The following is a 115343-nucleotide window of genomic DNA, read 5'->3' as shown; positions in this document are numbered from 1 at the left end:
ATCGCTGGTTTTTGGCTCAATTGCGATGGATCTTAATGTTAACGAGAATGATTGTCAAAGTGGTTTCCGCGGCTATCGTCGCAGACCATTGCCCGTCTGACGAACGGCTGCATGGCGGCCAGTCAAAAACGCAGTGTATGATGCCCGGTCTTTGTTCGAGGTAGCCGATTCATGATTCTGTCGTTCAACCGCGACAGACTGCGTCGGTACCGATCTTCACGCACTACACCAGGAGATATCCAATGAGCGTACTCGTAGGCAAACAAGCCCCTGACTTCACCGTTCCGGCCGTACTCGGCAATGGCGAAATCGTCGACAGCTTCACCCTGTCGTCGGCCATCAAAGGCAAATACGGCCTGGTGTTTTTCTACCCACTGGACTTCACCTTCGTTTGCCCGTCCGAGCTGATCGCTCTGGACCACCGCATGGCTGATTTCAAGGCGCGCAACGTTGAAGTGATCGCGGTCTCCATCGACTCGCACTTCACCCACAACGCCTGGCGTAACACCCCGATCAATGCCGGCGGCATCGGTCAGGTCCAGTACATCATGGCTGCCGACATGAAGCACGACATCGCCAAGGCCTACGACGTTGAGTCCGAAGGCGGCGTGGCCTTCCGTGGCGCGTTCCTGATCGACGACAAGGGCGTTGTGCGCTCGCAGATCGTCAACGACCTGCCGCTGGGCCGTAACATGGAAGAGCTGATCCGTCTGGTTGACGCTCTGCAATTCCACGAAGAGCACGGCGAAGTCTGCCCTGCCAACTGGAAAAAAGGCGACAAGGGCATGACCGCTTCGCCAGAAGGCGTTGCTGCTTACCTGTCCGAGAACGCTGGCAAGCTGTAAGCCACGCGCAAGGCATGAAAAAACCGGCTTCGGCCGGTTTTTTCATGGGTGGGAGAAAGTGCCGACGGTCAGTCGTCGAAATCTTCCCAGCCGCCCATCTGTTTCCAGCGGTTGACGATGCCGCAGAACAGGTCGGCGGTTTTTTCGGTGTCGTAGCGCGCCGAGTGAGCCTCGCGCCCGTCGAAGTCGATGTCCGCCGCCTGGCAGGCTTTGGCCAGCACCGTTTGACCATAGGCCAGACCGGCGAGGGTCGCCGTATCGAAGCTGGAGAACGGGTGAAACGGGTTGCGCTTCATGTCCAGGCGCGCGACGGCGGCGTTGAGGAAGCCCAGGTCGAAGCTGCTGTTGTGGCCCACCAGGATCGCACGCTTGCAGCCATTGGCTTTCAGGGCCTTGCGTATGCCGCGGAAGATGTCGGTCAGGGCCGTCTCTTCACTCACCGCCATGCGCAGCGGGTGATCGAGCTTGATACCGGTGAATTCCAGCGCTGCGGCCTCGATGTTGGCGCCTTCGAAGGGTTCTACACGGAAGAAATAGGTGTGGTCCGGGTAGACGTAACCTTTTTCGTCCATGCTGATGGTCGTCGCGGCAATTTCCAGCAAGGCATCGGTAGCGCAGTTGAAACCACCGGTTTCAACGTCAACGACGACCGGCAGATATCCACGGAACCTGGCTGCCATGGGGTGACGCGGGCCACCACCACCTTGACCTTCCTGATCGTCGTCGTATTGGTCTTCACTCACGCGTTTTCCTCCAGCAGGCGCCAGCGCAGTTTTTCACCGGCGCGCAGCGGGATAACAGTCAGCTCGCCGAACGGCAGGCTGGCAGGGGCAGTCCATTCTTCACGGACCAGGGTGATGCGATCGGTGTTGACCGGTAGCCCATAGAAGCGCGGGCCATTGAGGCTGGCGAAGGCTTCGAGCTTGTCCAGCGCGTTACGCTGCTCGAAGGCCTCGGCGTACAACTCGATGGCGGCGTAGGCGGTGTAGCACCCGGCGCAGCCGCAGGCCGCTTCCTTGGCGTGCTGGGCGTGTGGCGCCGAGTCGGTGCCGAGGAAGAACTTCGCGCTACCGCTGGTCGCGGCATCCAGCAGGGCAACCTGGTGGGTGTTGCGCTTGAGGATCGGCAGGCAATAGAAGTGCGGGCGAATACCGCCCACCAGCATGTGGTTGCGGTTGTACAGCAGGTGATGTGCGGTGATGGTCGCGCCAACGTTGGCCGACGCCTCGTTGACGAACTGCACGGCATCGGCAGTGGTGATGTGTTCGAACACCACCTTGAGCGATGGGAAGCGCTCGACTACACGACGCATGTGCTCATCGATGAAGATTTTCTCGCGATCGAACACATCGACATCGCCACGGGTGACTTCACCGTGGATCAGCAAGGGCATCCCGACTTCGGCCATGGCCTCGATCGCGGGGAAGATCTTGTCGACGCTGGTGACCCCGGAGTCGGAGTTGGTCGTCGCGCCTGCCGGATAAAGCTTGGCGGCGTGTACGAAACCACTGGCCTTGGCGGTGCGGATTTCGTCCGCAGTCGTGCGGTCGGTGAGGTAGAGCACCATCAACGGTTCAAAGCGGCTGCCGGCCGGGCGCGCAGCGAGGATGCGCTGGCGATAGGCGTCGGCTTCAGCGGCATTGCGCACCGGTGGTACCAGGTTGGGCATGATGATCGCGCGACCAAAGGTGCGCGCGACATCCGCGACAGTATTGGGCAACACAGCACCATCGCGAAGATGAATATGCCAGTCGTCGGGACGCAGCAGGGTCAGGCGGTCGGACATTGGGGGGATTCCAGGCGGGTCAAACTCATGGGAATGCTACCGGAAAAGACTCTTGCAGGCACTCGCTATCAAGTTTTGCTGCGCGTGACCGATATCCCCAAGGTATGCCGTAACTATGTCTGTCAGCCTTTTCGCTGCAAAAATCAATGGAGCCTCCCGTGCGCCAGCGTTATCTAGCCTTGCTCAGTGTGTTCGCCAGTCTTCCCACCATGGCACTCACGTTCCAGACGCGCCTGGAGAACATCGAGTGGAAGGTCGAAGGTGACAAGTTTGAATGCCGCCTGGCCCAGCCGATCGCCGATTTTGGCACCGGCGAGTTCGTGCGGCGGGCGGGCGAGCAAGCGACGTTCCGCCTGAAGGCCTACAACCCGATGCTGACGGGCGGCTCGGCGACCTTGCTGGCCGCCGCCGCGCCCTGGCAGCCGGGGCGCGGGGATATCAACCTGGGGTCGGTGCGACTCGGCAGTGGCGAAGTGCTGTTCAACAGCTCGCAACTGCAGGCCGGGCGCCTGATGGGCGGACTGATGGACGGTCGCAGTTCGGTGGTGCGGCATTATGCGGCGGACGGGCGGATGTCCGAGGTGCGGGTCCTGCCGGTCAGCTTCAACGCGGCCTACGCGCAATATCAGGAATGCGTGGCCAAGTTGTTGCCCAACAACTATGACCAGATCAAGCAGGCGGCCGTCGGTTTCCCGGGCGGTGGGATCGAGCTGGATCCATCGGCCAAGGCGCGATTGCAGCAGATGCTGGCGTTCATGAAGGCCGATCCGACGGTCAACCACATCGAACTCGACGGCCATTCGGACAACAGCGGCAACCGCCTGACCAACCGTGACCTGTCGCGTCGCCGTGCGCTGGCAGTGATGGATTACCTCAAGGCCAATGGCATCCAGGAATCACAGATCACCATGCGCTTTCACGGCGAGCAGTATCCGGTTGCACCCAATGTCAGTGCGTCGAACCGGGCGAAAAATCGTCGGGTCATCGTTCAGCTCGAACGTGTCGAGCCGGCGCCGGCACCTGCCCCTGAGGCCAGCTCAGCGAAAAGCACGGCTTCCACGTCCTGAACCCGCTGAAATCGTCGCTGGCTCGACATAATCTGTCGCTTCGTCGTCATAAGCTGTCGCGCCTCTGTAAATTATCCTTGCGCAGCGGTAGACTGCGCGGCTTTCCGTAGAACCCCGTGGAGTGATGGCATGGCGGACGTAAACAAGGTCGTTCTGGCGTATTCCGGCGGCCTGGACACTTCGGTGATCCTCAAGTGGCTGCAGGATACTTATAACTGTGAAGTGGTGACATTCACCGCTGACCTGGGTCAAGGCGAAGAGGTCGAACCGGCTCGCGCCAAGGCCCAAGCCATGGGCGTCAAAGAAATCTACATCGACGATCTGCGCGAAGAGTTCGTGCGCGATTTCGTATTCCCGATGTTCCGTGCCAACACCGTCTATGAAGGTGAGTACCTGCTGGGTACTTCCATCGCACGTCCGTTGATCGCCAAACGCCTGATCGAAATCGCCAACGAAACCGGCGCTGACGCCATTTCCCACGGCGCCACCGGCAAAGGCAACGACCAGGTACGTTTCGAACTCGGCGCCTACGCCCTCAAGCCAGGCGTGAAAGTGATTGCACCGTGGCGTGAGTGGGACCTGCTGTCCCGCGAGAAGCTGATGGATTACGCCGAAAAGCACGCGATCCCGATCGAGCGTCACGGCAAGAAAAAATCCCCGTATTCGATGGATGCCAACCTGCTGCACATCTCCTATGAAGGTGGCGTGCTGGAAGACACCTGGACCGAGCACGAAGAAGACATGTGGCGTTGGACCGTCTCCCCGGAGAAGGCTCCCGACACCCCGCAGTACCTGGAACTGACCTACCGCAACGGCGACATCGTGGCCCTGGACGGCGTCGAGATGACCCCGGCGACAGTCCTGGCAACCCTGAACCGTATCGGTGGCGAGCACGGTATCGGCCGTCTGGACATCGTCGAGAACCGTTACGTCGGCATGAAGTCCCGTGGCTGCTACGAAACCCCAGGCGGCACTATCATGCTGCGCGCCCACCGTGCGATCGAGTCGATCACCCTGGACCGCGAAGTGGCTCACCTCAAGGACGAGTTGATGCCCAAGTACGCCAGCCTGATCTACACCGGCTACTGGTGGAGCCCTGAGCGTCTGATGCTGCAACAGATGATCGACGCTTCCCAGGTCAACGTGAATGGCGTCGTGCGCCTGAAGTTGTACAAGGGCAACGTGATCGTTACCGGTCGCAAGTCTGACGAATCGTTGTTCGACGCCAACATCGCGACCTTCGAAGAAGATGGTGGTGCCTACAACCAGGCGGACGCCGCGGGCTTCATCAAGCTCAACGCCCTGCGTATGCGCATTGCTGCCAACAAAGGCCGCAAGCTGTTCTGATGATGTTGCGCTGATCAGCCGTTGTGACCCCGTTTCAGGCGGGGTCACAACAGGTTTCGATGCTCCCGGCTACGCTGATCTTGCGCAGTCGTATCACCCTGGCCATGCACTTGGCTATCTCAAGCATTCTCGCTGTCCTTTCTGTCTACCGCTGCAACCGCTGATTGATCAGTGGCCGAGCGTGGGACGATCACGCTTATCGTCTGGGTGTTCAGGTTGTAGTACATGCACAGGGAATCGTCGGCGTTCATTGCCCTGATCGCAGACTTCTTCAGCGTTTCGTTGAGCAGTTGCTCCGATGCCGGGCACGTCAACAACATCGTCAGCGTTTGCTGCGTGTGCGGGACCTGATTGATCCTCTGCATCAGCTGCGTGGTGTCCTTTTTTTTGCGTACCCAACGGGCATCGACCATGCGAATGCAGTGAACCGCCGCGGGCAGGGGCACTAGCCGGGGATTGGCCAGTCGACTGATCAGCGCTGTCTGCGCCGGTGGGTCTTGAGCGCTTTGCAGCAGGTAATCGGGTTGGTTCTTGAGTTCTGCGCGGTTCGTGGGAGTCTGCGCCAGGGCCGTGCTACCGGCGATCGTAGGGCTGCCAGCGTCATCTTCGGCCGTCGGTGGCGGCGTGCCGGACGGCTTCTTTTGTGCACGAGCAGTGTCGTCAAACACCTTGATGAAGTGTTTCCCTTTCTGAAAGTCAGAGGGCGCGTACAGGGACTTGTAATTGAAGTTCAGGGTGATGAAAAAAAGAAACAGCAGATAAAACGGGAAGCTGATCAGGAACCAGATGTATATTTCCCGATCATCGTCATTGAGAAAAGGCAGCGATACAGCGGCCGAGGTTTCGGAGAGGGCTGCAAATATCGCGATGATTGTCATGGGGTTCACGATTTTTTTAGGAATGCTCTGCATGATCAGTGTCCATACTGTTTCAGGTTGAGAATTGATCGACTAATGGAGTGCTGTTTTTGTTGTCATTAAACTAAATTGATAAATTGTTTCCTGCTCTTTTAGAATAGATTAGTGTTCAGCTGGTGTTAAGCGAAAGTATGAATTGGTTTGATTCTGATTAGCCTTGCTTCGGGTGGCGGGGTAGCTGTTGAGCGATATTTGCGGGTTCGTAAACTTTAAGCGACATTGTTTTTTCTGAATTCCTGTAGGAATGGTCCTATATGTTTGTAGGGATCGTCTCTCGGTATGCTCGGCCGGCTTGGGCAGGTCCCCAAGGTCAAAGCGCTTACGCTATTGTGCAGGCTCTAAAAATTCGAACAGCGAAAATTGGACTTGCCCATGAATAAAGTGCTGATCGTGGATGATCACCCTGTCATTCGACTGGCTGTACGCATGCTAATGGAGCGTCATGGCTATGAAGTTATTGCTGAAACGGATAATGGTGTGGATGCATTGCAACTTGCTCGGGAGCATATGCCGGATATCGTGATACTTGATATTGGTATACCCAAGCTTGATGGGGTCGAGGTTATTGCGCGATTGAATTCGATGAGTTTCAGCATGAAGGTTCTGGTGCTCACCTCGCAAACCCCCGGCCACTTTTCAATGCGTTGCATGCAGGCAGGGGCCTTTGGTTACGTCTGTAAACAGCAGGAACTGACCGAACTTCTCAGTGCTATCAAGGCGGTACTGTCTGGCTACAGTTATTTTCCCAACCAGGCATTGCACTCTGTACGTTCAACGCTGGGTAGTGCGAGCGAAGCGGACATGGTGGAGCGTTTGTCCGGAAGGGAGATGATGGTGTTGCAGCAATTGGCGCGCGGCAAGACCAACAAGGAAATTGCGGATGGCATGTTTCTCAGCAACAAAACCGTCAGTACCTACAAGACCCGGCTGTTGCTCAAGCTTAATGCACGCTCCCTGGTTGACCTGATAGAGCTTGCGCAGCGCAATGGTCTGGTTTGATTCCCGGCCCCTCGAAGAGGTGTGATCCCGCGAAGGGTGAGCGCTCATTGAAAAGCCTCCGTCTCGGGAGGCTTTCAGGGGCTACAGGTCAAAGTCGTAATCGGCAAGCTGCTTTTGCAGACGTCGTTCCTCCAGGAGATTATCGATGGTGCGACGCTTGCTCAGGTTAGTCTTTGCGACTTCCACCTGAGGCTCGCCATCATCGGTCTCAACCGGAAGGAAGTCGTCTTCTACGTCCAATTGTTCTTTGCCAGTGCTCATACGCTTGACTCCAGGCTTAGAGTGCCATTGGCGCTTCTTATATCGACAATCTCCTGGCGGGTAAAAAAGATTTTTTCAATCGATATATCAATAAAACCAATAGCGCCTCAATCGTCGGAGGTTTTCAGCTTGTATTCGCACAGGTCCTCGATCCGGCAGCTGCCACAGCGAGGCTTGCGAGCAAGGCACACGTAGCGGCCATGCAGGATCAGCCAGTGGTGCGAGTCGAGGAGAAATTCCTTGGGAACAAATTTCATCAGCTTTTGTTCAACCTCGACCACATTCTTCCCCGGCGCCAGTCCGGTGCGATTACTCACTCGAAAAATATGCGTATCGACGGCCATCGTCAGTTGGCGAAAGGCGGTGTTGAGCACCACGTTGGCGGTCTTCCTGCCGACGCCTGGCAGGGCTTCCAAGGCCTCTCGGGTTTGCGGAACCTCTCCCGCGTGCAGTTCGACCAGCATTTTGCAGGTCTGAATCACGTTCTTTGCCTTGCTGTTGTACAAGCCGATGGTCTTGATGTACTCCGACAAGCCTTCCACTCCCAGCGCGTAAATCGCGGCCGGCGTATTGGCCACCGGGAACAGCTTGGCGGTAGCTTTGTTGACGCCGACATCGGTCGACTGCGCCGAAAGAATTACCGCGATCAACAGTTCGAAGGGCGACGAATAAGCCAGCTCGGTTTTCGGTTCCGGATTGTCTTCGTGCAGCCTGCGGAAAATTTCCAGGCGTTTTGCGGCATTCATGGGCGCAGCGTTTCCTTGAGGGCAATCAATGGGTGGAAGAGCGGCCGATCCAGGCCTGTCTGGCGGCCAGGAGCAACCCAAGCAGGATAAACCCGCCAGGGGCAATAATGGCGAATCTGGCATTGCCGGGATGGTCCAACCACGCCAGCCACAGGGCCAGCGAGCCATGTCCCAGCCCTTCGCGCAGCACCCCCAGTGTCACCATCAAGCCGGCAAACAGCGCACAGAGGCGCAGGCGATGGGGCAAGGTGGTGTCCGTGAAAAAGCCGTTGTATTCCAGGACCACGCACTGCAGGGCAATCAGGCCAAGATACAGGTGCAGATGTTGCTGCAGTTCGAGCGCCCCGGCCTGGACGGCCAGCATCGCCAGGCTGGTCAAGGTGGCGGCGAGCGCCAACGCAGCAGGCAACCGCAGGGGCTGCGGGATGCGCGGACGCACAACGCTCATTTTCGCCCCGTAGAGGCCGACGACCAACAGCGACACAAGCGTCAGGCTCAACGCGCTCAGCAGGCTGTCAGCGGCCCCGACCAGTGGCGCCAGCATCAATGAGTTTTGTAGCGTCGCCGATCTGTTCATGGGTTGCTCCCCATCCATTGCGACTGGTGTTCATCAAAATAACGCAAGGCCTGGTGGACGGCGCTGACCACCGCGCGAGAGGTGACGGTCGCTCCGGCCAATTGATCGAATTGACCCTGATCCTTTTTCAGTGCCCAGCCGCTGTCGCCTGGATCATTGCGTGATTTGCCATCGAAGCCGGCCAGCCAGGGGTTGGGCTGTGCGGCGATCTTCGCGCCCAGTCCCGGGGTTTCCGCTTGCTTGAGGGTTTTCACGCCGATCAGCTTGCCCTGGTTGTCGATTGCGATCAGCAACTCGATGGCGGCCTCGTACCCCGTCACCCGACTACGCAGTATCACTGCACAGGGTTTGCCTTCGCGGGTTGCCAGGTAACCCGCCAGCAAGGTGCTGCTGTCGAGTGCCACATCGCTGATGGCCAGGGGCTGCTCAAGAGGCTGATTGTCGTAGCTGTCGGTGGGCAGCACATCCAGCAATCGTTGGTTGTCGATCGAGCGCTGTTCAGCCGAGATCCGTGGCGCCAGGGCTTGCTGCAGCCAGTAGGTGGCGCCAGCGCCCAACCCGGTCACCAGGACCAGGAGCAGGATGCCGAGTTTGCGCTTCATGGTGCGGGTTGCTCGGGTTGGCGCGCGACCAGTCGCTCCAGTGCCGGCACGCACAGATTCATCAGCAGGACCGCAAAGGCCACGCCTTCGGGATAACCCCCCCAGGTTCGTATCAAGTAGGTCAGCACGCCAACACCTGCGCCGAACAACAAGCGCGCCTTGGGGCTCCTGGCCCCGGACACCGGTTCAGTGACGATAAAGAACGCGGCGAGCATGCTGGCTCCGCTGAGCACATGAAACAGCGGCGAACCGTGGGAATCCGAACCCGAGCCGTTCCAGCACAGCAGGCTGATGATGAACAGGCTGGCGAGCATGCCCACGGGCGCATGCCAACTGAACACCCGTTGTTGCAGGAGAAACACGCCGCCCGCAAGGAAGGCCAGGTTCACCCATTCAGCGCCTTTGCCGCCGAAGTGTCCGAAGGCTTGATTGCTGGCGAACAGTTCATCCATGGTCAGGCTTTTATTGATGCGCAGGCTGTCCAGGGCGGTCGCCCCGGCCCAGGCGTCCGGTTGCTCGACCCTGTTGAAGCTGAAGCCGAATATCTGTTGCAGGCCGTCAGCCAGGCTGACTGCATGGGCAGTCGGCCAGTGAATGAATTGTTGCGGGAAACACACCAGCACCAGCGCAAAGCCCAGCATCGCTGGATTGAAAGGATTCTTTCCGACGCCGCCATACAGGTGTTTGCCAAAGAGCATGGCACTGGCAGCTGCGCTGACCGTTAGCCACCAGGGACAGTAAACCGGCAATGCCAGCGCCAGCAGGGTCGCGCTGACCAGAGCGCTGCCATCGCTCAGGGCAGGCCGAGCCGGATACCCTCGCAATCGCAACACCGCGGCCTCGACCGCCAGTGCACTGCTACAGGCCAGCAACAGATTGGCCAGCACGCCCCAACCCGACCACCAGACCAGCGTCACTATCCCCGGCAGCGTGGCCAGCAGTACTCGCTTCATCGCCTGTTGCAGGCGATCATCCACGGGTTCAAGGACTGACATGATCGTTGACCTGGCGCTCTGCTTCACTGAGCCTGGCGCGGGCTTTGCTCAACAGTTCGGCGGGTGCCTGGGCCTGGCGTTCGAGCTTGCTCACCTCGGCACGGGCGTAGGCCAGTTCGGTCTTGAGTTGCCGCAGCTGGCTGTCAATCGGGCGCTTGTCCTTGCGCACTAACGTCGGCGCTGGTTTATCGCTGGCGTTCTCCGCGGCATGCAAGGCTGCTTCGGCCTGGCTCAAGGCCGCTGCCAGTGTCGCCAGTTGCTCGGCCGGTGCGTCGCTGGCCTGAGCTTTCTTCAACTCGGCGCGGCGCATGGCCAGCTGGATTTTTGCCCGTTTCAGTTCGGCGTCGTTGGCGGGGGCTTGCACGGGGATGGCCGGGGCGGCTTTTTCGAGCTGCGCCAGTGCCTGTTCGGCGGCTTCGAACTGCTGCTGCAGGACAACCAGTTGCGCCTGCTGCTCAAAGGTCGGTGGATGACCGAAGGCTTTCAGCGACTTGTGCAGCTGCGCCCGGCTCATCGCCACATCGATCTTGGCTTTTTTCAGGGCGGCATCCGCTGCTGCAGCTTTTTGCGCCTGCACCCGGGCAATGGCGTCCTGCACCGCATTGCCAGTGCCTTCGCTCGGGCGAGCGGCCTTGAGCGCCCGCGCGGCGCGCTCGGCAGCCCGTTGCTGTTCTTCGCGCTGCAGGCGGGCATTGCGCTGTTCGAAGCGCTGGCGGGCGTGATCACGTTTGGCGTTGCGGGCCTCACGCTCCGCAGCGCTCGACGCCAGGCCGCCGACGATGGGTAGCACGCTGCCATTGGTCAGCGGACGCATCTCGATGCAGTCGACCGGGCAGGGCGCCACGCACAGGTCGCAGCCGGTGCATTCGTCGATCAGCACGGTATGCATCTGTTTGGCCGCGCCGACAATCGCGTCGATCGGGCAGGCCTGGATGCACTTGGTGCAACCGATGCATTCGGCCTCGCGGATGTAGGCGATTTGCGGCGGCGCCGAGCCGCGACTGATGTCCAGTTCGATGACTGGCACCTTGAGCAATTCGGCCAGTGCCGCAATGGCTTCGTTGCCGCCGGGCGGGCACTTGTTGATTGCCTCGCCGCTGGCGATGCCTTCGGCGTAGGGCTTGCATCCGGGATGCCCACACTTGCCACATTGGGTCTGGGGCAGGACTGCGTCGATGCGTTGAATCAGACTCATGTTTTGATCAGTCCGCTGAATCCGAGAAAGGCCACGGCGATCAATCCGGCGCCGATCAGGTCGATCGGCAAGCCACGAAAGGCCATGGGCACATCGTTGTCGAGAGTACGCTGGCGCAAATCGCTGAACAGGCTCAGCACCAGCCAGAAGCCCAGTCCGGCGCCCAGGCTCAGCGCCGCATGTTCGCCCAGGCCCCTGTCGTTCTGCATGCCCATCAGGCTCAAGCCGAGTACCCCGGCATTGCCCAGCAGCAACGGCCAGAGCCCGCTGAAAGGCAGCCCCGGCAAGGCGCGTGTCAGCCCACAGAGCAGGGGAGTTATCAGCAGCACGCTCAAGGGCAGAAACACGAACAGGTGCAGGGCACTCAAGCCCAGCGGCACCAGCAGCCAATGATACGCCACGTAACCGAATAACCCGTTGAGCAGCATCAGGCAGGTGGTGGCAATGCCCAGGGCATGCACCTGGCGCCGTTCCATCAGCGGGTCGCGGCTGCCTTGCAACAGGGGATCGACGCCCAGCGGCCAGTGCAACAGGAAGTTGTTGATCAGGGCCGTGCTGATGAGCGTGAGCAGGGTATCGGTCATGGCGTGCCGGTGTGTGCGAAAGGCCTGTAATTGAAGATTAGGCAGGATCCGGCGGGGCAGATATGAAAATCCCACCGTCGCGGTCGAGCGCGACGGTGGGATCGGTCCAGCCAGGCAGTTACTTGATGCGCTGACCCGGCTTGGCGCCGCTGTCCGGGCTCAACAGGTAGATTTCTTCGCCGCCAGGGCCGGCCGCCATCACCATGCCTTCGGAGATGCCGAACTTCATTTTCCGCGGCTTGAGGTTGGCGATCATCATGGTCAGGCGACCGTCGAGCTTGGACGGATCCGGGTAGGCGCTCTTGATGCCCGAGAACACGTTGCGTTGCTCGTCGCCAATGTCCAGGGTCAGGCGCAGCAGCTTGTCCGCGCCTTCCACGGCTTCGGCCTTGACGATCAGCGCGACGCGCAGGTCGACGGCAGCGAAGGTGTCGAACTCGATCTCCGGCGACAGCGGGTCCTTGGCCAGTTCGCCATTACCTTGTGGGGCGGCGGAACCGGTGTCGGTCTGGCTGGCGACGAGGTCTTCCTTCGAGGCGTCGGTCATGGCCTGGACCTTCACCGGGTCGATACGGGTCATCAGCGGCTTGAACTCGTTCAACTGATGGTTGGCCAGCAGGCTGGCGTGATCGTTCCAGCTCAGCGGTGGCACATTGAGGAACGCTTCGGCGTCAGCGGCCAGCAATGGCAGCACCGGCTTGAGGAAGATCACCAGTTGGCGGAACAGGTTGATACCGGTGGCGCAGATGGCCTGGACTTCCTCCTGCTTGCCTTCCTGCTTGTTCAGCGACCAGGGTGCCTTGTCGGCGATCCAGGCGTTGGCGCGGTCGGCCAGGGCCATGATTTCGCGCATGGCGCGGGCAAAGTCGCGGGCCTCATAGGCATCGGCGATGCTCGGCGCGGCGGCCAGGAAGGCTTCGGTCAGTTCGGGTGCAGCATTTTCAGCGACCAGTACCCCGGCGTTACCCTTGTGGATAAACCCGGCGCAACGGCTGGCGATGTTGACGACTTTGCCCACCAGGTCGGAGTTGACCTTCTGCACGAAGTCTTCCAGGTTCAGGTCGAGGTCATCGACGCCACGGCCCAGCTTGGAGGCGTAGTAGTAGCGCAGGTATTCCGGCGACAGGTGGTCCAGGTAGGTGCGGGCCTTGATGAAGGTGCCGCGCGACTTGGACATTTTCTGGCCATTGACGGTCAGGTAGCCGTGCACGTTGATGCCGGTTGGCTTGCGGTAGCCGGCGCCTTCGAGCATGGCTGGCCAGAACAGGGCGTGGAAGTTGACGATGTCCTTGCCGATGAAGTGATACAGCTCGGCGCTGGAATCCTTGGCCCAGTAGGCGTCGAAGTCCAGGTCCGGACGGCGTGCGCAGAGGTTCTTGAAGCTCGCCATGTAGCCGATTGGCGCGTCCAGCCAGACGTAGAAATATTTGCCCGGCTCGTCCGGGATCTCGAAGCCGAAATACGGCGCATCGCGGGAGATGTCCCACTGTTGCAGGCCGACATCCAGCCATTCGGCGATTTTGTTCGCGACCGCGTCCTGCAGGGTGCCGCTGCGGGTCCACTGCTGGAGCATGGCCTGGAAGTCCGGCAGCTTGAAGAAGAAGTGCTGGGAATCCTTGAGCACCGGGGTGGCGCCGGAGATCGCCGACTTCGGATCCTTCAGGTCGGTCGGTGCGTAGGTTGCACCGCATTTCTCGCAGTTGTCGCCGTACTGGTCTTCAGTGCCGCACTTCGGGCAGGTGCCCTTGATGAAACGGTCGGCCAGGAACATCTGCTTTTCCGGGTCGAAGTACTGGGTGATCGAGCGCGTGGCAATGTGCCCGGCGTCACGCAGCTTCAGGTAGATCTGGCTCGACAGCTCACGGTTTTCTTCGGCGTGAGTGGAGTGGAAGTTGTCGAAGTCCACCAGGAACTCGGCAAAGTCGGCGCTGTGTTCAGCCTGGACGTTGGCGATCAGTTGTTCCGGGGTGATGCCTTCCTTTTCCGCGCGCAGCATGATGGCCGAACCGTGGGCGTCGTCCGCGCAGACGTAGGTGCATTGGTGACCGCGATGCTTCTGGAAGCGCACCCACATGTCGGTCTGGATGTACTCAAGCATATGGCCAAGGTGGATTGAACCATTGGCATAGGGCAGGGCGCTGGTGACGAGGATCTTGCGTGGCTCGGACATGGGGCTCGGCTACTTGATGAAACGGAGGTCGGCCACTATAAAGCGCCGGCGATTATTTTTCACCCTCGGGGCCTGTTTCCGGATTTGTGGCTGCCATTGCGGGGCCTTTCGCCGTTGTAATCGGGTCGCCACGCGGGAGCGTCCGGCGTAGGATAGCCGCCTGATTTTCCAGTCTTGTAATCGGAGTTGCCCATGAGCGCCGTCAATCGTGCAGCGGTGGAAGCCGTGCTGCGCCAGTACACCGACCCTTACCTGAACCAGGACCCGGTCAGCGCCGGCTGCCTGCGCGGCATCGATATCCAGGGTGATCGCGTCAGCGTGCAGCTGGAGCTGGGCTATGCCGCCGGACTGTTCAAGAGTGGCTGGGCGCAGATGCTGCAGATGGCCATCGAGGGCCTGGACGGTGTTGCGTCGGCCAAGGTCGAGATCACCACGGTGATTGCCGCGCACAAGGCGCAAGCGCAGATTCCTGGCTTGGCCAATGTCAAGAACGTGGTGGCCGTGGCCTCGGGCAAGGGCGGCGTGGGCAAGTCCACGACCGCTGCCAACCTTGCGTTGGCGCTGGCCCGTGAAGGCGCCAGGGTCGGGATTCTCGATGCCGACATCTATGGTCCGAGCCAGGGCATCATGTTTGGCATCGCCGAGGGTACCCGGCCCAAGGTCAAGGATCAGAAATGGTTCGTGCCGGTCGAGTCCCATGGCGTCGAAGTGATGTCGATGGCCTTCCTCACCGATGACAACACGCCGATGGTCTGGCGCGGCCCGATGGTCTCCGGCGCTCTGCTGCAACTGGTAACCCAGACTGCCTGGGGCGATCTCGACTACCTGGTGATCGACATGCCGCCAGGCACCGGCGATATCCAGCTGACCCTGGCGCAGAAAGTCCCGGTGGCCGGCGCCGTGATCGTCACCACGCCTCAAGACCTAGCCCTGCTCGATGCGCGCAAGGGCGTGGAGATGTTCCGCAAGGTCAACATTCCGGTGCTGGGCGTGGTGGAAAACATGGCGGTGCACATCTGCTCCAACTGCGGCCATGCCGAGCATCTGTTCGGTGAAGGCGGCGGCGAAAAGCTGGCCAGCCAGTACGGCGTCGAACTGCTGGCGTCGTTGCCGCTGTCGATGGTGATTCGCGAGCAGGCCGATGGCGGCAAGCCAACGGTGATCGCCGAGCCGGATAGCCCGATTGCCATGGTTTACCAGGAGCTGGCGCGGCACGTCGGCGCGCGGATCGTATTGCAGGAAGCGCTGTCGCCAGCGATGCCGACTATCAGCGTCAGCGACGATTAAGGATCTGAATCATAAATCCCTGTAGGAGCGAGCCTGCTCGCGAAGGTGCATCAGGCGACACCGCGGTGCCTGACACACCTTCGCGAGCAGGCTCGCTCCTACAGTTGTTTGATGGCGCGCGTTAAATCCGCAACCCGCCATCCATCTCCAGAATCCGCCCGGTGTAGTAGTCGTTCTCGAAGATATACGCTGCCGAATGGGCGATTTCTTCCGGCTTGCCCATGCGCTTGAGCGGAATGCCTGAGGTCATTTTTTCCAGGGCTTCGGGCTTCATGCCCAGGGTCATTTCGGTCTCGATGAAGCCTGGCGCAATGCCCGCCACGCGGATTCCGTAACGCGCCAGTTCCTTGGCCCAGGTCACGGTAGCCGCCGCGACGCCCGCCTTGGCAGCCGAGTAGTTGGTCTGGCCAACGTTGCCGGCGCGGGAGATCGAGGAGATATTAATGATCGCGCCGGTCGATTTCAGCTCGATCATCTTCGCTGCCACTTCGCGGGTGCACAGGAACACGCCGGTCAGGTTGACGTCGATGACGGCCTGCCACTGGGCCAGACTCATCTTGCTCATTTCACCGTCCTTGACCTTGATCAGCAGGCCGTCGCGCAGGATCCCGGCATTGTTGATCAGGCCGTGGATAGCACCGAAGTCGTCGCCAACCTGAGCGACCATGTGGGTCACCTGTTCTTCATCGGCCACGTTGCACAGGTAGGCGCGAGCCTCGACGCCGGCGGCCTGGCAGGCGGCAACGGCCTGGTCGAGTTTCTCCTGGTTGAGGTCGACCAGCGCCAGCCTGGCGCCCTTGCTGGCGAAATACTCCGCCATGGAACGGCCCAAACCCTGGCAACCGCCGGTGATAATGATTACTTTGTCAGTGAGTTGCATTCGCATGCCCCAATTGCAGGTCGAAGTGGTTTTCTTGTTGTAGGCCTCTCGATCTGCGCCTGATATGGCCTGGCTGCACATGAGAATTGCCCTGAGAGCATCGCTGGGACTTTGATCCCGCTGCTCGTCCGTTTTTTCGACGGATTCTATATAAGGAGTCACAAATTGAGCGTTAAAGCTGCCAAGCATGCACGAGAATTACTGCTCAAGGAATACCGTGGGGTCTTGTCGACGCTCTCCAAGGCGATGCCCGGCTTTCCCTTCGGCTCCGTGGTGCCATATTGCCTGGACGAGCAGGGCCGGCCGCTGATTTTGATCAGCCGGATTGCCCAGCACACACACAACCTGCAAAAAGACCCGAAATGCTCGTTGCTGGTGGGCGAACGCGAAGCCGAAGATGTCCAGGCTGTCGGGCGCCTGACCTACCTGGCGGAGGCGCAAAGGATTGACGACGAGGCCGCGATCGAAGCGGCGGCGGGGCGCTACTACCGGTATTTCCCGGAGTCGGCGAATTACCACAAGGCCCACGATTTCGACTTCTGGGTGCTCAACCCGGTGCGTCATCGCTACATCGGCGGGTTTGGCGCGATTCACTGGGTCGATCAATTGACCCTGGCCAACCCCTTCGCCGGAACGGCCGAGGTGAGCATGGTCGAGCACATGAACGCCGATCACGCCAAGGCCATTGCGCATTACGTCGAACTCAGCGGCTTGCCCAAGCACGCACCGGCCGAAATGGTCGGTCTGGACAGCGAAGGCATGCACCTGCGCATCGGCCAGGCGCTGCACTGGTTGCCGTTCCCACAAGTCTGCAACACGCCGACACAAGTGCGCGAAGCCTTGGTTTTACTGGCGCGCGCCGAAGTCTGGCCAACAAATGCAGGGAGCGAAGCTTGAAATCACGAAACGGCGACATCATCTAAGACTTACTGGCAAGGCATTCTTGCGTTGAGGAACCATTTGATGCGCCCTTTTTTATTGCTCTTTCTGCTGTTTCCGGTGCTGGAGCTGTTCGTATTCGTCAAGGTCAGCGCGGCGATCGGGTTTTTCCCGGCCCTGCTGCTGATCATTCTCGGCTCGATGCTCGGCGTGTTCGTGCTGCGTATCGCCGGCCTGGCCACCGCCCTGCGTGCCCGTGAAAGCCTGAACCGTGGCGAGTTGCCGGCCCAGACCATGATCGAAGGCCTGATGCTGGCCCTGGGTGGCGGTCTGTTGATCGTCCCGGGTTTTGTCAGCAGCGTGCTGGGCCTGATCATGATGCTGCCGCTGACCCGCCGCCTGCTGGCCAACAAGATGCGCCAGCGTGCCGAGGAACAGGCGATTCGCCAACGTGCCTTCGCCGACGACCTGCAACCTCGCGGCGGCCCCGCCCCACGCGAGCCGTTGGGCCGAGAGCCGAACGTGATCGAAGGCGAGTTCGAACACCGCGACTCCAAGTAACTGCAGTACCCACACGGCACCTTCGGGTGCCGTGTTCGTTCCAGCGCCCAGCGAAGTAAAAAATTTCACCACACTGCCCTTGTAATAAGCTTATGCGCCCTTATGTATCGGTCACCGCAAGGTTTCTGGTGCAAATCACCAGACAGACTTCCGCGTCTCGCTCGACGAGCCGCAACCGGCACCGCCGGAAATCAACCACCGCCGGGACCACACCGGCCGCTGAAACTACAAGTAGGAGAGATCGACAATGAAGCTTCGTCCTCTGCATGACCGCGTCGTCATCCGTCGCAGCGAAGAAGAAAAGAAAACCGCTGGCGGTATCGTTCTGCCAGGTTCGGCTGCTGAAAAAGCCAACCACGGCGAAGTTCTCGCTGTAGGCGCCGGCCGTGTGCTGGAAAACGGTGAAGTGCGTGCGCTGGCCGTGAAAGTGGGTGACAAGGTCGTGTTCGGCCCGTACTCGGGTAGCAACACCGTCAAAGTCGACGGCGAAGACCTGCTGGTAATGGCTGAGAACGAGATTCTCGCTGTTATCGAAGGCTGATACCCCCGCTCAATTTCCCGCGACTACTCAAGTATTTAAGGAATATCGATCATGGCTGCTAAAGAAGTTAAATTCGGCGATTCCGCCCGCAAGAAAATGCTCGCCGGTGTCAACGTCCTGGCTGACGCAGTAAAAGCGACCCTGGGCCCGAAAGGCCGTAACGTGATCATCGAGAAGAGCTTCGGCGCTCCGACCATCACCAAGGACGGCGTTTCCGTTGCCAAAGAAATCGAACTGAAAGATCGTTTCGAAAACATGGGCGCGCAACTGGTCAAAGACGTTGCTTCCCGTGCCAACGATGACGCAGGCGACGGCACCACCACCGCTACCGTTCTGGCTCAATCGATCGTCAACGAAGGCCTGAAAGCCGTCGCTGCCGGCATGAACCCGATGGACCTGAAGCGCGGTATCGACAAGGCGACCATCGCCATCGTCAAAGAGCTGAAGTCCCTGTCCAAGCCATGCGCTGACACCAAGGCGATCGCTCAGGTCGGCACCATCTCGGCCAACTCCGACAACTCCATCGGCGACATCATTGCCGAAGCCATGGGCAAAGTCGGTAAAGAAGGCGTGATCACCGTTGAAGAAGGCTCGGGCCTGGAAAACGAACTGTCGGTTGTAGAAGGCATGCAGTTCGACCGTGGCTACCTGTCCCCGTACTTCGTCAACAAGCCAGAAACCATGACTGCCGAACTGGACGGTCCGCTGATCCTGCTGGTTGACAAGAAAATCTCCAACATCCGCGAAATGCTGCCAGTACTGGAAGCCGTTGCCAAAGCCGGCCGTCCACTGCTGATCGTGGCTGAAGACGTTGAAGGCGAAGCCCTGGCGACGCTGGTTGTGAACAACATGCGTGGCATCGTCAAGGTTGCAGCCGTCAAGGCTCCAGGCTTCGGCGACCGTCGCAAGGCCATGCTGCAGGACATCGCCGTCCTGACTGGCGGTACCGTTATCTCCGAAGAGATCGGCCTGAGCCTGGAAAGCACCACCCTGGAGCACCTGGGCAACGCCAAGCGCGTGACCCTGTCCAAGGAAAACACCATCATCGTTGACGGTGCTGGCGTTCAGGGCGACATCGAAGCACGTATCGGCCAGATCCGTGCCCAGGTTGCCGAGACTTCCTCCGACTACGACCGTGAAAAACTGCAAGAGCGCCTGGCCAAGCTGTCCGGCGGCGTTGCAGTGATCAAGGTTGGCGCTGGCTCCGAAGTTGAAATGAAAGAGAAGAAAGCCCGCGTTGAAGACGCCCTGCACGCTACCCGTGCAGCCGTTGAAGAAGGCGTGGTACCTGGCGGTGGCGTGGCACTGGTTCGCGCTCTGCAGGCCATCAGCGAACTGACCGGCGACAACGCTGATCAGAACGTCGGTATCGCTCTGCTGCGTCGCGCTGTTGAAGCGCCACTGCGCCAGATCGTTGCCAACTCCGGTGACGAGCCAAGCGTTGTAGTCGACAAGGTCAAGCAAGGCGAAGGTAACTTCGGTTACAACGCAGCGACCGGCGAATACGGCGACATGATCGAAATGGGTATCCTGGACCCGGCCAAAGTGACTCGTTCGGCTCTGCAAGCGGCTTCGTCGATTGCCAGCCTGATGATCACCACCGAAGCCATGATCGCCGAGATCAAGGAAGACGCTCCAGTTGGCGGCGGCATGCCAGACATGGGCGGTATGGGCGGCATGGGCGGCATGATGTAAGCCAGCCTTACCCCGTACGAAAAAACCCCGCCTGCGCAAGCAGGCGGGGTTTTTTATTGCCCCTGGTTTGCCTTATGAAGCAACGGGCTTGGCAGCAAGCTCAGTCGCGACGGCTGGTCGATACAGGACGTAGTAATAGGAGCCCAGGCAGATCAACCAGCAGAACACGGCGGTCCAGACGTTGTGTGAAAAGAAGTGTGCGCCTTGCATCATGCGGCTGATGGAAAACACCGTGCCCAGGCCGAACGCGAAGACGAAGGCCATGCGTGCCAGCTTTGGCCGACGGTCACGCAGGACGAAGAACAGGCCGAACAAGGCGAAACCGGTGGCGGCATGACCGCCTGGCCAGCAGCGACCCGGTTTGTCGGTCGCAGGCCGCGGGCTGAGCAGTTCGCTGTAGGTTTCCTTGCCGCCGAACTCTTTCAGGCTCCACGGGCACTGCACCGCCGTCACCGCCTTGACCGGGGTGACAAAGGCCGTGGCCAAGCCGAGGGACAGCACCAGGCAGCCCAGTTCGCGTTTGAATGGCGTCAGCCGCGCTACGAAGAACGAAGCAATGAAACACAGCACCGCCAGCACCGAGAACACAATCACTACCTGCTTGGCGCGGTCATGCAGGATGTTTTCCAGGAAGTAACTGTGCCGGCCGATAAAACCGCCAGCCTGCGGGTCGTAGAACAACTGCGCCAGGCTCATGTCCAGCGAGGTCAGTTCAAGCAACAGCAGGGTGATTGCGGTCACGGCGGGAATGCCCAGGCAAATCCACAGATTCAACGGGCGCGGAGCGGGACGAGCGTTAGAGGATGACATCAGGGATCCAGAACAAGTGAAAGGCGCCCCGGCTCATCCTGTCGGGGCGCTTCGGTTTAGCGTTCGCTGACTTGATCAGCACCCTCCTTGGGCGCTTTCCAGGCAAGCAGCTGGTGTTTGAAGCCATAACTGGCAGTTTGGTAATAGGTAATGGCGCGGGCAATCAGCGGATCGCTGACCGTGGCCCGGGACTCGATACTGTCGGTCAGCGCCTGATCGTGTCGGCGTAACCCCTGGCGCGGGCTGAGGATGGCCAGATTTTGCCCGTCAAACAGCCCCAGGTGCTGGTAATTGCCGACCACCACCCGTGGCGGCAGTGAGTTGGCCTGCAACAGATTACGCCCGAAGAAGGTCGATTGGTAATCCAGGTTCAGCAAGCCCAGCAACGTGGGTGCAAGATCGATCTGGCTGGCCAAATGCGCGTTTTCCCGGGCCTCGATCAGTTTCGGCGCATAAATGAACAGCGGAATCTGATAGTTGCTGATCGGCAGGTCTTCCTTGCCGGCACTGCCGGCCGTGTGGTCGGCGACAAACACGAAGATCGTATTGTCGAACCAGGGCTTGCTGCGTGCCTGCTCGAGGAACTGGCCAATGGCGTAGTCAGTGTACTTCACCGCGCCGTCGCGCCCGTTGCCCGAGGGGATGTCGATCCGGCCGTCGGGGTAGGTGTAGGGGCGATGATTGGACGTGGTCATCAGTTGCAGCAGGAACGGTTGCTGCTTGGCGTAGTCGGCATCGGCGAGCTTCAGGGTCTGTTTGTACAGATCCTCATCAGCCATGCCCCAGGCGTTTTTGAAGTGGATCTCTTCTTCGGGGACGCTGCTCTGGTCCACGACCCGGTAGCCGTTGCCGCTGAAGAAGGCATTCATGTTGTCGAAGTAGCCGCGCCCGCCATAGACGAACACGCTGTCGTAGCCGACTGCATGCAATTGCTGGCCAAGGCTGGCGAAACCGCTTTCGCGACCGATGCGCTTGACGATCGAGCGGCCCGGTGTGGGCGGGATAGCCAGGGTAATCGCTTCCAGACCACGGTCGGTACGGGTGCCGGTGGCGTAGAAATTGTTGAAGTACAGGCTCTGTTTGCGCAGCGCGTCGAGGTTCGGCGTCAGGTTGCGCTCGTCGCCATTGCTGCCCATGTACTTGGCACTGAAGCTTTCAATGGTCACCAGCACGATATTCGGTTGACGGGGTGTACCGGGATTGTCGATCTCGCGACGGATATCCTGGGGATCCTGGCCGATAAATCGGGCGTTGGGTTCGCTCAGCTCAGCGCGAACCTGGCTGGCGACTTCGGCGGGCGGCAGCGTGCTGTAGAACTGCTGGTAGTCGAGGTCGTTATTACGGAAGGCCGCGAAGAACTGATAAGGACCGTTGCTCGCCAGTTCATTTTGATAGGCGTTGCCGTCTTGCGCGCGCGGGCTGCCCTGGCTGAGCAGTTGCAGGCTCAGGCCAGCGGCCACCTGCAGGACAAGGGCTCCGGCCAGGCGCCCTCGCGCCGTTGGCAGTGGGGCATCGAGGGCGGCATTGAAGGCTTTGCCCACTAATACATTCAAGGTCAAGGCGACCAACGCCAGAATGCCCAGCAAGGTGCCGATTGGATAAGATTCCAGCAGGTTGTTCAGGACCTCGTCGGAGTACACCAGGTAGTCGACGGCGATGAAGTTGAAGCGCACCCCGAACTCATCCCAGAACAGCCATTCGGCCACGGCGGTGAAAAGCATGGCGAACAGGCTGACGGTCAACACCCCGCGCAGGAACCAGCGGTGACCGCGGCGACGCCAAAGGGCGGGCGGGCATAGAAGCAGGTACAGGCCAAGGGGAAGGGCCGCATAGGCGAGAAAGCCGAGGTCATACAGCAGGCCAATGCCATATACCGCGAAAAAGCCGCTGCCGGCCTCATCCAGGTGAGTGAATAGCAACACACTGCGGGTCAAAACGAATATCGCCAGCCACAAGCCCGTCACCAATAACAGGAAGCGCGCGGGGGCGGTCTTGAGAAAGTCCATTAACTTACATTCCTTGAACCAAATAACCGTTAATTTTGTGCGCGGCACTGTAATCGGTTTGTGAACCAAGAGTGAAAAACTTGTTAGGTCGCGTATCGCGGGCGTCACAGGCTTTGCTGCTGGCCCTGAGCGGCACTTGGCCTTAAGCTGCGCGAGCCAAGACGGCCGTTTCTGTGTACGGAGCAATAACCCATGCGAATTCTATTGGTTGAAGACAACCGCGATATCCTCGCCAATCTGGCGGATTACCTGGGGCTCAAAGGCTATACCGTGGATTGCGCGCAGGACGGTTTGTCGGGGCTGCACCTGGCGGCCACCGAGCATTACGACTTGATCGTGCTCGACATCATGCTGCCCGGCATCGACGGCTACACCCTGTGCAAACGCCTGCGCGAAGACGCTCGGCGCGACACTCCGGTGATCATGCTCACCGCCCGTGACCAACTGGATGACCGCCTGCAGGGCTTCAAGTCCGGCGCCGATGACTACCTGATCAAACCCTTCGCCCTCTCCGAACTGGCGGCGCGTATCGAAGCGGTGATGCGCCGGACCCAGGGCGGTGGCCGACGAGCGCTGCAGGTCGGCGACCTGAGCTACGACCTCGATACCCTGGAAGTGACCCGCGAAGGGCGCCTGCTGAAACTCAACCCGGTCGGCCTGAAACTGCTGGCGGTATTGATGCAGAAAAGTCCCCACGTGCTGCGTCGCGAGATTCTCGAGGAAGCCTTGTGGGGCGATGATTGCCCGGACAGCGACAGCCTGCGCAGCCATGTCCACCAACTGCGCCAGGTGATCGACAAGCCGTTCGCCAAGCCCTTGCTGCAAACCGTGCACGGCGTCGGTTATCGCTTGGCCGAGGGTCGTGATGGAGTTTAAGCAGAGCCTTGCCCAGCGGATCATCATCGCCTTTGCGCTGATGAGTGCGTTGGTCGCAGGGGCATTCGCCATGGGGATCGTGGCGACCGTCCATCTGGTGGAAGAAAAGCTGATATCTGCGGGCCTTGGTGGTGACCTGCAACGCTTGCTGCTGATGGACAACATGTCCGACTGGAGCCATCGGCCGGAACCCGACCAGTTGTTCTACTTCACCGGCGGCCCTGGCGACTTTGACCTGCCCAAGGATTTGCGCCACCTGGATGCGGGTTTTCATGAAGTGTTCCGCGAACAGCTGTCGTACCACGCCATGGTCGAGATCGTCGACGGCCGGCATTACGTGCTACTGCAGGACCAGAGCGATTTCGAGGAACGCGAGCGAGTGCTGTTTGCCGTGGTCCTGGTGGGCTTTGTCCTGAGCCTGGCGTTGGCGGTATTCCTCGGTTGGGTGCTGGCACGCAAGGTGATGGCGCCGGTGGTGCGCCTGGCCCGCCAGGTCCGTCATCGCGACCAATTGCTGGGGCTGGCCCCGCCTTTGGCGCCGGACTATGCCGCCGATGAAGTCGGAGAATTGGCGGTGGCCTTCGATGCCACCCTGGGGCGCTTGCGTCAGGCGTTGAACCGCGAGCGGCTGTTTACCAGTGATGTCAGTCACGAGTTGCGCACGCCCTTGATGGTGCTTGCGACGTCCTGTGAGTTGTTGTTGGAAAATCCGGCGCTCGACCACCGTGGCCGCGCTCAGGTTGAGCGTATTGCCCGGGCGTGCGAAGAAATGCGCGAGCTGGTGCAGACATTCCTGATGTTGGCGCGGGCCCAGCGCGAAGCGGCAGGGATGGCGCCGCAAGTGACCCTGCGCCAGGTGGCGGAGGATCTGCTTGGGTTATGGCGCGAGCCCATCGAGTCGAAGGGACTGGAGTTGATCCATGAACCTGGCAACCCCCTCGATACCCCCTATAACGCCACCTTGCTGCATGCGGTCATGGGCAATCTGTTGCGCAATGCCTTGCACTATACCGATCGCGGCTTTATCCGCCTGACCCTGTTGCCGACCGGCTTCCTGGTGGAAGACAGCGGCGTGGGCATTCCCGAAGAGAAACGCGAGGCCATGTTCGAACCCTTTGTACGGGGCAACGAACAACGGGGTGAAGGCCTGGGGCTTGGCCTGTCGTTGGTGCAGCGGATTTGTGAAAACCAGGGCTGGACGGTCAGTCTCAGTCACATGGAGCCGAATGGCTGCAGATTTCATGTTGAATTGACCCAGCCCCATCCCTAACGCCTTGTTTTGATGAAACTTGTAGGTTATTTCCTACGACGCAGGGTAAGTAACCCTGCCGTTAAGGTGTAAAACTCTGTAATACTTCAGGGCTTTTTCCAACGAAATTTTCACATTTGACTCACCTGAAACTCACGCCGCGCTGCCTAAGGTTACCGTCATCAGTTGAGGAGACATTGATGATGGATGACCCAATCAAACTCGAATTTTCCGAGAAGTACGACGATGCGCACGCCCAGCGCTACCTGCGCAAGCACAAGGACGGCCTGGGCCGCCAGTTGTCGCACAAGCGTGATTTGCAACTGGGCCGGACCGCGCTCAAGCGGGTGGGAGAACCAGGCCTGGTACTGGATTTACCCTGTGGCGCGGGACGTTTCTGGCCGATGCTGGCGGAAAAATCCAACCGCGTGATCATCGGTGCAGACAACTCGGCCTCGATGGTCAAGATCGCCACTCAATCGCAACCCGCTCATGTGGTAGAACGGGTACGACCTTTGCAGACATCTGCATTCGACATCGCGCTGCCCGACAACTCCGTGGACAGCATTTTCTGCATGCGACTGCTTCACCACATCGGCGAGGCCGAGCATCGGCTGGCCATCCTCCGGGAATTCCAGCGCGTAACCCGTGACAGTGTGATTCTTTCGTTGTGGGTCGATGGCAATTTCAAGGCCTGGAAACGCAAGCGCGCCGAGAAATCCCGTGCGCAGGAAGGTTACCAGAACCGTTTTGTGTTACCGGCTGCTACGGTCGAAGCCGAGTTTGAACAGGCAGGGTTCCGCGTTCAGGAACATTTGGACTTTATTCCGCTCTACGCCATGTGGCGCGTCTATATTTTGCGAAAGAGGTAAGGGCATGGCAGTTGAACAGGTATCGGATGCGCAGGTTGCGCCTGAAGATCGCTTTGATTACTTCTGGAGTCAGCGCGGCGAATGGGTTGAAGAACCCAACGTCCGTCGCGGTGGAGAAAGTGGCGTACAGCGCATACACGCACCTGGTGGCCAACTGCTGTATGCCAAGCGTCAGACCGGACATATCTACCGCAGCTGGCTGCATCCGTTCGGCCGGCCAACGGTGCTGCGTGAACTCGACGCATTGACCGGCCTGCACAAGCTCAAGGTGCGGGTACCGGAGATTGTGTTCTGTGGCGCCCAACGCGACCCCGTTCACCAATGGCGGGCATTGTTGGTCACCAAATCCCTGGATGGCTTTATCGAGATCGAAGACTGGTACGCCAGCGGTGGTCGCGAGCGTCACGGTGAGGCCCTGCATGACCGCATTCTCAAGGACCTGGCGGACAATCTCGCGCGGATGCACAAGGGCCGTTGGCAGCATAGCTGCCTGTATATCAAGCACATTTTTGTCCGGGTCACCGGCGAAGGCGAAAATGCCAAGGCCGAGGTGGCATTGCTTGACCTGGAGAAGTGCCGTCAACGCCTGTTGCCGACCCAGGCAGCGGCTCACGACATGAAGCAACTGCGCCGCCACTCGTCGTTCAAGCCTGCGGATTGGGACAGACTCGTCTATTTTTATAAGACGGCGTTTGGCAGCGCTATCAAAGGTTTATAGCGATGAAACTAGAAATTGCTCGAGGTTTGTTTTTAGTGGGAGCCTTGGCAGTTGCTTCATTGGCGGTGGCGGCCTGGGAGGAGCCCCGCACGCAAGTCCTCAGCGCCGAGCACGGCGCGGCGCATTGTCCTTTACCCCGGGTGGTGAAGACCGCGGGGAATGTTCAACCTGACAATGACTTGCTGTTGTTCATTTTTGGCATGGCCCAGGGAATGAGGCCGCAAAGTTGAAAGCAATGAAGCCCACCTGAAAAGGCCTCGCAGTTGCGAGGCCTTTTCGTTGGTGCAGCTTTTCCAGGTAGCGCCTTCAGGCTTTGTCGGGTTTGGCCAGGAAGGTGTAGACGCAGGGCAGCACGAACAGCGTGAACAGGGTGCCGATGGACATCCCGGTGGCAATCACCATGCCGATGTCGAAGCGGCTGACCGCGCCAGCGCCCGTGGCGAGGATCAGCGGCACCATGCCGAACACCATCGCCGCGGTGGTCATCAAGACCGGTCGCAGGCGAATCGCCGCAGCTTGCTCTACCGCTTCACGGGGCGTCAGGCCCTGGTCCTTGCGCAATTGGTTGGCAAACTCGACGATCAGGATCCCGTGTTTGCTGATCAGCCCGATCAGCGTCACCAGGCCCACCTGGGTGTAGATGTTCATGCTCGACCAGCCGAGGAACAGCGGGATCAAGGCGCCGCAAATCGACAGCGGGACCGTTACCAGGATCACCAGCGGATCGCGGAAGCTCTCGAATTGCGCCGCCAGCACCAGGAAAATGATCGCCAACGCCAGGGCGAAGGTCACCCACAGCGCGGCGCCTTCCTGGACGTACTGGCGCGAGGCGCCGGCGTAGTCGAAGGCGAAGCCGGGCGGGGCCTCTTCCTGGGCAATCTGGCGCACCGTTTCAATCGCCTCGCCCATGCTCACCACCGGGAAACCCGAGAGGATCGCCGAGTTCAGCTGCTGGAACTGGTTGAGTTGGCGCGGTCGTGCGCGGTCGGTGACGGTGATCAGGGTCGACAGCGGCAGCAATTCCTCCTTGGCGTTTTTCACGTAGTAGTTGTTCAGCCAGTCTGGGTTGTCCCGGTAGCTTCGCTCAACCTGGGCGATGACCTTGTAGCTGCGGCCCTCGATGGTGAACCGATTGATCTCGGCTTCGGCCAGCAGGGTGGCCAGGGTGGTGCCGAGATCAAGCATCGAGACGCCCATCTGCGCCGCCTTGGCGCGGTCGATATCGACCACCACTTCCGGCTTGTCGAAGGCCAGGTCAATGTCGACAAAGGCGAATTTTCCCGATTCCATTGCCCGCTTCTTGATCCGGTCAACCACTGCCAGCAGCGCTTCATAGTCGTTGGCGGTATTGACCACGAACTGAAACGGCAGACCTTCGCCCGTACCTGGCAGCGAGGGCAGGTTGAAGCCGAAGATCTGCAGGCCAGGGATCTGCGAGAGCCTGCTCTGGACTTCCGGGAGGATCGCCATCTGGGTCCGGCTGCGCTCGTTCCAGGGCTTGAGCAGGAAGCCGCCGATACCCGATTGCACGCCGTTGAAACCGTTGATCTGGAACGAGGAGTAGTACTCGGGGAATTCCTTGAAGATCGTGATGAACTCGTCGGTGTAGGTGTTCAGGTAGTCGAGGTTGGTCGGCTGCGGGGCGTTGGCGATCATGAAGATGATGCCCTGGTCTTCATCCGGCGCCAGCTCCGACTTGGTGAACTTGAGCAGCACCGGAATCAGGCACAGCACGATCACCGCAAACACCAGCACCACCGGCCGGGTGTTGAGCGTGCCGTGGAGCATGCGTTGATAGCGCTGCTTGAGTCCTTCGAAGATCAGGTCCAGACGATGGGCCAGGCCCGTCGGGTTCTGCTCGTGGCGCAGCAGGTAGGCGCACATCATCGGCGACAGGGTCAGGGCGACGATCCCGGAGATCACCACGGCGCCGGCCAGGGTCAGGGCGAACTCCTTGAACAAGGCCCCGGTCAGGCCGGTGAGGAAACCGATAGGGGCGTACACCGCCGCCAGGGTGATGGTCATCGAGACCACTGGCAAGGCGATTTCCCGCGCCCCCTCCAGCGCCGCGTCGAACGGCGTCTTGCCTTCCTCGATATGCCGGTGGATGTTCTCCACCACCACGATGGCGTCGTCCACCACCAGGCCGATGGCCAACACCATGGCCAGCAGGGTCAGCAGGTTGATCGAGTAACCCATCAGCTGCATGAAGAACATCACGCCGATCATCGACAGTGGAATGGTCACCACCGGGATCACCACCGAACGCAGTGCGCCGAGAAACAGGAACACCACGACAATCACGATCAGCACGGCTTCGAACAGGGTCTTCACGACTTCGTTGATCGAGGCCTGGATGAACAGGGTGGCGTCATAGGCGATCTCCGCCTTGAGATTGGGCGGCAACTGGGACTCCAGCTCCGGCATCAGTTTGCGCACTTCCTTGATCACGTCCAGCGGGTTGGCGGCGGGCGTGGCCTTGATCCCGATGTACACCGACGGCGTGCCGCCGAACGAACTGATGGTGTCGTAGTTCTCCGCGCCCATTTCCACCCGTGCCACGTCGCTGAGCAGCACCCGGCTGTCGCCGTCGACTTTCAGCGGAATGGCGGCGAAGGCTTCGGCGGTCTTCAACTCGGTGTTGGCGTTGACGCTGGTGACCACGTACTCGCCCTTGACCTCACCGGCGGCCGAGAGAAAGTTGTAGCGGCGCACCGCGTTGCTCACGTCGCTGGCGCTCAGGCCGAAGCCCGCCAGCTTGACCGGGTCGAGCCACAGGCGCATGGCAAACACCTGGTTGCCGAGGATCTCGGCTTCGGCCATGCCCGGCAAGGTTGCCAGCTTGGGCTGGATGACCCGCGACAGATAGTCGGTGATCTGCGGGTTGCTCAAGTCCTTGCTGAAAAAGCTGATGTACATCAGCGCCGAGGCATCAGCCGCTTCCTTGCTCAGTACCGGGTCTTCGGCGTCCTGCGGCAGCTTGTTCTTGACCTCGTTGGCCTTGGCCAGCAATTCGGTGAACAGCCGGTCGCTGTTGGCGCCGATTCGCGCGTAAATCGAAATCACCGAGAAGTTCTGGCGACTGACCGAGGTCATGTAGTCGATGCCTTCGGCACTGGCCAGGCTTTGTTGCAGCGGTTGGGTGATGTAGCCCTGAATGGTTTCGGCGTTGGCCCCGGGGTAGGCCGTGGTCACAGTGATCAGGGCGTTTTCCATCTGCGGGTACTGGCGCAGCGGCAGCTTGCTCCAGGCCTGGAAGCCCAGCAGCACAATCAACAGGCTGACCACGGTGGCGAGCACCGGGCGACGAATGAACGGGTCGGTAAATGCCATGGAAATTCCTTGATCAGTCCGCGCCTGGCGGACTGTTCTGATCGGCCGGCAGGTTTTTGTCCGGGCTGACGACGATGTGCATGCCGTTGTCGATTTTGATCTGGCCGGCGCTGATGACCTGTTCGCCGCTCTGCACGCCCTTGTTGATCAGCACCAGGCCCTCGCGACGTTCGCCGGTCTCGATGAAGCGGCGCTCGGCGATCAGGATCGGCTGACCCTTGTCGTCTTTCTCGGGCTTGCCTTCGGCATCTTTTTTCTCGGCGACCACGTACAGCGAATTGCCGTACAGGGTGTAGGTCACTGCGCTTTCCGGAATCACGATCTTGTTCTGCGGATCGGGCAACAGCACCTGCAGGCTGGCGAACATGCCGGGCAGCAGCTTGCCGTCTGGATTGCTCAGGGTCGCGCGCACCAGCACGTTGCGCGTGGTTTCCTCGACTTTCGGGTTGATGGCGCTGATGGTTCCCGGGAAATTCTGCCCGGGGTAGGCGGCAATGCTGACGTTGACCGGCTGGCCGAGGGCAATCTTCGGCACCGACTGTTCCGGGATGAAGAAGTCGACGTACAGGCTGCTGAGGTCCTGCAGGGTGGCGATCACCGTGCCGCTGGCCAGGTAGTCACCGACATCCACCTGGCGAATGCCGATGGTGCCGCTGAAGGGCGCGGTGATGTGTTTTTTCGCCAGCGAAGCCTTCAGTTGATTGACGATGGCCTTGTTGCGCGCCAACTGCGCATTGAGCCGGTCGTACTCGCCCTTGGAGATGGCACTGCTGCCCACCAACTGGCTGCCGCGGCCGAAGTCCAGCTGCGCCAGGCCGAGGTCGGCCTTGGCGGTTTCCAACAGGGCGCTTTCCACGGCGTTGTCGAGCTGCACCAGCGACTGGCCTTGCTTGACCTGCTGCCCCGACTTGAACTGCACATCGGTCACGGTGCCGGTGGCTTCCAGGCTCAGGTCGACCCCTTGCAGCGCCTTGAGGGTGCCCACCGAGGGCAGTCGCACCTGCCACGGGCGTTCGCTGGCCGTGACCACCGCCACACTCTCCGGCGGTTTCGGGACCGAGAAGGTCTGGATCATCTGATAGATGGAAAAGGCCTTGTAGCCTCCCAGTATCAGCACGATCAGCAGCACAACCCCCAACATGATCAGCATGCGGCGACGCAGCATATTCCACTTCCTTGGAAAAAAATCAGGCGAGACAGGCGGCACATTACTCCCTGTGCGCCAGTGATTCCAGTGAGCGGCCCGGGCCTTCCGGGCCGCGGCGTTTCAAATCAAATGCAGATGGTTGTCCCAGAGCCCTGCGGGCAAATCCAGCGGCTTGGCCATCAGCGGTGCCTGGCGGCAATCGTAGAAACGGCAGCGGCCTTGACCCGAGGTCACGACAAAACCATCGGCCACCGCGCCGACCCCGGCACAATCAGGCAGCGGTGCGTCGAGCTTGACCTCGCCACTGTCCAGGTCCCAGATGAAAAAGCGGTTGCCCCGGGGCGCCGTCAACGCCACCAGGCGCAGTTCACTATGGACCGCGACGCTGGCGGTGTAGTGCCCCATGGCCTGCAACTGATGCTGGTCCACCGGGAACGCCACGAAAGGCTGCCCCGGCCGCTTGATCGCCAGCAACTGCGAGGACTCGTGGGACGGGCCCATGAATTGCTGGCCGGTGACGATGGTGCCGTCGTTGGCGATGCCCATGTGCCGCACGCTGTTCATCTGCTGGCCGAGGGTTTCCTTGCTCAGCAGGGTGCCGTCGCGTTGCATCAGCACCAGGCTCGGCTCCATGGCGTCGAGGTTCATCTCGACCCGGCTTTCGGCTTCGGTACGAATCCCGCCATTGGCCACCACCAGGGTTTCGCCGTCGGGCATCCAGGACACCTGATGCGGGCCAATACCGTGGGTGGAAATTTCGCCGCTGTGCACCAGGCGTTCACCTTCGAAGCGGTAGACCCCGAGCAGGCCGCGACCGGGATCGGTGGTGTCGTTTTCCGTGGCGTAGAGAAACTCACCGTCCTTGTGAATCACCGCGTGGCCGTAGAAATGCCGGTTGGGGCGCGAGACCAGGGTCTGCAGCAGCCGGCCATCGCGCAGATCGACCAGATAGCTTTCGGTCCCCGGGCGACGCGCGACGAACAGGGCGATCGGCAGTTCGGGGTGATTGATGATGTCGTGGCAACGCTGGCCGACTTCGGTGGCAAACACCCGGCTGCCATCCAGGCGGTAGCCCACGGCGTAATGCTTGCCGTCGCTGTCGTCCCGCGCCGACAACAGCAATGGCCCCTGGTCTTTGTGTTTGAACAGCTTCCAGCCGCCCAGCGTCACAGCGCCGAGCAACACGCTGCCGAAAGTCAGAGCCTGGCGTCGCAACATCGCGCTAACCCTCATCAGTCACCGTCGTTGGCATTGAAGCCCAGTTGGATGCCCAGTGCCTTGGCCAGTTCGCCTTCGTGCAGGCGATGGACGACGTTGAGGCTGTCATAGATATCGTTGAGCTGCTGGCGACCGGCATCGTCGTTGAGCATTTCGGTCAACGAACGCTGGCTGCTGTCGAACAGCTTCAGCGAGGCAGCGTAGGCTGCGTCGATCTTGTCCGCCAAGGGCTTCTGCTCAGCCGGCAGCAGGCCACGCAGGCCCTTGTTGTCGACCCCGACCCACACTGTTTGTGCCGCAGCCAGGCTGGCCTGCAGGCTTTGCAGCGAGGAATGGCTGCGCCATGCATCGGCCTGGAACGGTTGCGGGATGCCCTTGCTCTGGCGACCCATTGGCGTGCCGAGCTTTTTCTTCAGGGTGTCCAGGGCGGTGACCTGGGCTCGCAGCAGATCGGCGATGGCTTCGTGGGAGTCGGCGTAGCGCTGGTTGGGGAACTTGGTCATCTGCGCCAGCATGCCGTCGGTGCTGTTCCAGCTGGCGAGGATTTCCTCGGCCAGCAGCTTCTGACGCTCGCCAATGGCGGTCAGCAGCGGGCAATAACGGGCTTTCTGCGCGGCGTCGGCGACGTTGCTCTTTTCGTCGAACAGAATGTATTCGTAGGCCGAGAGGCCCTGGACCACGACGCTGGATTTGGCCAGCGCGGCGGCATCGATCTGCGGTTGTGCGGTGAGCAGTTGCTCGACCTGACGGCCCACCAGGTTTTTCTTGTCCGGCCAGAACTGCACCTGCCACGAGCGATTGCCCTCGGCCAGCGGCCCGACCAGCAGCGGTTGCAGTTCGGCCCAGGCTTTTTGCGCGTGGAGGAAGTCGGCGCGGGCGGTCGCCAGGTCCGACTTGCCTTCGCAATAGGCCAGGGCACTGACGGCCAGTTGCCGGTCGGCGTCGACCCAGCGGCTGTAGGTCGGCAGGATCACTTGTTTGGCGATGGCTGCCGAGGTCACGGCTTGTGGGTCTTGCGGTGCGCAGGCGCCGAGGGCGAGGGCGGCGAGGCTGGTGAACAACAGCTTGGGACGAAACATGTCGGGCTCCCTATGAAGATGGGGTCAAGCGAATGGGAAAGGTGTCTAGAGCGAATTCAGAAAGGCCAGCAGTGCAGCGCGCTGTTCGGTGTTGAACGCCAGCACCTGTTGCTGCGCCGCCTGGGCTTCACCGCCATGCCAGAGCACGGCTTCGAGCAGGTTGCGGGCGCGGCCGTCATGCAAAAACTGGGTGTGGCCACTGACGGTTTGTGTCAGGCCAATGCCCCACAGCGGTGGCGTGCGCCAGTCACGCCCGGAAGCCAGGTACTCGCTGCGGTTGTCCGCCAGGCCTTCGCCCATGTCGTGCAGCAGCAGGTCGCTGTAAGGGCGAATTTCCTGATCGGCCAGTTCAGGTTCGACCGCATCGGCGGAGGTGGTGAATTTCGGGGTGTGGCAGGACTGGCAGCCCGCCTGGAAAAACAGGGTCTTGCCGGCCAGCACCTGGGGCTCGTCGACATCGCGGCGGGCGGGCACGCCCAGGTTGCGGGCGTAGATCAGCATCAGGCGCAGAATGTTGTCGCTGACTTCCGGCTCGCCATTCGGGCCGTTGCCGTTGGGCGCCTGGCGGCAGTCGACCTGGGCCTGGGTGCAGTCATCGAAGGGCCGCAGGCTGGTGGTCAGGCCCATGTCGCCGGAAAATGCGTGGACGTTCTGCTGATTGAGGTTCGGTTGCCCGGCTTTCCAGCCAAAGCGCCCGAGCACGGTCTTTTGCTGGGCGTCATCCCAGACCCAATTGGGCCGGCCCTTGATGCCATTGCGGTCCTTGTCCTGCGGGTCGGCGTTGGCGAGGATGTCTGCCTCGCTGATGGACTCCAGCAGGCCGAGGCCGATCATCGGCGGGGCAATACGGGCGGAGAAACGCGTGTCCGGGTGCATCGGGCCGTAGCCCAACTGGGTCAAGACCAGGGTGGGTTTGCGCAACTCGACTTCGCTGCCGTCCTTGAAGCGCACGATCTGCCGCTCGTAGTCCACGCGCACCTTGCCCTCCGGGGTGACGCCGGGTACGGCCATGTCCTGCAACTGTCCGCCGTAGACCGGTTCCGGGACCACACCCTGCTGCTCGATGACCTTGGCGTAGGCCGGGTCATTGGGGATCGACAGGCGCACCAGCATCGACACGGCACTATAGGCATCGGGCGCCGGCGGGTGACCGCGGCCGTCCCTGATGTGGCAGTTCTGACAGGCGTTGGTATTGAACAGCGGGCCCAGGCCGTCGCGTGCAGTGGTCGTCGCCGGGGCGATCACCCAGGGGTTGTGGAAAAAACTGTTGCCGACGCTGAAATCCAGGCGGCGGATTGGCGACAGGTTGGCCGACGGCTGGGAAAACGCGTTCTGATCGAACTTGTACACCGTCGCCGCACCCGCGGAGCGCGCCTCGCCAAGCTCGGCCCGGGTAAAGCGCGGGGCGTCATCGCAGGCGCTCAGGCCCAGCGCCAGGAGCAATGCGGACATGCGAAGAAGCAACGAGGGCATCAGAGATCCTGAGAGACGAGCAAAACAAGGGCGCAAAGTTTAACAGGGCAGGGGACTTTGAATAAGAGGAATTAGCGTTTGCTTGATCGGCGACCGATTGGCGGGACAAGCATGGTGCGTCCGTCCCTACATATCTACCCCACACGGCCGTTGGTGTGGCGCGAGGATAAAGCACATTTCGCCATCATCGAGCCTCAGCATGTTCAACTCTCTCTACCAGCAAATGGACGACCGCGACAGTCCCGCACAAGCCAGTCTGCGCAACAAGCTCGCCGCACTGGACGCCCAGGTCACCGAGTGTTTTCAGGCGCAGCCGAGCTTCCACGGCTTCGTGCAGCAACGTTTCGATCAAGCATTCGCCGAGCTGACGCCACGCATTGACCTGCTGCACTGCTTCATCCAATCCGCCGACAACAGCCGCGAACTGCCACCCAGCCTGATGGATGCAGTCATTCGCCGATTGGTCAGCGGCGAGCCGGCCGGCCATGCCGAGCAGCCGGCGGTTTTTTACTCGGCCGTGACCGCGGGCGATGCCCTTGAACCCTGTACCGCCCTTGTCGCGCAGGCGTTCGACGGCTTCCTGGAGCGACTGGCCAATGAGCTGTTGGAACAATACCCCTTGTACCTGCAGCGTTATTGGAGCGCTGCGTTCAGCGCGACCGACCCGCAAACCCGCCGGCAATGGCTGGAGCAGATCCGGCGCGAGCAACTGAAAGGCGAATCTGCGCTGCTCAAACTCGATGGTCTGCTCAGCGGCACTGCGCAGACCCTGCTCGACACCGTGCTGGAATACCCTGATGCGCTCGCTCGCCAGGCGCTGAAGGGCTACCGGCCTTGTGTCTATGCCCTGGCCCTCGGGGCTGACGACTCGAGCGCAGTCCCGCTGCACGGCGCTTTTGTCCTGACGGCGCGTGATCCGCAGGATGGCCAGGTGGGCTGGGCGAGCGACGCGGCAACGCCCGTGGTTCGTGCCATCGAACCCACTGCGAACCTCGGGCAGGTGCTGTTGTTCAGCCCAGCCCGAGGCCTGGAAGCGTTCGACTCGCTGGCCAGCCTTGATCGCGAACTGCATCGACGCCTTGGACACGCCTTGGAGTGTGCGAGCCTGTTGGCAATGGTCGCCGACAAGGACCAGGAAACTGCCCTGGCCCTGCACCGACGCGCGCCGACTGGCGATCAGGTGCGTTACCTGGAACACCTGGACTCGCCGTTTCAGTTCGCGATCGAAGCGCAATGTCGGCTGATCAGTGACAATTTCGCGTCGGCGCTTGCCCGCTATCAAGCCTTGGGCGTGCACGCCGACATGGCCCACCTGCCGCGGGCGCTGGATCGACTGGGCGATCTGCAACGCGCGTTCAGCCTTGCGCCCATCCTGCAGGCCCGGCACCAGAAGCGTGCACGGGCACGTCTGCAGGCGTTTCTCGCCGATGCCTCTGATGTCGACCAATTGGCCTGGGCCCAGGCATTCGCCGAGTACGCCGCAACCCTGGCCGACCTGCCTGATCCCGAAGGCCTGCCGTCACTCAGTCAGTTCAGTGACCGACGGGCACTGTTGGCCTACAGCAACCGTCAACTGCGCGCGGTACTCGAGTCTGAACACGGCTTGACGCTGGACCCGGACGATCTGCTGGTCACCACCCGCGAACCGGATATTGCCCCGCCGACCTACGCGCCCGGTGCCCAGGGCTCGACGATCAGCGAACCGAGGGGCGCGCCACGCCGCTACCGTTCGCGGACCTTAAGCGAACTGGCCCTGGAGAACGTCGGTGGCCTGGATTTCAATTTCAGCAACTTCTCGACCCTGAACCTGAGGCCGGCGAGCGGCTTGCGACCGGCCGGCATCCCCTTGTCGCCGAACATCAATCCGGTGGCCGGGCTGCCCGCCTATGACGGTTTGTCCATCGAGCAGGTCAAGGACCTGGTGCGGCGGCTGAATGTCGGGCAAACCTATCGCGACTTTTTACAGGAGCACCTGGTCACCGCCGAACCGGCCAAGCGGCGCAAGCAGACCTTTGCCCGGGTCATGGCCGCGCAGTTGCGCCTGGATGCCATCGAAGCGCGGATCGCCGGTGACTTTGCCGTGGATGCACTGGCGCGCGGTTATCACTGGGTCAGCGCAGTGCTGAAACAACCGGTGGACAACGCTCAGCGGGTGAACGTCGAAGGCCACCGGATCATCGTGCAATCCCTGCACCTGCGCGGTCAGCGGGTGCGTGGCGTGTTGCTGTTCGGCACCGCGAGCAACGGTGCTGGCAGTGTCGTCGTGTACACGCCCCAGGCGCCTGATGGGCGGGTGTTCCACGAGTATGCCAAGGAGCGGCTGATGCTCGATTTTGTCCACCACAGTGCCTGGCGCGATTACCTGGTTGCGCGGGTGGAGCTGGCGTTCCAGCCGCATGTCCGGGCCTCGGTGCAAGGGCGCGGGGATGCCTCGCTGGTGGAGCTTGCGCCGATTGCCGGCAACGTCTTCGAGGAAGGCTACGAAGTCGAGGCCAGTTTCGCGATCAATGATGCGGCCGCGCAGAGCACCACCACCGGCCAAACCGATATCGATACCGGGCTGAGCGTCGCCGAGCTGGTGCTGGACGTGGTGAGCATGGTCCTGCCGATTCGCGTGACGCTGCCCATCGGCCTGGCCCGCAGCCTGTTTGCCCTGTTCAACGCCATTGAAGCAGCGAAGATCGGCGACCGTTCGGCGACGGCCCATCACGTGGTGCGCGCATTGGGTGAATTTACCGGTGCGCTGATCGATGGGGCGGTCGGCAAGGGACTGACCGGGGCTACCTCAAAAACGGTCGCGAGCGCGCGCAGGCTGAACCCGCAAATGGCCCTGGGCAAGGCACCGCAGGGGCTCAGCGTGCTGCCAGGCTGGGAGAACAAGGGGATCCATTACCGACTGTCGAAAGTCGACGGGCGCAAGCATTACTTTCTCAAGGAAGCAGACCATTGGTATTCGATTATCGATGAGGGGTTTGAAGAGGCCTGGCGTATCAGGGACGCGCGCAAGCCGGTCCAGCATCACTATGCGCCGATCCGCAGGGACGCAGCCGGGCACTGGGAGATCGGCACCCACAGTGATGCGCCCGCGCTGGGAGGGATCGCTCCGCAGCGCGCACTGCAGGATCTCTACCCGTTCCTCGACGAATTTCAGGCCGCTCGGGTATTCGAGTCGTTCGTGTTTCCAGCGGGGCGTGAAATGGAGTTCGGCTTGAGCCTGGTTCATTACCTGCGCGCGGGCCGGCCGCTGACGGTTTTCGACAGCTACCTGATTGTCAGTCCCGAGCGCCTGCTTTTGCGCCTCAGGGGGCTGGATCTGGCGCAAGGCTTCACTGGTGGTGGGGTCGTTCGCGAGACTGCCCAGCCGACGCGGGTCGAAGGCGTTGTACGACCTGACCGGCCACGTGCCCCCGAACCGACGCCCGGCCCCCGTCAAACGGTTGCCGTGGCGACTCGGCCGGCCCATGAGCAGTTCGTCGATTGGGGGCAGACCCTGGACCCGGCGCAACTGCAGGTGCACAACGCGGAACAGGCGATTTATCGGCGTACCACCGGGGAGCCGCAGTTGATCGGCCGCGACTACGTGAAGATCGACCAGCGCTACTTCCCGATCCTGCCAGCCGGTGCCGAGATCAAGAGCGGCATCGTGCTGATGCATGAGCCGTCCATGCCCCTCGACAGCTTTGTGGCGTTCGAGCAATTGCTGGGGACGGATCTGTACCGTCAGCCAAGGCTGGCCACATTCGATGCTTCGCTGTCGCGCTGGTTGAATTCGCTGGAGCTGTCGTTCGAGACCACACTGGGCGGCTATGTCGCGGATGCCTTTCCGACCTTCGCGCCGCACTCGAACCTGCAGATCGCCGATGTCCTGTTCAACCTCGGCAACCCTTCCGGTTTAACGGTCTGGGGCATGGCCGCCATGCAGCGCACGCTGCAGAGCTGGCGTGCGCGGTCAGCGCCGTCGCTGCCGGTATTGGGCGACCCGCTGTCGATGCTGCCGATCACCCGCACCCATGCCACCGGCGTCTGGCGCCTGGATGACTTTCCCGATCTGTATCAAAGCCTGCATTTCAGCGCCGAGCGTATTTCGGTGCTGATGCACGAGGCCTTGTCCCTGCCCACGGAAAGGGTGCTGAAGTCACTGATGGTCGAGCGCCTGGTGGGCAGTCACTACCAGATGTTCGCCAGCTTCGATCAGCCTGGTGAGCTGTTGTTCCGGCGCCCGGGCAGCGATCAGTTGTTTTGGCTGACGTTGCGCAAAGCCACCCATGGCGTGGTCGAGGGGCCTTATAACGTGACACCGAGGCTGGACCAGATGAGCTCCCTGAGCCGAACCCTGGTGCAGAATGCGCAGGCCGCCAACCGCTTTGTGCAATTGATTGGCGGTGTTCATTTGCCGGGCCCGGGAGGGCGGGCATCGATCTTTGTGTTCAGGGTCTGACGCCACCGGTTGAGCAAAAAAATGCCCCGAACCAGTCGGGGCATTTTTCATTCAGCGGCGACTAACGGTGTGATCAGAACTCGTGATCAGCGTTGTCCGGGTTCAGGTCGCTGATCCCCAGTTTGCCGGCAGCCTGTTCAATCGAAGCCGTCTGCTTGACCAGGGAGGCGATGGCGTCACGCACAATCTGGTTGCCGGCAGTGTTGCCCGCGGCGATCAGTTGGTCGTAGTGCTCGCCTTTATTGGCATGGTCAACCATGACCTGCAGCTTGGCTTCGGTGGCGGCCAGGTCTGCCTTCAAGGCAGTATCGGCAGCCGGATCGGCCTTGGCCACCAGCGACGACAGGCTGGCGCCGGTCATCTTGGTGCCGTCGACGCGGGTGTATTCGCCCAGGTAGACGTTACGCACGCCCTTGGCGTCGTAGAAGTGCGAGTTGTGAGTGTTGTCGCTGAAGCAGTCCTGCTCGTCTTCAGGCGAGTTGGCTTCCAGGGAAACCTTCATCCGCTCGCCAGCCAGTTCGCCCAGCGACAGGCTGCCCATGCCGAAAAGCATTTTGCGCAGGCCGGTTTCGGCTGGCTCGGCTTCGAGGGTGGCGCGGTAGTTGTCGGCCACGTTCGGCTTCCAGTTGCCGACCATTTCTTCCAGGTCGCTGACCAGCAGTTGGGTCACGGCCTTCAGGTAGGCACGGCGACGCTCGTTGTGGCCGCCGGTGGCGCCGGCGCCTTCCAGGTAGTCCGAAGCCGGACGGGCGCCAGCGCCAGGGCCGGTACCGTTCAGGTCCTGGCCCCAGAGCAGGAATTCGATGGCGTGGTAGCCGGTGGCAACGTTCGCCTCGGAACCGCCCAGCTCGTTCAGGCTGGCGAGTTTTTCCGGGGTGATGTCCTTGACGTCGACCTTGTCTTCGCCAACCTGCACTTCGGTGTTGGCGATGATGTTGGCGCTGGCGCCCGGGTTGCCCAGGGCGTGCTCGTAGGACTTGTCGACGTAGTCGATCAGGCCTTCGTCCAGCGGCCAGGCGTTAACCTGACCTTCCCAATCGTCGATGATGGTGTTGCCGAAGCGGAACACTTCGCTCTGCAGGTACGGAACGCGTGCGGCAACCCAGGCGGCCTTGGCGGCTTTCAGGGTTTCGTCGTTCGGCTTGGCGAGGAAGGCGTCGATCGCGGTTTGCAGGGTTTTCGCGGTGGATTCGGCATCGCTGTAGACGGCGAAGACCATGTCGGCGTAATGCGCGACAACGGCTTTGCCAGCGGCTTCGTCGACTTTACCGGCAGCGGCTGGGGCAGCCGGGGCAGCGGTAGTGGCGGCCGGAGTCGGCGCTTGTGGAGCAGCAGCCTTGTCTTTGCCTTCGCCGCAACCGGCGAGGGAAATAGCGATGGCCAGCAAACTGGCGGTAGCCAGAGGCATACGAATCATGGCGAACATCCTGCTTCGGGAGATGATGGACAGGCGCGGAGGGCGCGCAAAACTGCGACATAATGCAAATCTTTCGCATTATGTGTAAAGGGTTGTAGGTGTAAATATTTCCTATTCAGCTTGCGACATGAAACGGCGATCGCCTCGCCGTTTCACAGGATGGCGGCGTTGCTGCGTTGCGCCTGCTTCAGGTAGACGCTCAATTCACGGGCCGGCAGTGGTTTGCTGTAGTGGTAGCCCTGACCTTCATGACAGCCTTCGGCAATGATGTAGGCCTCTTGCTCGGCGGTTTCCACGCCTTCGGCAATCACTTGCATGCCCAGGCTCTTGCCCAGCTGGATGATGGCTCGGACGATGGTGGCGTCGTCATCGTCGTCCAGCAGGTCCTGGACGAAGCTCTTGTCGATCTTGATCTTGTCCAGCGGCAGGCTTTTCAGGTAGCTGAGGGACGAATAGCCGGTGCCGAAGTCGTCGATGGCGATCAGTGCCCCGGAGCGACGCAGGCTGAGCAGATGCTGCGCCGCCGTGCTGATGTCTTCCATCAGGCCGGTTTCGGTGACTTCCAGCTCCAGGCTGCGCGGCGGCAGGCGGTACATCTGCATCAGGTTGTTGACCACCCGCGGCAGTTCGGCGTGGTGCAGTTGCACCGTGGACAGATTGACCGCCATGCGCAGGTCGCTGAAACCCTGGTCGTGCCAATCTCGCAATTGCCGGCACGCCTGGTCCAGGACCCACTCGCCAATGGCGATGATGGTGCCGTTCTGCTCGGCCAGCGGGATGAACAGGTCCGGCGGCACCAGGCCGTGCTCCGGGTGTTGCCAGCGAATCAGTGCTTCGACGCCGACCACACGGTGATCGCGATAGCTGATCTGCGGCTGATAGACCAGGTACAGCTGCTCGCGCGCCAGGGCATCGCGCAGGTCCTTCTCCAGTTCACGACGACGGCGCATCTCGCTGTCAACGCTGGCGATGTAGAACTGATAGCGGTTGCGTGAGCGGCTCTTGGCCAGGGTCATGGTCTGTTCGGCTTTCTGCAACAGCTTCTCGGTGCTGTCGCCGTCCTCCGGGAACAGGGTGATGCCAATGGTCGCGCGCAGGCGGATTTCCTGGTGATCGAGGGCGAAAGGGGTTTCCAGGTCGTCGAGAATGCCCTGGGCCAGTTCGGCCGCTTCGTAGGGTTGCTCGATGTCGGCCTGGACCAGCAGGAACTGGTCGCCGCCCAGGCGTGCCAGGGCGCCGAGGCGGCCGCTGTGGGCGCGCAGGCGATCGGCCAGGGCCAGCAGCAGTTGGTCGCCGGCCTGGTAGCTGAACTGTTCGTTGATGCCCTTGAAGTCATCCAGGCCGACGCAAATGATTGCCACCCGGCGTTGCAGGCGTCCGGCATCCACCAGGATCTTGTCCAGTTGCTGCTGCAGTTGCTGGCGGTTGGGCAGGCCGGTGAGAAAGTCGTATTGCGCCATGCGCAGCAGGCTGTTTTCCGCCTCGTGGCGCAAATGGGTGTTGCGCTCGATGGATTCGAGCAACTGGTTGGCGGTGTTGATCCACAGCCCCAGTTCATTTTTCTCGTGGCCCTTGAGCTGGGGGATCTTGTGCTCGCTGGGCCGGTCGGGGTTGATGTTGGTCAGGTGCTCGATGATTCGCGACAGCGGTTTGGTCAGCAGCCAGTGGTAGACCAGGTACAGCACCAGCCCCATGGCCAGCGCCCGCAGCACGCCGGAGATGAAGATGATCACCGAGCTGACGATGAACCCCTGGCCATAGGTGGCCGTGTCGAGGGTGATGCTCAGGTCGCCGTAGTATTCGCTGTAGGGGCCGCGGCCGACCAGTTGGGTGGTGAAGGTGCGTTCCTTGCCGAGGATCAGGTCGGTCAGCCAGCGGCTGTCGGAATGCTGCAGCTCGCGGGATTTTTCCGCGAGCATGGTTTCGTTGGGATGGCCGATGGAGGCCATCCGCACGGCGTCGTCCTGGAACAGGCCTTCGATGACTTGCATGCCCATTTCCCGATCGAGGCTGTAGACGGCCTGGGTCGAGGGGTCGCGAAACATGTCGAGGATGCGCTCGGCGTCGTTGGCCACTGCCTGGCGGGTTTTATAGGCATCGAAAACAATCTGTGCGCAGCTCAGGACCACGCCGACCACCAATGCCGACAGAAGCACTACCCGTAGCAACTTCACCGACAAGCTGTTTTTGAGTTCCAGCTTCAAAGGGTAATTCCTTGTTCCATGCGGGTAACGTCAAGTTGCCATGAGTATTGGCAATCCCGTGATGGCAGTCAAAGGGACAATCAAGCCTTTCAGAATTTCGCCCGGGCTCGGCTGCATTGTCGTGGTGACTGGTTTTTGAAGCTCTTTGGCAGTGTGTCGGTCGGCACCTCCTGCAACTTGAGGGGCTGGGGAGAATATTTGTGTGAGATTGATGGTAGACGGCTGTGGCGTCGGGGCAAGCGCGGGGCTGATTTCAGGTTGTTTCAGCACAGGGTTTGGCGGGACCGCCACCGCCAAAAAAAAACCCGGCGATGCCGGGTTCTTTCACTGCAAGGCAGGCTTACGCGGTGAAGGTCTTGCCTTCGAATTGCTCAGCCACGAACTTCCAGTTGACCAGGTTCCAGAACGCTTCCACATACTTTGGACGCACATTGCGGTAGTCGATGTAGTAGGCGTGTTCCCAGACGTCGCAGGTCAGCAGCGGGGTGTCGCCGTTGGTCAGCGGGTTGCCGGCGCCGATGGTGCTGGCCAGGGCCAGGGAACCGTCAGCCTTTTTCACCAGCCAGCCCCAGCCGGAACCGAAGGTGCCGATGGAAGTCTTGCTGAATTCTTCCTTGAACTTGTCGAACGAACCGAACGCAGCGTTGATGGCTTCAGCCAGGGCGCCGGTTGGTTGACCGCCGGCGTTTGGCGCCAGGCAGTTCCAGTAGAAGGTGTGGTTCCATACTTGAGCGGCGTTGTTGAAGATGCCACCCGAGGAAGTCTTGACGATTTCTTCCAGAGTCTTGCCTTCGAACTCGGTGCCTGGCACCAGGTTGTTCAGGTTCACGACATAGGTGTTGTGGTGCTTGTCGTGGTGAAATTCCAGAGTTTCCTTGGAAATGTGCGGCTGCAGTGCATCGTGTGCGTAAGGCAGTGGCGGCAATTCGAAAGCCATGGTGATTCTCCTAATCAGGTCAGTTGCGGTGGGCGCAAGGCCGATCACGGGCGGCCAGACAAGCGCCGGGGAGTTTGTACTCTTTGCGGCGCAAGTCTCGGATCATAGCACCGGGGGTGCGGCATAACCACGCAACAACTGTGTGGGATAGAGGTTCCAGAGCCTTTTGCAATAATCCGCCGAAGCTTATTGCGAGGTGATCAGGCCGAAGGCCACGGCAAACATCATGAGCGCCACCAGCAGGTCGAGAATTCGCCAGGTACTCGGCCGCGCCAGCCACGGTGCCAGCCATGCCGCGCCGAGGGCCAGGGTGAAGAACCACAACAGCGAGGCACTGGCCGCGCCGACCACATAGGCACCGGGTTCGGTCTGTTGCGCGCCGAGGGAGCCGATCAACAGCACGGTGTCGAGGTACACGTGCGGGTTGAGCAGGGTCACCGCCAGGGCGCTGAGCAGCACCGCGCGCAATGAGCGGGCAGTCTGTTGGGCACCTTGTTGCAGGCTCTGCTTCGAGCAGGCCCGGCGCAGCGCCTGGCTGCCATACCAGAGCAGGAAGGCCGCGCCGCCCCAGCGGGCGATGGCGAGCAAGGTCGGGTTCTGCGCCAGCACCGTGGCCAGGCCGAATACCCCGGCGGCCACCAGCAGCGCATCACACAGGACGCACAGAGCGGCCACCGGCAGATGGTGTTCGCGGCGCAGGCTCTGGGCGAGGACGAAGGCGTTTTGCGTGCCGATCGCCATGATCAGCCCCGCTGCGACCAACAGGCCGTTTACATAGCTTTGCCACATAGTGATTACTCCGCGTTTGCAGCCAGTTGCCGCAGGACCGACAGGGCGCGCTGGGCGTCGGCCTGGCCGACAAACAAGTGGTCGTGGTAGTAGCCGGCAATCACATTGCAACTGATGCCGGCCTGGCCCAGCGCCGTGGCGAAGGCGGCGGTCAGGCCGACTGCCTGCAACGCCGAATGCACATTGAGGGTGATCCACGCCGCCACGTAGTCGAAGGCCAGGCCCGCCTGCTCGGCCTGGCTGCGTTCGAGAATCAGGGTCAGGCCTTCGCGCTCACGAAAGCTGCCGATGATTTCGCAGCCGTGGGGCACCTGGCCGTCCTTGCAGGTGCAGAAAACGTAGTCACCGTCATTGAGTTCCGGGCTCATGCTGCGCAGCAGGGTAGTGAGGGATGTTTCGCCAGCCATGTCGCCGATCCTTGTGAAGAGTTCATGCTGGCTATTGTCCGGGGTCAGGCTGTATAAGAAAAACCAATAGTGCTCATCACTCATTAGGAAAACTGATGTTTGACTATAAATTACTCTCGGCCCTGGCGGCGGTGATCGAGCAGGCCGGCTTCGAGCGGGCTGCCCAGGTGTTGGGGTTGTCGCAATCGGCGATCTCCCAGCGGATCAAATTGCTCGAAGCGCGGGTCGGGCACCCGGTGCTGGTGCGCGCCACGCCACCGGCGCCAACTGAAATCGGCCGACGCCTGCTCAACCACGTGCAGCAGGTGCGCCTGCTGGAGCGCGACCTGCAAAGCCTGGTGCCGGCGCTGGACGAGGAGGGCCTGCCGGAACGTCTGCGGATTGCCTTGAATGCGGACAGCCTGGCCACCTGGTGGGCCGAGGCGGTGGGGGATTTCTGTGCCGAGCAGCACCTGCTGCTGGACCTGGTAGTAGAAGACCAGACCGTCGGCCTCAAGCGCATGCGCGCCGGCGAGGTGGCCGCCTGCCTGTGTGCCAGTGAGCGCCCGGTGGCCGGCGCACGCAGCGTATTGCTGGGGGCCATGCGCTACCGTGCCCTGGCCAGCCCGGCGTTCATCGCCCGGCATTTTCCCGAAGGGGTCAAGGCCGAACAATTGCCTCGCACACCGGCGCTGGTGTTCGGCCCCGACGACTTCCTGCAGCACCGTTACCTGGCGTCCCTGGGGGTCGACGGTGGTTTCGAACACCATCTGTGCCCTTCCTCCGAAGGTTTTATCCGCCTGACGGAGGCCGGCCTGGGCTGGGGCCTGGTGCCTGAACTGCAGGTTCGTGAGCAACTCGAGCGCGGCGTATTGCGCGAGTTGTTGCCAGATAAACCCATCGATGTGCCGCTGTACTGGCATCATTGGCGCAATGGTGGCCAGTTGCTTGGCCAGCTCACCGATCAGTTGGTGCGTTCATCGCGGCAATGGTTGGTGCCTTTGGGGCAGCCTTGAGCGTCAAGCTGCAAGCGGCAAGGTAGCGCTTGCGTGGTTTTTTTCTTGCAGCTTGAAGCCAAAGGCTTGCCGCTGATTTCCTAGGAGCAATACATGAAAATTCTGGTCACCGGCGCGAGCGGCTTTATTGGTGGACGCTTTGCCCGGTTTGCCCTGGAGCAAGGCCTGGACGTGCGGGTCAACGGGCGCCGGGCCGAGAGCGTCGAGCACCTGGTGCGCCGTGGCGCGCAATTCGTGCCTGGCGACCTGACCGATGGCCAGTTGGTGCGCGATTTGTGTGTCGATGTCGATGCCGTGGTCCATTGCGCCGGCGCAGTGGGTGTGTGGGGCCGTTATCAGGACTTTCACCAGGGCAACGTGCTGGTCACCGAAAACGTGGTCGAGGCCTGTCTCAAGCAGAATGTCCGGCGCCTGGTGCACCTGTCGTCGCCGTCGGTGTACTTCGACGGCCGCGATCACCTCGGGCTGACTGAAGAACAGGTGCCCAAGCGCTTCAAGCATCCCTATGCCGCCACCAAGTACCTGGCCGAGCAAAAGGTCTTCGGCGCCCAGGAGTTCGGTCTGGAAGTGCTGGCCCTGCGCCCACGCTTCGTCACCGGCGCTGGCGACATGAGTATCTTCCCGCGGCTGCTGAAAATGCAGCGCAAGGGCCGCCTGGCGATTGTCGGCAATGGCCTGAACAAGGTCGATTTCACCAGCGTGCAGAACCTCAACGAAGCCATGCTCAGTTGTCTGCTGGCCACGGGCTCGGCCCTGGGCAAGGTCTATAACATCAGCAATGGTGCGCCGGTGCCGCTGTGGGACGTGGTCAATTACGTGATGCGCCAGATGGAGGTGCCGCAGGTCACCCGTTATCGCGGTTATGGCCTGGCCTACAGTGTGGCGGCGCTGAACGAGGGCTTCTGCAAGTTGTGGCCCGGGCGTCCGGAGCCGACCCTGTCGCGCCTGGGGATGCAGGTGATGAACAAAAACTTCACCCTGGACATCAGCCGCGCCCGGCATTATCTGGACTACGATCCGAAAGTCAGTCTGTGGACGGCGCTGGATGAATTCTGCGGCTGGTGGAAGGCGCAGGACATCGGCGGGCACGCCCGGCACTGAACCGAGTGGCCGCTTCGGGGTCGATCAGTGCGGCGAGTCGAGGGTTTATACTTGCCGGATTTAGCCATTACCGTGGTTTCAGAAAGGTTGACTCATGTCCATGCGTAACGATGCCAATGACGATTTCGACAATGTACCGAGCCTGCGCGCGGACAGTTTCGATCACGACGACTTTCGTACCACTTCGCCCGCGCGTGACCGCACCAGTGTGCATGCGCGCAGTGTGCCGGTGGTCAACGTCAAGGGCCCGAGTACCGGGCCGTTGTGGGCGCTGGTCGGTGCGCTGTTCTTTGCGTTCATCGGCCTGGCCTGGTGGAGCTTCCAGCAGATCTCGCTGATGGAGCAGCAATTGGTCGCGACTCAGGAAAGTTTCGCCCGCATCAGTGAGGAAGCGGCCGGGCGCTTGCAGGATATTTCCGGCAAGGTTGTCGCCAGCCAGTCCAACGTCACCAACGACAGTGAAGCGCTGAAGTTGCAGATCAAACGCCTTGAAAGCCAGTTGCTGGAGCAGAGCCAGCAACAGCAGGGCGTCGTCGGCCAAGCCACTGACCTCGACAAGCGACTGGCGCAAATTGGCGCGCAAAGCAGCGAACAACGCACCCTTAATAGCCAGATGCAGGCCGAACTCAAGACGCTGGCCGCCGAAGTAGCCACCCTCAAGAGCACGCCGGCCGATACCAGCAAGGTCGACGCCGAGCTCAAGAGCCTGAGCGCCGACATTGCCGCATTGAAAAAACAGGGCAATCCAGCGGCCGCCATCGAGCGCCTGGAGCAAGAACTGATAGTGATCAAGAGCGAGCAGGACAACCGGCCGGCGCCGTCCGCAGGCGGTGCCAGTGTCGCCGAGTTCGATGCCTTCCGAGGCCAGGTCACCCGCAACATCACCACCCTGCAGACCCAGATCCGCAACCTGCAGCAGCAACTCAGCGCCCGGCCCTGAGTTGTTTGCGGAATTATTGCCGCAGCCGTCTACGCTCTTGAAACACCTAAAAGAGCGAGGGACGGACCATGAGGTTTCTGCAAAAAACGGCCTGGCTGGGCTGCCTGCTGTTGTTGTGCCTGGGCCAGGCGCAGGCCGCTGCCAAGCCCGCGGATGACGACAAGGCGGCGCTGGCCTTGCTGGAAAAGGCCCTGGCCTACTACCACGACAACGGCGACAAGGCCTTTGCCGCCTTCAGCCGTCAGGGCGAATTTGTCGAGAAGGATAAATACGTGTTCGTGGTCGACACCAAGGGCACCATGCTCGCCAGCGGCGGGCCTTCTGCGGCACTGATCGGCCGGGATGTCTCCGACGTGCTTGGCGATGACCTGCGCAAGGCCTTCAAGGACGCCCTGAAGGTGCCGGAAGGCAACGGCATCCAGGTCGCCGAATACCGTTGGCAGAACTGGGCCGATGGCAAGGTCGAGCGCAAGCGCGTGTACTACCAGCGCATCGGCCAGCGCATTCTCGCGGTCGGTTACTACTTGCCACGGGCGTCAGCCGAGCAGGCCAAGGCGTTGCTGGACAAGGCCGCGACCGACCTGGCCAAGGATGAAAAAGCCACGCTCAAGGCGATCAACTCGCTGCAGGGTGGCTTCTTGCAGGACGATCTCTACGTGTTTGTGGTTGATCTCGATACCGGGCGCTACGTGGCCCACGGGACCAACCTGAGGCTGGTCAACACCGATTTTGCCAAGATCAAAGACCCGGATGGCAAGCCGGTGGGGGAGCCGATCCTGGCGATGATGGCCAAGCAGGATCAGGGTGAGTACGAATACCGCTGGAAAAATCCGGTGACCGGCAAGGTTGAAAACAAGCACGCCTACTTGAAGAAAGTCGGTCAACGGTTGGTGGCGGTGGGGTATTACAGCCCGTTGTGACTGTTCGAAATCCCTGTAGGAGCGAGCTTGCTCGCGAAGAACCAGAGGACGCCGCGTATATTCAGAATATTCGCGTTATCGTTGACGACCATCGCTAGCAAGCTAGCTCCCACAGTAGTTTTGCAACCGCCTTACCGAGCGTTGTGCTCGCGCCCGCGCAGCAACTGGTTGGGCATCGCCATCGCCGCCGCCAATCCCAGCAAGGAGACGGCGGCGCTGACCATCAGCAAATGACGGAAGGTCAGCAGCAACTCGGCGCGCAGGGCCTGCTGCTCTGCGCCCGGCGCCGCATTCAAGCCATCGAGCAGGATATTCCCCGAACTGCCTTCGGCCACCAGCGCCGAGCCGGCCAGGTGGGCAAAGCTGGAATCCTGCAACAGCGCCAGCAACAGTGCCGACATCAAGGCCACGCCCACTGCGCCGCCGAGGGCGCGGAACAGATTGGTGGTGCTGGTGGCGACGCCGATATCCCGTTGCTCCACGGCATTTTGCGTACCCACCAGTGAGGTCGGGAACTGCATGCCGGAGGCGATTCCGCAGAGCATCATGAAGCCGCTGCTGATCAGCGTGGCCTGTGGTGCACTGAACGCCATGCCGAGGATGGCGATCGGCATCAACAGGGCGCCGGTCAGGATCATCGGTTTGTAGCGCCCGCTGATCGAGGTCCGCCGGCCGGCGTAGTAAGCGCCCATCGGCAGGCCCATCGCCAGCGGCAACAGGTGCAGCGCGGCGCTGTCGGCACCGGCGCCGGTCACGCTCTGAAAGCGCAGCGGCATCAACACGATCAGCGAAATGGCCTGGAAACTGGTGAAGAAAATCGTGCACCAGCACAGCAACGCATTGCGATTGGCGAACAGGTGCAAAGGCAGCAGCGGCTCGCGAAACCGCCGTTCATGCCAGACGAACAGCGCCAGGCCCAGCAGCGCACAGGCGAGTAAGCCGAGCACTTCAGCGCTGTGCCAGGCGTATCCCTGACCAAACTCGGTGATGCCCAGCAGCAGGGCGCTCAGGCCGATGATCATCAGCACGGTACCGAGGTAGTCGATCACCGGTTTGCGTTGCGGCACCGGCAAGCCGACCAGGGTCCGGTTGGCCACCAGCCAGGCGCCGAGGCCCAGCGGCAGGTTGATCAGGAACACCCAGCGCCACGACAGGTATTCGGTCATGTAGCCGCCAAGCACCGGCCCGGCCACGCTCGCCACCGCGTACATGCTGCTGAAATAGCCCTGGTAACGGCCGCGCTCGCGCGGTGGCACGATGTCACCGATGATCGCCTGGCTGACCGAAATCATCCCCCCGGCGCCGATGCCCTGGATGATTCGTGCCAGCACCAGTTGCTCCATGCTCTGCGCCAGGCCACACAGCAGCGAGGCCAGGGTGAACAGGCCCATGCCGAACAGCATCAAGGTGCGTCGGCCGTACAGATCACCGAGCTTGCCGTAGATCGGTACGGCGACAGTCATCGCCACCATGTAGCCAGAGATCACCCAGGCCAGGAGGCTGACATCCTTGAACTGCGCGGAAATGGCCGGCATCGACACGGCAACGATGGTCTGGTCCAGGGCGCCGAGGAAGATCGCCAGCATCAGGGCGATCAGTACGCTGCGAATGGCGGGTTTGGCAGGGGTAGGCGGGTTCAGGTGGGTCACGGCGGAAACCTTGCGGGTGCTGATTGACCCGCAAGTGAGCGGCGAGCGGGGATGCTCGCCAGTGTAAGTCGATAGCAGGCTATTCGATAGCCTCGTAAGGAAGGCCGACGTAATTTTCCGCGATGGTCTTGCGCCCGGCTTCGGAGTCGACGAAGTACTCCAGTTCCGAATCGCTGATGCGCTGGCTGAAGGCGTCGCGGTCTTCGAAGGTGTGCAGCATCGAGGTCAGCCACCAGGAGAAACGCTCGGCCTTCCACACCCGGCGCAGGCAGATCTCGGAGTAGCGCTCGAGCAGGTCGGTGCGCTCGTCGCGGTAAACCTTGAGCAGGATGTTGAACAACGTGCTGACATCGCTGGCCGCCAGGTTCAGGCCCTTGGCCCCGGTCGGCGGAACAATGTGCGCGGCATCGCCCACCAGGAACAGCCGTCCATATTGCATCGGCTCGACGACAAAGCTGCGCAGTGGCGCGATGCTTTTCTCGATCGACGGCCCGGTTACGAGCGTCTCGGCCAGTTGCGCCGGCAGGCGGCGTTTCAACTCGTCCCAGAAGCGCTGATCGGACCAGTCCTCGACCTGCTCCCCGGTGGGCACTTGCAGGTAATAGCGGGTGCGGGTCGGTGAACGCATGCTGCACAGGGCAAAGCCGCGCTCGTGGCGGGCGTAGACCAGCTCTTCGTGCACCGGCGGGGTGTCGGCGAGGATGCCCAGCCAGCCGAACGGATAGACGCGTTCGAAGACTTTCAGGCTGTCGACCGGGATCGACTGCCGGGCGACGCCATGGAAACCGTCACAGCCGGCGATGTAATCGCAGTCCAGGCGCCATTGTTCGCCACCCTGATCAAATGTCAGGAAAGGCTCGGCGGTTTTCATCCCGTGGGGCACGACGTTGCTGGCTTCGTAGAGGGTCACCGCACCGGCTTTCTGACGAGCGGCCATGAGATCGCGGGTGACTTCGGTCTGACCGTAGATCATCACCTGCTTGCCGTCGGTCAGGGTTTGCAGGTCGATATGCACCTGACGCTCACCCAACGCCAACTGGAAGCCGCCATGCAGCAGACCTTCACTGTCCATGCGCTGGCTGACACCGGCCTGGCGCAACAGATCGACCATGCCCTGTTCCAGGACACCGGCGCGGATGCGTTGCTGGACGTAGTCCGGCGTCTGGCGTTCAACGATCACGTTGCTGATGCCAGCGTTGTGCAGCAGTTGGCCGAGCAGCAGGCCAGAGGGGCCGGCGCCGATAATGGCAACCTGGGTTTTCAGTGTTTTCATTGTTCTTATGACTCGCAAGCGGCACGCGGACAAAGCCGGTGCGGGGTTTTTATAAATCGAGTGCTTGCATTTTTCGCTTGTGAGTCTGTCAATTGAAGGTGAAAACTGAGCCAATACCTGTACATTTCGCCAATCGGGGCGATTATCGCCCGTTACGTTGAGGCCTGGACTGACGTTATGAACAAGCCTGCCCTTCCTTCGATTCCGGTGTTCAAGCTCTACGGGGAAAGCCTCGACTGGCCCACCCCGGACCTGCTGCATTGCGAAACCATCTCCCAGCGCAGCCGCGAGCATCAATGGAAAATCAAACCCCATCGTCACGCTGATTTATGCCAGTTGCTGTTTGTCTTCAAGGGCCAGGCCGAGCTGGAAATCGAAGGTCAGGTGACCCGGCTCGACCAGGCCGCGATCCAGATTTTGCCGGCGTTGTCGGTCCACGGTTTTCGTTTCAGCGAGGACATCGAGGGCTTCATCGTGACCATGGCGGCGCCGTTGGTGGCGCATCTGCAGGCGCAACTGGGCAACTCGGTGAACGCCCTGGCCCAGGCCGAAAGCTACCTGGCCGGTGATCAGGCCGAGTACCTGAACAGCCTGTTTGCCGCCTTGCAGAGCGAGTACACCGGGCACCAGTCGGCGCGAGAAATGCTCATGCATTCGCTGGTCAGCGTGATCATGGTCTGGGTCAGCCGCCAGGTGATCCAGCGTCGGGCGGCCAGCCAACGGCCACAACGCGCCCGGGAATACCTCAACGGTTTTATTCAGTTGGTGGAAGAGACCTACCGTCAGCACGTCAAGGTCGAAGATCTGGCGCACCGCCTGGGCATTTCCGTGTCTCACCTCAATGGCACCTGCCGTGAACTGGCGGGCCAGCCGGCGCTGCAGATCATGCACGAGCGGCAGTTGCTGGAGGCCAAGCGCATGCTGACCTACACCAGCATGACCATCTACGAGATGTCCGATGTGCTGGGCTTTTCCGACCCGACCAATTTCACCCGGCTGTTCCGCCGACGGGTCGGCATGTCGCCCAAGGCGTTCCGTGATCGGCTGAAAGCCGAGCATGGTCGCGACGAGTGATTTATCTCAGGGCATTCAGGGTCGCGTTGTGCGGGATGCACTGATCGACCCCGCAACTGGCCGAAACTCTTGGCAATTGCCGAGCCTGCTCGACCCGCCAGGCCGCGGTGCCATACAGCGCCAGGGTGGCGGTGCAGGTGATGAAAATGGCCAGGTAGCGTCTTGTTTTGATGTTCATGGCAGGAACCTCTGAACGAATACCCGCAGGTACTGTTATCAGCATAGGTCAGCCATGGCCGGTTGCCATGTACCGCGTCGGCGTTTGTAGCCGGGTATTCAGCCGATTGATGAGGCGCGCTGCCTCACAGGCCCTGGTCCCATTGTGGTTCTTCGGGAAAACGCAGCACCAGGAAGTCCAACAGGCTGCGTAGCGCCGCCGGCATGTGCTTGCGTGAGGCATAGACCGCGTACATGTTCATCTGCCGTGGCTCGGCATTCGGCAGCAGGCGCACCAACTCGCCGTTGTGGATATGAACGAAGGCCTGGTAGCTGGGCAGCATCGCCACCCCGGCGCCGGCCATGGCGGCACGCAGCAGGGTGCTGGCTTCATTGGCGCTGATGTTGCCCTGCACTGGCACCGAGACCTGCTCGCCGTCCTGCTGGAAATGCCAGAGGCTTTTGCCGAAATAGGAGTGGGTCAGGCAGTTGTGCCGGCTCAGGTCTTCTACCCGCTGCGGCGTCGGGTGCTCACGCAGGTAGGCAGGGGAGGCGCAGATCACCGAACGACAAACGGTCAGGCGCCGGGCGATCAGGTTCGGGTCGAGGTCGTTGCTGGTGCGAATCGCCAGGTCGATGCGCTCGTCCACCAGGTTTACGGTGCGGTCGAGCATCTGCAGGTCGACGCTGACCCCGGGGTAAAGCTTGACGTAGGCGGCCATGGCGTCGGCCAGTTGCGCCTGGCCGAACGAGGTGCTGACGCTGATCCGTAGCAGCCCGCGCGGGGCGTCGTCCGGTTCGCGCACGGCGGCTTGCAGGTCGCTGGACAGCTCGAGCATTTGCCGACAGCGCGGCAGCACCTCGCTGCCGGCGGCGGTCAGGCTCAATTTGCGCGTGGTGCGGTGCATCAGGCGTGCGCCGATCCAGTCTTCCAACTCCGCCAGGTAACGCGAAACCACCGGTCGTGACAGGTCGAGGTGATCGGCGGCGGCCGACTGGCTGCCAAGGTCGACTACCGTGACGAAGACGCGCATTGCTTGTAGACGATCCATGATTTGCCCGCTTTCAGAAACAAACTATGTTCAAGCATCGCATTTTTTGTACTGAACCAGGCAACTAAGCTGTGATCCATCGCCTATCACGGCCCATGGTTTACGGAGCACCAACATGATCGGATTCCCCCCTCTCAAGCGCCTACTGCTGGCTGCCAGCCTCTTTGGTTTCGCGGCCCATGCACTGGCCAGCAGCGAATTGACCCTGGACGTCTATAACCCGGGGACTGACGCGATCTTCCCGGTCAGCTCGGTGCTGGTCAGTGGCGAGAAAGACGCGATCCTGGTGGACGCCCAATTCGGCAAGGCCCAGGCCCAGCAGGTGGTGGAAAAAATCCGCGCCAGCGGCAAGCACCTGACCACCATCTACATCAGCCACGGCGACCCGGACTACTACTTCGGCCTGGACACCCTGACCGCCGCTTTCCCCGACGCCAAGGTGCTGGCCTCGCAGCCAACGGTGGAACACATCAAGAAAACCGTCGACGGCAAAGTTGCGTTCTGGGGCCCGAAAATGGGCGCCGACAAGCCAGGCAAGACCATCGTGCCGGACGTGCTCCAGGGCCATAGCCTGAACCTGGAAGGCAAGACCCTGGAAGTCATCGGCCTGGGCGGCAAGCAGCCGGATCGCAGCTTCGTCTGGATCCCGTCGATCAAGGCGGTGGTCGGTGGCGTGGTGGTCGCGGAAAACATTCACGTGTGGATGGCCGACACGCAAAGCGCGCAATCCCACGCCGATTGGCTGACCACCCTGGACAGCATCAAGGCGCTGCAACCGAGCACCCTGATTCCTGGTCACTACCTGGGCGACAGCTCGCGTTCGTTGAAGGCGGTGCAGTTCACCGCCGACTACATCCGCGCGTTCGACGAAGAAACCGCCAAGGCCAGCAATTCCGCCGAGCTGATCGCGGCGATGAAAAAACGTTATCCGGCTCTGGGCGAGGAAAGCTCCCTGGAACTGAGCGCCAAAGTCGCCAAAGGCGAAATGCCGTGGTGAAAACCGTCATTACCCACCTGAGTCACTGGAGAACTTCATGAGCAAAATCGCAATCATTGGTGCCACTGGCCGTGCCGGTAGCCAACTGTTGGAAGAAGCCCTGCGTCGTGGTCATAGCGTCACCGCCATTGCCCGTGACACCTCAAAAATCGGTGAGCGTGCGGGCGTGGTCAGCAAAAACGTCGACGTGCTCGATGCGCAGGCGTTGCAAGCGGCCGTGGCCGGTCATGATGTGGTGATCAGCGCGGCGCATTTCGCGACGATTCCTGCCAGCGCGGTGATCGGACCGGTCAAGCAGGCCGGGGTCAAGCGTCTGCTGGTGGTCGGCGGTGCCGGGTCACTGTTGTTGCCCGATGGTAGCCGGGTGATCGACGCGCCAAATTTCCCTGCCGAGTACAAGGCTGAAGCCAGTGCTGGCGCGCAGTTCCTCGAGGCCTTGCGTCAGGAGCAAACGCTGGATTGGAGTTTCCTCTCACCCTCGGCGCTGTTCGTCGAAGGCGAGCGCCGTGGCACCTTCCGTCTGGGCAAGGATCACTTGCTGGTGGATGGCGAAGGCCAGAGCCAGATCAGCTTCGCCGACTTCGCCATTGCCCTGCTTGATGAAGTGGAAAAACCGGCGCATTCGCGTCAGCGTTTCACCGTCGGCTACTGACGGACCTCAGCGCGACTGCGCCTGCACCACCAGCCAGTCGAGCAACTCGCGCAACCTGGGCGAAGGCCCGGGTTTGTGCGGGAACACCAGGTAATACGCCAGCCCGGTGCGCACCTTCAATTCAAAGGGCATGACCAGCCGACCGGCACTCAGGTCATCGCCGATCAACGACCAATCACCAATCGCCACGCCCGTGCCCTGTGATGCCACCGACATCGCCAGGTCGAGGGTTTCGAAGATCTGACCTTTGCTCACATTGCCGAGGTTGACCTCGGCCGCCTTGAGCCAGGCTTTCCAGTCACGTTGATCGCGGGTCGGATGCAGCAGCAGATGGCGCTCGAGATCCGCCGGGCTGTGCAGCGGCACGGGACCGTCCAGCAGCGGCTGGGAGCAGACCGGTGTCAGCTGTTCATCGAACAGTCGCAGCGACGCCAATGCATCGTCCGGTGGCGCGCCGTACACCACCGCCGCGTCGAACGCCTCGCGATGGAAATCGATCCCGTGCTGCACAGTGGTGGTCAGTTCCACCGGCACGTCCGGGCGTTCTTTCTGCCATTGCAGCAAGCGCGGCAACAGCCAACGCATGACGCACGTCGGCGCCTTGAGCTGCAGGGTGTCGCGGTGTGCGCCGACCTGTTCCACCGCCTCATCAATCAAGCCGAACACCTGCTGGATTCGCGGCAGCCATTCCTGGCCTTCAGCGGTCAGGCTCAAACCTCGGGCCTGGCGATGAAACAGCGCATAGCCCAGGTGCTCTTCCAACCCACCGATCTGTCGGCTCACCGCACCCTGGGTGATGTGCAACTGCTCGGCCGCCCGGGTGAAATTGCAGCACTGGGCCGTGATCAGGAAGGTGTGCAGGGCGGGCAGGGGCGGAAGTCGTTTCATGGGACGCCAAGGCATGAGGTGAGGACATGGCGAGTATGACTTTTTATCGATTGTTGCGGCTACCCGCGGACCGTTCCAATAACGCCATGACTGAACCCTGCCGCGCAGCTGTGAATGCCGCGCGGGGTCAGCGTCTCAACGAACAAGAAGGCAAAAGACATGGCGACGTGCGGCGAAGTATTGGTCAAGTTACTCGAAGGCTACGGGGTCGAGCAGGTGTTCGGCATTCCCGGGGTGCATACCGTCGAACTGTATCGCGGGCTGGCCCGTTCGAGCATCAATCACGTCACCCCGCGCCACGAACAGGGCGCCGGTTTCATGGCCGACGGTTATGCGCGCACCAGCGGCAAGCCGGGTGTGTGCTTCATCATCACCGGCCCGGGCATGACCAACATCACCACCGCCATGGGCCAGGCCTATGCCGACTCGATCCCGATGCTGGTGATCTCCAGCGTGCAGGCGCGCAGCCAGTTGGGCGGCGGTCGTGGCAAGCTGCACGAGCTGCCGAACCAGGGCGCGCTGGTGGCGGGTGTGGCGGCGTTTTCCCACACGCTGATGTCGGCGGCCGAATTGCCGGCGGTGCTGGCCCGCGCCTTCGCCTTGTTCCAGGCCGGTCGTCCGCGGCCGGTGCACATCGAGATCCCGCTGGACGTGCTGGTGGAAGACGCCGACGCGCTGCTGTCCAGCCAACCGGTCAGCATCGCCCGCGCCGGTGCCGCGCCGTCGGCGGTCGCGCAGATGAGCGAGCTGCTGGCCAATGCCAGGCGTCCGTTGATTCTCGCCGGTGGCGGGGCAATCGATGCCGCGCCTGAACTGATGCGCCTGGCCGAACAGTTGGAGGCGCCGGTGGCGCTGACCATCAATGCCAAAGGCATGTTGCCGTCGAGCCATCCGCTGTTGATCGGCTCCACTCAAACGCTGGTCGCCACCCGGGCTTTGGTGGCGGACGCTGACGTGGTGCTGGCCATCGGCACCGAGCTGGCGGAAACCGATTACGACGTGACTTTCGCCGGCGGCTTCGAGATTCCCGGCACGCTGCTGCGGGTTGATATCGATCCGGATCAGACCGTGCGTAACTACACGCCGCAGGTGGCACTGGTCGCTGACGCCCAGAGCGCCGCCCAGGCCTTGCTCGACGGCATTGCCAAGCACCCGATGGCACCACGCAGTGCTGATTGGGGCCCGACCCGAGCGGCCAGCCTGCGTGCCGAACTGGCGACCCTGTGGGATGCGCCGACCCAGGCCCAGACCCTGTTTTTGCAGACCGTGCAGGACACCCTGCCCGAAGCGGTGTTCGTCGGCGATTCGACCCAACCGGTGTACACCGGCAACTTGACCTTCAACCCCGAACGCCCACGGCGCTGGTTCAACTCGTCCACCGGCTACGGCACCCTCGGTTACGCGTTGCCGGCGGCGATCGGCGCCTGGCTTGGCGGCGGCAACAGCCGTGACAAGCGCCCGCCGGTGGTGTGTCTGATCGGCGACGGTGGCCTGCAGTTCACCTTGCCGGAGCTGGCCAGCGCCGTCGAAGCGCGCACGCCGGTGATCGTCCTGCTGTGGAATAACCAGGGCTACGAAGAGATCAAGAAATACATGGTCAATCGCGCCATCGAGCCGGTCGGCGTCGACATCTACACCCCGGATTTCATCACCGTGGCCAAGGGCCTGGGTTGTGCTGCGCTGGCAGTCGAGGGCGTCGACGAGCTGCGCCAGGCCTTGCGTGCCGCCGTCGATCGCCAGGGACCAACCCTGATCGAAATCGACCAGAGCCAGTGGATGCAGGCGGTGTCGGCATGAGCTTCCCGATCAATCTGGACGGTCTGTACATCGATGGCCAATGGTCGGCGGGCGCCGAACATTTGCGCGTGATCAATCCGGCGACCGAAGCGCTGCTGACCACGGTCAATGGTGGTGATGAGCACGCGGTCGATCAAGCGGTGACGGCGGCAAGTGCTGCGTTTGCCGACTGGTCAAGCACCAGCGGTGCCCAGCGCGGGGCGATTCTGCGGGCGATTGCCAGCGGCGTGCAGGCGCGTCGCGAGCGACTGATGTTTCTGCAGTCGAGCAACAACGGCAAACCGCAGTTCGAAGCCGGTATCGACGTCGACGATGTGATCGCCACTTTCGAGTACTACGCCGGCCTGGCTGAAAGCCTTGACGCCAGTCAGGACCGTCAGGTGCCGCTGCCCAGCGACGAGTTCGCCGCACGGGTGCGTCGCGAACCCTGCGGTGTGGTCGGGCTGATCGTGCCTTGGAACTTCCCCATGGTCACCACCGCCTGGAAGCTCGCACCCGCGCTGGCTGCCGGTTGCTGCGTGGTACTCAAACCATCGGAAGTCACGCCGCTGCCGGAGCTGGAGCTGGCGGCGATCATTGCCGAGAGTGGCTTGCCCAAGGGCGTGTTCAACCTGGTCTGTGGCACCGGCCTGGCGGTCGGTGCGCCGTTGTCGGGTGATCCGCGGTTGGCGAAAATTTCCTTCACCGGCAGCAATGCCGTCGGGGTCCAGGTCATGCAGCGCGCGGCGGAAACCGTCAAGGGCGTGAGCCTGGAACTGGGCGGCAAATCTTCGCTGCTGGTGATGGCCGATGCCGACCTCGACCTGGCCGTGGAACTGGCCAGCGGCGGCGGATTTTTCAACGCCGGGCAAATGTGTTCCGCCACCAGCCGGGTGTTGGTGGCCGACGAACTGGCGGACGAATTCCTGAAGCGCTTGAAGGTTCGCGCTGAAGCGATCCGGGTGGCGGATCCGTTCGCCCCGGACGTGGAAATGGGCGCGCTGGTCAATCAGGCGCAATACCAGCGCGTGCTCGGCCACATCGATCGCGGCCTGAGCGCCGGGGCCCGTCTGGTGTGCGGTGGTGGGCGTCCTGCGGACCTGCCGCGCGGCTATTTTCTGCAGCCGACCATCTTCAGTGAAGTGCCTCTCGACAGTGCGCTCTGGTGCGAAGAGATCTTCGGCCCGGTGCTCTGTGTGCGCAGTTTTGCCAGCGAGCAGGAAGCTATCGCCCTGGCCAACGACAGCCCCTTCGGCCTGGTGGCCAGTGTGGTCAGTGGCGATCCGCACAACGCCGAGCGCATCGCCAATGCCCTGCAGTCGGGGCTGGTATGGATCAACGCGCCGCAGGTGATCTTCCCGCAGACCGCCTGGGGTGGCTACAAGCAGAGCAGCATCGGTCGCGAATTGGGGCCGTGGGGCTTGCAGGCATTCCAGGAAATCAAGCACGTGGTCCGCGCCATTTGAGTGCCGTGCATGCCTCTTCGCGAGGCATGCATCGGCGACATGGCTCCAATGATTTTTTATCGATTGTTGCGCGTTTTGCAGGGCTTCAGGATGAGCCTGCGGATCACGCCAAAGCCCTTGCTGCACGGGGCCTGGCGGCGGATCGAAGATGCGCTCGCAAGGGATGCAGCGACCTTATACCTACAACAATAAAGGGAGTCCTCCATGGGCCAGCATGACCTGAACAGAAGACAATTCATCAAGACCGTGGGTGTTGCTTCGGTCGCGGCGGCGGCCATGAGCATGCCGTTCATCCGTGCCAGCGCCAGCGACACGCGCTTCCAGGGCAAGACCCTGCGGCTGTTGACCTGGTCCGATGACACCGGGCTGGCGGCGCTGCGCAACATTGCCGCGACGTTCGAAGCCAAGACCGGCGCCAAGGTGATCGCCGACCGCACCGGCAGCACCTCGGAGATGGTCGCCAAACTCAAGGCCGGTGGCGATCGTCCGCAGTACGACATCATCACCCTGGCCGGGGTCGGCGCCGAAGGCCTGGCCGCTGCCGGACTGCTGGAAAAACCCGACCTCAATCGCATCCCCAACCTGCTCGACGTGCCGGAGAAATACCGCACCGGCGCCGGTGGTCATGGCATTGGCTACCTGCTCTGGTGCAACAGCCTGGTCTACAGCACCCGCACCCTGCAGGAAGCACCGAGCAGCTATGCGGCACTGTGGGATGCCGATCTGGCGCCGAACATCTTCCTGCCGCCGCCGAACTGGACCGAGGCCATGGACCTGATCATCATCGCCGCGAAACTGGCCGGTGGTGACGAGCACAACATCGAGCCCGGCTTCAAGAAACTTGCCGAGCTCAAGGACCGAGTGGTGACCCTGGGTGAAAACCCCAACCAGATCGCCGAACTGTTCCGCACCGGTTCGCTGGACATGGGCGGCCTGTACGCCCCGGCGTTTTTCCCAAAACAGATCCGTGATCCGGCCTACGGCCTCGGTGCTACCTTCGGCATGAAGGAAGGTTTCTACACCGACCTGATGCTCTCGGTGATGCCGAAAAATCGCCCGGGCGACACCGACCTGGCCTACGCCTTTATCGACCATTCGCTGGACCCGCTGGTCCAGGGCAAGATGGCCGAAGACATCTTCAACGGCCCGGTCAACGCCAAGGCAATCATCTCCGCCGAAGCGCGCAAGAGCCCGTACATCCTGACGCCGGAGCAGATTGCCGAGAAAGCAATCATGCACGACAACGCCTTCCTGGCGAGCGTGCATGACCAATGGATTCGTCGTTACACGGAAATCTTTTCTTCCTGATTGATTGGCCAGCACAGCCCCGAAAACACCCCCCCTCTGTAGGAGCGAGCTTGCTCGCGAAGAACTTCAAGGCGCCGCGGTCATTCAGAATGTCCGCGTTATCGTTGGCGCTTTTCGCGAGCAAGCTCGCTCCTACAGGGGATCGGTCTGTGCCATAGATCTTCCATTGACGAGACCCTTGCTATGGAACACCAACCCCTGACCCATGCGGTGAGTGTTGCCCCCGTGCGCGCGAAATCCGCTTTTTCGCCGACTACCCGCGCCTGGTTTTTCCTCTCGCCTTCGATGTTGTTTCTTGGCGTGCTGATCGCCGCCAGCCTGCTGGTGCTGCGCATGAGCGTCGGCACCAAGGGCGCCGAGTGGAGTGGTTTCAGCCTCGCCAGCTACGCGCAGTTGCTCGAGCCCTATTACCTCAAGTCGCTGCTGCTGACCCTGCGCCTGGCCTTGATCAGCGCGGTGATCGCGGTGCTGCTGGCGATTCCGGTGGCGTACACCATGTCGCGCCTGACCTCGCCCTTCGTGCGGCGAATCTTCCTCGCGGCGGTGCTGTTGCCGCTGCTGGTCAACCTGCTGCTGCAAAGCTACGGCTGGCTGGTGATTCTCGGCCCGGGCGGGATGCTCAACCAGGCGTTGACGGGCCTTGGGTTGATCAAGCGACCGATCATGCTGCTGTACAACCAGAACGGCGTGTTGATGGGCCTGGTGCAGACCGCCTTCCCCTTGGCCGTGCTGCCGATTGCCAGCGCCATGCGCGGGGTGTCGCGCAGTTACGAAGAGGCCGCCGCGACCCTCGGCGCCAGTCGCCTGCAGGTGTTCCGCCAGGTGGTGCTGCCGATGAGCCTGCCGGGGATCATCACCGGCGCGACCCTGGTGTTCGCCTACAACGCCAGCAGCTTCGTCGTGCCCTTGCTGCTCGGTGGCCGCCGGGTGCCGATGCTCGCGGTGATGGTGCACGACCAGATCGCGCCACTGATGAACTGGCCCGCCGCCTCCGCCGCCGGGGTGGTCCTGATCGTCACCACGCTGGCAATCATGACCTTGTCTGAATACCTCACCGGCCGACGTCGGCGCCTGCTGGAGACTTCGCAATGAGCACCCTGATCAACAAGCGCCAATCGCTGCTGCCCGGCGACAGCGGCAAGTTTGCCGGGATCCTTTCGGGCTTCATTCTGCTGCTGGCGGTGCTGCCGATCCTGACCATGATCGTCATGTCCTTCAGTGGCGCCTCCAACCTCGACTTTCCGCCGAGCAGCTACAGCCTGCAATGGTACAAGGCGGCCTGGCACACCTTCGTTTCGCCGGACGCCAGCGATGTGCTGAGCCTGGGCAAGGCGATGACCACCAGCTTGATGGTGTCGTGCCTGACCATGGTCTTCGCCACGCTGATCGCGGTGCCCGCCGCCTACGCCCTGACTCGCTGCGAATTTCGTGGCAAGGCCGTGGCCCTGCAACTGATGTCGCTGCCGCTGGTGTTCCCGATGGTGGTGCTGGGTCTGGCCTTGCTGCTGGTGTTCGACAGCCTGCCGTTCCAGATGACCACTTCGCGCCTGGTGATCGCCCACGTAATCCTCGCATTGCCCTTCGTGGTGAAAAACTGCACGGCGGCGATGCTGTCGATCGGTACCGAGGTCGAGGAGGCTGCACAGATGCTCGGCGCCTCGCCGACCCGCGCGATTTTCGATGTGGTGGTACCGCTGATGAAATCGGGGATTCTCGCCGGGATGCTGCTGGCGTTCATTGTCTCGTTCAACGAATTCACCGTGACCTACTTCCTCTACACCATCGATGTGATGACGGTGCCGATCTGGATGTACAGCCGCACCGTGTCCTCGCTGGACCCCACCGTATTTTCCTTTGCCGTGCTCATTGTGCTGATCGACTTCGTCCTGATCTGGGCGTTGGAGAAGCTGGTGGGTGAAGGCGGCGTTTCGTTTTGATGCTGGAGATGATGCACATGACTGGTCTGATTCTGGAAAACGTCGAAAAACACTACGGCTCGGCCTGCGCGGTCAAGGACGTCAACCTGCACCTGCCCGAGGGCAAGCTGGTGTGTTTCCTCGGGCCCTCGGGCTGCGGTAAAACCACCTTGCTGCGGATGATCGCCGGCCTGGAAACCTTGAGTGGCGGGGAAATCCGCCTGGACGGCGAAGACATTGGCAACACCCCGGCGCATCAGCGTAACTTCGGCATGGTGTTCCAATCCCTGGCGCTGTTCCCGCACATGACCGTGGGCGAGAACATCGCCTATCCGTTGAAACTGCGCGGGGTGAGCAAGGCCGAGCAGCAAGCGCGGGTGGTGGAGTTGCTGGAGCTGATCCAGCTGCAAGCGATGATCAATCGGCCGGTGGCCAAGTTGTCCGGCGGCCAGCGCCAGCGCGTGGCCATTGCCCGGGCGATCGCCTCGCACCCGAAAATCCTCCTGCTCGACGAGCCGCTGTCGGCGCTCGATGCCAAGTTGCGCGAGTCGATGCAGGTGGAAATTCGTCAGCTGCAGCAGCGGTTGAACATCACCACCATCATGGTCACCCACGATCAGCGTGAGGCGATGACCATGGCCGATATCGTAGTGGTGCTGGGTGAGCATCGGATCCAGCAGATCGGCACACCGATCGAGATCTATCGGCACCCGGCCAACGAGTTCGTCGCCGACTTCATTGGCTCCGGCAATATCTTCCCGGCCACGGTGCTGGGCAACGGCAGGGTTAGTCTGCCGGGTGGTGATGCGCTGCAAGTGCCGATCTGCAACAGCATGGTGGCCGGGGAGAAAGTGAAGATGCTGATTCGCCCGGAAGACCTGCAGCTGTCGGCGCCCCAGGCCACGGCCGGCAATCGGTTGCTGGGCAAGGTGACGTTCGTGCGTGATATCGGCGCGACCATCGAGACCACGGTGGAGTGTTCCGGGGTGTCGTTTACGGCGCTGAGTACGCCGTGTCAGGGGATTGGATTGGGTATTGGGCATCCGGTGTCGGTGACGTTGCCGGTGGAGGCGTGTCGGGTGCTTGGGGTCTGATCGGGAATCGAGGTTGTTGCTGCCGGCCCCTTCGCTAGCAAGCTAGCTCCTACAGGGGGATATGGGTGTCCACAGAACCTGTAGGAGCTAGCTTGCTAGCGAAGGGGCCGGTACTGCTTGCAAAGAAACCAGATCAGACCGACAACCGCAACCGCGCCAGATCCCGCAATGGCGGCGCCCCGAACAGTCGGCTGTACTCGCGGCTGAACTGCGAGGGGCTTTCGTAGCCGACTCGATAACCGGCGGCCGAGGCGTCCAGACCTTCGGCCAGCATCAGCCGCCGCGCCTCCTGCAGGCGCAGTTGCTTCTGGTACTGCAGCGGGCTCATGGCGGTCATTGCCTTGAAGCGATGGTGCAGGGTCGACACGCTGAGGTTCACTTCCCTGGCCAACTCGTCGATGCGCAGCGGCTGCTCGAAGTTGCCGTTGAGCCATTTGATCGCCTGGCTGATGCGATGGCTCTGGCTGTTGGCAATCGCGATTTCATACAGCCGATGGCCCTGCGGGCTGCGCAGCAGGCGATAGAGAATCTCGCGGCGAATCAGCGGTGCGAGCATGGCGATGTCTTTCGGTGTGTCCAGCAGGCGCGCCAGACGCAGCACCGCGTCGAGCATCGGCTGATCCAGTTGCTCGACATACAGGCCGCGCCCGGCGGGACGGGTGGGCACGCCGAGGGGACCGGCGTCGGCGATCAACGCGGCGATCAACGCGGTGATTTCTGCCGGGTCGATGTCCAGGCGCAAGGCGAGGATCGGCGCCTCGGGCGAGACATCGGCTATCTGTCCGCTGAGGGGCATCGACACCGAGACCACCAGGTAGTTGAGCGGGTCGTAGTCGAACACTTCATCCACCAGCCGTACTTGCTTGCGACCCTGGGCCATGATGCACAGCGTCGGTTGCGCCAGCACCGGGGCAAAGGTGTGGGGCTGGCTGTGGCGCGAGATGATCAACGAATTGATGGCGGTGGCGTAGCTGCCGTCTTCACAGGTGTTGCGGCGGATAATTGCCGAGAGCTCCTCGCGCTGCTTTTCCATGTTGGCGTCCAGCGGGGCACGGGTGGAATCCTGGGATGACATGGGCGCTCCTCGGCAAGGCAGATGACAGGGGTATAGCTTAAATTTGTGCAAGATCGGGCGGTAGGCCGATCCTGTCGCAATCTTGCCTGATTCTGCTCATGCGCCGGTTTCTGCCCGAACGGCAGCCGCAACAGCCCCGTCAGGTTGCTTGAAACGCCGAAGGGTAATGCGTGCGGGACGGGACGGTTGATCGAGGTTTTTTGGTTGGCCACAGCAGGATTGTGCAACAAGCCGGCAGGAATCGACTAACGGAGCTTGAACGGCTCGCTTAACCTTGGATCCTGTCGCAGCTTCTCTCAGGCTGCTGCTTATACACCCCAGGGAGCGTCGAACATGTCCATGCAAATCCCCGTCAGCCATATGGCGTTTGTCCGAGCCCAAGCGGGTCGCTCCCTGGAGTTGGGCGCGCGCCTGAGCAGCCTGATCGAACCGTCGCGCCAGGCCAGGGGCTGCCTGCACTTTGCGTTACAGCAGTCGCTGTGTGATCCCGAACTGTGGTTGGTCTCCGGGTTCTGGGTCGATCAAGCGGCGATGAGCGCATATTTCGGTAGTCCGGCGATGGCGGTGTTCAGCGAACTGGTGCAGGAACTGGTGGTCAACCGCCTGGACTTTCACACCTTCAGCGACGTCTCGGCCGAGCAGGCCCGTGGCGGGTATTGCCTGGCCGATGCGCCAGCCATGCAGCAATGGGCCAGTTGACGGTTTAGAATGGCCGACTTTCCATTGGCCAGGATCCGCAACATGGCACGTAAAGAGTTTGCCCAGTTCGAAGCCGTTTCCGCCGCTGTGCGCGGTGACGCAGGTTATAGCGCCGCCATCGCCGTCAAGGCGCTCGGTGGCATGGGCGCCCCGCGATTCAACAAGGTCCTTGTCGACCAGACCTTCAAAACCGCCCTCGACGCCGACCTGGCAGCCGAGCAGCAGCTGACACTGTTGAAAGACGTCAGCGAAGACGGCGAGCTGGTCTGGTAAAGCCCGGGCTCAGGCCTTGGTTGCCCCCGGACGGAACATCTTGAACAGGGCCTCCGGGCCCAGCTGGAAATAATCCGCCGGACCGCCGCCGCGCAGAATCGGTTCTGCCGCGGCGGTGTCGTACACCCCATCCTTGAGCAGCCACTTGGCGATATGCACGGCGACGACTTCGCCGAGGATCAGCCAGCTCGGCACCACGTTGCCATCCGCCCGCTGCAACTGAATGATCTGCGTGACCTTGCACTCGAAGGACACCGGACTCTCGGCGACGCGCGGCACCTGAATGATTTTCGACGCCACCGGGGTCAGCCCGGCCAATTCGAATTCGTTGACGTCGGCGGGGACCATCGCGCAACTCTGGTTCATCTGCTCGGCGAGAGGGCGAGTGGCCAGGTTCCAGGCGAACTCACCGGTCTGCTCGATGTTGTTCAGGCTGTCTTTACGACCCACGCTGGAGAATCCGATGATCGGCGGGATGTAGTTGAACGCGTTGAAAAAGCTGTAGGGCGCCAGGTTCAACTGGCCCTGGGCATCCTGCGAGGAAATCCAGCCGATGGGACGCGGGCCGACGATGGCATTGAACGGGTCATGGGGCAGGCCGTGGCCCAGGGCAGGTTCGTAGAAATGAATGTCGTCAGGCATGGCGTCGGTTCCAGGAAGGGCGAGGGCTGCAATAGTGCCGCGCTAGAGCGGTGAATTCCAGCGTGATGGCTTGGCGCAAAAAGACTAAGCCCGGCCGAAGCCGGGCTGTGATGCCGCGATCAGGGTTCAGCTGATGGAAGCCGAACCGGTGCGATCGAAGCCGTCCTGGGCGACGGTGGCCGAGCCAGTGCGGTCGAAGCCATCTTCAGCGACGGTGGCCGAGCCAGTGCGGTCGAAGCCATCTTCAGCGACGGTGGCCGAGCCAGTGCGGTCGAAGCCATCTTCAGCGACGGTGGCCGAGCCAGTGCGGTCGAAACCATCTTCGGCAACGGTGGCCGAACCGGTGCGGTCGAAGCCGTCTGCGGCAACCGTGGCAGCGCCAGTGCGGTCATAACCATCAGCGGCGATAGCGGAACCGGTACGGTCAAAACCATCGGCAGCGAAGGTATTGGCGGCCAGTACGGAGAGGGTCAGGGCGAGGATCAGTTTGGTTTTCATGGTGTGTGCTCCAGGTTCGTTGACGTTTTGTGCGTGGGGTATGGAGTTCATACTACGCGGATGAATTTGATTAAAAAGCGCAAAAAACTGCATTTATCAATCGAATATATCGATGTTGTGCGCGTGGCAAATGTCAGCCGATGGGCACGACGTCGATAGGGATTCAGATGACAACAGAATGCCGAGGCGCAATTAACGGACGATTAATCGGCGCAAAACGTTTGGCAGGAGACGGTGCGAGAGGGGGGAGCAGCGACGGCGGTGTGTCGGGCACACCGCCGTGCAAGGTTCGCCGGCAGGCCGGCGAGGAGAGGCTTAGTCGGTTTCGATACGCGAGTGCTTGCGGGTGTCCTTCATGGTCACGTAGACCATCAACGACACGGCGATGCACGCGGTGACATACCAGTAGTAGCCGGTTTCCATGCCGATGCTCTTGAACCACAGGGCGATGTATTCAGCGGTGCCGCCGAACAGGGAAACGGTCAGTGCGTACGGCAGGCCGACACCCAGGGCGCGGATTTCGGTGGGGAACAGTTCGGCTTTGACCACGGCGTTGATCGAGGTGTAGCCGCTGACGATGATCAGCGCGGCCATGATCAGGAAGAACGCGCCCCACCAGGTCTGGATGGTGTGCAGGGTCATCAGGATCGGCACGGTGAACAGGGTGCCCAGGACACCGAAGGCGATCAGGATCGGACGACGGCCGATCTTGTCCGACAGGCCGCCGATGATTGGCTGCAGGCACATGAACAGGAACAGCGTGGCCGCCGAAATGGTGGTCGAATCGCTGATGCTCATGCCCACCGTGTTCACCAGGTACTTCTGCATGTAGGTGGTGTAGGTGTAGAACGCCAGGGTGCCACCCATGGTCAGGCCGACCACGGTCAGCAGTTCCTTGGGGTGACGCATCAAGGTGCGCATCGCGCTTTCCTTGGATTTTTCCTTCTTGGTGAACGACTCGGTCTCTTCCATGCCACGACGCAGGTAGAGCGCGACGACTGCACACAGCGCGCCGATGGCGAACGGGATACGCCAGCCCCAGGCATACAGCTGCTCGGTGGTCAGGAAGTTCTGCAGCAGGATCAACACGCCCAGCGCGATGAGCTGGCCGGAGATCAGGGTCACGTACTGGAAGCTGGAGAAGAAGCCGCGACGTTCCTTGGTCGCCATCTCGCTGAGGTAGGTGGCCGAGGTGCCATATTCGCCGCCGACCGACAGGCCTTGCAGCAGGCGCGCGAAGATCAGCAGGATCGGCGCGCCGATGCCGATGGTTTCATAGCCCGGGCTCAAGGCGATCAGCAGCGAGCCGAAGCACATCAGGTAGACCGAGGCCATCAGGGCCTTCTTGCGTCCGACCTTGTCGGCGTACAGGCCCATCAGCCAGCCACCGATCGGGCGCATCAGGAAGCCGACGGCGAAGATCGCCGCGGTGTTCATCAGCTGGGCGGTGGTCGAACCGGCAGGGAAGAAGGTTTTGGCGAAGTACAGGGAGAAGGCGGCGTAGACGTACCAGTCGTACCACTCGACCATGTTGCCCACCGATCCGCTGAAGATCGATTTGATGCGGCTGGCGGTGGTTCTGGGTTTGGCGGTCGCAGCAGTAGACCCAAGAGGCAGGGTTTGTGAGTTATCCATGAAGGATCCTTCATTTAATTGTTTTTGTGGAGCGCGCGGGAACGCAGTCTGCAAGGGCTATAGCAGGAGCTGTGCCAACTCGCAGAGGGCCGTTCTAGAGGGGGTTGGCGGATTCTCTGAGCGAAAATCCGCTTATTGCTGGCTCGGGCATGAGCGGAAATCCGCCGATCGATCAGCCGAGGAACATCTCGCGTGTCAGGCCGTGGCGCTGCATTTTTTCATTGAAGGTGCGCCGCGGCAGTTGCAGTTCTTCGAGCACCGCCTTGATATCGCCCCTGTGCCGGGTCAATGCCGCGCGCAGGCATTGGGCTTCGAATGCCTCCTGCTGGGCGGCGAGGGATTGGCCAGGCTCAACGTCACTTGGCTGTGGTTCATCCAGGCCAAGCACCTGGCGCTCGGCAACGTTGGCCAGTTCGCGCACGTTGCCCGGCCAGTCGTGGCTCAGCAGCCGGCTCAGTTGCGTCCCGCCCAGGGGCTCGACGCTGCGCCCCAGACGCAGCGCTGCGGCCTGGGCGAAGTGGGCGTAGAGCAGGGGGATGTCCTCGCGGCGCTCGCGCAACGGCGGCAAGCGCAATTGCGCAACGTTCAGACGGTACGCCAGGTCTTCGCGAAAGCGTCCGGCGCGGGCTTCCTCCAGCAGGTCGGGCTTGGTCGCAGCGATGATCCGCAAGTCCACGGCGATGCTCTGGTTGGCGCCCAGGCGTTCGAGTTTCTGCTCCTGGAGCACGCGCAGCAATTTCACCTGTTGCGCCAGCGGCATGCTCTCTATTTCGTCGAGGAACAGGGTGCCACCGTCGGCGTACTCGAGCTTGCCGATGCGCTTGCCCTGGGCGCCGGTGAAGGCGCCGCTTTCGTGGCCGAACAATTCAGCCTCGAACAGTTGCTCGGGAATCGCCGCGCAGTTCAGTGCCACGAAGGGTTTGTCGGCCCGTGGCCCGAAGTCGTGCAGGCAGCGCGCGACCAGCTCCTTGCCGCTGCCGGTCTCGCCGCGGATCAGCACGTTGACCGGCAGCGCGGCGAGGTCCAGCACTTGCCGGCGCAGGGTCTGCAAACCCTGGGAAACCCCCAGCAGGCTGGCCTCGAGTTTGTTGCGGTTGTCGGCCTGCTCATGCAGGGCGCGGTTTTCCAGGACCAGCCGGCGCTTGTCCAGCGCCCGGCGCAGGCTGTTGAGCAGGGTCTCGGGGCTGAAGGGCTTTTCGAGGAAGTCGTAGGCACCTTCGCGCATGGCCTCCACCGCCATCGGTACATCGCCGTGACCGGTCAACAGAATTACCGGCAGGTCGGCATCCTGCTGTTGCACCCTGGCCAGCAGCTCGAGGCCGCCGATACCCGGCATGCGCACATCGCTGAGGATCACCCCGGGGAAATCCGCCGGCAATTGCGCCAGGCATTCCTCGGCCCGGCTGAACAGTTGCACCGAAAACCCTGACAGGCTCAGCCACTGCTCGACCGCCTCGCGAATGCTGCGCTCGTCATCGACCACTATCACTGAGTTCAACATTGGATCTGGGTCTCCAGGTCGATGGGCAGCGTTACCGTGAAGCACGCGCCGTCGCCACGGTTCTCGGCGCTCAGGCGGCCGCCCAGTTCGTGGACGATGGCAAAGGAGACGGCCAGGCCCAATCCTAGTCCATCGCCTACCGGTTTGGTGGTGAAGAACGGGTCGAACACGTTTGGCAGGTCCAGCTCGCTGATGCCGCCGCCACTGTCGCTGACGGCCAGGCGCCACAGTTGCTGATCGGCCTTGAGCTCGATCTGCAGGCGCTTGAGCGGTTTGTCGCGCATGGCGTCGAGGGCGTTGCGCAGCAGGTTGATCAGCACCTGTTCCAGGCGAATGGCGTCACCGCGTACCCAGGCCGGTCGGCTCAGGTCGACCCGGCATTCGATCTGCTCATCACGCAGCCGCGCCTCCAGCAGCAACAGCGATTGATCGACCACCGCCGTCAGGTCCAGCGGTTCGCGCAGGCCACTGGGGCTCTTGCGGGCGAAGGTTTTCAGATGGCCGGTGAGGGCGGCCATGCGCGTGAGCATTTCGTCCAGCGGTTTCAGGGCCTTGTGCGCGTCGTCGACCCGGCCGTGATCGAGCAGCAGGCGCAGGGTCGCCAGTTGCATGCGTTGCGCGGTGAGCGGCTGGTTGATTTCATGGGCCAGGGCTGCCGACATCTGCCCCAGCGCCGCCAGCTTGGCCGACTGCACCAGGCCGTCCTGGGCAGTGCGCAAATCACGAGTGCGCTCCTCCACCAGCCGTTCAAGTTCTTCGCGGCTGCGCTGGCGCAATTTGGCCAGGCGCCAGCGCTGGCTGAGGAACAGCAACAGGAACACCAGGCTCAGCCACAGGCCGGCGGCGGCCAGCCCGGCATTGCGCAAGTCTTCGAAGGCCACCTGGGGCCGGCGCAGCAGGTGCAGGGTCCAGCCTTCGGAGCTTAGCGGCAGCGATTCCCACAGGTAGTGATTCGCCCCTTCAGGCCCATCGACACGAGCCAGGTAGCTGTTGTCGTCGAAGCGGCGGACCAACTCATGTTTGAGGGGGGTCAGTGTTTGCTTGTCGTATTGGCGGGTGGCCTTGAGCTCGGCGCGGTCGGTGTCCGACAGACTGGCCAGCAGACGATAGCGCCACCCGGGCTGGTTGGCGATGAACACAATGCCCCGGGCATCGCTGACCAGCAGGATGTCGCTGCCCTGGCGCCACTCGCGCTCGAGTTCGGGAAACTCCAGTTTCACCACCATGGCCCCGAGAAACTCGCCGTTGTCGCCCAGCACCGCGCTGGACAGGAAGTAGCCGGGGATGCCGCTGGTCACGCCTACCGCGTAGAAGCGCCCGGTGCCCTGGCTGCGGGTCTGGTTGAAGTAAGGGCGAAAGCCGTAGTTGTGACCGACGTAGCTGCTGGGCAGGCGCCAGTTGCTGGCAGCCACTGCCAGGCCGTTGCGGTCGAGCAGTTCGAGGGTCGAGGACTCTGCGGCCCCGTTGATTTTTTCCAGTTTCCGGTTCAGTGCGTCCTGCTGCTGCGGACTCACCGGACCGGTCAGCGCGGAACGCAGTTCCGGGTCCAGGGCCAGCACGGCCGGCAAGGCGCGGTAGCGTTCGATCAGGGTGTGCAATGAGTTGGCGTACAGCGCCAGTTGCTGATTGGCGCGCTCGGCATCGTCTTCCAGCGCCTGGCGCTCGGCATGACGCATGGCCAGGGTCGCGGCAAGGGCGGTGCCGGCGATGATCAGCACCACGTAGAACACCAGGCGTGCAGAGCGGGAAATTGAAATCATTGGGCAGGAAACAGGAAGGTCTGGGGGGCGCACGATAACATGCGGCCCCCGGACTCCTTGCAAATGCTGCGGTTGAATGTGTGTCAGTTAACGCAGTGATCTGTGCGCACGCGTCAATGTCTCACCATGGCTGACGATACGCGTCATGCGCTGCCCCGTATGGGAGACATACTGCAAGGGAATACTGAATGGGGTTGGTAAAAATGCAATGTGCGGATTGTCAGCCGCTTTGGTCAACTCCAGTCCCTGGGTGTTGATCTCGAAATAATGAGTCATTTTGTCCATGTAATTGCCATGTTTACGGATACCGAAAATGGCCTCCGATGTTTGTTTTTGCGATTGGGTCTCGGGCGCCAGGTCAGTGAAGTAATGCCGACCGATTTTCTTATCGGTGGTCCCATCCAGTTCTTTGGACGAAGGATTGAGCATCCAATTACTCCTGATCGCGGCATGTCCTTTCCCAGTGGTGTAGTGAAAGTAAATATTGCTCGCCTGCACAGGCGTTGTAAGGTCGCTTTTTTCCCCGGTAAACGCTTCTGTTGGCAAGCGTTTCTGACGCCCTCCCGTGGCAATCTCACGGGGAAATGCTGTCGCTGACGAAGACGATGCCAGCGATGCAACCGGCCTTGATCTGCCCGGTTGCGAAACAGGCATTGGGCTTCGTCGGTCTGCGGACTGGGACGGACGCGGATTGTCGTAGGGCCGGAAGCTGGACGACGTTGACGGTTTGTCCTGCGACTGTCGTGAAGGGTGGGCCGAGGAGGGTGGGCTCTCACCGAACAGCAGATCCATCTTGTCGCGTAGCCGGACCTTACGCCGCCGATCAGAATCCTGGTCTTTCCTTCGTTTGAGGCTGGGTAGCGTTCTATCTTCCGAGTCGGACGCCAACCCCATCCAGTCTCTGAACTTCACCGGGTTGTTGCGCACCATGCAGTATAAATTCAGGCCATCTACGCTGCCTGCCGGATCCGGATTTATCCAGCGCCCCAGCCACGGTGCGTAATAGCGGTAGCCGTAGTCATACAGCCCCGTGGCATCACGCTCCTTGCCCGAGTAGCGAAGTATCCGGTAATCGGCCTCGATCTTCGAGCGACCCGCCCACCAGGCCGTACCGCCATATGGGTAGTAACCTTCGTGACTGAGGACGGCGGCCCGCTGATCCAGTTCCAGGCAGCTGGAGCCCAGATGATCGTCGACGCTGTAGCGCAGTTGGTCATTGGCGATACCGTCCGGTGGTCCCTTGACCCAATGCAGGCACTGCACGCTGCCGCGGGGCAGTTGAGCGTGAATGACCTGCAGCACTTCACGCTTATCGACGCTGCGCACCTGCAGGTCAGGCAGGTAGTGGACAATCTGTTGATGGGTCAGCGCTTGCGCCAGGCGCGTACTGAGCTTGACCACCCGCTGGCCGGCAGCGCTGTAGCGATACCATTCGCCATCGTTGATTCCGTTCGAGCGCTGGACGTTGATGATGCCCTGCAACTGATTGCGTGCATCCCAGGTCATGGCTTGGGCACCGGGTACCAGGCACTGCAGGTTGCCGTTCGAGTCGAAGTGGCGGCTGAAGTCCGGCGCGTCTGCTCCTTCATTCCATGGCAAGGCCCGGTTGCTCTGTGGATCGACGTAGAGCCGACGATGGAATGGGTTCCTGGTGCTTTCATGGCGCAACAGGGTCCGGTTGCCACCGGCGTCGTATTGGTAGCGTTCGCTGTAGTTGAGCAAGCTTGCGGGGTCGATGGGGCTGGGGATGTTCAGTTCCGGTAAACCTGGAGTCAGGCCCGCCCCGGCCGTTTCCCGCCCCTCAGCGCCCGTCAATTGGTAGAGGCTGTCGTAGGTGTAGGTGTTTTCGGCAGCGACCCGCTGATTGTCGAAATAGCTGTCCGCTTGTGTGTGATCCACCTGTCGGAGGATATTTCCGACCGGGTCGTACTGGTAGCTCATCTCCTGCAGGTTCCGACGGGCCGAGGTGCTCGTGGTCAAGCGTTCCAGCCGGCCGTCTGCGACCTGGTAAATGGCAATGCTGATGACGTCATTGCCGGTGACTTGCCGGCGCAATTGTCCGGCGGCGCTGTAGTCAGCGGCTTTGAGCAACGGTTGCGGAGCCTGGCCCTTGAGCGTCAGGTCGATGCGTTGCAGCTGTCCGGCGCAATTGAAAGCGAACTGCTGTCGATGACCGCCGGCATCAATCTGCTCCAGTACTTCTCCCGCCGGGCTATGTCGGGATTCGCTGGTATAGCCGTCGCCGGGCTGGAGCAGCGAGTCGCGAGCGGCCTCGATCGCCGGCCAGTCGGCTGACAGGTGCGACTGATCCGGGAGGAAACGCCGGGTCTGGCGGATCAACTCGCCAGTCAGTGCGACCTGCTTGAGCCAAAGCGTGCCTGCCGGGTCGTCATGACGGACCAGGCTCCCGCACTGGTTACGCTCGGCGAACCCGAGCGAGCTGTCGGCGTAGGTCAGGCGTTCGACGGTGCGCCAGTCCCTACCCGACATGCGCTCGTGGATCGCAATGGGGCGGCGCAGTTCGTCGTACTGGTTTTGCCAATGACTGCCTCGACCATCCCAGTGTTCGAGTACTTCGCCGCTTTCCCCGGCCAGACTCAGGCGCCATCCGGCGTCGACGCTGTCAGTCAACAGCGCCGCGCCCGAGTGACTATAAAGTGCAACCTGATTAGGCCGGCTGGCTGTGGAAAAAAACCGTGGATCGCGTTGAGCGACCAGGCGTCCGGCGGCGTCGTGTTGCGCAGTGGAGATCCGCGATGCCGGGTGCGCGGTCTGCTCTGCATTGAGGTAGGCGACTTGGCGTACCGCCAGGCCGCGTCCGTCGATGGCACTAAGCGCGGGCGTATGGCGATGAAGGTTGGCGTTCGATGTCTCGTTCATAGTGACCTCCGTTTAACCGGTGGCGGATCAAACAAGTCGTTTTCATCGAAGCTGATCCTGTACCAGCAACGGTAACGCTGCTCGCGGCGTAACGGTTTGAGTTGCGAGTCCGGACCTTGTGCCATTCGTTTTGCCAGCACGGTGTGGGTGGGCCGGCCGGCGGCATCGTAGAACTGCTGGTCGTGATAAGCGGATTGGCGAGTGGCCGCATCGTTGATGTAGCGATAGGCGCTGGCAAAGTACGGCCGATAGGTGCGTACTGTCTCGCCCTTGTTGTTGTACTCGACCCGTTCACTGACACGCCAGCGCCGGGGCGCGTGGGCTTCACGGGGGCGGCCGTTTTCGTCGAGCTCCAGTTCGCCCTTGTCGTTCACCACCCAGGCCAGGCCAGGTTCGACCTCCTGCTTGGTTTGCAGAGCGCGACCGAAGCCATCCTGGCAGGCGATGCTCGCCCGGATCTGCAATTGCGGATCGCCGGGGTAGCGGTCGGCCTGCAAGGTCGCGACATGGACAGGCTCGCGTTGCGACTCATCGATGTAACGCTGCAGTTGCTGTTCGTTCGCCCCAGGATTCTCCAGGCCTTCAAGGTACCAGCGGGCGCGACTGCGTAGATGGCCGTCGGGCAATACCAGGCCTTCGCTGGCGGCCCAGGTCAGCCAGGGTGCGGGAGCGTTTGCCGGCACCTTGCCCATCCAGCTGAAGGGGGCGGAAAACGTCGCCGTGGCGTAGTTGCCGAGGGCTTTGTGCTTGTCGGCGAGTGCGTTCGCCGGGGTGCGATCCGCCGGTAACTGGTAATCGCGCAGCGAATCGAACCCCACGTCGGCCCCCAGCTCCGTCCCGTAGAAGCTGCTCACCAACACTTCCCCGAACGCGTTGTAGCGAGCCTCCTGGGTATTGCGATTGGGGTCCTCCAGCGCGGCCGGCAGGAACGAGCGATAGTCGAGGTCGCGGATGCGCGTGGTGCAGCCGTCCGGCAAGGTGACCGCGGTGCACAGGCAGGCGTATTCGTCGTACGCGACCGTGGTGATGCCGTGGCTTCTGGTCTGCTGGAATTTCTCGACGCTATGAAAGCCTGCCAGGCCCCGGTAAGTGGGAAAGCCTTTACGCACGGACCACAGGTAATCCCTGGCGTCGCTCGAGTCTTGGGTTGCAGCCGCAGGTGTCTGCGGCAGAAACGGCGCCATGATGTGGTAACCGACTTCCGGCGATTGCAGTTTCTCCTTGAGGTTGAACGGCATCTCGCCGTTGTCGTCGCGGAGTTTGTCGTAGGCGCTCAGGGCGCTGGCATCCAGTTCGGCGGTTTCGCTGTAGTCGGGCAGGGCGTTGAAGGTCAGTTGGTCCGGGTCGAGCAACTGGCCGGTGGCCGGGTCCTGATAGCGTTGCAACGACAACCCGCTCAGCACCATTTTGGCCGCCCAGTCGCCCTGATCGCTGGCCCGCTCAAGCAACTGTTCATGGTGGATGTCGCCCGCCTTGAGCTCGGCCTTTTGCAGCACCAGCGCGTTGCCACGCTGACGATAGGGCAGGCCCAGACGCCAGCCCTCGGGGTTTTCCAGGTGGCGATATTCGGCTTTTGCTTCGCTCAGGTACCAGCATTGCTGGGCATCGTCGTGGGCGTCCAGCCACCAGCGGTTTTCGTGCTCGGCATCGCTGCCATCGCCGGGCTGATCGACGGCGAAGGGGGGGGTGTCGCTGACGGTTTTGCGCCGGGCGTAGTGCACGACAAAACCATGGGTCAATTTGCCGAACTTGTCCCACCGCAGGTTGAGGCTGTGTTGGATCAACGGGTCATCCGCCACCTCGGGTTCGTATTGGTAGGCGATGCTTTCCAGGGACAGCGGCTGCAACACGGCGTAGGGCTGATGTTGACCTTTGGCGCGCAACTGGCGAATGGCGAAGCGGTTTTCGTGCACGCTGTAGGGCACGGCCGTGGCTGGATCATCGTCAGCGGCAAACACCTCGCTGCGCAACACCGAGCCACTGAGGCTGCGGGCCATCTCGCGGGCGAGTTCCGGGTCGGGCTCGATCACTCGTCCCGCGGCGTCACCGAGTGGATAGTCGTGCAGGAGTGGCGGACGCCGGTCGACGGCATGGGCGTCCCGCCGGTAGTAGCCAGCGTCACGCATGTCCAGGGTCTTGCCGGTGTGGAACCAGGTTTTACTGAGGATCGGCGCGGTGAAACCAGGACTTGAGCGTTGCACTGGCGTAGCCTCGGTGTCGGTTTGCAGCAACAGGCCGAAGCCGCGGAACTCGCGCTCGATACGGTCGTAGAAGCCCTGGCGGTAGGTGAACGACTGGGTCAGGCGGTTGCCGGTGATTTCATCCAGTTGGCTTTGCTGGCTGACCAGGTGCATGGCGAACGGCAGGTCGCACGCCGCGACAGTACCGGCGGCGTTCAGCTCGGCCTTCTCGTCGAGCCATTCCTGGGCCGAGCTGCGAAAGCTCACGGCGGAGGCGCTGCCCATATTGTTGTTGGTGGCGTTGACCAGGTAGGGTTTGGCGCTGACGAAATCGTAGCGCCAGTGCACCGGCTGCAGGTGTGGCACGCTGAGGATCAGGCTGGAGCAACCCAGGCCTTGCAGGTCGGCGACGCTGACCTGGCACAGGCGGTCGTAACGCACATCCTGCGGCCATGGCATTTTTACCGAGGGCGCGCTGAACCCGGTACCGCCCTGATTCATGAACACCTGGAAACCGTCGGCCTCGAGGTAGATGAGGTCGACGGCGCCGGAGCCGTCGAGGTCCGCCAGGCGTATCCGTGAGGCATCGAATTCGCCTTCGTCGAACGGCAGCGGGCAGAGTACAAAACCCTTGGCAAATCGGCCGTGGCCCAGGTTCGGCCAACATTCGAGCTGATTGTGGCGAATCCGGATCAAGTGCTGCGTACCACTGCCCATTGGGTCGCTGAACGCCACCAACTCGCGCTGGTCATTGCTCGGCAGTGGCAGCGCATCATCAGCGTGAGCGACGTCGGCTCCCTGGCTGAAGCCGCTTGCACGGCGATTGGCATACAGTCGCACGCTGCGCGGGCCGATCAGGGCCAGGTCGCTCAGGCCACTTCCCAGCAGATCCGCCAATTGCGCCTTGGGATGGAAAAACTCGCTGGGAAACGCCGCGTGGCTGACGAAGTTTGACCAGCTGCGGTCCGGGTTGAGGGTAAAGGAGCCGTTCAGGCCGGGCTGAGCGATGAGCCACTGGAGTTTGCCATCGCCGGACAGGTCGATCAGCGACTGACGAATCGGTTTGCGGCTGTCGGTCACCGGCGTGCCGGGTAACAGCGCCCATTCGCCATACCTGACCTCGTCACCACCACACTCGGCGCGCAGCGGTTCGCGGTAGTACCAGGCCTTGTCGCTGGTGAACAGGACACCGGGCATGCCTTCGCCATACAGATCCACCAGTTGATAGCGCTGACCGTCATTGAGCGCCGGCAGTTGCGCAAACTCGCGGTAGGCCTGACGTTTCGGGTCGAGTTTGAAGGGGCTGTAGTGGAACTCCATGGGCGGCCGACTTTCAGTCTGGCCCTGGTTGTCATAAGCCTGCAGATGCGCGGCCGTCAGCTGGGTGTAGCCCTGAGCAGTCTGGCGATGTTCGAGCAGCAGGCGCTGCACCAGCACCGGCTCGCTGCCCAGCGCTTCAGGGAACTGATGAAACATCAGGACCTGGCGGCACAGGCGTCGGCAACCCAGTTCAAAGCCGAAGGCGAAGTTCCAGAAGGCATCCTCGCGCGGCGCGCCCCAGTCACCGCGTTCGATACCCGGCAAATCGTAGATCGGCACTTGCGTCAGCTCGGCGCTGCGTTCGCCGTAATCGAACAGCAGGTGGAAATGCCAGGCCACGTCTTTCCAGCCATCGGCTTTCCAGGCGTACAGGTTGGCGCTGGCCTGGGCATTGCCGTACAGCACCCGACGCAGATAGCGCTGGCTGCGGTAGTCACGGTACTGCGGGGCGACCGGCGCCTCGACTTCGGGCTGGTACAGATACACCACATGTTCGCCGCGCAGGTTCAGGCTTTCATCGAGCAGCCACGCGGCAACGTGGGACGGGTCGTTGGCATCGGCCCGGCGTGACGCCGCGGTTTTACCGTAGCAATGCAGGCTGCCGTCGGCGCCGTGGATCAGCCAGAATCCGGCCGGGTTGTCGGTGTCCGCGAGCTGGGTCCAGTGTTCGATCAGGTCGAATGCGCCTTCGACCCGCGGCCAATAGCGTATGACCTGGTGCCCAGGCAACGGCACACCGTTGTACTCATGCGCGGTTCGGACGACGAGGCTGCCGTCATCCTGTTTTTCGGGCATCCACACGTCACCGCCGGGGCCGAGCACTTGATCGTCGCCATCGTATTTCGGTACGCCCTTGTGGGTGCGCAGGGTGATCGCGTTGCTGGTCAGGCGCCAGCCGATGCCGAACGGGCTGTTGCCGACATCGCTGCTGTAACCCAGGCCCAGGGCCGGCACCAGATCGCGATTGGGCGCCTTGCTGATCGGCAATGGCAGGTCGAGTGCCGCGGCACCCGTGGTGCCCACCCCGCTCCAGCCCTTGCCGATACTCTGGATGGCGCCGCCACCCTTGGGCATGGCGGGCGCATTGATGGTCAGCGTCGATTGCGCTTGGTCACTCATTGCACACCTCCGCCGGAGCGGGCGGTGTAGCAGACATGGAGAATGATGTCGGTCAGCGACTCAAGCGTGGCTTTCTGCGCGGCGAGGTTGGGGAATTGCAAGGTCCAGCGCGAGATCGCCCCGGTGTATTCGAACGGTAGATAACGCTCGTCCTGGAAGTTGAGCTGGAACAGACCGTTGTCATCGACGCCATGGGACAGCGCCACCTGCTGACTGACTCGCAGGTTTTCCTTCGCGGTACCCACAGCCGGGAGCATCTCGACTTTGCTGTAGCGCTGGCTCAGGACCGCACGGATATCTTCATAAGGGCCGAGGGTGACCGGCAACGACACGCTGATGGTTTTGATGCGCCGCAGGTAGTGGTTCTGTCCGCTGTAGTCGTCGTCGAACATCTTCGCGGTCAGTTCGAACTCGCAGGTGCCGTTGCTCGTCAGCGCCAGCAGGATTTGCTCCCAGGGCTTGTTGACCTTGGACGTGGGGTCCTTGGCCAGGAGGTGCTTGAGCGACACGGTTTGGCCGGTTGCGCGAGGATGCGTTGCGCAGCGTCGTCACCGAGCAGGAAGTCCTGGCATTGGGCCTGCCCGCCCGGACTGAGGCGACCAAGCCCGTGAAAATCGACTGGTTCGAACGGCTGCGCAATTACTCGTTGCTCGATGACGATGGGTTGCTGCCAGGGCTCGACCGGCCACTGACCCTGATCGACGCGCCACAGACCTGGCTCAAGGCGGACATCGACCTGTTGATCAAGCCACTGCTGTTGGCGCCCGAGGTCAAGGAGACCTGCGCGCATAAGCTGCTCGAACTGCTACTGAATGCCTGGGACCGACAGCGCCAGTTGCTTGAAGCACTGTTTCAGGAAACCGGCAAATTACCCGCTGACCGCACCCTGGCCGTTATCCATTGGGCCCACTCCTCGGTCTACAGCCTGCTGGTGGACGCCTGCGCAGCGCCCGGCGAATCGGGCCTGGCCGAGCAGTTCGAGCGCGTATCACGGCACGCCGAAATCGTCCTGCAACTGCGCCTGAGTGACAACGCACTGCGCCTGTTCGGCATTAATCCAGGCTGGCTGGGCGGCAACGAGTATCCGGGTAGCAGCAGCGAGCCTGCGCTGTGCGATCTCTATCTGTTCGAACGCTACAGCCACTGGCTGCACGGCCAGCGTCACTCGGAAGATGCCTTGCTGAGCTACTTCACCCTGGCCAATCCGGGCTCGGTCAGCCTCAAGAACAAATCCCTGCGCCTGGCGGCCGCCAACACTGCCAACCATGCATTGGCGCGGTTACTCGACTGGCCGCAAAAGGAAGTCGCGGCGCTCACCGACCTCTTGCCGAAAAAATGCGCCAGCTCAATGGCCCAGGTCGATTGGGTGCGTCGCTGCCAGCAGGCGTGCCTGGCCAGTGGCCTCGACGCTCGGACCCTGCTGCAGGCCAGCGCGCTGCATGCCAGGAGCAGCCTGGATGACTGGCAGGCCGTCGGCGACGCGGTCATGGCCACCCACAACACCGCAGCCCACCCATCGCTGGCCAATGATTAAGGAACGATCATGACGACTGATATCGACGCAACCCTCAACGAATCCCTGCGTGACGCAATGCTCGCGATGTACCTGCACGACGGCGTGAACAACGATCCGTACCTGATCGAACAGGGCCTGGCGGACCGCATCAAGACCCCGGACGATCTCTACGAGTTCTGGCTGCTGGATGTGCTGGTCACCCAGAACGTCCCCACCAGCCCGGTGGCCTGCGCCATTGCCAGCCTGCAACAACTGATCAACAGCATGATGCTGAACATGGAACCTGGCTACGCTGACCACAGCCTGAGCCCCGCGCAGGTGAACGCCTGGCGCAACGGGATGAATCGCTACCCAACCTGGGCCGCGCTCCAGCAGTTGCACCACTTCCCCGACATCTACCTCGACCCGACCCTGCGCCTGAGCAAGACCAGCAGTTTCGAGCAACTGGAAAACGACCTCAACCAGACGCAGATCCAGCCACAGACCGTGCAGGCCGCCGTGCTGGCGTACCTGGCCCGATTCGAGGAAGTGGCCAATCTGAAACTGTGCAATGGCTACATCGATGGCGAGGATTTCGCCAACAGTTGCTACTACTTCATTGCCCGCTCACCCGCCGAAAACGCCTTCTACTGGCGCGTGCTGGACATGGCTCAACGGCCGCAGATAACGCCTGCTGCAGGGCCCGGCGAGATCGCCCCCAAGTACGACAAGCCACTGCCCAGCGCCTGGTCCGACTGGCAACGGGCCAATGTGCCCATCTCGGAAAAAGCCCTCGAACACACCATCCGTCCCTGCTGGTTCAACAATCGGCTGTTCGTGGTCTGGGCCGAACTTGACTATCAGGATCCCGATGCCATCTCGCCGGGGGCCGATACGCAGAACTCGGTCAAGGCGCACCCGTTGTTCCGCCTGTATGGCAGTTACAAAAAATACGATGACAGCTGGAGCACGCCACGGGTCTACATCGAGAACTATTGCCTGACCCCCAGCCTGATCGACAGAACGCCAGAAGAGATTGCCCGGCAAACGCAGACGATCGCCGTGTATGACCACTCGACCTCGCCAGAGTCGATGTTCATCGCCCTGTATTCACACTATCAGCCGGACCCGACAGACCCCACAGGCGGCAGCGACCATTACGACTTCCTCAGAACCGTGCGCATCGACAAGAACTTCAACGTGACCTCGTTGTTTCCGGCCTCCGGAGTGGTACCCGAGGTCACGCAGAACCACCGCACAACCGCGTTGCAGGACGATGCAAAGACCCGCGCGCATGTGCTGTTGATCGGCAATATTTTTGCCAACGCCAGCCGCAACGCCAGGCGCTTGCAGTACTGGCTGCCCTCTGGCACGCCGATTTTTGGTGATGTGGAGCCGGCCACGCCCGATAAGGACGAAACCACCTGGAACTTCAACGGCTGGCAGCAACGAATCAGGCACAGCGCGAAAAACGTCGATCTGGTCTACGACCGCAGCCGCTCCAACATTGAGCTGAGCGTGCGCCTGGATGAAGGGTTCAGCGACGAAAAAACCATCACCTTGTCCATCTTCGACAGAAGCACGCCCACCCTCGAACTGTTCCAGTTGACGTTGGTGTTCAGTGAGTCCAGCTATCACGGCGAACGTTACACCCTGAGTCCTGGCTCAACGATCACCGCCAGCAATACCGAGTGGCTGGACCAGGCCAACGCCCAGTACTCCTTCACCACCAGCATGGGCTGGAAAAACCTGATCCTGGACAATGTCGGCGCTGGCGACAAGTTCTCGTTGCCCCGCACCAAAAAAGGCGAGTCCGCTTCGCTTGCGGGTAAACGCCTGTACAAACGCATGCTGGAAGAGCTCATCAACTCGCCCATCAACTACCTGACAGAGTGCCGTCGCTACACCAACAGCACCGACAAGTTGTACCTGCACCCAAAGGTCCAGCACGAGAGCTTCGGCCCGTACTTTTACCAGCTCTTCGTCGCCCACCCACTGGATGTCACATCCGCCACGCACCCGACTTCATTCAGTGAGATGCGCACCCTGCACAGGTCGCCCATCCTCAGCAGCCTGGCGCGCGATGCCACGCTGAGCTACGCCTTCTCGATCGATCAGACCACCCACCGGCCCGAAGGCTGGCCGGTCGACTGGCCCGAAGACCCGGCTGATCTCAGCATCCCGCTGATTTACGGCGTGCTGGTCTACGAACAGCATTTGAACATCCACACCCTGAAAGGTGGCGCGCTGAACGCATTGAAGGTCGGCTGGGGTGAAACGCTGCAATCGACACCCTTGATCTCCCCCAGCCTCAATAGCCTCAGCGACCCTGCCGTGGGCGACAGCCCTTCGCTGGGCAAGGCGCAGTTCATCGACTTCAGCGGCTCCAGCATCGAGGCCAACGAGGCCCCGGACAGTGTGGAAAAACGCGCGCCGATCCGGATGAACACAACCTTTGCCAGGCATCTGATCGAGCGTGCCGAAACCGGTATGCACTCCTTGTTGAGCTGGGATACCCAGCACATGAAAGAGCCGCCCATTACCGATGAATCAGGGGCCCAGGCCATGGATTTCTCGGGGGCGTACTCGCCGTACTTTGTCGAGCTGTTCCTGTACTTGCCCTGGCTGGTAGCTCACCGGCTCAACCAGGAGCAACAGTACGAAGAGGCGCCCGCTGGCCAGGGCGGTCTTGAAGCGAGTGCCCCCCAGCAGCTTGGCCAGCGTCAACAGATCGGCCACCGACAGACCGAACAAGCGGGCGATGCGTGCCTGGCGGAACAGGGACGAAACGGTGGGCAGGTCGCGCTTGAGTACGGGCACCACCTTTTGCGTCTCTGCGCCAATCAACAGCAGCGAATCTTCAGTCGGTTGCAAGCCCAGGCCGGCGCACAATTGCAGCAGCGTCTTCTCGTCGGCCGGGGTTGGGCTGCTCAGTTTCAACTCGGTCTGATCGAGGATCAGCGGCGTGTCGAACAGCTGTACCCGGTTGAACACCTGGTCGAACAACGGGACTTCGTCCTTGCCGCTGGCATAGGGCGTGAGGTCGTGCAGCAGCGCGGCGAACTCCTGCGGGTCGATGCCATGGCGTTGGTTGAGGTAGCGATAGACGCCGAGCACTCGCAGGGTGTTTTCGTTGAGCTCCATGCCCAGGTTGGCCTCGCCCTCGGCGCGGATCGCGCTGGTGATCAGGGTGTCCAGTTTGGCGAAGGGGATGCCCGTCCAGCGCTGCAGGCGAATCATCCGTTGCAGGCGATCGAAGCGATTGAGCGAGGTCTTGGTCAGGCGCGAGGTTTTCGAATCGCCCATTTCGACTTGCACCAGGTCCATGGCGTTGTCGAATTTGTCGCGCAGGATCGAAGTGGCTGTGGGCGGGGAAACGCTGTCGTACAGACCTGAGCCGGTGCCGTTGACGTAGCAGGCGCCATAGTGATTGGCATGGGGGAAGGGCACGGCGTTGCCGACACCTGCACTTTGCAGGTTTTTACTCGGGCAATTGGGCGACAGGCGCACGGCGTACGAACGTCGTGCCAGGAGCATTTCGACTTGCTCGGCCTTCAGGCCGGTGCGTTGCATGAAGGTGTTGAGGTCGGCCAGGGCGTTTTCTTCGGCGTCTGTGATACCCAGGCCATAGGCTCGGCTGAAGTAGTCTTGTTCTTCGTTCGTGGGCTGATAGTGCCTGTCCAGCGTCAGGGTGAAGCGCCTTTTCAGCAGCCTGAGTGGGGCTGCAACGGAACCGGTAACCAGGTGCAGATCGAAACTGACGCAACGGCCTTCGGACACAGGCTCGGGAAGTGCCGTTTCACTGATGAACCGTGAACAAATGGTGGCTGCCGAGTGGCTATGAAGGCCATTCAAGTAATAGGTGCTGGTGTTGGTAGGGGCGCCGGAGTTCAGTTTGAGTTTTACTGCAGTGGTGGCATTGTCCCCGGGCTTTCTAAAGGTAAAAGTGGCCAGGTTCGAACCCGTATTCACTGCACGCAAGGTGTTTGCCGCCGGATTGGCAACGCCGATATCCTGTTGTCCTGCAGGTAGCAAATACCCGGTGGTGATTGGCGCGTGAGGGCTCAGTTGACTGCTGCCCGGATGTTGCCAACCAACTTTCAAGTCAGCCAACTGTTCGCGGGTCAAATAGAAGTCGCTGAATGGCGAGGGTGTGATCAACAAGTCCTGTTGTTGCGGGCTTAGTCCCGTCAACCAGCGTTGCGCCTGCAAGGCGGGCTGTTGTATGACCCCGTAATCGTTGTTGGAGTATTGGCCAATGGGCAGGCGCTGACTGATCCGATAATTGAGTTCTCCCAGTTTCGGTTTGTGGGAGTCGAGCCCCAACTGGCACTGCTGATGATAGAAGTTGTAGGGCAAGTCAAAGGGATATCGCCGCTCGGTCAAGACTTGATAGATGGACTTGGTTTTATCTGCCGGTACTCCATTCAAGTAAGTCTTCAAGTTTCGCGTTAGCACGTCATTGACGATTTCCAGCATCGGGCGCGGGGTCTGGGTACTTTCCTGGGTAATCAGCAAGTGCTGCAGATCCGGGCGTCGCTGGTCCAGCAAGATGCGCTTGGGGTCTGTGCTGATGCTTTCCAGTTCTCGGATGAATCCCCGCAGCTCGCTGAGGTAGGCCACCGGCGAATCAACCGCAGCCAGGGCCCCGACCTTGCAGAACTCATCCCAGTTTTCCTTGAACAGATTGGCAAATGTCGGCCCCAGTTGCGTCAGTGAGCGAACCCCACTGCGCTGGGCCAGGTGCTGGACATTCCCGGAAGAGGTTTTGTGCTCGCGATACAGACGTGCAATCAGCGCGGCATAGCCCATGGCATTGTCGTAGGCCAGGTCGGCGCTGGCGTCGCTGAAGGCTCGAAGCTGTTGCGCAAACTCGGACCTGGGCATGCGCACGATGTCGAAGACCGAGGTGAACCCCATGTTCTGCATGGCGTGCGCGAAAGAGTTCTGGTCTTTCTTGGGTGAGCTGTCCGTAGCGATGAGCGCGTTAATCAAACCATTGTTTTCGGCGGTCATTTCATTGTTTCTCCTGCCATAAAGGTTGGGCATAAGTTATGCCCGGCAGGGTCAAACTAGCGGTAAGTCGGTGGTGCGTAACCTGGCAGATTTGATAGGTGGTCGAACAGTTGTGGTTCGCGTTAGAAGTTGGGGCGAGAAGCACCGGCAGAAAGTCGGGCAATGGAGTGCCAAGACAATGACAAGCGATAATGAATCCCTGTTAGATGATATTTCACCGCTTTGGGAGTTGCTCACACCTCCCTTGATAACGGCGCCGACGGCCTCAGTCGTCAGTCGCCGATTCAATGTTCATGCCGTTGTGCCGGCAGCGCTGCACAACAAATGGAATCTGGATTTTTTTCGGGCCAGTGACGATAGATTCATCAAGAGATACAGCGGTGGCTGGGGTGCTTTATTTATTGAGTTCGTCGTGCCCGATGAACTCCCGCTGGGAGAGAATATCTATTTCAAGATTCAATACCAGACGACGCTGTATAGCCGCTGGGCCACAAGCCGAACGTTCAAGATTGACCAGGCGCCCCTGCAGATCACTCATCCTGTGCAGAACGCAACCCTGGATTTCGGCGCTGCGTTTTCCGGAGTCAATGGCTACATCGGACCTGGGTCCAGGGTGTCGTTGCAGCAGGCTGGCGGGCATGAATGGGCTTACGCGATTCCGGGCGCCGATGGGCGCTGGACTTCATCGCCACTGGCCATGGGCGTAGGGCCGCAGGAACTGTACGTTCGAATCGAAAGGGGCAGCGAGTATTCTGCGTACCTGCACCGCAAGTTTTTCATCAAACCCCTCGCGCCGCGGATCAGCCATCCCATGCAGGACGGCATCCTCGAGTCGGGCTCGTCACTGTCCGGTACCCAGGGTTACTCCGGCGCCGGTTCCATTGTGACGTTGCAGGAATATGGCGGTCATGAATGGGCTCGCGCGACCCCAAACACCAACGGCGCGTGGACCTCGACACCCCTGCCTCGAAGTATCGCAGGGCGCAAGACGCTTTATGTTCGGGTTGATGTTGGCAGCCATCACTCCGAGTATGTGACTCGAGATTTTTCCGTCAAGCCACCTCTACCCGCCATTCTGGGCCCCACCGGGCCGACAGGTCAGCGCCCTGCATTCAATGGGTCGGGATACGAAGGCGCCACGGTGGAAATTGTCCAGCAGAACCACGCAACCCCGGTCCTGGCGACAGCGACGGTGCGCAACGGCGTGTGGAATGCTGTGCTCGGCACCGGCAGCCAGGATCTGCCACCGGGGCCTTACGTCCTCTCCGCCCGTCAACGCTTTGATGGCGTGTGGTCCAACTGGCTCAACCCGCCGTTCCAGATATCCGTGCAACCTCCCAGGCCATCGATCAGCGCGCTGACAAACCCTGGAGGTGCGAGACAGCCATTGACCATTACCGGTGTTTTCAACGGCACCGTCACCCTTGAACTGTTCCATGAAGCGGGCGGCAAAGTAGCCGGCACTTTCAGCTCTGCGGGTGTCACGCGGCTTTTCACACCCACTGCTGACTGGGCACCAGGTACCCATAGTGTCCGTGTCACACAGACCGTCAACGGTGTTGCCTCCGAGCGCAGCGAGGTGCGCGCCTTTGCGGTCAAGCCGCCAAGACCGGCGATCACTCAGCCAGCAAGTCCGGCGCCGCCGAAACAGGCCTTGACCATTACCGGCGTGTTTTCCGGCACCGTCACCCTCGAAATGATCAATGAAACGGGCGGCAGAATAGCCGGCAGTTTCAGCCCTGCGGGCGTGACCCGTACGTTCACCCCAGTTGCTGATTGGGCACCAGGCACCAACCGAGTTCGCGTCATCCAGACCGTCAACGGTGTTGCCTCCGAGCCCAGCGAAGTGCGCGCATTCGCGGTCAAGCCGCCAAGACCGACGATCACGCAGCCGACCAGTCCGGTGCCGCCGAAACAGGCCTTGACCATTACCGGCGTGTTTTCCGGCACCGTCACCCTTCAAGTGATCAATGAAACGGGCGGCAGCGTTGCCGGCAGTTACGGCCCTGCGGGCGTGACCCGTATTTTCACCCCGGCTGCTGACTGGGCGCCTGGCACCAACAGAGTCCGCGTCATACAGACCGTCAACGGTGTTTCTTCCGATACCAGCGATACCCGGACGTTCGCCGTCAAACCGTCGAAACCGGCAATCACTCAACCACCCAGCCCGGCAGCACCCAATCAGGTCTTGGGCATTACCGATGTCGTTACCGGTATCGTTTCCGGTAGCGTCGTCCTGCAAATGCTGGATGACGACGGGAGGTATTTAGCTGGCACCTTCAGCGGCTCCGGAACAACTCGTACCTTCACACCAACGGCACATTGGGCGCCTGGAACTCATAAGGTCAAAGTCACCCAGAGCGCCAACGCCGTAGTGTCCGAACCCAGCGATGCACGGACGTTCACGGTCAAACCGTCGAAGCCGGCAATCACCCAGCCGCCCAGCCCGGCAGCACCAAAGGAGGTGCTGACCATTACCGGGGTCTCTTCGGGCACCGTCACCCTGCAGATGCTCAATGAGGCGGGCAACACAGTGGCTGGCACGTTCAGCACCACCGGTATTTCCCGTACCTTCACACCCACAGCCGAGTGGGCGCGAGGCATTCAGAAAATACAGGTCAAACAGAGCGTCGGTGGTGTCGTCTCCGATCCCAGCGACTGGTGCATTTTCAGTACCCAGCCGCTCAAGCTGACCATCGTTCCTCCCGTCCGTGTGGCTGAGCCGAGAGAGCCGCTGGCGGTGGTCGGCGTCCATGAAAAAGCGACCGCTTTGCAAATGCGCTACGACGTTTCAAACACCTTGATCCCCGGACGCTTCAGTGGCGCTGGCGGTGAGCGTCTGTTCACCCCTGAGCGGAACTGGCAACCGGTGAGCAACAGGGTCATCGCCGTGCAGGTTGTCAACGGTGTGACCTCGGAGCCAAGCGACCCCTGTTCGTTTGCGGCCAAGGCGCAAAAGCCGGTGATCGTTGAGCCAATCGACGCCTTGTGGCCGGATCAGCCTCTGACCATTATCGACGTTTATCCCCATTCCCCCTCGGTACAACTGGACATGTACAACGAGGCGCACTACAGGGTGAAAGGCGTCTTCAGCCACGAGGGAGCAGAGCGCACGTTCACCCCGACTGCAGGCTGGACGCCCGGACGCCATAGACTCAGGGTCATACAGAGTGTCGGTGGCGTGGTGTCCGACCCAAGCGACTGGTGCGAGTTCACGACCCAGCCATTCAGATTGAGGGTCTTGCCGGTGATCGGTGTCGCCGAGCCGCGACAGTCCCTGAGCATTGTCGATATTGCCGAAGGCGCATCCGAGGTAAAGATGCGCGATGACGCTTCGAATGATCTGTTACCTGGGCGCTTCAGTGGTACTGGAGGAGAACGCCAGTTCACTCCGGACCAGGACTGGTCGCCGCTGAGCAACAGCGTGATTGCGCTGCAGGTGGTCAACGGCGTCGCGCTGCCGCCGAGCGAACCCTGTGTGTTTGTGGCGAAGGCCGCCCAGCCGGCGATCAGCAAGCCGACGGAAGCCTTGTTGCCGAACCAGTCGTTGACCATCACCGGCGTGTACGCCGATTCCCTGTCGGTACAACTGGAGCTCCAAACCAAGGCGAACATCCGGGTGCCCGGGACTTTCAGCCCCGAAGGGGCGACGCGTACCTTCACCCCGAGCCTGGGCTGGGTGCCGGGCAGCCATACGGTCAAAGTCCTGCAGAGCGTTGGCAACGTGGCTTCCGACCCCAGCGATCTCTGCCTGTTTAGTGTGATGGCCTTCAATCCCGCGATTATCAATCCCGTGCACTCCCTGACGCCCGATGAGGCCTTGACCATCACCGGCGTCTATGACGGCGACGCCACAGCCCTGCAGATGTTCGATGAGCAGGGCCGGGAGGTCGATGGCACGTTCAGTGCCGCGGGGACGACTCGCACCTTCGCGCCATCAACCCATTGGACGCCTGGTATCCAGTCGGTCCTGGTGATTCAAACCGTCAATGGCGTGGTGTGTAATCCCAGTGAACTCTGCACTTTCAGGGTCAAGCCAGGCCGGCTGGCCATCTCGTCCCCCGCAGATCCGGCGACGCCGATGCAGGTGCTCAGGTTGACGGGGGTCTACAGCGGTAGCGCAGCATTGTCCCTGCAGTTGCGCAACGACAAAAACCAGCCGGTGGACGGTGTGTTCGCCTCTGACGGTGAGCTCTACCACTTCACGCCGGCAATCGGTTGGGCACCCGGCAGTCACACCGTCAAGGCCACGCAGACCGTGGGCAGCGTCCCCTCCGACCCCAGTGAGCCCTGTACGTTCTTTGTCGTGGTGGAGGAGCAACCCGAGGCACCGTACTTCGAATTACCGCAGGCAAGTACCAGAACTTCTACTCGACCGGTCATCCGGGTGCGCGGGCTGCCGGGGGCGACGATCACCGTGCGGTTGAAGGATGCCCAGGTGCTGCACTCGGCATCGGCCGATGGCGAGGGGCTGCTGGTTTTCTCGCCTCAGACGTCCCTGGACCCAGGGAACCAAACCCTCGAAGCCAGCCAGCAAGCCAGCGGCCCGGTGTCCAGTTGGAGTGATCCCCACGAGTTCTTCGTCAAGGCGCCGCCGAAAAAGCCGCAGATCGATGCGCCGATAGGAGACTCCCGTGTGACGCCTGCTTTCACGCTGCGGGGCAAGGGTGAAACGAGGGGCGAGATCGAGATTCGTCATGACAATCTTCCCGACAATCGGATCATCAGTATCAACGGGTTGAGCAATTGGCGCTGGACGGCGAGCCCGCCATGGGACGCGGGCAAGTATCGTGTCCAGGTGCGACAGGTGGACGATGGCGACAGCTCCGAGTGGTCTGATCCACGGGCTTTCGAGGTGGTCGAATCGCGCTTCCTGATCGGTACCACCAGCGCGGTGGTCGCCCAGCCGTTGGTGAGCAATCACGAGAGCGTGCTGTTGCGGATGCAGGTGGTGGATGCTGCAACATTGGCGGGTGTGGAAGGGCTCGAAGTGGATTGGCGGGTCCTGGGCAATCAAGGCGAGGAGGGGAAATCGATCAGTGGGCCCGAGGGCTGGGTCGAGCACCGCTTCACCCCGGACGCTCCTGGCGAGTACGAGGTCGTGGCGGGCCTCATCGGCGACGATGAGGAGGCTGAACACTGCGCAGTGTTTGACGTGACGGCACTGGAAAAAAATCTCTGGGCGCCAGTGGTCGAGTTGTATCTGGAGGGTGAAAAGGTCGACCTGGCGTTGGGAGACCTTCAACTCCAGCGAGGCAGGACTTATGAGTTGATGCTCAAGGTCAATCCAGGCAGTTCGCTGTTGGGCACCGATATCACCCTGGAGGACCTGGCAGATGCGCGCAATTGCGGGCTGCAATGTGATCCGCCGTTGGGCACGGCGCAAAAGGTTGAAGGCGCAGCGGTGCGGTGGACGATCAGCTCATCATTTGGCTGCGGCAGTTACTTCGGCCTGAAATTGAGCCACCCGCTGATGCCGGACTGGTTGTTGCCGGGGCGACTGCTGGCCAATGATCTGGCTGACGATGTGCGGGTGGGCCTCGACCGATACACCGTGGCCTTCGGCGCATCGGCGTTCCTCTGCCATGGGACGAAGCACACATTGACCCTCAAGCCGACGTTCGGCAGCCAACTGATTGGCAAGAAGGTCACTCTGGACTGGCTGGGCGATGCCGCAGCGGATCTGGGGATGGTCGTGGTCCCCAGTCCTGCTACGCCGCAGACAATGCACGCCACAGATGGCGTGAGCTGGACGTTCGACACCCTCGACAGTCGCCGTGACGGGACGTTTGCCGTGCAGTTGAATGTGCAGGAAAGCGGCGTGCGCTCTCTGCCGCTGATCTTCAGCCTGGCGCATAACTGGACCCGGGTGATTGATATCGACGGACCGTGGGAACAGCGACCTGCGGGTGATCTCAGGTACGGGGTGCGCCTGGTGTCGTTTCACACGACTCAACCGGTCGCCGGCCGGCCGGTAAGGATCGAGATCGGCGCGAGGGAGCCGGAGGTGGGTGTCACCGATGCCGAGGGTTGGTTGTATGTGACTTACGAGGCCGGTGAATCTGCGGTGCTGAAGCCCATCAGCCCCTATCGAGACATGGATCCGGGCTCGTAAAGGCTGCTTCACTGCCCTTGTGGTGGGGCAGGGTCCAATAAGCAAAAAAGCCGCGCGGTGACGATCACCGCGCGGCTTTTTGTTGCATCGACGGTGGGTGCTTACTGCACTTCTACCGCCAGGCTTTCACTGATTTTCTGCTGCCAGATGGCTGGGCCGGTGATGTGCACCGACTCGCCCTTGCTGTCCACCGCAACGGTGACCGGCATGTCCTTGACGTCGAACTCGTAGATCGCTTCCATGCCCAGTTCGGCAAAAGCGACCACGCGCGATTTCTTGATCGCTTGCGCCACCAGGTAAGCCGCGCCGCCGACTGCCATCAGGTAGACCGCCTTGTGGTCCTTGATCGCGTCGATTGCGGTCGGGCCGCGCTCGGATTTGCCGATCATGCCCAGCAGGCCTGTTTGCTCGAGGATCTGGCGGGTGAACTTGTCCATCCGCGTCGCGGTAGTCGGACCCGCAGGGCCAACCACTTCTTCGCGCACCGGATCAACCGGGCCGACGTAGTAGATGAAGCGACCCTTGAGGTCTACCGGCAGGGTTTCGCCCTTGTTCAGCATCTCGACCATGCGCTTGTGCGCGGCGTCGCGACCGGTGAGCATTTTGCCGTTGAGCAGGACGGTTTCGCCCGGCTGCCAGCTCTGCACTTCTTCCGGGGTCAGGGTGTCGAGGTTGACGCGGCGAGCCGACGGGCCAGCTTCCCAGACGATTTCCGGGTAGGCGTCCAGCGACGGTGCTTCCAGTTCGGCCGGGCCGGAACCGTCGAGCACGAAGTGTGCGTGACGAGTGGCGGCGCAGTTCGGGATCATGCACACCGGCAGGGAGGCGGCATGGGTCGGGTAATCCATGATCTTGACGTCGAGCACGGTGGTCAGGCCACCCAGGCCCTGGGCGCCGATGCCCAGTTGGTTGACCTTGTCGAACAGCTCCAGGCGGATCTCTTCGATACGGTTCTGCGGGCCGCGTGCCTTGAGTTCGTGGATGTCGATGGACTCCATCAACACTTCCTTGGCCATCACCGCGGCTTTCTCGGCGGTGCCGCCGATGCCGATGCCCAGCATGCCCGGCGGGCACCAGCCAGCGCCCATGGTCGGAACGGTCTTGAGCACCCAGTCGACGATCGAGTCGGACGGGTTGAGCATGGCCATTTTCGACTTGTTCTCGGAACCGCCGCCCTTGGCAGCCACGTCGACTTCCACGGTGTTGCCCGGGACGATCGAGTAGTGGATGACGGCCGGGGTGTTGTCCTTGGTGTTCTTGCGAGCACCCGCCGGGTCGGCAAGGATGGACGCACGCAGGACGTTTTCCGGCAGGTTGTAGGCGCGACGCACGCCCTCGTTGATCATGTCGTCCAGGCTCATGGTCGCGCCATCCCAGCGCACGTCCATGCCCACACGCACGAACACGGTGACGATGCCGGTGTCCTGGCAGATCGGGCGGTGGCCGGTGGCACACATGCGCGAGTTGATCAGGATCTGGGCGATCGAATCGCGGGCTGCCGGCGATTCTTCGCGCAGGTAGGCCTCGTGCATCGCCTGGATGAAGTCCACGGGGTGGTAGTAGGAAATGAACTGCAGGGCGTCAGCAACGCTCTGAATCAGGTCGTCTTGCTTGATCACGGTCATGAGTCGCGCTCCTCTAAAAGACGGGAACATTTAATAAAGGTGTCTGCAGTGGGGTGCATCGGTCGGCTGCAAACACCTTTCAAGGCACGCCGGGATTGCTGGCGCGACGCTAAAAAGGCGCGGCAGTATACCTCGCCTCGTCGCCGGGTACATCCGCCGGCAGTCAAACGAAGGTCGCATACCTGCTCCAGGCCGACTGCGGGCAACCCCACAAAATTAGGATGGTGATTTTTGAGTAGCAACACTAAAGTGGCACCAGGCCTTTAGGGTAGGAAACTCTTGTCAGCCCCCTCTCTGCACGGTGAGTCAACGATTGACCCATAACGCGATCCAGAATCTATTGCTCAAACGCTTTATTCTGGCGACAGGCACCTATGCGCTGGCGATCCTTTTGCTGTGGCTGGCGATTCTCACCGGTCACTTCCAGGGTTCGGTCAGAGGCGCAATGATCGGCACCGCGCTGGTAATGCTCAGCCAATCGGTGTTGTTCGCGATTTTCTACACCGGCTGCAACCTGCGCTTCGCCGATCCCAGCCTGACTCAACTGCAGGTGCTGCTGGGGATTGGCTGGCAGACCTGGCTGATCGCCCACCTCGATTCCGCCCGTGGCGCCTTCCTGGTGTTTTACGTGCTGATCCTGTTGTTCGGCCTGTTCCATCTGCCGCGCCGGGCCTTTGTTCGTAGCGCAGCCCTGGTGTTTTTCAGCTTTGCCGCGCTCAACCTCTGGGAGGGCTACCACTTTCAGCTGGCTGACCCGGCGCTGGCGGCGCTGCAGGTCTGCGTGTTGTTTATCGTGCTGGTGTGGCTGGCGTTGTACGCCAGTTACGTGCAGGCTTCGCGTCTGCGCATGCGCCAGCGCCGGTTTGCCTTGCAGGCTCATCAGGACACACTGCGCGGGATGATGCGGCAACTTGAGGATCTGGTGGCGACCGATGAACTGACCGGTTTGTTCAACCGCCGGCATTTCCTGCGCCTGGCCTCCCGTGAATTGCACAGCCTGGACGCGGGCATGGTGCATGGCCTGGCCCTGATTGACCTGGACCATTTCAAACGCATCAATGATGTCCATGGCCACGCCGCAGGCGACCAAGTGCTGCAGGCCTTTGCGGGCGTCGCCAGCGCCTGTTTGCGCGAAGGCGATGTATTGGCCCGCTATGGCGGTGAGGAATTCGTATTGCTGTTACCCGATTGCGACGCCGAGCGCCTGACAGCCTGCTGCGAGCGCCTGCGTCTGGCCTTTGTCGATGTCGAGCTGATCGGCCTGAGCGTGCGCGGCCTGAGTCTGTCGGCGGGCATGACCCTGCTCCACGAAGGTGATGACCTGGATCACGCCCTGCACCGTGCCGACCAGGCGCTGTACCGCGCCAAGCGCGATGGCCGCAACCGGTGCGCCGCGGCCTGGGAAAACGTCGATGCCTGAGCTGATTGCCGGTGAGCGGCGCTGGACGGCAACGGCCGGCAGCAACCTGCTCGATGCTCTGAACCGCAATGGTCTGAACGTGCCTTACAGCTGCCGCGCGGGCAGTTGTCACGCGTGCCTGGTGCAGTGCCTGCGCGGGGAGGTCAGTGACCGTCGACCGGATGCCCTGACGGCCGAACAGCGCCAGCAGGGGTGGCGCCTGGCCTGTCAGTGCGAGGTCGTGGGCGACCTGCAAGTGGCGGTGTTCGATCCGTTGCGTGATGGTTCACCGGCGGTGGTCGAGGCCGCCGACTGGTTGAGTCCGTCGGTGCTGCGCCTGCGTCTGCAGCCGGAGCGGCCGCTGCGCTATCAGGCCGGCCAGCACCTGGTGCTGTGGGCGGGCCAGGTGGCGCGGCCTTATTCGCTGGCGAGCCTGCCCGAGGAAGACCGCTTTCTCGAGTTCCACCTCGATTGCCGCCTGACGGGCGCCTTCAGCGACGCCGCACGCCAGTTGAAGATCGGTGATCCGATCCGTCTCGGCGAGCTGCGTGGCGGCGCCTTGCATTACGATCCCGACTGGCAACAGCGGCCACTCTGGCTGCTGGCTTCGGGCACGGGCCTGGCGCCACTGTTCGGCGTGTTGCGCGAGGCGCTGCGCCAGGATCATCAGGGGCCGATCCGGGTGATTCACCTGGCCCATGACAGCGCCGGGCATTACCTGGCGAAACCCTTGGCGGCCCTGGCCGGAAATCGCCCCAATCTGACCGTCGAGTTGCTCACCGCGGCCGAGCTGGCAGCGGCTTTGGCGCAATTGCGCCTTGTTTCCCGGCAAACCCTGGCCTTACTCTGCGGGCACCCTGACAGTGTCGATGCCTTCGCCCGGCGCCTGTACCTGGCGGGGCTGCCGCGCAACCAACTGCTGGCCGACGTGTTCCTGCCCCGCGGTTGAGCGCTGACTTTCTTTCAAGAGACTCACCATGACCGACGCCATACTGCTGGAGCGCGAGCGCGGGCTGCTGACCTTGCGCCTGAACCGCCCGGACAAGAAAAACGCCCTGACCCGTGCGATGTACAGCCAACTGGGCGAGGCCCTGCAGCAGGCTGACAATGACCCCGAGATCAACGCGATCCTGATCACCGGCAGCGCCGAATGCTTTACCGCCGGCAACGACATTGCCGACTTCGTCCAGGAACCGCCGAGCGATCTCGACAGCCCGGTGTTCCGTTTCATGCGCAGCCTGCTGGAGTGCCGCAAGCCGGTGATCGCCGGTGTGGCGGGTGCGGCCGTGGGCATTGGTACGACGATGCTGTTGCATTGCGACCTGGTCTACATCAGTACCGACGCAAAATTGCGCATGCCCTTCGTCAACCTCGGGCTGTGCCCGGAGTTCGGCTCCAGCCTGATCCTCCCGCGCTTGCTCGGTCAGGCCAAGGCGGCCGAGTTGCTGCTGCTCGGTGAAGCTTTCAGCGGTGAGCAGGCCGCCGCCTGGGGCATTGCCACCCAGGTCCTGGACAGCGGCGAAGCAGCCCTGGCCAAAGCCCGGGAAGTGGCGTTGCGCTTCGAAACCCTGGCCCCGGAAGCGGTGCGTATCAGCAAGCAATTGATGAAGGCGCCGGATCAGGAACTGCTGCGCAAGGTGGTCGAGGAGGAGGGCAAGCTGTTCACCCAGCGCCTGCGCTCGCCGGAAGCGATTGCGGCGTTGACCGGGTTTATCAAGCGGCATTGAATCTTCAGCGCTCCTACCGGCGTCTTCGCCGGCAAGCCGGCTCCTACAAAATCTGCGGCTGATCACAAGAACTGTTGTCACCGCAAATTCCCTGTAGGAGCTGGCTTGCCAGCGAAGAGGCCGGTGCGGACAGCCTGATTTATAGGGCAGAAAAAAAAAGCCCCGACACTCACATGCCGGGGCTTTGGTTTTTTCAGCGTGACACTCAGACCTGCGGATCACCCACGTGCAGAATCTTCATGCCGTTGGTGCCGCCGGTGGTGTGGAAGCTGTCGCCCTTGGTCAGGATGACCCAGTCGCCTTTTTCCACGACGCCACGCTTGACCAGTTCGTCGATCGCCTTCTGGCTGACTTCGTTCGGAGCCAGCGAAGCCGGGTCGAACGGCACGGTGTACACGCCACGGAACATCGCCGCGCGGGCCTGGGCTTCGCGGTGCGGGGTGAAGGCGTAGATCGGCACCGAGGAACGGATACGCGACATGATCAGCGGGGTATAGCCACTTTCGGTCAGGGCGATGATCGCTTTCACGCCCGGGAAGTGGTTGGCGGTGTACATAGTGGCCAAGGCGATGCTTTCGTCGCAACGCTCGAACTCTTTGCCGATGCGGTGGCTGGAGGTCTTGCTGGTCGGGTGCTTCTCCGCGCCAACGCAGATTCGCGCCATGGCCTGCACGGCTTCCAGAGGGTACTGGCCGGCAGCCGATTCGGCCGACAGCATCACGGCGTCGGTGTAGTCTAGCACGGCGTTGGCCACGTCGGACACTTCGGCACGGGTCGGCATCGGGTTCTGGATCATCGACTCCATCATCTGGGTCGCAACGATCACGGCCTTGTTGTGGCGGCGCGCGTGCAGGATGATTTTCTTCTGGATGCCGACCAGCTCGGCGTCGCCGATTTCCACGCCGAGGTCGCCACGGGCAACCATCACCGCGTCGGACGCCTTGATCAGGCCGTCCAGGGTTTCGTCATCGGCCACGGCTTCGGCGCGTTCGATCTTCGCCACCAGCCAGGCGGTACCGCCGGCTTCGTCGCGCAGTTGACGGGCGTATTCCATGTCGGCGGCATCGCGCGGGAAGGACACGGCGAGGTAGTCGACTTCCATTTCTGCGGCGAGCTTGATGTCGGCCTTGTCTTTTTCAGTCAGGGCTGGAGCGGTCAGGCCACCGCCGCGACGGTTGATGCCTTTGTGGTCCGACAACGGGCCGCCGATGGTCACGGTGCAGTGCAGTTCGGTGGCGGTGGCGGTGTCGACACGCATCACCACGCGGCCGTCGTCGAGCAGCAGTTCGTCGCCGACGCCGCAGTCTTTCACCAGGTCCGGGTAGTCGATACCGACCACTTGCTGGTTGCCTTCGGTCAGCGGATGGCTGGTGGAGAAGGTGAATTGATCACCGATCTTCAGCTCGATCTTCTTGTTGGCGAATTTGGCGATACGGATTTTCGGGCCTTGCAGGTCACCCAGCAGGGCGACGAAACGGCCGTGCTTGGCGGCGAGGTCACGGACCAGTTTGGCGCGAGCCTTGTGCTCATCAGGGGTGCCGTGGGAGAAGTTCAGACGGGCGACGTCCAGGCCAGCCAGAATCAGCTGTTCGAGAACTTCCGGCGAGTTACTGGCCGGGCCAAGGGTAGCGACGATTTTGGTACGACGGACGGACATGCAAAGACTCCTGAGTTCAAGCGCTGAGTGAGGCTACTATGCTGCGCAGATGTAGTCATTGTTCGTTTGCACTACTTATCGGTTTCTTTATTGAACACGCCGCACTGAAGATTTTCGCCCACGGGTCGATACAGCTTTCAAGACAGGAGAACCCTCATGCGATTCGTGCTTTTAGCTGGCCTGGCCCTGAGTGTCGTGGGCTGCACCCGTTGGTCGATGGACCATCACCTGAACACCGCCTATCGGGCCTACGACGCCGGCAACTGCGAGCGGGTGATGCTCGAACTGTCCCAGGTCGATCGCACCAGTCGGTCGCGCCGCTACGTCCAGCCCGAGGTGTCAATGTTGCGTGGCCAGTGCCTGGAGCGCCAGAAACTCTACGTCGATGCGGCCCAGACCTATCAGTTCATCATCGCCCAATACCCGAACAACGAGTACGCCTACCGCGCCCGTGCCCGCCTGGAAACCTTGCAGTCGCTGGGCTGGTATCCGCCACGCAGCGCCAGGAGCAGTCCCGCGGGGCTGTAATGGTGATTATCATTCAATGACTGGCCGTGTCGGCGTCATGAGCTAATATTCGACTGAAGCGTTTCCCTGAAACGTCGGTGTTACCCGTGTGCGGCAGCCGTAGCGCGAGCGCCAGTCAAGGCCATTCGCACCGCAAGCGGGGACAGCGAGCCGCTACTGTCGGCTCGTTGCGAAGCAGTAGTGCGACCCTGCTGAAGGGCCTTGGCAAAGCGATTTTCGATATGTTCACAGAACGCCGGATAGAGCGGCACCAACTGCCGTATTTTCTCAAAGTCTTCAATAGCATCACGGACAAACCCATCGGCTTTATCGGCAACGTCTCCGAGGACGGCCTGATGCTCATCAGTCACCTGCCGATGATGGTGGGCGCAGTTTTTGACTTGCGCCTGAAGATCCCGGCCAGCGACTACATCTCCCAGGTGATCGACCTGCGCGCCTGCTGCCAGTGGTGCCATGAAGACGCCACGCCCCATCATTACGACGCCGGATTCATCCTGCAGGAGGCGCCGCCGGAATACGCACAGTTGGTGAGTGCCCTGCAGCAGTACTTCAGTTTTTATCCCGCGGCGGCCTCGGCCTAGCCGTTCGCTCGCTACAGCACGCCAGCCTTTTTCCAGCTCAGGTAGCGGTTCACCAGTTGCGTGCCCAGCTCGGCTGGGCGGGTGTCGAGCAGGGGAATGCCGTGGGCCGCCAGGTGTTCGTGGTGTTCGTTGCGGGCGTTCAGGTAGTCCAGGGTGCCGCAGTAGGCCAGGGCTTCGTCCAGGGTCTGCACCGGCGCCTGGCGCAGTTGGTCGAGTACTTCTTCACGCAGGCTGGCCACCAGCACCCGGTGCTGCTTGCCCAGGCGCTGGACGGCGGCGAGCAGGGTCTGGTCGTCTTCGTCGCGCAGGTTGGTGACCAGCACCACCAGCGCCCGGCGTTTCTGCCGGGCCAGCAGTTGGCTGGCTGCGGCCTGATAGTCGGCAGGTTTGCGGCTGCTGTCCAGGTCGTAGACGCCGTTGAGCAGCACATTCAGTTGACCGCTGCCCTTGACCGGAGGCAGGTAGCGCGACTGCTCGCCGGCGAAGGTCATCAGGCCCACCGCATCGCCCTGGCGCAGGGCGATGTAACTGAGCAACAGGCAGGCATTGAGCGCATGGTCGAAGTGCGACAACTCGCCGTCCTGGCTGCGCATGTGCCGGCCGCAGTCGAGCATGAAAATGATCTGCTGGTCGCGCTCGTCCTGGTACTCCCGGGCAATCGGCGTGCGTTGCCGGGCCGTGGCTTTCCAGTCGATCTGGCGCAGGCTGTCGCCCTCGCGAAACTCGCGCAATTGATGAAATTCCAGGCCCAGGCCACGCCGTTGGCGCTGGCGCACTCCCAACTGACTGACCCAACTGTCGACCGCCAGCAACTGCGCGCCGTACAGGTGCGCGAAGTCCGGGTAGACACGGGTGCTGTCGCTGACCTGCAGGTAGCGCCGTGCCGTCCACAAACCCAGTTGTCCGGGCAGGTTGACTTCGCATTGAGTAAAGCTGAAGTGTCCGCGGCGCAAGGGGCGCAGGCGGTAGCTGAACTGACTGGACTGGCCCGGTTGCAACTCCAGTGAGTGTGGCAGTTGCTCGAAGCTCAAACCGTCGGGGACGTGGTCGAACAGCTCGATGCTCAGGGGTTGGCGGTAGTCGTGCTGCACGCTGATCTGCACATCGCTCCAGCGTCCCAGCGCCAGGCTGCCCGGCAGCCGCCGCTCGATGCGTGGCGACGGGCGGCGCAGCAGGCGCGCTGCGTCGAGCAGCGCCAGGATCAGCAGCGCCAGCAGCAGCGCCCAGTTGAGCGCTTGCAGGTTTGGTCCCAGGTCGATACCCAGGGCCCTGAGTGATCCCTGCACGATACTCAGGCCGAGCAGCGCGACCAGCCAGATCAGCAGCAGGCGCGTAGGTTTCATGGCGCGATGCTCCCGGTCACAACCTGGGGACCGGAATCTGCTCGAGCATCTGCCTGAGCACCTGATCGACGTCGTAGCCCTCGATGTCCAGCTCCGGTGCAATCCGCACCCGATGGCGCAGCACCGCCAGGGCACAGCCCTTGAGGTCGTCGGGGGTCACGAATTCGCCGCCGCGCAACAGCGCTCGCGCCCGGGCGACTCGCACCAGGGCGATCGAGGCGCGCGGTCCGGCGCCCAGGATCAGGCCGGGCCAGGTACGTGTGGTGCGGGCCAGGCGCACGGCGTAGTCGAGCACCTGCTCATCCAGCGGCAGTTCACTGGCGATCCGTTGCAGGGCGAGGATGTCCTTGGCTTGCAGCAGCGTGCGCAGCGGCTGCACGTCGAGCATGTCGGCGCGGGTCGAGCGGCTGACCTGGCGCACCATCTCCAGCTCCTGCTCGGCATCCGGGTAATCCATGCGCACCTTGAGCATGAAACGATCGAGCTCGGCCTCCGGCAGCGGGTAAGTGCCTTCCTGTTCGATCGGGTTCTGCGTGGCCAGGACCATGAACGGCTGGGCGATGGGCAGGGCCCGACCTTCCAGGGTGACCTGGCGTTCCTGCATGGCTTCGAGCAGGGCGGCCTGGGTCTTGGCCGGCGCGCGGTTGATTTCGTCGGCCAGGAGCAGATGGGTGAACAGCGGGCCCTTGCGCAGCTTGAACTGCTCGGTCTGCAGGTCGTAGACCGCATGCCCGGTGACATCGCTGGGCATCAGGTCGGGGGTGAACTGAATGCGCGCGAACTCGCCGCCGAAGCAGCGGGCCAGGGCGCGCACCAGCAGGGTCTTGCCCAGGCCCGGGACGCCTTCAAGCAGCACATGGCCGCCGGCAATCAGGGCACTCAATACATCATCGATGACGCTGCCCTGGCCGATCACCGCCTTGTTCAGTTCAAGGCGCACGGCTTGCGCCAGTTGGCTGGCGCGTTGCCGTTGCTGGGCGGCGCGGGAGTTGTCCGGGGGGACGAAGGATTCGCTCATAAGGCATTCCTGAGGTTCTGCAGGTGGGCGACCTGACGGCTGAATTGGCTGCTCGACAAGCGGTGTTTGCCAGGCGGGCCGAGGGCCTGGGCGATGCTCTCGGGGGCGTGCCCGGTCAAGCGCGCGAGCACTTGCGATTGTTCGGCCGGGTCGAGTTGATCGAGCGCGGGATGACGTTGCCGGGCGCGTCGCAGCAGGTCGTGCTGCAGACCCTGCAACAGGCTCTGCTGGCCGGCACGGCGGAGCAGGAAATCGGCGCTGGCGCGCACATGCTCCTGCAATTGCCGCCGGGCTTTTGCCGGGGCAGGTTGCAGCGGCCCGTGACGCCAACCGACGTGCCACAGCCATAGGCCGAGCAGTGCGTCAAGGGCCACCAGGGCCTGGGGGAAGTAGCGCAACAGGAGGCCCAGCAGGTTGTCGTGATCGACGTCGAACAGCAGCGTGACGTCAGTGTCGGCGTACAGGTACCAGAGCAGCCAGGCGTTGTCGTACTGGCCGATCGCGTTGTTCTTCCACAGTTCGGCGTCGGTGACCACAGTGACCGAACCCTCGCCCCAGGGCAGTTGCATCAGGTGCGTGGCCAGGGCGCTGTTGGCCCAGGCCTGGGCCAGGTCTTGCGGGTCCTCCAGATGAAACTGCGGGTCGAAGCTGGCGTAGGCCGGCGCCTGTTCGTCTTCCAGATAGAGTTTGGTCAGGTTCGGATAGCGGTCCTGCGCCGCGTCGGCCGGCACGTCCTTGAGGTCTTTGGTCATGAACTGCTGTAGGTGCACGCGGTCCAGCAGCAGGTCCTGGCTGCTGGCGGTCTGCTCATTCCACAGCGCCTGGGCGACAAACAGCAAGCGCCCGCCGGCATGGGCCCAGGCCAGCACCTGGTCGACCTGGGCCGGGGTCATGTTGTCCCGTTCGCCCAGCAGCAACAGGCCGTGCTGGCGCGGTTGAATCCGCGGCAGGCTATCGAGGCTGTTGACGTGCTCCACGCTCAAGCCTTGCTCGCGCAAGAAACGTTCGGCCGCCAGGTACGGGTTGTTCAGCGCCTCGGGGGCGGGACCATGCTCAATGGTGTCCTGATAGGGCCTGGCGTGCAGGTACAGGTACAGCGCCAACGCGCAGAGCAGCCCGCCGATCAAGGCGCCGAGCACCGCCAGGCGTCGACTCATCGCCGTGCTCCCGGCTCGAACAGCGCGCGCCAGCCCTGGCAGAGTTGCTGTTGCAGCGCCGCCGGCGGCAGGCGATGACCGTAGGCCATGTTTTGCCAATGCAGGGTCAGGCTCTGACTGAAGCGCTGCAGCTCAGGTTGCCCGAGGCGTTCGACCTGTGCCAGCACCTGGGCTTCGGTGTCGGCGCTGGTCAGGGGCAGTTCGAAGTCGTGCAGCAGGCGGCTGAACAGTGCCCGATAGAGCAGGCCGAGGGCCTGGCGAGGATGTTCCCGCCAGAGGGCTTCGACCTGGCTGGCGACGTCCTCGGGCAGACTCTCGCGGTCGAGATCGAGGCCAAACAGCTGCGCCGAGGAGGACGGGCTGGCGGGGGGCTGAATGGGTCTGCGACGACTGACAAAGGTCTGCAGCCACGCGCGGTAGTGCCAGCTCAACAAGGCGATCAGACCGCAGAGGGTGGTCCACAGCAGCACTTCAATGACCTGCGCGAGACCGCCGAAACGCTGGCTGTCGAACAGTCCGAACAGGGTCTTCAGCCACCCGGGGAGCTTGCCGTTGTGTCCCGCGTCATCCGCCTCGTCGCTGAAACGATAGCGGGTGACGGTCTCGGTATTCTTGAACGGCGGGGCGTCGAGCAAGGCGTTGATGCCCTGGCGCGCGGCCTCGCTGGTCAGGGGTTGCTGGAGCAGGCGTGGCGATTCGGGGGCATCGGCCTCGCTGGCGAAAGCCCCTTGTGGGGCGGGTAGGGACAACAGCCCGAGCACCAGCAGTGCGCCGACCACACCGCTCAGGCGCTGGCGCAGGCGGCGAAACTGCAGTTCGATGTCCCAGGCTTCCAGCACCGTGCGGCGGTTCAGGTACAGGCTGAAACCGCAAGCCACGTAGACCGGGCCCCAGACGATCAGCACCAGCGCGTAGAACAGATTGATCAGGTGCTCGAGCCAGAGCCAGTCCTGTTCGCTGGCGTCGATCAGCGTCTGCCAGTCCCAATCCAGTTCGATCTGCGTGGGCAGGAACAGGTAGAACAGGCTCATGCAGCCCAGCCACAGGCTGGTTTCCAGCGCTGCGCCGAGGATGGTCAGCCAACGCGCGGCGTCGCCATCGCGTTGCTGCAGGACCGCCAGGCGTTGCTGGCGTGCTTGCCCGCCAAGGCCCTCGAGTTGCAGCACTGGCAGGCAGAAACTGCGGCTCAGGCTCAGGCGCCGCCAGGTCAGGCTGGCGAGCAGTTGCGGTCTGAGCAGGCGCGGCCACTGGCGCAGCGCCTGACGCAGACTAGGAGTCTGGCCGAACAGGGCGCCGGAGAGGATGTACAGCGGCAGTCGTTCGAACGCTGGTTTCAGCCACCAGAACAGCAGCATGGCGATGCCCGGGGAATCCCACAGCAGCACGCTCAGCAGGGCGAACACCGACAGGGTGACCAGCGCCCAGCTGCCCATCAGCAGGCGGCGATGACGCTGGCACAGCAGTACGCCCAGGTCGATGGCTTCCCAGCTGCTGCGGGGACGGATTACCACGCTGGCGTCATTCAGGCGCATGGCGGGTCTTGCCGACGGAAATCAGATAGAACGCCACCAGGCCCCACAGGGCGGCTCCCACCAGGTATTTGCCCAGAGGGGCGGTGCCCGTGCGCGATGACCAATAAGCTTCAATAAAAGCGGCGATCAACAGCATCAGCATGACCCCGCACATCAGTAGCACGCTTTTGCGCGCAGCCAGGCGCAACGCTGCACCGCGGGCCAGGCGGCCCGGCGCGATCAATGCCCATCCCAATTGCAGCCCGGCAGCCCCGGCAATGGCAATCGCACTGAGTTCGAAAGCGCCATGGCCGATGACGAACGACCAGAAGTTTTCGCCAACGCCGATGCGCGTCAGGTGGCCGGCGATGGCGCCGATCAGCAGGCCGTTGAACACCAGGAAAAACACGCTGCCAAGGCCCAGCAACAGGCCGCTGGCGAAGGTCTGAAAAGCAATGCCGGTGTTGTGCATGATGTAGTAGCCGAACATCACCCAGTCATCGCTGGCGGCCCGTTCCATGTCGCGCCCCAGGTGGCCGGCGGCGGGATCGTACATGCCCTGCATCTCGCTCACCTGTTCTACTGACAGCAGGCTGTAGACCAGCTCCGGAAACAGGTAGACCAGCAGCGCCATGCCCAGCAACGCAGCAAGAAACAACAGCCCCGCCACCAGCAGGAAGGGCCAGGATTCACGCACCAGGCGCGGGAAATCGGCGAGGACAAAGGCCAGCAGTTGAGCGCCTGCCCGGCTGCGCTGACGGTACAGCACCTGGTGGCCGCGCAGTGCCAGTTGTTGCAGGGGATCGACCAGATAGCTGCTGTACCCGCGCTCCTGCGCCAGTGCCAGATGCTGGCACAGCCGCCGGTAATCGCGGGGGAATGCGCGCGCCTGCTCGGCACTCGCCTTGCCGCGTTCCAGCAGATCAAGGTCGCGGGTAAAGGCCTGCCATTGCGCCTGATGGCGGCTCTCGAACTGGCTCTGTTTCATTCGGGCCCCCGCAAGCCACTGGCAATACCATTGAGTTCGGCGATCGCCTGCTGCGGGTTGACACCCAGCGGTTCGGCCAGCAACGCGGCGAGTTCCTGCACCCGTTCGCTGGAGAGTTGCGCCTGACGCTCGGCAAAACTCGACACCGCGCGTTGTTCGCTCAAGCTCAGGCTGAAGGGCGCGCGCAAGGCAGGGGCCGCCGGCAGTTGCGGGCGCCTGATGGCCTGGTCGCGATAGATCACCAGGGTGCCGGCGGCGATGTCGCCCAGGCGTTTGAAGGTCGGGTGCTGCAGGCAACTGAGGGCGCCGAGGCTGTAGCCGAAGGGCAGCATGTCGACGAAACGCAGCAGATTGCGGATCAGCGAGGCGGACCAGCCAATGGGCGTTCCGTCGTCCTGTACCACCCGCAAGCCCATCAGTTGCTTGCCGGGCGAGCGGCCCTGATTGAGCACCTCGAACAGCACCATGTACCACCAGCTCAGCACAAACAGCAGCACCGAGCCCAGGCCCACGCCGATCTTGCCGAGGAAGGCGAGCACGACCAACAGCAGTCCCAGGACTACGGCGCGCAGCCCCAGGTCGATGGCAAATGCCAGGGCACGCGGCAGCAACCCGGCCGGCCGCAACGGCAGGTCGATGCCTTCTGGCGTTTCGACCTGGTAGTGCGTATCCAGTGGCGCGGGCAGCGGTGCTTTCCTTGGCGGTGCTGAAGTCTGAGTCATGGGCAGCCTGGTGAAAGGGCCTGAGCATCACGTACGTAAGGCCGATGCTAGCAGTGTTCGGCCGGGGGCAACGACAAATCTGTGCGGGCTCGTATAACAGCATGACTGGTCTAGACCCGGCATGAGCGCCTAGACTTCGCCGATCCAACGTTCAGGAACCGCCCGTGACTTCCATCTTCTGGTACGACTACGAAACCACCGGGATCAGCCCACGCTGCGACCGACCGCTGCAAGTGGCCGGCATTCGTACCGATCTGGAGCTGAACGAGATCGATGCCCCGGTCAATCTCTACTGCCGTCCCAGCGACGACATCCTGCCTCATCCGGCAGCCTGTGTGATCACCGGGATCACCCCGTCGCGCCTGGCCGAGAAGGGCCTGTGCGAGGCCGATTTCATGACCCGGGTGCACGCGCAACTGGCCGCGCCCGGCACCTGTGGCGCCGGTTACAACACCCTGCGTTTCGACGATGAAATGACCCGCTACAGCCTGTATCGCAACTTTTTTGATCCTTATGCCCGGGAATGGCAGGGCGGCAACAGTCGCTGGGATTTGATCGACGTGGTGCGCACCGCATACGCCCTGCGTCCCGACGGCATCGAATGGCCGCAGGAAGAGGGCCGCGTCACCCTGAAACTCGAGCGCCTGACCGCCGCCAATGGCATTGACCATGGACAGGCCCACGATGCCTTGTCCGACGTGCGCGCGACCATTGCCCTGGCACGGCTGATCCGCGACAAGCAGCGCAAACTCTATAACTGGCTGTTTGCCTTGCGCAGCAAGCAGAAGGTCATGGATCAGATTCGTTTGCTGCAGCCACTGGTGCATATTTCCGGACGTTTCTCTGCGGCGCGTCATTATGTCGGTGTCGTGCTGCCGCTGGCCTGGCATCCGCGTAACCGCAACGCACTGATCGTCTGTGATTTGCACCTCGATCCCCAGGGGTTGCTTGAGGATGACGCGCAATCGCTGCGTCAGCGCCTGTATACCCGCCGTGAAGATCTCGCGGCCGGCGAATTGCCGGTGCCGCTCAAACTGATTCATATCAACCGTTGTCCGGTGGTCGCACCGTTATCGGTTCTGCGCGAAGAAGATCAGCAGCGCCTGCAACTGGATATGCCGTTGTACCAGGCGCGGGCATTGCGGCTAAGTGACGCACAGCAAGTCTGGCAATCGAAAGTCCAGGCGATCTATGCCGCCGAAGCATTCACCCCAAGTGAAGATCCCGAGCAGCAGTTGTATGACGGTTTCATTGGCGACCGCGATCGGCGTTTATGCGAGCAAGTGAGAACGTCCGATCCTGTGCAACTGGCGCAAGAACAATGGCCTTTCGATGATGAACGTCTGCCTGAATTATTATTTCGATATCGCGCGCGCAACTTTCTCGAAACCCTGGATGAACGCGAACAGCAACGCTGGAAAATGTTCTGCCAACAACGCCTGACTGACGGGCAATGGGGCGCGCCGAATACACTGGAGGACTTTAATCGCGCCGTCGCCCAATGTTCGATCAATGCCAGCGAGCATGGGCTTGCGGTGTTGGATGAGTGGAGTGAATACGTCGAGGACGTACGCAGTCGTTTGGGATTGTGAATACACGGATGAAATATGTTGAATTAAACCCATAAAAAAACGCCAGCGAAAGCTGGCGTTTTTCGGTGTTCGCAAGTGAACCTGCGAGACGTGCTGCAGCTTAGCCCAGCAGGGTTGCCCAGCTTTCAACCACGTCGCCGCCCCACTTGGCTTTCCACTCTTTCAGTGTCTTGTGGTTGCCACCTTTGGTTTCGATGACTTCGCCGTTGTGTGGGTTCTTGTATTGTTTGACCTTGCGTGCACGCTTGGTGCCGGTAGTTTTCACAGCGCCACGCGGTGCTTTAACTTTGGATTCCGGATCCAGCAGGGCGATGATATCGCGCAGGGATTTGGAGTATTCGCCCATCAGGGTGCGCAGTTTGCCTTCGAATTCCAGCTCGGTTTGCAGTTTGTCGTCTTGGGACAGGTTCTTCAAACGGGCTTGCAGCTCTTTGATCGCCTCTTCGGTGGCGCGATATTCGTTGATCAGGGACATGAGGACTACCTTATGTTGGACGCTGGTTGGCAGGGGACAGTGGCGCAATAATAGTCAGGGTGTTTCATCAAGTAAACAATCCGCTGGCTTTAATTTAATTAATTAGAGTCAGTCTGCTGAAAAAAGACCGTTGTTTTTAAATAATCGCGGCCGTGATCACAGTTATTCACAAGTCGTTTGCAGGCTGTTTTTCAATAGCAGCCGCTTGTGGGTTTAGTCGCGATAACCACCCGCTGTGAGGGGCGGACAAGGGGCGGCGGCTGAGCGCATTGCTCAGGAATACTGCAGTTTTGCTGCGCAATCGCTAGAATGGCCGCCTTTGTGAAGTTCTGGAGTTTTCCCCCCATGCGCACTTTTCGCCTAGTGATTGCTTGCCCGGACGGCGTCGGCATCGTCGCCAAGGTCAGTAACTTTCTGGCATCACACAATGGCTGGATCACTGAAGCGAGCCATCACTCGGACACGCAAAGTGGTTGGTTCTTCATGCGTCACGAAATTCGTGCCGACTCGCTGCCATTCGGTCTTGAAGAATTTCGCGAGGCCTTTGCGCCGATTGCCGAAGAGTTCTCGATGAACTGGCGCATCACCGACACCGCGCAGAAAAAACGCGTGGTGTTGATGGCCAGTCGCGAATCCCACTGCCTGGCGGACTTGCTGCACCGCTGGCACAGCGACGAACTGGACTGCGAGATTTCCTGCGTGATCTCCAACCACAATGACCTGCGCAGCATGGTCGAGTGGCACGGCATCCCGTACTACCACGTGCCGGTCGATCCGCAGAATAAAGAGCCGGCCTTCGCCGAGGTGTCGCGCCTGGTCAAGCAACATGACGCCGAAGTGGTCGTCCTGGCGCGCTACATGCAAATCCTGCCGCCGGAGCTGTGCACCGAGTACGCGCACAAGGTGATCAACATTCACCACAGCTTCCTGCCGTCGTTCGTCGGCGCCAAGCCGTACCACCAGGCTTCGATGCGTGGCGTCAAGCTGATCGGCGCAACCTGCCACTACGTGACCGAAGAGCTGGACGCCGGTCCGATCATCGAGCAGGACGTGGTGCGCGTCAGCCATAGCGACAGCATTGAAGACATGGTGCGCTTCGGTCGCGACGTCGAGAAGATGGTGCTGGCCCGTGGCCTGCGTTATCACCTGGAAGACCGCGTGCTGGTGCATGGCAACAAGACCGTGGTGTTCTGAGTCGTCGTTGACATGCCAAAGGGCCTCAAGCGTTGTACGCTTGAGGCCCTTTTTCGTTTCAAGGTGCAGACCGTGAGCGATCCACTGGATAAAGCCACTTCAAAGGCCCCGGCCACGCTGGGGGAAGGCTGCCTGAGCCGTTACGACCCCGACGATCTCGGCAGTGACGATGGCACCGACTTCCCGGGTGCGGCCGAACTGTGGCAGCAATTGCAGGAAGCGCCCGAACCGGACACCCCTGCAAAAAAGCCCTAGATGCGGAAACTGCCCACCAACTGCTTGAGTCGAGCCGCTTGCTGTTCCAGGTCGGAACAGGCGCGCAGGGTTGATTGCAGGTTTTCAACACCTTCCTGATTGAGGGTGTTGATCTCGGTAATGTCCATGTTGATCGATTCCACCACGGCGGTCTGTTCCTCGGTGGCCGTCGCGACTGACTGGTTCATGCCATCAATTTCGCCGATGCGCACGGTCACGCTGTTCAAGCGCTCGCCGGCAAGGTTGGCAATCTCCACACTGTCCTGGCTGTGGCGCTGGCTGTCGCCCATGGTGCTGACCGACTCGCGGGCGCCGACCTGCAGTTCTTCGATCATGCCCTGCACCTGCTGCGCCGACTCCTGGGTGCGGTGCGCCAGGTTGCGCACTTCGTCGGCTACCACCGCAAACCCGCGTCCGGCCTCACCGGCGCGCGCCGCCTCGATGGCCGCGTTGAGCGCCAGCAAGTTGGTCTGCTGGGAGATGCTGGTGATGACTTCGAGGATCTGCCCGATGTTCACGGTTTTGCTGTTCAGCGACTCGATATTGGTGCTGGAGGTGCTGAGCATGCTCGACAGCTGATTCATCGCGGCAATGCTGCGATCGACCACTTGCTGGCCGTCTTGGGCAAGGCTGCGCGCATCGCTGGCCTGGTGCGAGGCTTGCGCGGCGTTGCGAGCGATTTCCTGGGCGGCGGCCCCCAGTTGATTGATCGCCGCGGCAACACTGTTGGTGCGACTGGCCTGCTCGTCACTGTTGAGCATCGACGAATTGGAGGCGCTGACCACGCGCAGGGCCACTTCGTTGACATGCTCGGTGGCCGACGAGACCTCGCGGATCGACCCGTGGATGCGTTCGACAAAGCGGTTGAAGGCAATGCCCAGGGTGCCGAATTCGTCGTGATTGTGGATGGCCAGGCGGCGAGTCAGGTCGCCTTCGCCGTCGGCGATGTCCTGCATGGCGCGAGTCATCACGTGCAACGGTTGGATCAGCAAGCGGATCAGCATGCCCAGCAGGGCGATGATCACGACCACGGCGATCACCGTGGCAATGATCGCCGAGGTGCGGAACTCGCTGAGCATGGAGAAGGCCTTGTCCTTGTCCACCGACAGGCCGATGTACCAGTTGACCGACGGCAGGCCCTTGATCTGGCTGAAGGTGAAAATCCGTGTCTTGCCGTCCACCTCGACCTCGGTGAACTCCCTGCCGATGCGTGGGGTGTTCTGCGCAAAGGCTTCGCTGAGAGGCTTCATGACCAGCGATTTATCCGGGTGGACCAGGATCTTGCCGTCGGCGCTGACCAGGAAGGCGTAACCCATGCCGCCGAAATCCACGGCCTTGAGGTTGTCGATCAGGGTCTGCAGGCTCAGGTCGCCGCCGACCACGCCGACGCTTTGTCCGGCTTTTTTCGAAGCGCTGGCAATCGAAATGATCGTCTGGCCGGTGGCAGCGTCGATGTAAGGTTCGGTCAGCGTGGCGTTGCCACTGTTCTCCGCGCCTTTGTACCAGGGGCGGGTGCGCGGATCGAAACCGGCAGGCATTTTCACATCCGGGCGGATGGTGAAGCTGCCGCCGGCATTCCCCAGGTAGGAAGCCATGAAGGTCGATGTCAGGGCTTTCTGCTCAAGCAGCTCGGCGACGTGGTTGTCATCGGCGTTGATCGCAATATTCTGGGCCAGGTTGTCCACCAGCAGAATGCGCCCGCTCAACCAGGTCTGAATGTTGCGTGCGGTGACGTCACCCATTTCAGTCAGATAATTGTCGAGGTCCTGGCGAATCGCGTTGCGCTGCAGATAGTCGTTGTACAGCGTAAACGTGGCGAACGCGGCAATGACGATAAGGGCGGCGGCAAGCAGGATTTTGTGGCTGAAGCGCAGATTTTTGTTCATGGCTTGTATGTCCGCTAAGGTCTTATTGTGTAGGGCGTGTTGCTATAAAGGCGCGCAAAGTAGGCGCCATTGCACAGAAGCTGATATTTCCGTCTTTCCTTAGGGAATTATCCGACCTGATTTTCAGTCTGGTCTCTCGCTTCTATCTATCGGCTGTGTAGGACCAAAGCTTAACCATGGGTGAAAAAATGCCTGATTCATTGCAACTCGTTATTGGTGCAGACCTTCAAGCTCAGCCGATTGCCCAGGCGATGCGCCTGGCAAACCGTCATGGACTGGTGGCCGGCGCCACCGGGACCGGCAAGACCGTCACCCTGCAGCGCCTGGCCGAGGCGTTCAGCGACGCCGGGGTCGCAGTGTTTGCCGCCGACATCAAGGGCGACCTGTGTGGCCTCGGTGCGGCAGGCAACCCCCAGGGTAAGGTCGCCGAACGCATCGCCGGCATGCCCTGGCTCAACTATCAGCCGCGCGCCTATCCGGTGACGTTGTGGGATATCCACGGTCAATCCGGTCATCCACTGCGCACCACCTTGAGTGAAATGGGTCCGTTGCTGCTGGGCAGCTTGCTGGAACTGACCGACAGCCAGCAGTCGGCGCTGTATGCGGCGTTCAAGGTGGCCGACCGTGAGGGTTTGCTGCTGCTCGACCTCAAGGACCTCAAGGCCCTGCTCAATCACCTCAAGGAACATCCCGAGTTACTCGGCGATGACGCAGCGCTGATGACTACCGGCTCCAGCCAGGCCCTGTTGCGGCGCCTGGCCACGCTGGAACAGCAGGGCGCCGAAGCCTTGTTTGGCGAGCCGGCGCTGCAGTTGCAGGACATCCTCGCACCGGCCAGCGATGGCCGTGGGCGCATTCACCTGCTCGACGCCAGCCGCCTGGTGCACGAAGCGCCCAAGGTTTACGCGACCTTCCTGCTGTGGCTGCTGGCAGAGCTGTTTGAACAACTGCCCGAGCGCGGCGATGCCGAGAAACCGCTGCTGGCGTTGTTTTTCGACGAGGCCCATCTGCTGTTCACCGGCACCCCCAAAGCGTTGCAGGACCGGCTGGAGCAGGTGGTGCGGCTGATTCGATCGAAGGGCGTGGGCGTGTACTTCGTCACCCAGTCGCCCGGCGACTTGCCCGATGACGTGCTGGCCCAGTTGGGGCTGCGTATCCAGCACGGGCTGCGGGCGTTTACCGCCAAGGAGCAGAAGTCGCTGAAGGCGGTGGCCGATGGCTTCAGGCCGAACCCCGCATTCAGCACCCTGGAAGTCCTGACCGAGTTGGGGATTGGCGAGGCACTGGTGGGCACCCTGCAGGAAAAAGGCACGCCGGAGATGGTCCAGCGCGTGCTGGTGGCGCCTCCGCAATCACGCATCGGGCCATTGAGCGAGGCAGAGCGTGCTGCGCTGATCGCCAGTTCGCCGTTGGTCGGCCGGTATGACAAGCCAATCGACCGGGAGTCGGCGTACGAAGTGTTGATGGGGCGCAAGGGGTTGGCGCCCGAAACGCCGGATCCGGCGAACAAACCGACAGCAGAGGAACCGAGTTTTACCGACAAGGCCGGTGAGTTCCTCGGTACCGCCGCCGGGCAGGCGCTCAAGTCGGCCATGCGCCAGGCGGCCAATCAGCTCGGTCGGCAACTGGTTCGCGGCTTGATGGGGTCGCTGCTGGGCGGCAGCAAGCGTCGCTAGCGGCTCAGGTTTTTGGCCTGGCGTGGGCGGCCAGGCGCTCCAGTGCGGCGCGCAGGTTGGGATCGCTGATTCCATCGGCCGTCGCCTGGATGGTCGAGGCCGCGTCGCAGGACAAGTCCATGGTGTGCCCGGCAGCGCCGTGCTGGATGGTCGGCGGTTGCACTTTGAACTGGATGCGGGTCAGGCGGGCAAATTCGTCGAACGCCTGCAGTTGGCGCTCCAGGCGTTTTTGCTGGTAGCGCAAGCGGGTTGCCCAGTGACCGTTGGTGACGATCAGCAGCAGTCGCCCCTCGCGCCACGACGCGACATGACAATGTTCACGCGCCGCCGGCTGCAACTGGCTTTCGAGCAGGCGCTGTAAATGAGCCAGGCGTTGTGCGTGACCGAGAATGGCTTTTAGCGGTTTGGCTTCGCGTAGTAAAACGGCGGGTGCTCTGGCCGTAAGAGGGCGAAATGCCATGATCAGACACCTGAAGTAACAGAGCCGCCATGGTAGCAGAAAGCGGGCGTCGCACCCGCCCATTGCTTTGTTCGCGCTTTACCCATTAAATCAACGACTAACTTCTGCCGTGAATGGCTTGAAGTTGAGCAAAAAGCCCTTATTTTAAGTGAGCCCCGTCATAACGCTGTGCCAGCATCGTGGAATATCGCCACTTTCCTCACCATCGTTTCCGGGTAGAATGCTCGTTCGCATGCGGCCATGAGGGCTGCTCGGGCGACTCACGGGGCCGCCCTCCATCCCTTTAGTGTGGAAGATCCTGCCGATATGTTTGCGCCTTTGTTAAAGAAACTTTTTGGAAGCAAGAACGAGCGTGAAGTCAAACGCATGCTCAAGACGGTGCAACTCGTCAATGCCTTCGAAGAGCGAATGGTGGCCCTTTCGGACGATCAGTTGCGTGCCAAGACAGCCGAGTTCAAGGCCCGCTTCGCCAAAGGGGAGACCCTCGACAAGTTGTTGCCAGAAGCCTTCGCGGTTGCCCGTGAAGCCGGTAAACGCATCATGGGCATGCGCCACTTCGACGTTCAGTTGATCGGCGGCATGACCCTGCACGAAGGCATGATTGCCGAAATGCGTACCGGTGAAGGCAAGACCCTGGTGGCAACACTGGGCGTATACCTCAACGCGCTGTCCGGCAAGGGCGTCCACGTAGTGACCGTGAACGACTACCTGGCCCGTCGAGACGCCAACTGGATGCGTCCGCTCTATGAATTCCTCGGCCTGACCGTCGGCGTCGTGACGCCGTTCCAGCCGCCGGAAGAAAAGCGTTCGGCCTACGCCTGCGACATCACCTACGGCACCAACAACGAATTCGGTTTCGACTACCTGCGCGACAACATGGCGTTCAGCATGGAAGAAAAATTCCAGCGCGAACTCAATTTTGCCGTGATCGACGAAGTCGACTCGATCCTCATCGACGAAGCCCGTACCCCGCTGATCATCTCCGGCCAGGCCGAAGACAGCTCCAAGCTCTACATCGAGATCAACAAACTGATCCCGCAGTTGAAGCTGCACGTCGAAGAAGTCGAAGGCGAAGTCACCCAGGCTGGCCATTACACCGTTGACGAGAAGACCCGCCAGGTCGAACTCAACGAAGCCGGTCACCAGTACATCGAAGAAGTGCTGACCCGCATCGGCC

90 protein-coding genes and 4 pseudogenes (1 of these 94 running past the window's edge) are annotated in these 115343 nt (G+C 61.7%); 43 read left to right on the top strand and 51 right to left on the bottom strand.

Features of this window, described 5'->3' with window-relative positions:
• The first annotated feature begins 242 nt into the window (after positions 1-242).
• The gene (locus ACZYR5_RS02690; protein WP_007922432.1) at positions 243-845 is read left to right on the top strand and encodes a peroxiredoxin; all 603 of its coding nucleotides are present in this window, start codon (positions 243-245) and stop codon (positions 843-845) included.
• Positions 846-913: 68 nt separating this feature from the next.
• On the opposite strand, the gene rnt is transcribed toward ACZYR5_RS02690, so the two are convergent.
• Both rnt and pyrC read right to left on the bottom strand, forming a co-directional pair.
• Positions 914-1588: a ribonuclease T gene (gene rnt, locus ACZYR5_RS02685; RefSeq protein WP_489088024.1), complete on the bottom strand. Its 675-nt coding sequence runs from the start codon at positions 1586-1588 to the stop codon at positions 914-916.
• On the bottom strand, positions 1585-2631 hold the full coding sequence (pyrC, locus tag ACZYR5_RS02680) for a dihydroorotase (RefSeq protein WP_489088025.1): 1047 nt from the start codon (positions 2629-2631) through the stop codon (positions 1585-1587). Before pyrC ends, rnt begins: the two co-directional genes overlap by 4 nt.
• Before the next feature lie 158 nt (positions 2632-2789).
• On the opposite strand from pyrC, the gene ACZYR5_RS02675 reads away from it, so the two are divergent.
• The gene (locus ACZYR5_RS02675; RefSeq protein ID WP_489088026.1) at positions 2790-3698 is read left to right on the top strand and encodes a flagellar protein MotY; all 909 of its coding nucleotides are present in this window, start codon (positions 2790-2792) and stop codon (positions 3696-3698) included.
• Positions 3699-3827: 129 nt separating this feature from the next.
• Positions 3828-5045: an argininosuccinate synthase gene (locus tag ACZYR5_RS02670; RefSeq protein WP_489088027.1), complete on the top strand. Its 1218-nt coding sequence runs from the start codon at positions 3828-3830 to the stop codon at positions 5043-5045.
• Between the two features lie 119 nt (positions 5046-5164).
• On the opposite strand, the gene ACZYR5_RS02665 is transcribed toward ACZYR5_RS02670, so the two are convergent.
• Positions 5165-5956: a hypothetical protein gene (locus tag ACZYR5_RS02665; protein WP_489088028.1), complete on the bottom strand. Its 792-nt coding sequence runs from the start codon at positions 5954-5956 to the stop codon at positions 5165-5167.
• A 378-nt stretch (positions 5957-6334) separates the two neighbouring features.
• Between ACZYR5_RS02665 and ACZYR5_RS02660 the strand changes: the two genes are divergently transcribed.
• Positions 6335-6961, top strand: a complete 627-nt coding sequence (locus ACZYR5_RS02660; RefSeq protein ID WP_489088029.1) for a response regulator — start codon at positions 6335-6337, stop codon at positions 6959-6961.
• An 81-nt stretch (positions 6962-7042) separates the two neighbouring features.
• Here the strand turns inward: ACZYR5_RS02660 and ACZYR5_RS02655 are convergent, their stop codons facing one another.
• From ACZYR5_RS02655 to metG, 8 genes are all read right to left on the bottom strand, one after another.
• A complete protein-coding gene (locus ACZYR5_RS02655) occupies positions 7043-7222 on the bottom strand; it encodes a PA3496 family putative envelope integrity protein (protein ID WP_489088030.1) in 180 nt (59 codons plus the stop codon).
• Positions 7223-7329: 107 nt separating this feature from the next.
• Positions 7330-7968 carry an endonuclease III gene (nth, locus tag ACZYR5_RS02650; RefSeq protein ID WP_489088031.1) on the bottom strand — a complete coding sequence of 213 codons (639 nt, stop codon included), beginning with the start codon at positions 7966-7968 and terminating at the stop codon, positions 7330-7332.
• Between the two features lie 25 nt (positions 7969-7993).
• A complete protein-coding gene (locus tag ACZYR5_RS02645; protein ID WP_489088032.1) occupies positions 7994-8545 on the bottom strand; it encodes an Rnf-Nqr domain containing protein in 552 nt (183 codons plus the stop codon).
• A complete protein-coding gene (locus ACZYR5_RS02640; protein WP_489088033.1) occupies positions 8542-9147 on the bottom strand; it encodes an RnfABCDGE type electron transport complex subunit G in 606 nt (201 codons plus the stop codon). The genes ACZYR5_RS02645 and ACZYR5_RS02640 overlap by 4 nt, the downstream gene beginning before the upstream one ends.
• A complete protein-coding gene (locus tag ACZYR5_RS02635; protein ID WP_489088034.1) occupies positions 9144-10142 on the bottom strand; it encodes an RnfABCDGE type electron transport complex subunit D in 999 nt (332 codons plus the stop codon). The genes ACZYR5_RS02640 and ACZYR5_RS02635 overlap by 4 nt, the downstream gene beginning before the upstream one ends.
• Complete coding sequence (gene rsxB / locus ACZYR5_RS02630) at positions 10129-11337, bottom strand: electron transport complex subunit RsxB (protein ID WP_489088035.1); 1209 nt, start codon at positions 11335-11337, stop codon at positions 10129-10131. Before rsxB ends, ACZYR5_RS02635 begins: the two co-directional genes overlap by 14 nt.
• Complete coding sequence (locus tag ACZYR5_RS02625; RefSeq protein WP_489088036.1) at positions 11334-11921, bottom strand: Rnf-Nqr domain containing protein; 588 nt, start codon at positions 11919-11921, stop codon at positions 11334-11336. Before ACZYR5_RS02625 ends, rsxB begins: the two co-directional genes overlap by 4 nt.
• A 118-nt stretch (positions 11922-12039) precedes the next feature.
• Positions 12040-14091: a methionine--tRNA ligase gene (gene metG / locus ACZYR5_RS02620; RefSeq protein WP_489088037.1), complete on the bottom strand. Its 2052-nt coding sequence runs from the start codon at positions 14089-14091 to the stop codon at positions 12040-12042.
• A gap of 192 nt (positions 14092-14283) precedes the next feature.
• On the opposite strand from metG, the gene apbC reads away from it, so the two are divergent.
• Positions 14284-15378, top strand: a complete 1095-nt coding sequence (gene apbC, locus ACZYR5_RS02615; protein WP_489088038.1) for an iron-sulfur cluster carrier protein ApbC — start codon at positions 14284-14286, stop codon at positions 15376-15378.
• Positions 15379-15499: 121 nt separating this feature from the next.
• Here the strand turns inward: apbC and ACZYR5_RS02610 are convergent, their stop codons facing one another.
• The gene (locus ACZYR5_RS02610; RefSeq protein ID WP_489088039.1) at positions 15500-16258 is read right to left on the bottom strand and encodes an SDR family oxidoreductase; all 759 of its coding nucleotides are present in this window, start codon (positions 16256-16258) and stop codon (positions 15500-15502) included.
• Positions 16259-16423: 165 nt separating this feature from the next.
• Here ACZYR5_RS02610 and ACZYR5_RS02605 point away from each other — a divergent pair, with 165 nt between their 5' ends.
• From ACZYR5_RS02605 to groL, 4 genes are all read left to right on the top strand, one after another.
• Positions 16424-17155 (top strand): HugZ family pyridoxamine 5'-phosphate oxidase, encoded by a 732-nt coding sequence (locus ACZYR5_RS02605; RefSeq protein ID WP_489088040.1) that lies wholly within the window; start codon positions 16424-16426, stop codon positions 17153-17155.
• Positions 17156-17221: 66 nt separating this feature from the next.
• Positions 17222-17698 (top strand): FxsA family protein, encoded by a 477-nt coding sequence (locus tag ACZYR5_RS02600; RefSeq protein ID WP_027619744.1) that lies wholly within the window; start codon positions 17222-17224, stop codon positions 17696-17698.
• Positions 17699-17945: 247 nt separating this feature from the next.
• Positions 17946-18239 (top strand): co-chaperone GroES, encoded by a 294-nt coding sequence (locus ACZYR5_RS02595; RefSeq protein WP_027619745.1) that lies wholly within the window; start codon positions 17946-17948, stop codon positions 18237-18239.
• A 51-nt stretch (positions 18240-18290) separates the two neighbouring features.
• A complete protein-coding gene (groL, locus tag ACZYR5_RS02590) occupies positions 18291-19934 on the top strand; it encodes a chaperonin GroEL (RefSeq protein WP_489088041.1) in 1644 nt (547 codons plus the stop codon).
• A 72-nt stretch (positions 19935-20006) separates the two neighbouring features.
• Here the strand turns inward: groL and ACZYR5_RS02585 are convergent, their stop codons facing one another.
• Both ACZYR5_RS02585 and ACZYR5_RS02580 read right to left on the bottom strand, forming a co-directional pair.
• Positions 20007-20744, bottom strand: coding sequence for a phosphatase PAP2 family protein (locus ACZYR5_RS02585; protein WP_489088042.1), 738 nt, complete (start codon positions 20742-20744; stop codon positions 20007-20009).
• 56 nt (positions 20745-20800) lie between these two features.
• Positions 20801-22750 (bottom strand): LTA synthase family protein, encoded by a 1950-nt coding sequence (locus ACZYR5_RS02580; protein ID WP_489088043.1) that lies wholly within the window; start codon positions 22748-22750, stop codon positions 20801-20803.
• Positions 22751-22942: 192 nt separating this feature from the next.
• Between ACZYR5_RS02580 and colR the strand changes: the two genes are divergently transcribed.
• The 5 genes from colR (at position 22943) to ACZYR5_RS02555 (ending at position 26695) form a co-directional block, all read left to right on the top strand.
• Positions 22943-23626: a two-component system response regulator ColR gene (gene colR, locus ACZYR5_RS02575; protein ID WP_027619748.1), complete on the top strand. Its 684-nt coding sequence runs from the start codon at positions 22943-22945 to the stop codon at positions 23624-23626.
• Entirely contained in the window at positions 23616-24896 is a 1281-nt protein-coding gene (locus tag ACZYR5_RS02570) for a sensor histidine kinase (RefSeq protein WP_489088044.1), read from the top strand. The genes colR and ACZYR5_RS02570 overlap by 11 nt, the downstream gene beginning before the upstream one ends.
• A gap of 182 nt (positions 24897-25078) precedes the next feature.
• Positions 25079-25747, top strand: a complete 669-nt coding sequence (locus ACZYR5_RS02565; RefSeq protein WP_027619750.1) for a class I SAM-dependent methyltransferase — start codon at positions 25079-25081, stop codon at positions 25745-25747.
• Between the two features lie 4 nt (positions 25748-25751).
• Positions 25752-26465 (top strand): lipopolysaccharide kinase InaA family protein, encoded by a 714-nt coding sequence (locus ACZYR5_RS02560; protein ID WP_489088045.1) that lies wholly within the window; start codon positions 25752-25754, stop codon positions 26463-26465.
• Between the two features lie 2 nt (positions 26466-26467).
• Positions 26468-26695, top strand: coding sequence for a hypothetical protein (locus ACZYR5_RS02555; protein WP_489088046.1), 228 nt, complete (start codon positions 26468-26470; stop codon positions 26693-26695).
• 76 nt (positions 26696-26771) lie between these two features.
• Here ACZYR5_RS02555 and ACZYR5_RS02550 read toward each other — a convergent pair whose 3' ends face one another.
• From ACZYR5_RS02550 to ACZYR5_RS02530, 5 genes are all read right to left on the bottom strand, one after another.
• Positions 26772-29798: a multidrug efflux RND transporter permease subunit gene (locus ACZYR5_RS02550; protein WP_489088047.1), complete on the bottom strand. Its 3027-nt coding sequence runs from the start codon at positions 29796-29798 to the stop codon at positions 26772-26774.
• A gap of 13 nt (positions 29799-29811) precedes the next feature.
• Positions 29812-30963, bottom strand: a complete 1152-nt coding sequence (locus tag ACZYR5_RS02545) for an efflux RND transporter periplasmic adaptor subunit (protein WP_489088048.1) — start codon at positions 30961-30963, stop codon at positions 29812-29814.
• Positions 30964-31065: 102 nt separating this feature from the next.
• A complete protein-coding gene (locus tag ACZYR5_RS02540; RefSeq protein WP_489088049.1) occupies positions 31066-32163 on the bottom strand; it encodes a DUF1513 domain-containing protein in 1098 nt (365 codons plus the stop codon).
• A 14-nt stretch (positions 32164-32177) separates the two neighbouring features.
• Positions 32178-33242, bottom strand: coding sequence for an imelysin family protein (locus ACZYR5_RS02535; RefSeq protein ID WP_489088050.1), 1065 nt, complete (start codon positions 33240-33242; stop codon positions 32178-32180).
• 45 nt (positions 33243-33287) lie between these two features.
• Complete coding sequence (locus tag ACZYR5_RS02530; protein WP_489088051.1) at positions 33288-34715, bottom strand: di-heme oxidoreductase family protein; 1428 nt, start codon at positions 34713-34715, stop codon at positions 33288-33290.
• Between the two features lie 199 nt (positions 34716-34914).
• On the opposite strand from ACZYR5_RS02530, the gene ACZYR5_RS02525 reads away from it, so the two are divergent.
• Positions 34915-39153 carry a dermonecrotic toxin domain-containing protein gene (locus ACZYR5_RS02525; RefSeq protein ID WP_489088052.1) on the top strand — a complete coding sequence of 1413 codons (4239 nt, stop codon included), beginning with the start codon at positions 34915-34917 and terminating at the stop codon, positions 39151-39153.
• A 73-nt stretch (positions 39154-39226) separates the two neighbouring features.
• On the opposite strand, the gene ACZYR5_RS02520 is transcribed toward ACZYR5_RS02525, so the two are convergent.
• The 5 genes from ACZYR5_RS02520 to ACZYR5_RS02500 form a co-directional block, all read right to left on the bottom strand.
• Positions 39227-40570: an imelysin family protein gene (locus ACZYR5_RS02520; RefSeq protein ID WP_489088053.1), complete on the bottom strand. Its 1344-nt coding sequence runs from the start codon at positions 40568-40570 to the stop codon at positions 39227-39229.
• A 152-nt stretch (positions 40571-40722) separates the two neighbouring features.
• On the bottom strand, positions 40723-42774 hold the full coding sequence (locus ACZYR5_RS02515) for a putative bifunctional diguanylate cyclase/phosphodiesterase (RefSeq protein ID WP_489088054.1): 2052 nt from the start codon (positions 42772-42774) through the stop codon (positions 40723-40725).
• A 340-nt stretch (positions 42775-43114) separates the two neighbouring features.
• Positions 43115-43711, bottom strand: coding sequence for a superoxide dismutase (locus ACZYR5_RS02510; protein WP_027619760.1), 597 nt, complete (start codon positions 43709-43711; stop codon positions 43115-43117).
• Between the two features lie 186 nt (positions 43712-43897).
• On the bottom strand, positions 43898-44500 hold the full coding sequence (locus ACZYR5_RS02505) for a LysE/ArgO family amino acid transporter (protein WP_489088055.1): 603 nt from the start codon (positions 44498-44500) through the stop codon (positions 43898-43900).
• A gap of 5 nt (positions 44501-44505) precedes the next feature.
• Positions 44506-44907: an ACT domain-containing protein gene (locus ACZYR5_RS02500; RefSeq protein ID WP_489088056.1), complete on the bottom strand. Its 402-nt coding sequence runs from the start codon at positions 44905-44907 to the stop codon at positions 44506-44508.
• 95 nt (positions 44908-45002) lie between these two features.
• On the opposite strand from ACZYR5_RS02500, the gene ACZYR5_RS02495 reads away from it, so the two are divergent.
• The 4 genes from ACZYR5_RS02495 (at position 45003) to ACZYR5_RS02480 (ending at position 48863) form a co-directional block, all read left to right on the top strand.
• Complete coding sequence (locus ACZYR5_RS02495; RefSeq protein ID WP_489088057.1) at positions 45003-45902, top strand: LysR family transcriptional regulator ArgP; 900 nt, start codon at positions 45003-45005, stop codon at positions 45900-45902.
• A gap of 93 nt (positions 45903-45995) precedes the next feature.
• Positions 45996-47003: an NAD-dependent epimerase/dehydratase family protein gene (locus ACZYR5_RS02490; RefSeq protein ID WP_489088058.1), complete on the top strand. Its 1008-nt coding sequence runs from the start codon at positions 45996-45998 to the stop codon at positions 47001-47003.
• Positions 47004-47097: 94 nt separating this feature from the next.
• Positions 47098-47943: an ATPase gene (locus tag ACZYR5_RS02485; RefSeq protein WP_489088059.1), complete on the top strand. Its 846-nt coding sequence runs from the start codon at positions 47098-47100 to the stop codon at positions 47941-47943.
• A gap of 68 nt (positions 47944-48011) precedes the next feature.
• Positions 48012-48863 carry a cache domain-containing protein gene (locus ACZYR5_RS02480; protein ID WP_489088060.1) on the top strand — a complete coding sequence of 284 codons (852 nt, stop codon included), beginning with the start codon at positions 48012-48014 and terminating at the stop codon, positions 48861-48863.
• Positions 48864-48994: 131 nt separating this feature from the next.
• Here ACZYR5_RS02480 and ACZYR5_RS02475 read toward each other — a convergent pair whose 3' ends face one another.
• Together ACZYR5_RS02475 and pobA are read right to left on the bottom strand one after the other, a co-directional pair.
• Complete coding sequence (locus tag ACZYR5_RS02475; protein WP_489088061.1) at positions 48995-50512, bottom strand: MDR family MFS transporter; 1518 nt, start codon at positions 50510-50512, stop codon at positions 48995-48997.
• Positions 50513-50591: 79 nt separating this feature from the next.
• The gene (gene pobA, locus ACZYR5_RS02470) at positions 50592-51785 is read right to left on the bottom strand and encodes a 4-hydroxybenzoate 3-monooxygenase (protein WP_489088062.1); all 1194 of its coding nucleotides are present in this window, start codon (positions 51783-51785) and stop codon (positions 50592-50594) included.
• 177 nt (positions 51786-51962) lie between these two features.
• Here pobA and ACZYR5_RS02465 point away from each other — a divergent pair, with 177 nt between their 5' ends.
• Positions 51963-52859 carry a helix-turn-helix domain-containing protein gene (locus ACZYR5_RS02465; protein ID WP_489088063.1) on the top strand — a complete coding sequence of 299 codons (897 nt, stop codon included), beginning with the start codon at positions 51963-51965 and terminating at the stop codon, positions 52857-52859.
• Position 52860: 1 nt separating this feature from the next.
• Here ACZYR5_RS02465 and ACZYR5_RS02460 read toward each other — a convergent pair whose 3' ends face one another.
• Entirely contained in the window at positions 52861-53037 is a 177-nt protein-coding gene (locus tag ACZYR5_RS02460) for a hypothetical protein (RefSeq protein ID WP_489088064.1), read from the bottom strand.
• Between the two features lie 124 nt (positions 53038-53161).
• The gene (locus ACZYR5_RS02455; protein WP_489088065.1) at positions 53162-54067 is read right to left on the bottom strand and encodes a LysR family transcriptional regulator; all 906 of its coding nucleotides are present in this window, start codon (positions 54065-54067) and stop codon (positions 53162-53164) included.
• A gap of 115 nt (positions 54068-54182) precedes the next feature.
• Here ACZYR5_RS02455 and ACZYR5_RS02450 point away from each other — a divergent pair, with 115 nt between their 5' ends.
• Together ACZYR5_RS02450 and ACZYR5_RS02445 are read left to right on the top strand one after the other, a co-directional pair.
• On the top strand, positions 54183-55064 hold the full coding sequence (locus ACZYR5_RS02450) for an MBL fold metallo-hydrolase (RefSeq protein WP_489088066.1): 882 nt from the start codon (positions 54183-54185) through the stop codon (positions 55062-55064).
• A 37-nt stretch (positions 55065-55101) separates the two neighbouring features.
• Entirely contained in the window at positions 55102-55716 is a 615-nt protein-coding gene (locus ACZYR5_RS02445) for an NAD(P)-dependent oxidoreductase (RefSeq protein WP_489088067.1), read from the top strand.
• Between the two features lie 6 nt (positions 55717-55722).
• Here ACZYR5_RS02445 and ACZYR5_RS02440 read toward each other — a convergent pair whose 3' ends face one another.
• A complete protein-coding gene (locus tag ACZYR5_RS02440) occupies positions 55723-56604 on the bottom strand; it encodes a LysR substrate-binding domain-containing protein (protein ID WP_489088068.1) in 882 nt (293 codons plus the stop codon).
• 159 nt (positions 56605-56763) lie between these two features.
• Here ACZYR5_RS02440 and ACZYR5_RS02435 point away from each other — a divergent pair, with 159 nt between their 5' ends.
• The 6 genes from ACZYR5_RS02435 (at position 56764) to ACZYR5_RS02410 (ending at position 64164) form a co-directional block, all read left to right on the top strand.
• Positions 56764-58401 (top strand): 5-guanidino-2-oxopentanoate decarboxylase, encoded by a 1638-nt coding sequence (locus ACZYR5_RS02435; RefSeq protein ID WP_489088069.1) that lies wholly within the window; start codon positions 56764-56766, stop codon positions 58399-58401.
• Positions 58398-59846, top strand: a complete 1449-nt coding sequence (locus tag ACZYR5_RS02430) for an aldehyde dehydrogenase family protein (protein WP_489088070.1) — start codon at positions 58398-58400, stop codon at positions 59844-59846. Before ACZYR5_RS02435 ends, ACZYR5_RS02430 begins: the two co-directional genes overlap by 4 nt.
• A gap of 204 nt (positions 59847-60050) precedes the next feature.
• Positions 60051-61154 carry an ABC transporter substrate-binding protein gene (locus ACZYR5_RS02425; protein ID WP_256829924.1) on the top strand — a complete coding sequence of 368 codons (1104 nt, stop codon included), beginning with the start codon at positions 60051-60053 and terminating at the stop codon, positions 61152-61154.
• Between the two features lie 183 nt (positions 61155-61337).
• Positions 61338-62246, top strand: coding sequence for an ABC transporter permease (locus tag ACZYR5_RS02420; protein WP_489088071.1), 909 nt, complete (start codon positions 61338-61340; stop codon positions 62244-62246).
• Positions 62243-63091, top strand: coding sequence for an ABC transporter permease (locus tag ACZYR5_RS02415; protein WP_489088072.1), 849 nt, complete (start codon positions 62243-62245; stop codon positions 63089-63091). The genes ACZYR5_RS02420 and ACZYR5_RS02415 overlap by 4 nt, the downstream gene beginning before the upstream one ends.
• Before the next feature lie 17 nt (positions 63092-63108).
• Positions 63109-64164, top strand: coding sequence for an ABC transporter ATP-binding protein (locus ACZYR5_RS02410; RefSeq protein WP_489088073.1), 1056 nt, complete (start codon positions 63109-63111; stop codon positions 64162-64164).
• 133 nt (positions 64165-64297) lie between these two features.
• Here the strand turns inward: ACZYR5_RS02410 and ACZYR5_RS02405 are convergent, their stop codons facing one another.
• Positions 64298-65239, bottom strand: a complete 942-nt coding sequence (locus ACZYR5_RS02405) for an AraC family transcriptional regulator (RefSeq protein ID WP_489088074.1) — start codon at positions 65237-65239, stop codon at positions 64298-64300.
• Positions 65240-65572: 333 nt separating this feature from the next.
• On the opposite strand from ACZYR5_RS02405, the gene ACZYR5_RS02400 reads away from it, so the two are divergent.
• Positions 65573-65938 (top strand): putative quinol monooxygenase, encoded by a 366-nt coding sequence (locus ACZYR5_RS02400; RefSeq protein WP_489088075.1) that lies wholly within the window; start codon positions 65573-65575, stop codon positions 65936-65938.
• Between the two features lie 9 nt (positions 65939-65947).
• Entirely contained in the window at positions 65948-66211 is a 264-nt protein-coding gene (locus ACZYR5_RS02395; RefSeq protein ID WP_489088076.1) for a hypothetical protein, read from the top strand.
• Positions 66212-66220: 9 nt separating this feature from the next.
• On the opposite strand, the gene ACZYR5_RS02390 is transcribed toward ACZYR5_RS02395, so the two are convergent.
• The 8 genes and pseudogenes from ACZYR5_RS02390 to ACZYR5_RS02355 all read right to left on the bottom strand — a co-directional run.
• Positions 66221-66853 (bottom strand): flavin reductase family protein, encoded by a 633-nt coding sequence (locus ACZYR5_RS02390; protein ID WP_489088077.1) that lies wholly within the window; start codon positions 66851-66853, stop codon positions 66221-66223.
• Between the two features lie 126 nt (positions 66854-66979).
• A complete protein-coding gene (locus ACZYR5_RS02385) occupies positions 66980-67351 on the bottom strand; it encodes a heme utilization protein (protein WP_489088078.1) in 372 nt (123 codons plus the stop codon).
• A 315-nt stretch (positions 67352-67666) separates the two neighbouring features.
• A complete protein-coding gene (locus ACZYR5_RS02380) occupies positions 67667-68986 on the bottom strand; it encodes an MFS transporter (protein WP_489088079.1) in 1320 nt (439 codons plus the stop codon).
• A 172-nt stretch (positions 68987-69158) separates the two neighbouring features.
• A complete protein-coding gene (locus ACZYR5_RS02375) occupies positions 69159-70487 on the bottom strand; it encodes a sigma-54-dependent transcriptional regulator (protein WP_489088080.1) in 1329 nt (442 codons plus the stop codon).
• Positions 70481-72247, bottom strand: a complete 1767-nt coding sequence (locus ACZYR5_RS02370) for a sensor histidine kinase (RefSeq protein ID WP_489088081.1) — start codon at positions 72245-72247, stop codon at positions 70481-70483. Before ACZYR5_RS02370 ends, ACZYR5_RS02375 begins: the two co-directional genes overlap by 7 nt.
• Positions 72248-72334: 87 nt before the next feature.
• A complete protein-coding gene (locus ACZYR5_RS02365) occupies positions 72335-75127 on the bottom strand; it encodes an RHS repeat-associated core domain-containing protein (RefSeq protein WP_489088082.1) in 2793 nt (930 codons plus the stop codon).
• Entirely contained in the window at positions 75124-79746 is a 4623-nt protein-coding gene (locus ACZYR5_RS02360; protein ID WP_489088083.1) for a SpvB/TcaC N-terminal domain-containing protein, read from the bottom strand. Before ACZYR5_RS02360 ends, ACZYR5_RS02365 begins: the two co-directional genes overlap by 4 nt.
• A pseudogene (locus ACZYR5_RS02355) lies at positions 79743-80261 on the bottom strand (Tc toxin subunit A-related protein); the annotation flags it as partial. The pseudogene ACZYR5_RS02355 and the gene ACZYR5_RS02360, both read right to left, overlap by 4 nt.
• Positions 80262-80281: 20 nt before the next feature.
• Between ACZYR5_RS02355 and ACZYR5_RS02350 the strand changes: the two are divergent.
• Entirely contained in the window at positions 80282-81280 is a 999-nt protein-coding gene (locus ACZYR5_RS02350) for a hypothetical protein (protein WP_489088084.1), read from the top strand.
• Between the two features lie 9 nt (positions 81281-81289).
• Positions 81290-84637, top strand: coding sequence for a neuraminidase-like domain-containing protein (locus ACZYR5_RS02345; RefSeq protein WP_489088085.1), 3348 nt, complete (start codon positions 81290-81292; stop codon positions 84635-84637).
• Positions 84638-84853: 216 nt separating this feature from the next.
• Here ACZYR5_RS02345 and ACZYR5_RS02340 read toward each other — a convergent pair.
• Positions 84854-86161: pseudogene (locus tag ACZYR5_RS02340) on the bottom strand (Tc toxin subunit A); the annotation flags it as partial.
• A gap of 274 nt (positions 86162-86435) precedes the next feature.
• Between ACZYR5_RS02340 and ACZYR5_RS02335 the strand changes: the two are divergent.
• Positions 86436-92372, top strand: a complete 5937-nt coding sequence (locus ACZYR5_RS02335; RefSeq protein ID WP_489088086.1) for a hypothetical protein — start codon at positions 86436-86438, stop codon at positions 92370-92372.
• A gap of 101 nt (positions 92373-92473) precedes the next feature.
• Here the strand turns inward: ACZYR5_RS02335 and ACZYR5_RS02330 are convergent, their stop codons facing one another.
• Positions 92474-93997, bottom strand: a complete 1524-nt coding sequence (locus ACZYR5_RS02330; RefSeq protein WP_027619787.1) for a fumarate hydratase — start codon at positions 93995-93997, stop codon at positions 92474-92476.
• 313 nt (positions 93998-94310) lie between these two features.
• On the opposite strand from ACZYR5_RS02330, the gene ACZYR5_RS02325 reads away from it, so the two are divergent.
• The 3 genes from ACZYR5_RS02325 to ACZYR5_RS02315 are packed head-to-tail and all read left to right on the top strand — an operon-like array spanning position 94311 to position 97123.
• Positions 94311-95417: a GGDEF domain-containing protein gene (locus ACZYR5_RS02325; protein WP_489088087.1), complete on the top strand. Its 1107-nt coding sequence runs from the start codon at positions 94311-94313 to the stop codon at positions 95415-95417.
• Positions 95410-96345 (top strand): iron-sulfur-binding ferredoxin reductase, encoded by a 936-nt coding sequence (locus ACZYR5_RS02320; protein WP_489088088.1) that lies wholly within the window; start codon positions 95410-95412, stop codon positions 96343-96345. The genes ACZYR5_RS02325 and ACZYR5_RS02320 overlap by 8 nt, the downstream gene beginning before the upstream one ends.
• Before the next feature lie 28 nt (positions 96346-96373).
• Positions 96374-97123 carry an enoyl-CoA hydratase gene (locus ACZYR5_RS02315; RefSeq protein ID WP_489088089.1) on the top strand — a complete coding sequence of 250 codons (750 nt, stop codon included), beginning with the start codon at positions 96374-96376 and terminating at the stop codon, positions 97121-97123.
• 205 nt (positions 97124-97328) lie between these two features.
• Here the strand turns inward: ACZYR5_RS02315 and pyk are convergent, their stop codons facing one another.
• The gene (pyk, locus tag ACZYR5_RS02310; RefSeq protein WP_489088090.1) at positions 97329-98780 is read right to left on the bottom strand and encodes a pyruvate kinase; all 1452 of its coding nucleotides are present in this window, start codon (positions 98778-98780) and stop codon (positions 97329-97331) included.
• 156 nt (positions 98781-98936) lie between these two features.
• Here pyk and ACZYR5_RS02305 point away from each other — a divergent pair, with 156 nt between their 5' ends.
• Entirely contained in the window at positions 98937-99308 is a 372-nt protein-coding gene (locus ACZYR5_RS02305) for a tetratricopeptide repeat protein (RefSeq protein ID WP_489088091.1), read from the top strand.
• 221 nt (positions 99309-99529) lie between these two features.
• Positions 99530-99889, top strand: a complete 360-nt coding sequence (locus tag ACZYR5_RS02300) for a PilZ domain-containing protein (protein ID WP_489088092.1) — start codon at positions 99530-99532, stop codon at positions 99887-99889.
• Positions 99890-99900: 11 nt separating this feature from the next.
• Here ACZYR5_RS02300 and ACZYR5_RS02295 read toward each other — a convergent pair whose 3' ends face one another.
• From ACZYR5_RS02295 to ACZYR5_RS02270, 6 genes and pseudogenes are all read right to left on the bottom strand, one after another.
• Positions 99901-101232, bottom strand: a complete 1332-nt coding sequence (locus ACZYR5_RS02295; RefSeq protein ID WP_489088093.1) for a DUF58 domain-containing protein — start codon at positions 101230-101232, stop codon at positions 99901-99903.
• Between the two features lie 16 nt (positions 101233-101248).
• Positions 101249-102240 (bottom strand): annotated as a pseudogene (locus ACZYR5_RS02290) (AAA family ATPase); the annotation flags it as partial.
• Between the two features lie 6 nt (positions 102241-102246).
• The gene (locus tag ACZYR5_RS02285) at positions 102247-103407 is read right to left on the bottom strand and encodes a DUF4350 domain-containing protein (RefSeq protein WP_489088094.1); all 1161 of its coding nucleotides are present in this window, start codon (positions 103405-103407) and stop codon (positions 102247-102249) included.
• Positions 103404-104939, bottom strand: coding sequence for a DUF4129 domain-containing protein (locus ACZYR5_RS02280; RefSeq protein ID WP_489088095.1), 1536 nt, complete (start codon positions 104937-104939; stop codon positions 103404-103406). The genes ACZYR5_RS02285 and ACZYR5_RS02280 overlap by 4 nt, the downstream gene beginning before the upstream one ends.
• Positions 104926-105906 (bottom strand): stage II sporulation protein M, encoded by a 981-nt coding sequence (locus ACZYR5_RS02275; RefSeq protein WP_489088096.1) that lies wholly within the window; start codon positions 105904-105906, stop codon positions 104926-104928. The genes ACZYR5_RS02280 and ACZYR5_RS02275 overlap by 14 nt, the downstream gene beginning before the upstream one ends.
• On the bottom strand, positions 105903-106628 hold the full coding sequence (locus ACZYR5_RS02270; protein WP_489088097.1) for an RDD family protein: 726 nt from the start codon (positions 106626-106628) through the stop codon (positions 105903-105905). Before ACZYR5_RS02270 ends, ACZYR5_RS02275 begins: the two co-directional genes overlap by 4 nt.
• 164 nt (positions 106629-106792) lie before the next feature.
• Here ACZYR5_RS02270 and sbcB point away from each other — a divergent pair, with 164 nt between their 5' ends.
• Positions 106793-108220 (top strand): exodeoxyribonuclease I, encoded by a 1428-nt coding sequence (gene sbcB, locus ACZYR5_RS02265; protein ID WP_489088098.1) that lies wholly within the window; start codon positions 106793-106795, stop codon positions 108218-108220.
• 100 nt (positions 108221-108320) lie between these two features.
• Here sbcB and mvaT read toward each other — a convergent pair whose 3' ends face one another.
• Positions 108321-108695 carry a histone-like nucleoid-structuring protein MvaT gene (gene mvaT, locus ACZYR5_RS02260; protein ID WP_083356977.1) on the bottom strand — a complete coding sequence of 125 codons (375 nt, stop codon included), beginning with the start codon at positions 108693-108695 and terminating at the stop codon, positions 108321-108323.
• A gap of 345 nt (positions 108696-109040) precedes the next feature.
• On the opposite strand from mvaT, the gene purU reads away from it, so the two are divergent.
• Together purU and ACZYR5_RS02250 are read left to right on the top strand one after the other, a co-directional pair.
• Positions 109041-109889 (top strand): formyltetrahydrofolate deformylase, encoded by an 849-nt coding sequence (purU, locus tag ACZYR5_RS02255; protein WP_489088099.1) that lies wholly within the window; start codon positions 109041-109043, stop codon positions 109887-109889.
• Between the two features lie 72 nt (positions 109890-109961).
• Positions 109962-110144 (top strand): hypothetical protein, encoded by a 183-nt coding sequence (locus ACZYR5_RS02250; RefSeq protein WP_489088100.1) that lies wholly within the window; start codon positions 109962-109964, stop codon positions 110142-110144.
• Here the strand turns inward: ACZYR5_RS02250 and ACZYR5_RS02245 are convergent.
• Both ACZYR5_RS02245 and ACZYR5_RS02240 read right to left on the bottom strand, forming a co-directional pair.
• Positions 110141-110905 (bottom strand): methyl-accepting chemotaxis protein, encoded by a 765-nt coding sequence (locus tag ACZYR5_RS02245; RefSeq protein ID WP_489088473.1) that lies wholly within the window; start codon positions 110903-110905, stop codon positions 110141-110143. The two genes, ACZYR5_RS02250 and ACZYR5_RS02245, sit on opposite strands and share 4 nt — an antisense overlap.
• A 93-nt stretch (positions 110906-110998) precedes the next feature.
• A pseudogene (locus ACZYR5_RS02240) lies at positions 110999-112030 on the bottom strand (HAMP domain-containing protein); the annotation flags it as partial.
• A gap of 188 nt (positions 112031-112218) precedes the next feature.
• Here ACZYR5_RS02240 and ACZYR5_RS02235 point away from each other — a divergent pair.
• Positions 112219-113706 (top strand): helicase HerA-like domain-containing protein, encoded by a 1488-nt coding sequence (locus ACZYR5_RS02235; protein ID WP_489088101.1) that lies wholly within the window; start codon positions 112219-112221, stop codon positions 113704-113706.
• A 4-nt stretch (positions 113707-113710) separates the two neighbouring features.
• Here ACZYR5_RS02235 and ACZYR5_RS02230 read toward each other — a convergent pair whose 3' ends face one another.
• On the bottom strand, positions 113711-114166 hold the full coding sequence (locus ACZYR5_RS02230; protein ID WP_489088102.1) for a DUF721 domain-containing protein: 456 nt from the start codon (positions 114164-114166) through the stop codon (positions 113711-113713).
• A 306-nt stretch (positions 114167-114472) separates the two neighbouring features.
• Here ACZYR5_RS02230 and secA point away from each other — a divergent pair, with 306 nt between their 5' ends.
• Positions 114473-115343 carry the 5' end (the start) of a preprotein translocase subunit SecA gene (secA, locus tag ACZYR5_RS02225; RefSeq protein ID WP_489088103.1) on the top strand. Its footprint extends 1865 nt past the window's final position, so 871 of the gene's 2736 nt are visible here — the first part of the coding sequence; it begins with the start codon at positions 114473-114475; its stop codon lies off the right edge, out of view.

It is taken from the genome of Pseudomonas sp. F007 (assembly GCF_057814275.1).
This window is presented reverse-complemented; position numbering and strand designations above follow the sequence as displayed.

Excerpts from the sequence above, each read along its gene's own strand:
- ACZYR5_RS02665 (WP_489088028.1), bottom strand. The coding sequence starts at position 5,956 with ATGCAGAGCATTCCTAAAAAAATCGTGAACCCCATGACAATCATCGCG.
- ACZYR5_RS02370 (WP_489088081.1), bottom strand. The coding sequence starts at position 72,247 with ATGATTTCAATTTCCCGCTCTGCACGCCTGGTGTTCTACGTGGTGCTG.
- apbC (WP_489088038.1), top strand. The coding sequence starts at position 14,284 with ATGAGCGCCGTCAATCGTGCAGCGGTGGAAGCCGTGCTGCGCCAGTAC.
- ACZYR5_RS02280 (WP_489088095.1), bottom strand. The coding sequence starts at position 104,939 with ATGCGCCTGAATGACGCCAGCGTGGTAATCCGTCCCCGCAGCAGCTGG.
- ACZYR5_RS02315 (WP_489088089.1), top strand. The coding sequence starts at position 96,374 with ATGACCGACGCCATACTGCTGGAGCGCGAGCGCGGGCTGCTGACCTTG.
- ACZYR5_RS02285 (WP_489088094.1), bottom strand. The coding sequence starts at position 103,407 with ATGAGTCGACGCCTGGCGGTGCTCGGCGCCTTGATCGGCGGGCTGCTC.
- metG (WP_489088037.1), bottom strand. The coding sequence starts at position 14,091 with ATGTCCGAGCCACGCAAGATCCTCGTCACCAGCGCCCTGCCCTATGCC.
- ACZYR5_RS02305 (WP_489088091.1), top strand. The coding sequence starts at position 98,937 with ATGCGATTCGTGCTTTTAGCTGGCCTGGCCCTGAGTGTCGTGGGCTGC.
- ACZYR5_RS02270 (WP_489088097.1), bottom strand. The coding sequence starts at position 106,628 with ATGACTCAGACTTCAGCACCGCCAAGGAAAGCACCGCTGCCCGCGCCA.
- purU (WP_489088099.1), top strand. The coding sequence starts at position 109,041 with ATGCGCACTTTTCGCCTAGTGATTGCTTGCCCGGACGGCGTCGGCATC.
- ACZYR5_RS02245 (WP_489088473.1), bottom strand. The coding sequence starts at position 110,905 with ATGCTCAACAGTGACGAGCAGGCCAGTCGCACCAACAGTGTTGCCGCG.
- ACZYR5_RS02555 (WP_489088046.1), top strand. The coding sequence starts at position 26,468 with ATGAAACTAGAAATTGCTCGAGGTTTGTTTTTAGTGGGAGCCTTGGCA.
- ACZYR5_RS02545 (WP_489088048.1), bottom strand. The coding sequence starts at position 30,963 with ATGCTGCGTCGCCGCATGCTGATCATGTTGGGGGTTGTGCTGCTGATC.
- ACZYR5_RS02360 (WP_489088083.1), bottom strand. The coding sequence starts at position 79,746 with ATGAGTGACCAAGCGCAATCGACGCTGACCATCAATGCGCCCGCCATG.
- ACZYR5_RS02320 (WP_489088088.1), top strand. The coding sequence starts at position 95,410 with ATGCCTGAGCTGATTGCCGGTGAGCGGCGCTGGACGGCAACGGCCGGC.
- ACZYR5_RS02405 (WP_489088074.1), bottom strand. The coding sequence starts at position 65,239 with ATGTCATCCCAGGATTCCACCCGTGCCCCGCTGGACGCCAACATGGAA.
- ACZYR5_RS02640 (WP_489088033.1), bottom strand. The coding sequence starts at position 9,147 with ATGAAGCGCAAACTCGGCATCCTGCTCCTGGTCCTGGTGACCGGGTTG.
- ACZYR5_RS02660 (WP_489088029.1), top strand. The coding sequence starts at position 6,335 with ATGAATAAAGTGCTGATCGTGGATGATCACCCTGTCATTCGACTGGCT.
- ACZYR5_RS02235 (WP_489088101.1), top strand. The coding sequence starts at position 112,219 with ATGCCTGATTCATTGCAACTCGTTATTGGTGCAGACCTTCAAGCTCAG.
- ACZYR5_RS02655 (WP_489088030.1), bottom strand. The coding sequence starts at position 7,222 with ATGAGCACTGGCAAAGAACAATTGGACGTAGAAGACGACTTCCTTCCG.
- ACZYR5_RS02300 (WP_489088092.1), top strand. The coding sequence starts at position 99,530 with ATGTTCACAGAACGCCGGATAGAGCGGCACCAACTGCCGTATTTTCTC.
- ACZYR5_RS02445 (WP_489088067.1), top strand. The coding sequence starts at position 55,102 with ATGAGCAAAATCGCAATCATTGGTGCCACTGGCCGTGCCGGTAGCCAA.
- ACZYR5_RS02440 (WP_489088068.1), bottom strand. The coding sequence starts at position 56,604 with ATGAAACGACTTCCGCCCCTGCCCGCCCTGCACACCTTCCTGATCACG.
- rsxB (WP_489088035.1), bottom strand. The coding sequence starts at position 11,337 with ATGAGTCTGATTCAACGCATCGACGCAGTCCTGCCCCAGACCCAATGT.
- ACZYR5_RS02295 (WP_489088093.1), bottom strand. The coding sequence starts at position 101,232 with ATGAAACCTACGCGCCTGCTGCTGATCTGGCTGGTCGCGCTGCTCGGC.
- ACZYR5_RS02460 (WP_489088064.1), bottom strand. The coding sequence starts at position 53,037 with ATGAACATCAAAACAAGACGCTACCTGGCCATTTTCATCACCTGCACC.
- ACZYR5_RS02565 (WP_027619750.1), top strand. The coding sequence starts at position 25,079 with ATGGATGACCCAATCAAACTCGAATTTTCCGAGAAGTACGACGATGCG.
- ACZYR5_RS02345 (WP_489088085.1), top strand. The coding sequence starts at position 81,290 with ATGACGACTGATATCGACGCAACCCTCAACGAATCCCTGCGTGACGCA.
- ACZYR5_RS02645 (WP_489088032.1), bottom strand. The coding sequence starts at position 8,545 with ATGAACAGATCGGCGACGCTACAAAACTCATTGATGCTGGCGCCACTG.
- ACZYR5_RS02230 (WP_489088102.1), bottom strand. The coding sequence starts at position 114,166 with ATGGCATTTCGCCCTCTTACGGCCAGAGCACCCGCCGTTTTACTACGC.
- pyk (WP_489088090.1), bottom strand. The coding sequence starts at position 98,780 with ATGTCCGTCCGTCGTACCAAAATCGTCGCTACCCTTGGCCCGGCCAGT.
- ACZYR5_RS02375 (WP_489088080.1), bottom strand. The coding sequence starts at position 70,487 with ATGTTGAACTCAGTGATAGTGGTCGATGACGAGCGCAGCATTCGCGAG.
- pobA (WP_489088062.1), bottom strand. The coding sequence starts at position 51,785 with ATGAAAACACTGAAAACCCAGGTTGCCATTATCGGCGCCGGCCCCTCT.
- ACZYR5_RS02385 (WP_489088078.1), bottom strand. The coding sequence starts at position 67,351 with ATGAAAACCAAACTGATCCTCGCCCTGACCCTCTCCGTACTGGCCGCC.
- ACZYR5_RS02490 (WP_489088058.1), top strand. The coding sequence starts at position 45,996 with ATGAAAATTCTGGTCACCGGCGCGAGCGGCTTTATTGGTGGACGCTTT.
- mvaT (WP_083356977.1), bottom strand. The coding sequence starts at position 108,695 with ATGTCCCTGATCAACGAATATCGCGCCACCGAAGAGGCGATCAAAGAG.
- ACZYR5_RS02520 (WP_489088053.1), bottom strand. The coding sequence starts at position 40,570 with ATGATTCGTATGCCTCTGGCTACCGCCAGTTTGCTGGCCATCGCTATT.
- ACZYR5_RS02635 (WP_489088034.1), bottom strand. The coding sequence starts at position 10,142 with ATGTCAGTCCTTGAACCCGTGGATGATCGCCTGCAACAGGCGATGAAG.
- ACZYR5_RS02560 (WP_489088045.1), top strand. The coding sequence starts at position 25,752 with ATGGCAGTTGAACAGGTATCGGATGCGCAGGTTGCGCCTGAAGATCGC.
- groL (WP_489088041.1), top strand. The coding sequence starts at position 18,291 with ATGGCTGCTAAAGAAGTTAAATTCGGCGATTCCGCCCGCAAGAAAATG.
- ACZYR5_RS02380 (WP_489088079.1), bottom strand. The coding sequence starts at position 68,986 with ATGGATAACTCACAAACCCTGCCTCTTGGGTCTACTGCTGCGACCGCC.
- ACZYR5_RS02670 (WP_489088027.1), top strand. The coding sequence starts at position 3,828 with ATGGCGGACGTAAACAAGGTCGTTCTGGCGTATTCCGGCGGCCTGGAC.
- pyrC (WP_489088025.1), bottom strand. The coding sequence starts at position 2,631 with ATGTCCGACCGCCTGACCCTGCTGCGTCCCGACGACTGGCATATTCAT.
- ACZYR5_RS02365 (WP_489088082.1), bottom strand. The coding sequence starts at position 75,127 with ATGAACGAGACATCGAACGCCAACCTTCATCGCCATACGCCCGCGCTT.
- ACZYR5_RS02540 (WP_489088049.1), bottom strand. The coding sequence starts at position 32,163 with ATGTTGCGACGCCAGGCTCTGACTTTCGGCAGCGTGTTGCTCGGCGCT.
- ACZYR5_RS02420 (WP_489088071.1), top strand. The coding sequence starts at position 61,338 with ATGGAACACCAACCCCTGACCCATGCGGTGAGTGTTGCCCCCGTGCGC.
- ACZYR5_RS02430 (WP_489088070.1), top strand. The coding sequence starts at position 58,398 with ATGAGCTTCCCGATCAATCTGGACGGTCTGTACATCGATGGCCAATGG.
- ACZYR5_RS02510 (WP_027619760.1), bottom strand. The coding sequence starts at position 43,711 with ATGGCTTTCGAATTGCCGCCACTGCCTTACGCACACGATGCACTGCAG.
- ACZYR5_RS02435 (WP_489088069.1), top strand. The coding sequence starts at position 56,764 with ATGGCGACGTGCGGCGAAGTATTGGTCAAGTTACTCGAAGGCTACGGG.
- ACZYR5_RS02400 (WP_489088075.1), top strand. The coding sequence starts at position 65,573 with ATGTCCATGCAAATCCCCGTCAGCCATATGGCGTTTGTCCGAGCCCAA.
- ACZYR5_RS02525 (WP_489088052.1), top strand. The coding sequence starts at position 34,915 with ATGTTCAACTCTCTCTACCAGCAAATGGACGACCGCGACAGTCCCGCA.
- ACZYR5_RS02425 (WP_256829924.1), top strand. The coding sequence starts at position 60,051 with ATGGGCCAGCATGACCTGAACAGAAGACAATTCATCAAGACCGTGGGT.
- ACZYR5_RS02330 (WP_027619787.1), bottom strand. The coding sequence starts at position 93,997 with ATGACCGTGATCAAGCAAGACGACCTGATTCAGAGCGTTGCTGACGCC.
- ACZYR5_RS02455 (WP_489088065.1), bottom strand. The coding sequence starts at position 54,067 with ATGGATCGTCTACAAGCAATGCGCGTCTTCGTCACGGTAGTCGACCTT.
- ACZYR5_RS02595 (WP_027619745.1), top strand. The coding sequence starts at position 17,946 with ATGAAGCTTCGTCCTCTGCATGACCGCGTCGTCATCCGTCGCAGCGAA.
- ACZYR5_RS02335 (WP_489088086.1), top strand. The coding sequence starts at position 86,436 with ATGACAAGCGATAATGAATCCCTGTTAGATGATATTTCACCGCTTTGG.
- ACZYR5_RS02500 (WP_489088056.1), bottom strand. The coding sequence starts at position 44,907 with ATGGCTGGCGAAACATCCCTCACTACCCTGCTGCGCAGCATGAGCCCG.
- ACZYR5_RS02580 (WP_489088043.1), bottom strand. The coding sequence starts at position 22,750 with ATGGACTTTCTCAAGACCGCCCCCGCGCGCTTCCTGTTATTGGTGACG.
- ACZYR5_RS02465 (WP_489088063.1), top strand. The coding sequence starts at position 51,963 with ATGAACAAGCCTGCCCTTCCTTCGATTCCGGTGTTCAAGCTCTACGGG.
- ACZYR5_RS02585 (WP_489088042.1), bottom strand. The coding sequence starts at position 20,744 with ATGTCATCCTCTAACGCTCGTCCCGCTCCGCGCCCGTTGAATCTGTGG.
- colR (WP_027619748.1), top strand. The coding sequence starts at position 22,943 with ATGCGAATTCTATTGGTTGAAGACAACCGCGATATCCTCGCCAATCTG.
- ACZYR5_RS02450 (WP_489088066.1), top strand. The coding sequence starts at position 54,183 with ATGATCGGATTCCCCCCTCTCAAGCGCCTACTGCTGGCTGCCAGCCTC.
- ACZYR5_RS02530 (WP_489088051.1), bottom strand. The coding sequence starts at position 34,715 with ATGCCCTCGTTGCTTCTTCGCATGTCCGCATTGCTCCTGGCGCTGGGC.
- ACZYR5_RS02395 (WP_489088076.1), top strand. The coding sequence starts at position 65,948 with ATGGCCGACTTTCCATTGGCCAGGATCCGCAACATGGCACGTAAAGAG.
- ACZYR5_RS02550 (WP_489088047.1), bottom strand. The coding sequence starts at position 29,798 with ATGGCATTTACCGACCCGTTCATTCGTCGCCCGGTGCTCGCCACCGTG.
- ACZYR5_RS02690 (WP_007922432.1), top strand. The coding sequence starts at position 243 with ATGAGCGTACTCGTAGGCAAACAAGCCCCTGACTTCACCGTTCCGGCC.
- ACZYR5_RS02390 (WP_489088077.1), bottom strand. The coding sequence starts at position 66,853 with ATGCCTGACGACATTCATTTCTACGAACCTGCCCTGGGCCACGGCCTG.
- ACZYR5_RS02275 (WP_489088096.1), bottom strand. The coding sequence starts at position 105,906 with ATGAAACAGAGCCAGTTCGAGAGCCGCCATCAGGCGCAATGGCAGGCC.
- ACZYR5_RS02485 (WP_489088059.1), top strand. The coding sequence starts at position 47,098 with ATGTCCATGCGTAACGATGCCAATGACGATTTCGACAATGTACCGAGC.
- ACZYR5_RS02505 (WP_489088055.1), bottom strand. The coding sequence starts at position 44,500 with ATGTGGCAAAGCTATGTAAACGGCCTGTTGGTCGCAGCGGGGCTGATC.
- ACZYR5_RS02535 (WP_489088050.1), bottom strand. The coding sequence starts at position 33,242 with ATGTTTCGTCCCAAGCTGTTGTTCACCAGCCTCGCCGCCCTCGCCCTC.
- ACZYR5_RS02410 (WP_489088073.1), top strand. The coding sequence starts at position 63,109 with ATGACTGGTCTGATTCTGGAAAACGTCGAAAAACACTACGGCTCGGCC.
- ACZYR5_RS02570 (WP_489088044.1), top strand. The coding sequence starts at position 23,616 with ATGGAGTTTAAGCAGAGCCTTGCCCAGCGGATCATCATCGCCTTTGCG.
- ACZYR5_RS02415 (WP_489088072.1), top strand. The coding sequence starts at position 62,243 with ATGAGCACCCTGATCAACAAGCGCCAATCGCTGCTGCCCGGCGACAGC.
- ACZYR5_RS02495 (WP_489088057.1), top strand. The coding sequence starts at position 45,003 with ATGTTTGACTATAAATTACTCTCGGCCCTGGCGGCGGTGATCGAGCAG.
- ACZYR5_RS02480 (WP_489088060.1), top strand. The coding sequence starts at position 48,012 with ATGAGGTTTCTGCAAAAAACGGCCTGGCTGGGCTGCCTGCTGTTGTTG.
- ACZYR5_RS02625 (WP_489088036.1), bottom strand. The coding sequence starts at position 11,921 with ATGACCGATACCCTGCTCACGCTCATCAGCACGGCCCTGATCAACAAC.
- nth (WP_489088031.1), bottom strand. The coding sequence starts at position 7,968 with ATGAATGCCGCAAAACGCCTGGAAATTTTCCGCAGGCTGCACGAAGAC.
- ACZYR5_RS02610 (WP_489088039.1), bottom strand. The coding sequence starts at position 16,258 with ATGCAACTCACTGACAAAGTAATCATTATCACCGGCGGTTGCCAGGGT.
- ACZYR5_RS02600 (WP_027619744.1), top strand. The coding sequence starts at position 17,222 with ATGCGCCCTTTTTTATTGCTCTTTCTGCTGTTTCCGGTGCTGGAGCTG.